This is a genomic window from Paenarthrobacter sp. YJN-D, from assembly GCF_015040335.1.
Classification (GTDB): domain Bacteria; phylum Actinomycetota; class Actinomycetes; order Actinomycetales; family Micrococcaceae; genus Arthrobacter; species Arthrobacter nicotinovorans.
The window spans coordinates 1,770,910-1,883,651 of record NZ_CP053549.1 but is presented as its reverse complement, the minus strand read 5'-3'; the positions used below and the strand labels follow the sequence as shown (position 1 = coordinate 1,883,651).

The window sequence follows — 112,742 nt, the reverse complement described above, 5'->3', positions numbered from 1 at the left end:
CGGCTCCTGGAACGCGTGGGCCTGGCGGACAAGCGCGATGCCTATCCGTTCGAGCTTTCCGGCGGCCAGCAGCAGCGTGTTGGCATCGTCCGGGCCCTCGCCCTCAAGCCGCAGCTCCTGCTGTTCGACGAGCCCACGTCCGCCCTGGACCCGGAGCTTGTGGGTGATGTCCTGGGCGTCATCAAGGAGTTGGCCGAGGAAGGCTGGACCATGGTGATCGTGACGCACGAACTCGCCTTCGCCCAGCATGTTGCCGACGAGGTGATCTTCATGGACGGTGGAGTCGTGGTCGAACGTGGCCCGGCCGCCGAGGTACTGCGGGCGCCACGGCAGGAACGTACCAAGCTCTTCGTGAAGCGGCTTCAACACGACGTTTAGCCTTTTCAAAAATATGGGGGATCAGACTTTGGACGAGACCAACAAGGACTCCGGGCGCAGCAATTCCCGGCGTACAGGCATCATTGTTGTCGTGGTGGTCCTGGCCTTGGCCGCCGGGGGGTTCGGCGCCTGGTTCGCCTTTCTCCGGCCAACCGGAGTGCAGCGCGCGGACGTGGAGCGGCTGGACAAGCAACGGGGCATCGTGGATCGCTCCATGAACCTTTACGACCCCTTGCTTGAGGAGTTCACGGCACGGTACACCAACGTGGTCGCCGAGGAAGAGGGCGATCAGGAAAAAGAGCAGGTGTTCACCCGGGAAAGCGATGTGATCAAACGCGAGTCGGCCGCCAACACCGGCAGGCTCGACGCCATGGCCGCTTCTCCCGTGGCGCAGGAGCCGGAGATTGCCGAGGCGTTCCGGCGGTTCAAGGACCAATACGTAGCGGTGATCGCCTACAACGACCAACGACTTATCAATACGGCCAACATCACCCGTTCTGTGGGTGGACCATGCGCCCCGCTCCACAGGGACCTGAACGTCAGCGGTGGTGACTATGCGCAGGCGTACGTCAAGACGGCCGATTCCTGCCTGCTGGCCTTGGCAGGTGCCAAGGACAAGGCAGATGCGGACACGGTCCAACTCCTGCAGGGGATCGAAGGCATCGTCAAAGGACAACGCGACAAGCAGCAGGAAGTCCTGGACTCGACGGATGACCTCGGACGCCTCGCCAAAAGCACCACCGCGGGAGTGGCCTTGCTCGACATCAATGATGCACTGAACAAGGTCCGCACCACGTATGAGGACGCCGTGAAGGCCAGCTCAACCAAACTCGTCGACGACGCAAATGCCGCCAATGCCGAGCTCGAACGTGTCCTGAAATCCCGGCTGGACCAGTTCAAGGCCTCCGGCCAGGAGGGGAAATAGGCCATGACCTACGAGAACCCCGGGGTCACACCCGAACCCGCCCGCTCACGCCGCCGCCCCGTCATCCTGGTGACCTGCATTGTCCTTGCCGTGCTGGTGATCGCCGTCGGCGCCCTTGTGGCCGTCAACAACGTCGCCGGACAGCAAAAGGCCGAAAGCCTTTCCGCGTTGAAGGGAGACCGCCTCAACGCACTGGGCGACGCCAGGGGCAAGGTCCAGCCGGCAGCCAATGCGTACCTGGCCGCCTACAAGAAGGCCCGGAACGCCCCTGCCTCGCGGGACCAGGCCGTGAGGGACAGCCAAAAGGAAAAGGACGAATTCCAGCAGGCATCGAAGTCCGCCCGCTCTGCCCTGCAGGAGCTGAAGTCAGGGAATGACTCCGTCGACACTCCCGTCGGCGTCGCTGTTCACCAGCTGGTCGAATCCCACGAGGACTACTTTGACTACATGGAAGGCCTGGTGGAGTCCTACCCGCAATTTGAGGGCCTCTTCCGCGATGACGACGCGGCCCGATGCAACGGCCTGTTCGTCGGCTCGAAAGCATCCACCCTCCGGGAACGCCAAACCCTGCTTGCCCAGGCTGCGGAGCCTTGCCGGAAGGCGGCAAGCGATCTGTTGCAGTCAAAGAACAATGCCTACGTGGAGTTCGCCCGGACGTTCGACAACAAGGTGGCTGAGCTGCAGGAACGCGCCGAAGTTACGGCCAAGGGCGAAGAAAACTACGCTGGGTTTGTCCGGCTCAAGGACGACCTCGTCAAAAGGGCGGATGATGCTGAGGCACGCAACGCCCCGGAGGCGGAAGTGCAGAAAATTGCCGATGACGCCAAGGCAGTTAACGCCCAAATACGTACAAACCGCTCCGAGTTCGACTTTGCAGCCAAGCGCTACCTGGCCGGAGTGAAGGAGATGCCCTCCACAGTGGAGAATGTCTTTTCCAAAGAGGTCTCAGCCGACATCAAGCACTTCGACGCGGTGATCCCGGCCAGGGAGCAGATCCTCAAAGACACGATCGACGTCGAGTTGACCACCAAGTAGGCAGTCGTTGAGGGTCCTGCGCTTCTGTGCAGGACCCTCAACCGCTTTTTACCTGGAAAAACGCAGCGTGACCAGCTGGAACGGACGCAGCGCCAGGCTGACAGCGGAGTCGTCCTTCACCGTCACGCCAGGGGCGTCGGTGGCGCGCTCCAGCAAGTCCGTGGCAGTGGCTCGCCTGGCATCGAAGCCAGGCTTAACCAGGGCAACTGACCGCTCCCCCAGTGATTCGTAGAGCCGCACTATGACATCACCCGAACCGTCCTCAGCCAGCTTCACGGCTTCGACCACGATTGCCGGGTTGGATACGAGAACCACTGGGTCCACCGCATGTCCGCCGGTAACGAACCGCGGACGGAGATTGGTGCGGTAGCCCTCCTCCACGGCGTCGGCGATTGCGGCGCCGGGCCTGATGGACAGCTCGAGCGTGTGCTCGCCCCTGTCTGCTTCCGGATCCGGGAAACGGGCCGAACGCAGCAGCGAGGTGCGGACCGTCGTCGTAGTTCCGCCGTCGTCGCGGACCGCCCTGGTGACGTCGTGTCCGTAGCTGGAAGCGTTGCTGATGGCCACGCCGTAGCCGGGTTCGGACACGTGGATCCAACGGTGCGCGCAGATCTCGAACTTCGCCGCTTCCCACGAGGTATTGGTGTGGGTAGGCCGGAAGACATGGCCGAACTGGGTCTCCGAGGCCGATCGGTCCGCCCGGACGTCCAGGGGGAAGGCGATCTTCAGCATCTTCTCCCGTTCCTGCCAGTCCACCGTAGTGGAGATCCCCAGCGACCTGGCGCCGGCGTCGAGCGTCAGGCGTTGGGTGATGGATGAGCTGCCCACCGCGCGCTTAACCACGACGACGGCACCGTTGGGTGTCCGCTCCAGCTCAATTCCTTCTGCCTGGGTCAACGGAGTGACGTTGCGGCGGTAGAACTCCTCGATGTCCCAGGCGTCCCATTCATTGGGGGTGTCCCGGAACAATTCGAGCAGATTGCCGGCCTGCCCCGGAGCGATGGCTTCCCTGCCGCTGGCATGGTCCACCACGGAGGTCAGGAGGCCGTTTGCGTCCACCACAACCCGGATCAGTCCGTTATCCAGTACGAAACCATCGCCGGACTGGTCCACCTCAACCACGGAATCGTCGTGGCTGATCTTCGCGATGCCAAGAGCGGGCACGCCATGACGCTGGTGCGGAGCGGCGTTGAGCAGGAACTCCTCGGTGCCCGGCCCTGCCAACGCCTGGGCCGCGTGGGTGATGATCCGTTCAAGATCGCGGGAAATGGCCTCATAATTCCGCTCGGCATCCTGATGGACCCACGCGATGGAGCTGCCGGGAAGGATGTCATGGAATTGCTGGAGGAGAACCAGCCGCCACAGCCGCTTCAGTTCCTCGCGGGGATACTCGTATTCGTTGCCCAGCCGGACAGCGGCCGTGGTGCACCACAGCTCAGCCTCGCGAAGGAGGTGTTCGCTGCGCCGGTTGCCCTTCTTGGTCTTGGCCTGGCTCGTGTAGGTTCCTCGGTGCATCTCCAGGTACATCTCCCCCACCCAAACGGGAAGGTTGGTGTACTCGGCTTCCGCTTTGGTGAAGAAGTCCTTGGCCGTGCCCATCCGGACCTTCGGTGAGCCTTCCAGGTTCTCCGTGCGGTGTGCCGCAGCCACCATTTCGCGCGTGGGTCCGCCACCGCCGTCGCCGTATCCGAAGGGCACCAGCGACATGGTGCCGCGGCCGTGCTCACGGTAGTTGCGCTCGGCGTGCGCCAGCTCGCGGCCATGAAGCTCGGCGTTGTAGGTGTCCACCGGTGGGAAGTGGGTGAACAAGCGGGTGCCGTCAATGCCTTCCCAGGAGAAGGTGTGATGCGGCATGCGGTTGACCTTGTTCCAGGAAATCTTCTGCGTGAGGAACCACCGGGATCCCGCTTCCTTGACGATCTGCGGAATCGCGCCGGAATAGCCGAAGGAATCGGGGAGCCAGGCTTCCCGGCATTCGATGTCGAACTCCTTGAGGAAGAAGCTCTTGCCTTCCACGAACTGCCGCGCCATGGCCTCGCCGCCGGGCATATTGGTGTCCGATTCCACCCACATGCCACCCACGGGGACGAACTGGCCGGCCTTCACTTTCTCGCGGATGCGCACAAAGAGCTCGGGGAAGTATTCCTTGATCCAGGCCATCTGCTGTGCCGAGGAGCAGGAGAACACAAAGTCCGGATCTTCGTCCATGAGCGCCACCACGTTGGAGAACGTCCTGGCGCACTTGCGGATGGTTTCGCGGACAGGCCACAGCCAGGCTGAGTCGATGTGTGCATGGCCCGTCGCCAGGAGTTCGTGGGCTGAGGCATACGCGGGACGGCCCAGCACCTCCCTGAGGGCCTCACGGCCGGCTGCGGCGGTACCGGCGACGTCGTCCGGGTCCATGATGTCCAGCATGCGTTCAAGGGCGCGCAGGATCTCGTGGCGGCGGGGCAGCTCCATGGGCAGCTCATGCATCAGGCCGGTGAGCGTCCAGATGTCCTGGTTGAGTTCCCAGACGGTCTCGTTGAGCTCGGCGATGGCGATCCTGCCAAGGCGGTACCGTGGCTCGTCGCCGGAAGTGGCCTTGTCCCCGAGCGGAGTGGGGGCAAAGGACCAGCCCTGCGCCACATCCGGGTTGGCCGCCGCTTCCACATAGAAGTCAACGGATTGTCCGCCACCCAGCAGCTTCAGCGGAACGTGGTAATTCCGGGGCGATATCGCTTTGATGATGCTTCCATCGGCACGCCAGGCAGTTCCTTCGCACTGGAAACCCGGGACGTCGCTGTTGAAGCCGAGATCCACGATGATCTCCACAGCGGTCGCATCGGACATGCCCCAGTCCGGCGGAACCTCGCCCTGCAGACGCAACCACTTGGTGCTCCATGCCTTACCCCAGGGCGCCCCGGGCTCCTGCGGTGTGAACAGTTGGCGCATCGCTTCTGCGGCCGGCACCGGTTCTCCGGGTACATCCCAGCTGCTGAGTTCAAGCGGTATCGCCCTGCCGTAAATGGCCGGAAGAATGCGGTCCCGAACAAATCGGTCGAGACGCTGTTCAGTGATCCGGCGGTCGTCGTGCAATTATTTCCCCTTTGGGCGTTGGCTGGGCGGCCAGGCTTGGTGACCCGGCCCCGGCGTGCTTGGCGTGGACGGCATTTATGGTTTTCGCCGCGCTTCCAATCGATGGATAAAATCTACGGCGTTCGCGGACAATAGCCAAGTGATTGGACACTATCCCCAGGCACCCACCAGCTTTAACCTGGCTGCCCGACTATCCGGTCCCGGCCGGCGTACACGTTCAGGCTCGATCCCCGGCTGAAGCCCACCAAGGTGATGCCGGACTCCACGGCAAGTTCAGCAGCGAGGCTGGAGGGCGCGCTGACCGCGGCCAGGACGGGGATCCCGGCCATGGCAGCTTTCTGCACCAGCTCAAAAGATGCCCGCCCGGAAACCTGCAGCACGGTACCGCGCAAGGGCAGCTTGCCGGCGCGCAGTGCCCAGCCCACCACCTTGTCCACCGCATTATGCCGGCCGACATCTTCCCGGAGGCACAGCAGCTCGGTGGTGCCGTCGTCGTGAATCCGGAAGAGTCCGGCAGCGTGGACGCCGCCCGTCTTGTCAAAGACCGCCTGTGCCTCGCGGAGCCGGTCCGGAAGTGCGGCCAGCGCCGCCACGGGGATGGTGACGTCGTCCTCCTTGGGGCTGTGGCGGGAGGACTTGCGGACGGCCTCGATCGAGTCCGTGCCGCAAATGCCGCACGAACTGGACGTGTACACGTTCCTGCCCGTGTCAGGGCGCTCCACGTCAGGACGGAGCTGGGCATCCACGACGTTGAATGTCTGAACCCCGTTCTCGTCCTCCCCTGAACAAAAACGCTCGGAAATCAGCTGCGAAGGCTCCCACACAATGCCCTCCGACACCAGGAAGCCCGCCACCAGGTCAAAGTCGTCCCCCGGGGTCCGCATGGTCACCGAGAAGGACATGTCTCCAAGCCGGATTTCCAGGGGCTCCTCCACCGCCAGGACATCTTCCTTGAAACGGACGGGATGCTCCAAAGCCTGGGGCGAACCGTCCAGGACGAACTTGTGCACCTTGCGGCGTTGCGTCACGCGTCCCACGTCAGGATCCGTTCTCCTCATGGTTTACAAAGCGCACAGTCATGGCCTTGTAACCGGGGGTGTTTGATTCCCGGGCCACCAGCTCACGGTGCACCAGGGCATTGGCTTCCGGGAAGTACGCCGCAGCGCATCCCCTGGCGGTCGGGTAACCGATGAGCCGGAACTTGTCGGCCCGGCGCTCGGTTCCGGCGAAGGTGGAGATGACATCCACCAGATCACGGTCATTGAAACCCAGCTCCGTCAGGTCGTCCGGGTGGACCAGGACCACCCGGCGCCCATCCGAGACGCCACGGTAACGGTCATCCAGGCCATAGAACGTGGTGTTGTACTGGTCGTGGCTGCGCACGGTTTGCAGGATCAGGTGGCCTTCGGGCGCCTCAAGGTACTCCAGCGGCCGCACGGAGAACCGGCCCTTTCCGATATCCGTGGCAAAGGTGCGGGAATCACGGGGCGGGTTCGGCAGTACGAAGCCGTTCTTGGTCCGGACCCTTGCGTTGAAGTCCTCAAATCCAGGTATGACGCGCGAGATGTGGTCCCGGATCACGTCGTAATCCTCGGCCATGGCACGCCAGTCCACGCTGTGGTCGTCACCGAAGGTGGCCTGGGCCATGCGGGCTACGATCACGGGTTCGCTGAGCAGGTGTTCGGAGACCGGTTCCAGCCTGCCTTGTGTCTTATGGATGACGGACATGGAGTCTTCCACCGAAAGGAACTGCTTGCCTTTGGGGTGCTTGTCGTCCGTGTCGGTCCGCCCCAGTGTCGGCAGGATCAGCGACGTCCGGCCATGGACAATGTGGGCGCGGTTGGGTTTGGTGGAGATGTGCACGGTCAGCCCGGCCCTCTTCAGGCCCTCCTCCAACGCCGCCGTGTCCGAGCCGGCGGCGGCAAAGTTCCCGCCCATGGAGACGAACACGTCCACGTCTCCCTTTTCCAGGGCGTGCTGTGTTTCCACGGAGTCGTAGCCGTGGTCCCGGGGCATGTGGAAGCCGAATTCCTGGTCCAGGGCAGCCAGGAAGGATTCCTTGGGTTTCTCCCAGATCCCCATGGTGCGGTCGCCCTGCACGTTGGAGTGGCCACGAACCGGACAAGCACCAGCGCCGCGCTTGCCGAAGTTGCCCTGCAGCAAGAGCAGGTTGATGATCTCGCGCAGCGTGTCCACCGAGTGCGGCTGCTGGGTCAGCCCGAGCGCCCAGCAAATGACCGTGGCCTTGGAAGCTGCCATCATCCCGGCAACCTTGGTGATCTCCGCGCGCGAGAGTCCGGTGGCCCGTTCCGTCTCAGCCCAGTCCAGCACGGAACGCGCTTCCCGGTAGGCGTCAAAGCCTTCGGTCTGGCTCTCGATAAAGGAATGGTCGACGACGGTGCCCGGGTTGTGCTTCTCTTCCTCCAGGAGCAGGTGGCCCAGGGCCTGGAACAGCGCGAGGTCGCCACCGACCTTGATCTGCAGGAACTCATCGGCAATCGTGGTGCCGCCACCGATCACGCCGTTGAGGGACTGGGGGTCCTTGAAATTCAGGAGTCCGGCCTCGGGAAGCGGGTTTACGGCCACCACTTTGCCGCCGTTGTTCTTGCAGTCCCGCAGGGCGGACAGCATCCGCGGATGGTTGGTGCCCGGATTTTGGCCCACTACCAGCACCAGCTCCGAGTGGTGGATGTCCTCCAGCGAAACAGTGCCCTTGCCGATCCCGATGGTGGGGTTCAATGCACTGCCTGAGGACTCATGGCACATGTTGGAGCAGTCCGGCAGGTTGTTGGTGCCCAGGCTTCGTGCGAACAGCTGGTACATGAAGGCGGTCTCGTTGGCTGTCCTGCCGGAGGTGTAGAACACACACTTATCCGGGGTGGTGGCATTGATGTGTTCGCCGATCAAGGCGAAAGCATCGGTCCAGCTGATCGGTGAGTAGTGCGTGTCCCCCGGCCTGATGACGACAGGCTCGGCGATGCGGCCCTGGCTGCCCAGCCAGTACTCGGTTTTGCCTTCCAGTTCGGCAATCGGGTGTTCAGCCCAGAATCCGGCACCGACTGTACGGGTGGTGCTTTCCTCGGCGATGGCTTTGGCGCCATTCTCGCAGAACTCTGCCGGGCTCCGCCTGCCGGTGATCGATTCCGGCCACGCACAGCCGGGGCAATCGAAGCCGTCATGCTGGTTGACCCGCAGCATGGACCGGACAGTCCGGGTTACACCGGCTTGGGCATAACCGCGCTCGAGGGCGACCGTGACGGCCTTGACACCTGCTGCGGCTCGTTTGGGCGGATGGATTTGCAGGTCATCTTCATTGATGTCCTGTTCGGGAGCGTGCCTGTTCATAGGTCCATCATTGCATCTTGCATCCTGCGGTCAGGCGTCCAGTCCGCTCCAATCGACAGGACCCGCGGGAGCCTTGCGCGGAGGCCGGGCCTGCGTCTTCCGCGGTTTGTCCTCCGGCGGCTTCGGCGCGGGCAGCGGCTTCGCCCAGGGCAAAGGGAAAGCAGGGACCAGTTCCCCCAGCTGGACTCCATGGGGAGGCACAATCATGACCCCGTCAGCGCCGGCCAATCCCCGCATCATTCCCGGACCTGTGTGCTGGGCCGGCGACGCCAGGCCATAGACCAGTCTGAAGGGCATCAGACGCGTTCGCCCCGGATCAGCATCGATGGTGGTGCCGCACGGCACTTCTCCCACGTCAGCCGGGCGGGCATGCCCGAGGGCTGCAAGCAACGGCGCCCCGACAGTGAAGAGAGCCATCATCGCGGCCAAGGGGTTGCCCGGCAGCCCCACCACGAACCGTCCATCAGGAAGTTCCGCCAAAACGGCCGGGTGCCCTGGCCGCATCGCGATGCCATCGATCAGCAGGCGGCCGCCGAGTTCGGCCACGGCCCTCCGGAAGTGGTCCGTTCCGGAGCGCCCGGTCCCGCCGGTCGTGATGACGACGTCGGCCGGCGGCTCTGTTTCTGCGTCCGGTCCGCCTGGTTCCGGCTCAGTATCCTGAAGCGCGGCCATCCATTCCTCGTAGCTGTCACCCACCCGGAGTTGTTCGCCGGCGATTCCGCCCAGGAGTTCCACTACTGCACCTAATTGTGGCCCGAAAGTGTCCCTGACCTGACCCGGTTGCGGGATGCCGCGCTCCACCACTTCCGAGCCTGTCAGGAGGAAGCGGACCAAGGGCTTTCCCAGAACATCCAAGTGATCCAGGCCGGCAAGGGCCGCTAGGGCAATGTGCGCGGGGTTCAGGCGTGTTCCGGCCTTGAGAAGGACGTCACCTTCGGCCGCTTCTTCTGCGGCCTTGCGGATGTGCTGGCCGTTGCGGGGCTCCCCCGGCTTGGCGGCGCCGCCAAGCGCGAGAACCGGCAGGCCGTCGTCGTCGGTGGTGATGATACCGCTCTCGCTTCGCAAGACGGCCTTGGCGCCGGGCGGAATGAGTCCGCCGGTGACTATCGGGCTCGCTTGGTGGGGCGCCAGACGCTGACCGGGTTCACTGAGGATCCACGGGCCGCTGCCGTTCACTGCCCACCCATCCATCGCGGAGGAGGCGTAGTGGGGCATGTCCTGGAGAGCCAGGGCATCAGAGGCCAGGGTACGGCCAAGGGCTTTTGCCAGCGAAACCGGCCCCGGGGGTATGGGCGTGGCGACGTCGAACGCGCGCTGCCGGGCCTCCTGCCATGTGTGTGCCGCGTGGTGGCCCTCGCCGGGGGCCTCCGTCATTCGGCGTCAGTCCCGGTCTCCGAGTACTCCTTGGCGATTTTGCGGGCCAGGTCCAGGGCCGTTTTCATGGAGGCGTCATCGCTGGCCTGGCCAATACCACGGGCCATTCCCGCCGCGAAGCCGGCAATGAAGGTGGTGAGCGGCGCGGCCGGGCGAACCACCGAATGCGCGGCCACTCCTGCCACGGCCAGTACCTCGTTGATGTCTATTTCCACGCCCTCAAGCTCAAACGCCTGCAGCAATATGCGGCACCAGTCCTCGAGCGTTTCTTCCTGGCTCTTCACGTCCGCCTCCAACTCGTAGTCAATACCCAGCACCGCGGCGTCCTCCCACGTATCCACGTCGTCTGTGGACCCCGCGGGGACGTCAACGTCCAGCAGGTTCAGCCTAGCAAGCAGCTTGAACACTGAAGAGTTCGTTAACCCGGAACCCCGGACGGCCGAGGCCACCTCCCGGTCCAGAGCGGCCGTGCTGTATATGCCCAACAACGGTTGCTTCCGCCCGTCAGCGGATACCGCCATGACCCCTTCCACCGCGGGGTGCGCAGCGAGCACTTCCAACAGGCGGCCGATCCCCTGCGATGCCTTGGGCATATCGCAGGCCAAAACAAGCGTCCAGGGGGATCTCATCCCGGCCGTATCAAGTGCCGACAACCCTGCGGCGATCGCCGCTGCCGGGCCTGCGAAGGCCGGCTCCTCACGCGCGAGCAGCACGGATCCGGGCAAATGCACTCCGTGCTCGCCGGGACCCACCACTACTGTGGCCGCAGCAGCCCGGGCAGCCTCCAGTGCGCGCGAAAGGAGGGTGCCGCCGTCGTACTTCAAGGTGGGCTTGGGCACGCCACCGAGGCGGGTGGCCCTGCCACCCGCCAAAACAACGGCGTTGAACTCCATCCGCCCAGCGTACCCGGACGGCGGGAGGTCAGCAGAAATCGATCAGGCAGCGGATTCCGGCAGAAGGAACGGGTCCCAGTCCGGCGCAGGTTTCTCGAGTTCTTTGATCTGCCACATGGTCCCCTGGGGCACACCGGGTTTGAAACGGAGTTTCCAGCCCATTTCGGCAAGTGTGTGGTCGCTCTTGGCGTTGTTGCATTTCAAGCACGCCGCAACCAGGTTTTCCCAGGAATCCGCGCCGCCCCTGGACTTGGGGTGTACGTGGTCTATGGTGTGGGCTGTTTTCCCGCAGTAGGCGCACCGGTGACCGTCGCGGCGAAGAACCCCGCGGCGACTCACGGCAGTGATCTTGTTGTACTTGGGGCGGATGTAGCGGTTAAGGAGGATCACGGAGGGGCGTCCGAGAATCTCCTGTGGCCCGACGACAGGCTCGTCGCCTTCGGCCACTACGCTTGCTTTCCCAGTGAGCACAAGGACCAGCGCCCGGCGGAAAGTTATTACCGCCAGCGGTTCATATCCAGCATTCAGAACGAGTGTGCGCATGCACGTACCTCTTCACGGCCGCACCCGTCAGGGGCACGAGGGCCGGCTGCCCTCTGCATGTACGGGCTGTGGATCGACAACACAAGGGTAAGCACTTATATGCCGTATCAACGAATTTATTTGTCGTTTCGCTCACAGTGTCGGCAAAAGTTCACGCGTGATTAAAGCAAAACACCCCGCAGGCATCTGCCTGCGGGGTGTTCCGGGAGCTGATTGTCAGCCGTTGACGCGGATGAAGACCGGGCCGGAGCCGACGTTAACGCTGAACAGTGCCGTGGTGGATCCGTTCCATCCACCGTGGACTGCCATGCCGTTGCCGACGTACACAGCAATGTGTGCCTGTCCGGCCAAACCGCCGTTGGCGTAGTAGGCGAGGTCGCCGGGCTGTGCCTCGGCTGCACTGACAGTGCGGCCAAGCGACAGGTAACCGGCGGGCCAGTCGTGGAAGTGGATACCCACGGCTGCAAGGGAGTTGGTAACCAGCATGGTGCAGTCCTGCGTGACACCGAGCTGGGCGTACGCGGCGGCAGCAATTGCTGCGCCGAGTCCGCTGGACGCAGCCGGAGCAGCGGGTGCAGGGGTGGCAGTGCTGACGGCCACTGAGGCGTTCGTGGCCGGAGCTGCGGTGGCGGTGGACTTGGTCGATGCCTTGGCCTCAACCTTTGCCGGAGCCTCTTCAACCACGGGAGCCGGAGCTTCCACGGTGGTGACCACGGGACGCTCGTAAGAGATGGCAACCGTGGAGTCCGCAGCGATGGTGGCCTGGGCAACAGACTGGACATCGAGGGCGGACGTCGACGTCGATTCGCGGTCGACATTCGTCTCAGCAGCATTGGCAGCGATACCGCTGGTCAGCACCAAGCCTGAAGCTGCGGCGATGACTGCTGCCTGGCGGCCGACGCCACCGGCGTTGACGGTGACGGCCTTTGCGATGACGGCAAGCGAGCTGGTCTTGGGGGCCTCAGCGCGGTGCCGTGCAACTTTGTGTGCACTGGTCATTGTTTTCTCTTTCGTATCCGCAGGCAGTTGGGGTACCTGTGGGTAGTGGGTCAGCTGGCAGGGGTACGTCAGCCGGCCCCGAATCGGGTTGTTTCTAGCGGAGGGTGAAGAACGAAGACGTGCCGGTGGAGGCCACGGAGTGCAGCAGGGTTCCCTGGCCCGGGTTCAAAGCACTGATCATCATGCCGTTGCCGACGTAGATGCCTACGTGCGCACCGCCGTTCTGCATGACCAGGTCACCGGGCTGGGGGGCGCTGGTGGGCTTCATGGCCGTCCAGGCGTTGACGCGGGGGATGCTGATGCCGGCCTGGGCGTAGACCCACTGGGTGAAGCCGGAGCAGTCCCAGCCGCTCGGAGTAGTGCCGCCCCATACGTAAGGCGAGCCGATTCCTGTGTAGGCAATCGCTGCGAGCCCGGATGCTGCCGCGCTGGAGGCGGACTCCTTGGCTTCGGAGGACTGGGCAGTGACTGCAGTGGCTTCATCCGCCGTGCGCTCTGTGACCTGGGCCGCACGCTGGACAACCTTGGGGGCTTCCTTGGTGGCCACGACGGGGCTCTCGAAGGAGACGGTGGCTGTTGGCTCTGCGGTGACCACCGCGGTGGCAGCCAGCTGCTGGGTGCTGGAGACTTCCGAGGTGGAGACGTCGGTGTCAGCGGCGTGAGCCGGCAACCCGACAGTAAGGACGAGGCCTGAGGCTGCTGCCAGCACGGCGGCCTGGCGGCCAACGGTACCGGCGTTCGAGGAAACAGCCTTCGAAAGAGTGTTCAACGGGTTCGAACGAACCGATTCAGCGCGATGGCGCGCAGGGGTAGTGCGTGATGACACGTAGGTAGCCTCTCCCAATGCCTGCGAGGTGAGCTGTCGGATTCGGATGGGAGTCATCCGGCCGCGCTGCTTCACTGGGAAACTTTGCGACTTAACCCCAAGGCCTTCATTCGAAGACCAGAAGTGGTTCCCCCGCCCCTGCCAGACGATTTTGCGAACGGACCTCGAGTGGTGGCAGAGCTAGGCAATCCACTCAAGTGCACCGGCCCCCTAAAAAGCCGATGCGCTCTGAAGGTTATAACAATTGAAAGCGAATGTCACATTCAGGTCACGAGGCCTGTCATCAATGCGAGAGAGCACCATCAACTGGCTTAGAGCCAGCCCATGGGGTCAACGACCTCGCCGTTGACCTGTACTTCGAAGTGGAGGTGGCAGCCGGTGGAGGCGCCTGTGGTGCCGCTCAGGGCTACGGTGTCCCCGCGGTTGACCGTCTGGCCCACCTGGACGTTGAAGGACGACAGGTGGTTGTACGTGGTCTCCAGGCCGTTGCCGTGATCCACAACCACGCGGTTTCCTCCGCCGTACTCGTGCCACCCGGCAAAAGTCACTTTGCCTGCTGCAGCTGCATGCACGGCAGTTCCGCATTGGGCCACGAAGTCCTGGCCGCGGTGGAAGTCGCCGGTGCCGCCCGTGAGGGGGCTGACGCGGTAACCGAAGGGGGAAGCGGTGGTGAGCGTGTCGAGGGGGCTGCCCAGGGTGCCCACGGAAGAAGCACGCTGGATGCTGCCGGCCGACTGGGCGCTGAGCAGTTGCTTCAGCTTTCCGTCAGGGTCCGCAGCGGTGGCTACAGCTGCGCGGCTGAAGTCGATTTTGGCTGATGCTGCCGCGGAAACTTCGGGCTGGCTTCCGACAGTGCCGCCAACGGCCAGGGCAGATTCGGACTGTCCCGATTCCGAGGTGGCCATGACGGGGCTGGTGGCCGGCAGGCCGACAGTCAGGGCAAGTCCGGTGGCGGCAAGCGCAACTCCGGCCTTCTGCCCGACGCCACTTGCTGCGGCGAAGTCGGCAACCTGGCGCAACGGGCTCTTACGGCGGCGCACCTGGCGTTCGGTGTCGCGGGGCCGGATCTCCGTTACGACGCGGGCTGGCCGCAGCTCAGTAGCGGGGCCGGACGCACGGCGGCGGCCCCTGACGTTCTGCGATGTCAAACTCTGTTCCTCTCTGAAAAGCCTGCGAAGTTAGCTGTCGGATTCGGGTCAGAGAGTTCAAAGACCCGGTCCGCACGAAGCGCTCACGGCACACAGGTATCCAAGGAGGGACTTGCATCAATGGGCACTTCTGCTGCGGACTTCACCCCAAGGCTGCTTCTTTAGACAGCCGCTTGTGGTTCCCCCGCCTCTGCCAGTGGTGATGGTTCACCCGATCCGCTGGCAGAGCTCGGCTCCGGATCAGGTAACGCTTTGGTATCAGCGCTAGTAGATAACTATAGGGGATTAAGGCCCTTGGTAATAAATTCGTTATCAACAGAAAGACGCCTGCGGCGGCGGGCCATTATCATCAATTTCGAAAAACCGCAGGTCACACGCGCGCCAAAGCCTCTCAAAGTGAGGTTTGACACTGCCGGGAGGGTTGTCGGACCGGAAGGCTGTCAGTTGAGGGACACGAAGACGTGCGCCGCAACTTCAGGCGGGAGCTCCAAGGCTCCTTCGATGCCGGGCACCCGGACGGAGATGTACTCGCCCACGCGCTCGAGCGAGACCGGCGCCCCGGGCCGGATTCCGCCCTCATCCAACTGGGTGAGCAGTTCCGGCTCCACCTGGATGGGCTCGGCCAGCCGCGTGACAACCACCCGGGAGTCGGAGGCGTAGCCGTCCATGGCCTGCAGGAGGTTCACGTCGATCCGGGGGAACTGTGTTCCGGCCATGCCTCCCAGTGCTTCCAGTCCCGGAATCGGATTTCCGTAAGGTGACTCGGTGGGATGCTCAAGCAGTTCATAGAGCCGGCGCTCCACGCGCTCACTCATCACGTGCTCCCAGCGGCAGGCTTCATCATGCACGTACGCCCAGTCGAGTCCGATGACATCGGCCAGGAGCCGCTCCGCCAGGCGGTGCTTCCGCATGACTTCGGTGGCACGCTTGCGTCCGACTTCGGTCAGCTCCAGGTGGCGGTCGTTGGACACAATCACCAGGCCATCGCGCTCCATCCGCCCGATGGTCTGGGAGACCGTGGGGCCGGAGTGCCGCAGGCGTTCGGCTATGCGGGCCCTGAGAGCCACAATGTTTTCTTCTTCAAGCTCCAAAATGGTCCGAAGATACATCTCAGTGGTATCGATCAGATCCGTCATCCAGCTCAGCTCTCCTCGAACGCAGTTCTTGCGTAATCTCCACCGTACCGCGTCCCATACCGGGGTGGGCGGTGCCACCGCCACCCTTTGAACGCCAACCCCCAGCCTAGCTTATTTGGAATTACTCCGGATAATTCCGGACCCATTGCGGTCGCATCTTGTTCGTCCGCGTTCCACGTGGCGGACTATGACAGGGGCAGGTTCCTGCGCGCGGGCCATGTCAGGCAGAATTGGGGTGTCGAAGGGGCAGCTGACGCCACCTGCCACGACCCATCTTGAGCCGATACCCTTTGGAGCCACACGTGAGCGACAACAGCATCACCATACCCGCCGACCTCCTGCCGAAAGACGGACGCTTCGGCGCTGGACCGTCCAAGGTCCGCCCGGAACAGCTCGAGGCCCTGTCTGCCGCTGCCACCACCATCCTGGGCACCTCCCACCGGCAGGCTCCCGTCAAGAACCTGGTGGGTTCCGTCCGGGAGGGCCTGAGCCAGTTCTTCCGCGCCCCCGACGGCTACGAGGTTGTCCTCGGCGTCGGTGGTTCCACCGCGTTCTGGGACGTCGCCGCGTTCGGCCTGGTGGACAAGAAGGCCCAGCACCTCTCCTTCGGTGAGTTCGGTTCCAAGTTTGCCGCCGCCACCAACAAGGCACCTTTCCTTGATGCGTCCTCCATCATCAAGTCCGAACCCGGCACCCGTCCTGCCGCCCAGGCAGAAGCCGGCGTTGACGTGTACGCGTGGCCGCAGAACGAAACCTCCACCGGCGTCGCGGCTCCCGTAAAGCGGGTCCAGGGAGCCGACGAAGGTTCGCTGGTCCTGGTGGACGCGACCTCCGCCGCCGGCGGCCTGGACGTCGACGTCTCGGAGTCGGACGTCTACTACTTCGCGCCGCAGAAGAACTTCGCCTCCGACGGCGGCCTGTGGCTCGGTCTTTTCTCCCCCGCCGCCTTGGAGCGGGCCGCCCGCATCAAAGCCAGTGGCCGCTGGATCCCTGACTTCCTGGACCTCCAGACAGCCATCGACAACTCCAAGCTGAACCAGACGTACAACACGCCGTCGCTCTCCACCCTGGTAACGCTGGATGCCCAGGTGCAGTGGCTGAACAGCAACGGCGGCCTGGACTTCGCCAGCAAGCGCACGGCAGATTCGGCCAACCGCATCTACTCATGGGCAGAAGCTTCCGAGTACGCGACGCCGTTTGTCGCCAACGCCGAAGACCGTTCCAACGTCATCGCCACGATCGACTTCGACGATTCGATTGACGCCGCCGCCATCGCCAAGGTCCTGCGGGCCAACGGCGTGGTGGACACCGAGCCGTACCGCAAGCTTGGCCGCAACCAGCTGCGCATCGCCACGTTCGTAGCCATTGAACCGGACGACGTCTCGGCCCTGCTCGCCAGCATCGACTACGTGGTGGGCGAACTGAAGAAGTAGCTCCCCCAAAAAAGGATCGAACGGAGCCGCCTGGGTCATGCCCGGGCGGCTCCCCCGTTTAAATCCCCCAGGCGCCTTAGCGGACCGGCCCAGGGCCGCCGTCGCCGTCCTCAGTAACCGGACCGGACAGCAGCGACTCCACCCGGAAATGCCGCAGGCCGCGGGCCCTGCGATCGAAGCGGAGGCGCAGTTGCTTAGCCCTGATGATCCACACCAAACCCACGACGGCGGTGCTGACGCCGGCTACGGCCGCGACGCCGACAGCCCAGCGGGGGCCGCCCACATTGGCCACCCAGCCCACCAGCGGAGCGCCGATGGGTGTCCCGCCCATGAAAATGGCCATATAGAGGGACATCACGCGGCCACGCATGACTGCCTCGGTGGTGGACTGTACGTAACCGTTGGCGCTGGTAATCAGGGTCAAGGCGAACAGGCCACATGGGACCAGGGCGAGCCCGAACATCACGGCGTTGGGAGCCAGGGCTGCGAGGGCACTTGCCACGCCGAAACCACCGGCTGCAGCGAAGATCAGCCTGAGGCGGGGCCGGCCACGGCGCGCGGCCATAAGCGCCCCGGTCACTGAGCCGATGGCCATGACGGAGTTCAGCAGCCCGAATGCGCCTGCATCCATGCCGAACTGCGTACCCACCATGGCTGCGATGAACAGCGGGAAGTTAAGTCCGAAAGTGCCCACGATGAAAATGGCCACCAGGACCACCTGGATATCGGGCCGGCTCAGCACGTAGCGCAGCCCTTCCCGGATTCGTCCCTTCCCGGCGGCGGCACGGGGTTGGGCACGAAGCGACTTCACCGGAATCAGCTTCAATGCCACAAGCATGGCCACGAACGAGACGGTGTTGATAAGGAAAACCCAGCCGGGGCCCACCACCACCGTCAGCACGCCCGAGACCGCGGGTCCGATCATACGTGCCACGTTGAAGGAAGCGCTGTTGAGGGCCACCGCATTGGACAGGTAGTCGTCGGTAACCAGCTCGGAGACGAATGTCTGGCGCACCGGCGCGTCCAGGGCAGTCACGATTCCCAGGAGCAACGCGAAAATGTACACGTGCCACAGCTCAGCCACGCCCAGCAATACCAGGATGCCCAGGCCGGTACTGAGCAAGGCCATGGCTATGAGCGTGATGAACAGCAGCTTGCGCCGGCTGTAGCGGTCAGCCAGCAGTCCCGCCCAGGGCGCAAGGAACAGTTGAGGCCCCAGTTGCAGGGCCAAGGTAATGCCCATCGCCCCGGCGTCATGCGCTGTCAGGTGGTCAAACACCAGCCAGTCCTGGGCTGTGCGCTGCATCCAGGTCCCGATGTTGGATATCAGCGCACCGAAGAACCAGATGCGGTAGTTGAGGATTCCGAGCGACCTAAACGTGGACATCAGTGTCCGCCATCCATTGAGTCACCCAGTGTTTCCGCAATGCTTATTCAGCCCCGGCTTCGTCGCTGTCCACAGCGATGTCTTCGTCCCCGGACTCGTCCGGTTCGTCGTCGTCTTCGGCGGCCGGGCCGGTTGCCTCGTCTTCGGCAGCCTGCACGGACTCTTCGGAAACGTCACTTTCTGTCTCCTCCACCAAGGGCGTCTCGTCCTCGGGCCGGACACGCTTGGCCCAAGGCACCCACTCCGGCGCCAGGATGGAATCCTCGGAAGGCAACAGCCCGAGCTCACTCACAGTGACGATCTTGGAACGCGAGTTGCGGGTCACCACGGCATACCACTGCCAGCCGCCGTATCCGGCAAGCTTGGACTCAAACAGGTGGGTGACCACTCGGTCACCTTCGGATTTGGCGCCAAGGTGCGCGCCCACCTCGCCCGGTTTGGCGATGCCCTCCACAGCCTCACGGGCAGTATCGACGGCGGCTGCAAGGAAGGCGTCCGGCTTGCCAGTGCGCCACACGGGCAAACCGGCACGCGGCTTGGTGGCCGTGGGCTTCCGCGCGGGAGCTTCCCCGTTGCCAGGAGCCTGGGCACCACGAGGACCTGCCCCGGCGTTATCCAGGACATCCTGTGCGGGCGTTGTTTCCTGTGCGGATTCCGAGGTCATGGCCGGTCCTAGGCTTCCAGCTCGTCGGCAACCTTGCGCAGCGCCATGCTGATGGCCTTGGCCTTGTTGCCATCGGGGTACTTGCCGGAGGACAACGAACCGGAGAGGTTGTCCAGGACGGTGACCAGATCCTGCACCATCGGAGCGAGGTCCCTGGCATTCATGCGCTTGGCCTTGGCAATCGACGGAGTCTTCTCCAGGACGCGAAGTCCCAGTGCCTGGGCACCGCGGCGGCCGTCGGCGACGCCGAACTCCACGCGGGTACCGGCCTTGAGCTCCGTTACGCCCGCAGGCAGGGACGTCTTGGGCAGGAAGACTTCCTGGCCGTCTTCAGCTGCGAGGAAGCCGAAGCCCTTTTCCTTGTCATACCACTTGACCTTGCCGGTAGGCACGTAATCAACCTTCTTCGTTCTTGCTGTGGGAGACACGCCGGGCCGTTACCGCATCCGCAGATAGCTGCGGGATCGAGGGTGACAGTCCGGTCCGTGTTGGTCTGTTCCTTCAAGGTTATCCTGCCGGACCCCCTAATCCCGCTTTGTCGGCCATGCACGGGCAAGCTGCGGCTTCATTTCCTGCGGCGCGCGGCCCCGGACTGTCTGCTGCTAGCGTTGAAGGCATGACTTCCCCGGGTTACCGCCGCCCCCTTATGATTGCCGCCGTCGCCATTGCCGCCTTTTCCCTGGCAGCTGTTGCCGTGGTCATAGCAGTGGCATATTACGGTGGCGTGGCGCCCGTTTGGGTTACCTCCACTGCCCTTTATGGTTTGCCTGTGGCCTTCACGCTCGCGATGGTCCTGATGCTGGACGCAGTCCGGCAACGCCGCCGGCAGTAGGGCGGCCGGCCCAGGATCGGGCACGAGTTGCCGCGGGGCGGTAACGTTGGATTGATGTCCCTTATTCGCGCGCTCAGCAAGGAACTGGAAGCGCGCAGCGACAATTCGCTGCGGGCCTTGTTTGCCGCGCGGCCTGATCTCATTTCCCCCATGGCGCCGGACTTTGCGGCATTGGCTGCGAGGGCGAGCGCACGCGTCAGTGTGCAGCGGGCACTTGAACGCCTGAACAAGCCGGAAATGCAGGTCCTGGAAACCCTCCATCTGTGTACCAACACCGATACCGGGCACAGCGTTTCGGCGGCAGGGTTGAAGAAGGTCATCGCCGGTTCCACTCTTTCGGCCTTGGACCCGATCCTCGCAAAGCTGCAGGAGCTGGCCTTGATCCACCGGGCTGATCCGCCCCAGGGCTCACCGCCCACCTCGTCGCGCCAGCGTTTCTACCTTCCGGTGGGCAGCCTCAAGGACGTGATCGGCATCTACCCGGCTGGACTGGGCAGGAGCTACACGGAACTTGTGCGGTTGCAACCCGCTTTCGCCCAGCGGGTGGTCCAGTTGGTCGCCGAGCTGCACCAAAGCGGCCTGGGAATCCATCCGGCCAGCACACCCATGGATGCGGCCCTGGCCCTGCAGCGATGGACGGCCACTCCCGAGAACCTGCGGGCCATCCTTTCGTCAGCGCCCGAACGGACGCTTGGCCTGCTGAACAAGTTCGGCAGCTGGGCCATGGGCGCAGTACCCCAGGCACAGCGGCGGGCTTCCGTCACGCACGAAAGCCACGACGTCGGGCCCATTGACTGGTTGCTGGCGCGCGGCCTGCTGGTTCCCCTGGATGCCGGCCACGTCGAATTGCCCCACAGCGTGGGCCTTGCGCTCCGGGGCGGCGCCATCATTGACGACTTCACTCTTTCCCCGCCGGTTCCGGAGTTGGGGCACACCAGTGCGGCACTGCGGCGCAACGCGGCCATGGGTGCCATCGCGGAAACACTGCGGTTGGCCAACGAGCTGCTGTTCGCTGTCCGGGAGCAGCCCCTCACCACGCTCCGGAGCGGTGGCGTGGGCGTCCGGGAACTGCGTCGCCTTGCCGAGTCGATCCGCCTGGGTGTGCACGAAACGGCGATTCTCCTGGAGCTGTGTGCCTTGTCCGGCCTGCTGCGCCTGGACGTCGACAGTTCAACGTGGATCCAGCCGCCGTCCCTGGAATGGCTCAGTCTGCCCCGGCAGGAACAATGGCTGTGGCTGGTCAATGCCTGGCTTGCCAGCGAGCGCGCCCCTTCGCTGGTGGGGCAGCCGTTGACGGGCCCTTCGTCCTCGACGGCCCATCATGGTGCAGCGGGCACCACCATCAACGCCTTGTCCGCGGAGGCCCAGCGGCCGGATGCCCCGGTGGTCCGGCGTCGTGTCCTTGAAATCCTGAACGAGCTGACCGTCGAGGCAGCCGCGCCCGACGGCAAAGCACCCGTCCTGGACGCCAGGGCCGTACTCCAACGCGCCGAGTGGGCTCAGCCGAGGATGTCCCGCCGTTTCAGCTCCCTGGTCCGCGGCATCCTCGAAGAGGCCGCCCTGCTGGGTTTGATGGGTTCCGGGGCGTTGACGCAACTGGGCTCAGCCATTGCCGATGCCCAGCCGGAGCAGGCCATCACCATCCTTGGCGAGCATCTGCCGGCCGCCGTCAACCACATCCTCCTGCAGGCCGACCTGACGGCCGTCGCCCCGGGCTACCTGGCTCCGGAGCTCAGCGAGACGCTGTTGCTGATGGCCGATGCCGAAGGCCAGGGGCCGGCGTCGATCTACCGTTTCTCTGCCATCACCATCCGCAGGGCCCTCGACGCCGGACAGGACGCGGAGTCGCTGTTGGCTTTCCTTCGCGAGCACTCGGCCACCGAGGTACCCCAGCCATTGGCGTACCTCATCCAGGACACAGCCTCCCGCCACGGCCGCCTCCGGATCGGAACCAGTGCCAGCTTCATCCAAAGCGACGACGAAACCGCCATCTCCGATCTCCTGCAGGAAGCCAGGACCTCCGTGCTGAGCCTGGTACGCATCGCCCCCACCGTGCTCACGTCCTCGGCCAGCCCCCGTGAAACGGCCCGCGTCCTGCGCGAGCTGGGACTTTCGCCGGCCGTGCAGGAGGCCGAACCCGCCGTCGTGCGTTTCAAGCGGACCACCGCGGTGCCGGGCAGCGCGCGGCCTGTCTACACCGCCCCCAGGACCGCACCCCCGGACGACGACGTCGAGGCGCAGCTGACGGTTCTTCGTCAGCACCGCGGCGTCCCGGCCGAGGCGACGGGCGAGGCATCCACGCAGCTGGGCCTGGAGACGCTCCAAACCGCGATCCGGCTCAAACAGGCGGTCACCATGAACGTGGTGGACAGCCTGGGGAATGCCAACACCGAAACCGTTGTTCCTGTATCCGTCTCCGGCGGACGGGTCAGGGTGTTCGATCCTGCCAGGGACACCGAACGGGTGTTGTCCATCCACCGGATCATCGATGTGGAACCCGCCGGAGAAATGCGTTCATGAAAACAGCGCTGCCAGCCAAACGGCGCTTTGACGGTGCCAAGTGAGGATTCAGCTGTGAACGTGAGGATTCAACTGTGAACGACGGTCCGCTGATCGTGCAAAGTGACAAGACCATACTGCTCGAAGTCGACCACGAGCTCGCCACCGAAGCCCGGCACGCCATTGCGGCCTTCGCCGAACTGGAGCGCGCCCCGGAACACATGCACAGCTACCGGCTCACGCCACTGGGCCTGTGGAATGCACGCGCTGCGGGCCTGGACGCCGAGCAGGTACTCGATACCCTGCTGAAGTACTCGCGCTTCCCCGTGCCGCACGCACTACTGATCGACATTGAAGAAACCATGTCCCGCTACGGCCGCCTGCGGTTGGAGAAGGACCCCCAACACGGCCTGGTGATGCGCACCGACGACTATCCGGTACTCGAGGAAGTCATCCGCGCCAAGAAGATCGCACCCCTGCTGGGGCCGCGGATCGACGGTGAAACCGTGGTGGTGCATTCCTCGCAGCGGGGACAGCTGAAACAGTTGCTCCTCAAACTGGGCTGGCCCGCCGAAGACCTCGCTGGATACGTTGACGGGCAGCCACACCTCATCATGCTGGACGAGAGCGGCTGGCAGCTGCGGCCGTACCAGAAGCTGGCCACGGAGAACTTCTGGGCCGGCGGCAGCGGCGTCGTCGTGCTCCCCTGCGGTGCCGGGAAGACACTGGTGGGCGCGGCAGCCATGGCGACGTCCTCCACAACAACCCTGATCCTGGTGACCAACACTGTTTCGGCGCGGCAGTGGAAGGACGAACTCCTCAAGCGGACGTCCCTCACCGAAGACGAAATCGGTGAGTACTCCGGCTCCGTCAAGGAAGTCCGACCCGTCACGATTGCCACCTATCAGGTCCTCACAACCAAGCGCGGGGGCCTGTATCCGCACCTGGAACTCGTGGATGGGCACGACTGGGGACTCATCATCTACGACGAGGTCCACCTGTTGCCTGCCCCGATCTTCCGCATGACGGCGGATCTGCAGGCCCGCCGTCGACTGGGCCTCACCGCCACGCTGGTCCGTGAGGACGGCCGGGAAGGCGAAGTCTTCAGCCTCATTGGTCCCAAGCGGTACGACGCGCCATGGAAGGACATCGAAGCACAGGGTTACATCGCACCTGCGGACTGCGTCGAAGTGCGGGTGGACCTCCCCCGCGACGAACGCGTGGCCTACGCCATGGCCGATGATGCCGACAAGTACCGCCTGTGCGCTACCTCCGAAACCAAAACCAAACTGGTGGAAGACCTGGTGGCCGTCCACAAGGGCGAGCAGTTGCTGGTGATCGGACAGTACATCGACCAGCTGGATGAAATTGCCGAGCGCCTGGACGCGCCCCTGATCAAGGGCGAAACCACTGTCAAGGCCCGCCAGAAACTCTTTGACGCTTTCCGCAAAGGCGAGATCCAAACCCTGGTGGTCTCCAAGGTAGCCAACTTCTCCATTGATCTCCCCGAAGCGTCCGTGGCCATCCAGGTGTCAGGTTCCTTCGGTTCCCGGCAGGAAGAGGCGCAGCGGCTGGGGCGCCTCCTGCGTCCGAAGCAGGACGGCAGGGCTGCCCGGTTCTACTCACTGGTGGCCAGGGATACGCTCGACCAGGACTTTGCCGCCAAACGCCAACGGTTCCTGGCCGAACAGGGCTACGCCTACCGGATCATGGATTCAAAGGACGTCGGCAAGGACGTGGGCCAGGAACAGTAGCGGCCCTTCCGGGAATGTGCCTCAGGACCCTTGCTATTCACCTCCAGCGAATTTACGATTCCTAGTGAAGCTCTCCGCCCTACGTGGTTGCCCCTGGTCCAGGCAATCCGGCGGCCAGCCGTCGGCGGTGGGGGTAGCCCGCAGCCAGGGAGCCGGCGGTTCGAAGGCCTAGAAGAATCCGAAAAGAAGTTTTCCCCAGAGGATTCCCCATGCGTAAAGCCCTCCTGGTCATTTCCGCAATCGTCCTGTTGTCAGCACTCGCGCAGTTGTTTTTCGCAGGATACTTCCACTTCCAGAACACCATTGAAGCCCAGCGCGAAGCTGGTGTCTTCCACGTGATGAACGGCCAGTATGTGCTGCGTTACTCGGCGCTCCTCGCCGCCATTGTGGCCGCCATCGCCCGGATGGGCGCCCGGACAATCTGGCTGGCAGCCGGAATTTTCCTGCTTTCCTGGGTCCAGCTGTTCATTTTCATCATCGGCGGCATGTTGACCGGTTCTTCGGAAGACTTCATCACCCCTGCCGGATCATGGGTTGTCTCCATCCACCCGATCACCGGTGTGCTGATGATCTTCATGTCCTACTGGCTCTTCAACCGCGCACGCGCAGCGGCCCTCAATCCGCAGCCGTTGCCTCCGAAAGCTGCTGCTTCGGATGCTTCTGCCTCCTCCAGCGCAGCCTGAGCAAAGGCAGCTGTGAATACCTCGCAGCTGCTGGCGGTGGATTTGGTGTTGTCCATCCTCGCGGCCGCAGCCTGGACGGCTGCCGTGTGGATGACTGTTGTTTCAAGCACTGACCCCAAGCCGGGGCCGCGCCGCGGGATTGACCTGGCTTTGCTGTTGGTGGGTGTTGCCGTGATCGTGACGGTGTCACGCTATGCCTTGCTTCCGTCTTTGGTGGCCGGCGGTTGGTGGTTTGCCAGCGAACGCATAATCATCAGTCTGCCTCTGACCGCCATCCCCGCGGCTTGGGCCGCGATGGCCGGTGTTCCGTTCTTGCTGAGGAGGCGGAACACCGGCGCCAAACCTGCCAGGGCCCGGTGGTGGTTCGGGCGAAGCCGCCGAGGGGCGGTGATGGCAATGGTGGCGGCGGCCTCGTCCGCTGCCGCCGCACTGGTTCTAGTCCTGGTCCTCGGACCGTTCCCCGCACCGTGGAGCATCGCAGTACTTCTCTTCATGGTGGGCGGAACAATGCTGATCGCCTGGATCACCCTGGGACAGCCGGCCGGCACCGGCGTCGCGCGAACCCATGGCAGACGTTCGACGACGGCGTCGGCCGCCGTGGCCGCCCTTATGCTTTGCACAGTGTTGGGGTCGGGAGTCTTTGCATGGCTCGGGAGCCGCTCCGCCGATGGCGCGGCGATAGCCGCCGCTGTAAGCCATCACCGCGGTAACAGCGCCGCCACGGTCGCGGACCCGACGCCGGTGACCAGCCTTGTGGGTGAGACACCCAAAGATGCGGTGGTCCGGCACTACGAACTGACAGCCCGGGTGGAGCAGCTGACCCTGCCATCCGGACGAACCACGGAAGCCTGGACCTTCGGGAGCGTTCCTGGCCCGATGATAGAAGCCACGCTGGGCGAGGTAGTGGAGGTGGTTCTCAAGAACCGGGATGTCGCCGCCGGTGTGACTGTCCATTGGCACGGCTACGACGTCCCCAATGCCATGGACGGAGTGGCTGGCGCAACACAGGACGCAGTGATGCCTGGCCAGTCCACCACCTACCGCTTCACCGCAGCACAGGCCGGTACATACTGGTATCACACACATCAGGATTCGGCCGAGGGGGTCCGCAAGGGCCTCTACGGCGCATTCGTCGTGCACCATCCCGCGAAGGTCCGTGCTGACACGGATATCGTGGTGGCGGGGCACGACCTCAGCGGTCTGGGGTTGCTGGGCTCCTCAGACCGCAGCAGCGAATACCGGGCCGCCCCGGGGACCAGTGTGCGGGTGCGGCTGGTGAACACCGATTCCTTGCCCCAGCGCTACCTTGTGGAAGGCACGTCCTTCAAGGCCGTGGCCGTGGACGGTACGGACGTCAATGAGCCCGGGGACATCAAGGGAAAGTTGGTGCGGCTGGGAGCGGGCGGCCGGGTGGATGTTGCGTTCAGCATGCCGGACTCCCCCGTCACCCTGCGCTCGGATTCGGCAGCCGACGCCGTGGTGGTCATTGCCCCACCCGGATTCCCCACAACGGCCCAAGGGCGGGCGCCGTCAGGCGTTTTTGCCACCACTCCTGTGCTGGACCTTTTGGATTATGGCAGTCCACTGTCCGCCGGGAATACGCTGGCCGGGACTCCGACAGAGGCGTCCGGTCCACCTGCCTCTGCTGTCACCCGCGAAGAGGTAGTGGTGCTGGACCGGCAATTTCGTTTTGTGGATGGTGTCCCGCGGTATGCCTTCACTGTGAACGGGGCGGCGTACCCGCTGGTGCCGTCCATTGAGGTGGCGGAGGGTGACACCGTGAAAGTGACGGTGGTGAACAGGACCGCCGAACCCCACCCGATGCATCCGCACGGTCATCACGTGCAGGTCCTGAGCAGGAACGGCGTGGCACCCAGCGGCTCACCACTGGTCCTGGACACCGTGGATGTGCTGCCCGGCGAAGTATGGGAAGTACTGCTGCATGCCGACAACCCGGGAATTTGGATGGATCACTGCCACAATCTGGATCATGCTGCCGAGGGCATGATGATGATGCTCAAATACGAAGGCGTGTCATCACCGTTCGTCCACGGCGGCCACGCCGGGAACCGGCCCGAGTAAGGCGTTCAGGCGACCTGCCAGGGGTTCAGGCGACCATCCGGTTTGAGGGCGTGGTATCCACTTGGTCAATGACGGCCCAGGAGTCCGCGTCGCGGAGCTGCGCACTGGCGAAGCGTTCTGCCTCCATGAGGTCCTGGAAGTCTTCACGCCGGACCCGTCCGGCGTCCGTGTCCAGGTAGGTGACATGGAATTCGACCTCACCGGTGAGGTGATGGATGCTGACTGGAGCTGCTGTGTTTGCCATGTTTTAAGTGTGGAACGGGGCACCGACATTTTTGGAAGCATCGGCGGGCGTGTTCGGATTTAGCGTCTTCAGGACTGGCGGAGGTATTGTGCCGACACCCGGCGGACCGTCTCGCTGAGCGTGTCCAGTGCAGAGGACGCCGTGCGCCACCGCTGCCAGTAAAGCGGCACATCGAATGGCTGCTCCGGAGCGAGCTCGATCAGCCGCCCGTCCGCAATGTCGGGACCGCATTGGACTTCCGGGATGAGACCCCAGCCGAGTCCCAGCCGGATCGCATCGCCAAAGTCCTGGGATGCCGGCACATAGTGGCGCGGGCCTTTCCTCTCGGGAACCGGCCGCCCCTCGGCGTTGATCACGGACTGGACGAAGGCCCATTGGTAGGTGTCTTTGCGGTCGAAGTCCACTGTTGGCGCAGCATTGAGTGCTGCGCCGTCGAGGCCCATGGGAAGGCCCGGAAACCAACGTTCCACGAACGTCGGAGCGGCCACGGGGAGGTACCGCATGATGCCGAGGCTTTCGACGCGGCAGCCTTGGACGGGCTCGGGCGTGGCCGTCACAGCAGCCATGACCGTGCCTGACCGGAGCAGCGACGTGGAGTGCTGCTCGTCGTCACGGTGGAGATCGAACGTGACGTTGAGGCTGCCGGGCACTTGGGCAAGCGCCTTCAGGAACCATACCGCCAAAGAATCCGCGTTGACCACGATCGGCAGGGCCAGTTGGGGCTGGCCACCATCCAGACCCAGTTCCTTGCCCGCGTCGGCTTCCAGCTGTCCCACCTGCCGCGCCAGCCGCAGGACGACCTCGCCGGCTTCAGTTGCCAGGGCAGGGTTGCTGCGTTGCAGCAGTACCCGGCCCGTGGATTGTTCCAGTGCTTTCAGCCTTTGGGACACCGCCGACGGCGTGATGTGAAGCATGCGCGCCGCCGCTTCCAACGTGCCCTCGGAGAGGACAGTGGCAAAGGTCAGCAACTGTTCGGATGGAAACTGGCTCATAAGCTCAGCTTACGCAGATTCAGAAACTTTAGCTGGCCTTAGGTTTGGGACCGCCGTAACTTCGGGAGGGTGACTTCCCTTGACTACTTCCATTCCGCAGGCCTCGGCCTGGCCACGGGTCTTGCCCTCATTGTTGCCATCGGCGCCCAGAATGCGTTCGTGCTGCGCCAAGGCATCAGAGGCGAACACCTCGTCCCCATCGTCGCTGTCTGTGCGCTTTCGGATGCCGTCCTGATCGCGGCCGGAGTTTTCGGTACAGGTGCGCTGATAACGGCAGCGCCTGCCGCCGTCGTCGTCCTCCGCTATGTAGGCGCCGCATTTTTGGTGACGTACGGCGTGATGGCGGCCAGGCGCGCCATACGGCCGCAGTCGTTGACGACGGGCGAAAGCACCAGTGGTAACGGTGGTACCGGCCGCAAGGGCGGTGCCCTGGCCGCGGTAGCCACCGTCCTCGCACTGACCTGGCTCAATCCGCACGTCTACCTGGACATCGCCCTCATCGGCTCGCTGGCGAACGCCCAAGGCAGTCCCCTGCAGTGGTGGTTCGGGGCCGGCGCCATGGTGGGCAGTATTCTCTGGTTCTGTTCCCTGGGATTCGGTGCGAGGTTCCTCCGCGGCTTCTTCGCCCGTCCGTTGTCCTGGCGGTTCCTGGACGGCGGGATTGCCGTGACCATGGTGGCGCTGGGAGTCGGGTTGGTCCTGCAGGCATAACCAACCTGACACGCCGTTGGCACTTGGGGGGCTCACATGCAGCATTCAGAGAACTCCCAGTTTCTGGGAGCACTATGGGTGTCATGAAAAAGAACGGTCCTGAAGCCAAGCTCCTTGTGGTTGACGACGAGCCCAACATTCGCGAGCTTCTTTCCACGTCTCTGCGTTTCGCCGGCTTCGAGGTGGTAGCCGCGGCCAACGGTCGCGAAGCCCTCGCCGCCGCCGACCTTCATGCCCCGGATCTGGCGGTCCTGGACGTCATGCTTCCGGACATGGACGGTTTCACCGTCACCCGCCGCCTCCGCGCGGCCGGCAAGCACTTCCCCGTGCTTTTCCTGACCGCGAAGGATGACACCGAAGACAAGGTCACCGGCCTGACGGTAGGCGGCGACGACTACGTCACCAAACCGTTCAGCCTTGACGAGGTTGTGGCCCGGATCCGCGCCGTACTCCGCCGCACGCAGCCGCTGGAGGACGATGACGCCGTCATCCGCGTTGATGATCTTGAACTCGACGACGACGCGCATGAAGTGCGCCGCGGCGGCACCGTGATCGAGCTGTCCCCCACCGAATTCAAGCTGCTCCGCTACCTGATGCTCAACCCCAACCGCGTGTTGTCCAAGGCCCAGATCCTTGACCACGTGTGGGAATACGACTTCAACGGAGATGCCTCGATCGTCGAGTCCTACATTTCCTACCTTCGCCGCAAGGTGGACATCGATCCCGATGCCGCAGCCCTCATCCAGACCAAGCGCGGCGTGGGCTACGTGCTGCGGACGGCAGAGAAGCGCTGACCTTGCTGCAACGCTGGAAGTCGGCTTCCCTGCGGTCGCAGCTGGTAGCCATCATCATGTGCCTGCTCCTGCTTGCCCTCGCGGCGACTGGTGCAGGTACCCTGACGCTCGTCAAGAGCTACCTGCAGGGCCAAGTCGACGACAAGCTCAAGGCCGCCGTCGCCTTGGCCCAGGACCGCCAGTCCTTCGACAGGCTGACCGAGCCTAACAGCGCCGTGCCCGCAGACACCGCGGTTCCCACGGACTATTCCCTGACGCTTTACGTCCCTGACCTCGCCCCGTATCCATTCGGCGGCAGCCAGAGCGATCGTCCGGCGATTTCCAACATCACCCCGCTGGAAGCGAAGCAGCGCGCCAATGCGCCCTTCCAGGTCAAGGGAACCGCCGGAACCAACTGGCGGGTTGTTGCTGTGGGAGTCGTGGCCAACGGGCAGAATGGCGTGGTCATCATTGGGCTGCCGCTGACTCCCGTGGACAAGGTCATGGAGCACGCCGTCCTCGTGGTGGTGGGCGTCGGCCTACTGACGCTGGTCCTTGCGTTCTTCATAGCCACCTGGACAGTTGCACGGTCCTTCCGCCCCCTGGCCAAGGTGGAAAAGACCGCAGCAGCCATTGCCGCAGGCGACCTCTCCCGCCGTGTGGAAGTAGACAATCCGCATACCGAAGTGGGCAGGCTCGGCGGTTCCCTCAACGCCATGCTCGCCCACATCGAAGCCTCGTTCGCAGCACGTGCCGCCTCTGAGGGCCGGATGCGCCGCTTTGCCGCGGACGCGTCCCACGAACTGCGGACTCCCCTGGTGACTATTCGAGGCTTCTCCGAGCTGTACCGGCACGGAGCCCTCTCCACCGAGGAAGACGTGGCCATGGCAATGGGGAGGATCGAAAGCGAAGCCAAGCGGATGGGCTCAATGGTGGAAGACCTGCTGCTTCTGGCGCGCCTGGACGAACAGCGGCCGCTCCAGCTCAAGCCTGTAGACCTGCAGCTCCTTGCCCACGACGCCATGGTGGACACCAAGGCCTCCTCCGGCGACCGGACCATCACCCTCACAGGTCTCGACGGCGATTCCCCCTCTGCGGCGCCGGTCCAGGGGGATGAAGCGAAACTTCGCCAAGTGATTGGGAACCTGGTGGGCAACGCCTTGCGGTACACGCCGGAAGGAAGCCCGATTGAGCTCGCCGTCGGCGTAAGCACCACCCCCGCCGGGAAGATGTCCGTCATTGAGATCCGCGACCATGGGTCCGGCATTCCGGAGTCGGAAACCAACAAGATCTTCGAACGCTTTTACCGGGCAGACACCTCGCGGACCCGGGAAACCGGTGGCAGTGGCCTGGGACTGGCGATTGTGGCGGCGATCGTCGGCTCCCACGGCGGCTCGGTCCAGGTGAAAGAGACCGACGGCGGCGGCGCCACTTTGGTGGTCAGCCTCCCCTTACGTGAAGAACCGGCCGAGGTGCCGTCCGCATAGTGCTTTTGCACATAGCAGTCTTATCCACATAGCGATGAAGGGTCGTTACGGGCTGCAGGCGCAGTCCCTAGGCTGAATGCAGTGGCCACGCTTCCCAAGCAGCCCGCGCATACGGCGGGACATCTCCATCGAAAGGCACCATCCATGACCGTCATCTCCGTTGATACCGAGCTGCTGCAGCTCAAGTCCGCCAACGTCAAAGGAACTGTGGACCGCATCAGTACAGACGTGCACACCATGAGACGCGGCTTGGAAGAACTGCAGGCCAGCTGGAAAGGCTCAGCGGCCAACAACTTCCAGGCCCTCCTGGTGGAATGGTCGCTCACCCAAAGCAAGGTCGAAGCTTCTCTGGATTCCATCACCATGGCATTGGCCTCGGCCGCAACCAGCTACTCAGAGGTGGAACAGGGCAATACCCAACGCTTCGCCTACTAGGATCCCCTCGGACCAAACGTCCCGGTCCAGGACGCTTCGAACTCCTGCGGGGCCGTTGAACTCCTGCAGGGCCGGCTGTCTTCCCCCTGTGCATCCGGCCCTGCAGGTTATACCGGGCTGTCTCAGCTACTGTTTTTCGAGCGTGCCCTGGTGGAACCGCAGCCGCCACTGGCCCCGGTCGAGCGTCCAGACGGAGCTGCGGAGCGCTGAACCGGAATGGCTGAAACTGCGGTAAGTCAGCAGGATGGTGTTTTCGCTGAGCCGGTCCGCGCTCAGGAGTTCCAGTTCCGTTGCCTCTCCCGGGTCTTCTTCCAGGGCCATCATCATGGCATCGCGGGTCCAGTAGCGTCCCGAGCTGCCGATCTCGGCGAAGTCCGGGTGAAGGAGAACTCCGATCCTTCCGATGTCGGCCCTGACGTCCGGCCTGAGCAGTTCGCGTTCCAAGGCAAGGACGGTGTCCTCAGCCGAGAGCTCGGGCGCTGAAGTGTCATCTCCCAGTTCGCTGAACAGGTCGGGCTGGCCGAAAAGGCCCGCCTCGCCAAACAGGGTGGGCTCGAAATGTGGCCGGATGCTCCGGTCAGGACGCGCGGACGCCGGAAGTGCATTCGAGCCGGACACAGAAGCGACCCCGGAGGCCACGGCAACGGGCTCGGGCCGGACCGGTACCTCCGATACCGTCGTCGCTGCCGGAGATCCCTCGCCGGCAGCGGTTGCCTTCTCCTGGGCTCCAGGGAAGCCGGGGCCACTGCGCGGCGCTATGCCCTGCTGATAAGCCGTGGCCACCGCGCGTGCGCGCTCGTCCGCTGCCTCATTGAGGTCATGGCCAGCATGGCCCTTGACCCACTCAAACGTGTACTTGCGTCCCGCGATCGCGTGGTCGATCTCTTTGAGGAGGTCCACATTCAAGACGGGCTTCCCATCGGCCTTCCGCCAACCCTTTCGCTTCCAGCCCGGCATCCACTTGGTTATGCAATTGATGACGTATTGGCTGTCGCAAAGGATCAGCAGTTCTTCGTGAGGTACGTGGGCTGTTGACCGGAAAAGGTCAAGCACAGCCATCAATTCACCCTGGTTGTTGGTGCCGTGCGGCCACCCTCCCGCGCGCCAACAGGAGTCATCAACGTACCAGGCCCAGCCGGCCGGTCCAGGATTACCGAGGGCAGACCCATCGGCGGCAGCAATAATCGTCATGCATTAATCCTGCCAGACCGCACCGACACTTAAACGCGCCCGCGCCCCGGCAGCCAGCAGCAGGCTCCAAAAACCTGGCCGCAGACGCACAACGGCGGCCCCCACCGGAGTGGGGACCGCCGTCGCGTGTTTTCAAGCGTGAGCCTGGCGCTGTATCGCTACAGCTGTGGGGCTTAGAAGCCGCCCATGCCGCCCATGTCGTCGCCGCCGGGAGCCGGAGCGTTCTTCTCGGGCTTGTCTGCAACAACAGCTTCAGTGGTCAGGAAGAGACCAGCGATGGAAGCAGCGTTCTGGAGAGCCGAGCGGGTGACCTTTACGGGGTCGTTGACGCCGGCAGCCAGAAGGTCTTCGTAGACGCCCGTGGCAGCGTTCAGGCCGTGGCCGGAAGGCAGGCCGCGCACCTTGTCCACCACAACGCCCGGCTCCAGGCCGGCGTTGAAAGCGATCTGCTTCAGCGGTGCGTCGATGGCAACCTTGACGATGTTGGCACCCGTTGCCTCGTCACCCTGCAGGGTGAGGTTGGCGAACGCCTTGGCGCCTGCCTGGATGAGGGCAACGCCACCACCGGCAACGATGCCTTCTTCAACAGCAGCCTTCGCGTTGCGGACTGCGTCCTCGATGCGGTGCTTGCGTTCCTTGAGCTCAACTTCGGTGGCGGCACCGGCCTTGATGACTGCAACGCCGCCGGCCAGCTTGGCCAGGCGTTCCTGCAGCTTCTCGCGGTCGTAGTCGGAGTCGGAGTTCTCGATCTCGGCGCGGATCTGGGCCACGCGGCCTGCGATTGCGTCAGCGTCGCCGGCACCTTCAACGATGGTGGTCTCGTCCTTGGTGACAACAACCTTGCGGGCGGTGCCGAGGAGGTCCAGGCCGGCGTTTTCGAGCTTGAGGCCAACTTCTTCGGAGATGACCTGGCCACCGGTGAGGATGGCGATGTCGGCCAGCTGGGCCTTGCGGCGGTCACCGAAGCCCGGAGCCTTGACGGCAACAGACTTGAAGGTGCCACGGATCTTGTTGACGATCAGGGTGGCCAGGGCCTCGCCCTCGATGTCTTCGGCGATGATCAGCAGCGGCTTGTTGGACTGCATGACCTTCTCCAGAACCGTGACGAGTTCCTTCACGTTGGAGATCTTGGAGTTGACGATCAGGATGTACGGGTCTTCGAGGACCGTTTCCTGGCGTTCTGCGTCCGTGACGAAGTAAGCGGAGATGTAGCCCTTGTCGAAGCGCATGCCTTCGGTGAGCTCGAGTTCCAGGCCGAAGGTGTTGGACTCTTCAACCGTGATGACGCCTTCCTTGCCCACCTTGTCCAGGGCTTCGGCGATCAGGCTGCCGATTTCCGGGTCACCGGCGGAGATGGAAGCCGTAGCTGCGATCTCTTCCTTGGTTTCGATTTCCTTGGCGGAGGCCAGCAGTTCGCTGATGACTGCCTCAACAGCCTTCTCGATACCGCGCTTGAGGGACAGCGGGTCGGCGCCTGCGGCAACGTTGCGCAGGCCTTCCTTCACCAGTGCCTGGGCGAGGACGGTTGCAGTGGTGGTACCGTCGCCAGCGACGTCATCCGTCTTCTTGGCAACTTCCTTGACCAGTTCTGCACCGATCTTCTCGTAAGGATCGTCCAGCTCGATCTCCTTGGCGATGGAAACGCCATCGTTGGTGATCGTGGGGGCGCCCCACTTCTTTTCGAGGACGACGTTGCGTCCACGCGGGCCGAGGGTGACCTTGACGGCGTCTGCGAGGATGTTCAGGCCCCGCTCGAGGCCGCGGCGTGCCTCTTCATCAAATGCAATGATCTTGGCCATAACGGCGGTAGTCCTTTCGGGACAGTCGTTAAGAAGGTACCTGTCAGATGGGGTGCCCGCGACGGACGGTCCTTCACGTGCGGCCTCTGTATGCCCCGCGTTCCGAACCTCACCCCACCAAGGTGTTTCTTGATCTCCCAGCGATCCCACCACTGTCCGCCACCGGGGAAACCCGGGCCGGATTTAGCAGTCGAACCGCAGGAGTGCTAAATCAATAATTAGCACTCGACCGGGGAGAGTGCAAGCAGAGCCTCCACTTTTCGCAGTAAAAACACGGGTTTCAGCCGATAGCTGATGGCGATGCGGGACAACCCTGCAAGTCAGGCGACTCGAACACCCTCGGCCTGCGGTCCCTTCTGGCCCTCCCCCAGTTCGAACTCCACCCTCTGGCCCTCCTCCAGGGCACGGAAGCCATCCATCTGGATAGCCGACCAGTGCACGAAGACGTCGTCGCCGGACTCATCCACAGTGATGAATCCGTAGCCCTTTTCGGCGTTGAACCATTTGACGGTTCCCAATGCCATGATGCCCACACTTTCGCAGTAGCCAAGACCGGTTGCCGGGATCTCCGGACCGGAATTAGTCCACTGTAACCACAGTCACTCCGCCGGCGCTGCCCCCAATGGGCGGGGTGCTGGTTTTGTTATTGAGGCTTAACCGAGTTGGCCGTTTTGGGCCGTGGAGCCGCGCCGTTACTGGTAGCCGGGTCCCGCTACGACAACCAGCGGCTGCTGCACATCCGGGGTCTCAATGATCTTCTGGATGCCCAGGAGGGTTCCCAAGGCCTCTGCATTGGCCTTCTGCGCCGGAGCGTTGTAGAAGATCACCGAGGTCTGCTGGGGAATGCCGCCCCAGTTGGCTACCGTGCTGAGCGTCCAGCCACCGCCCTGCACCAGGCCTGCAACCCTGCCCGCCAAGCCGGCAGTACCTGCCCCGTTGTAAACCGCCACCGGAACGCTCTTGTCCACCGGCGCCGATGACGGCGTCGCTGACGGAGTGCTCGACGGCGTCGGCTGGGTGCTCGGTTCGCTGGAAGCGGGCGGGGCGCTGCTCGATTCGGAAGGCGCAGCGGACGGCGAGGTGGACGTTTGCTGGGGCACCGGCGTCGAGACGTTTGACGACGCGCTGGGCGCGACAAGCCCAAGGTTCGGCAGGATGAGGAACGCTACGAGGCCGAGCACCAGAGCCACAGCTCCAACAGTCAGAACCGGCCACAAGGTGGGACGCGCAATGTCCTGGCCGTCGCGATGAACGCCCTGCCGGGAGGTGTTCTGTGGGACCTGGTCGAATTCGTCCCTGGCATATTTGGTCATGGTGAAGCGTTGTCCTTGCTGGTTGCTGCTGACAGATCAGCCTGGCGATTTACGCGTCCGACCCCAAGCGCCGCGCTGTCCGCGCGCGTTGGCGGGACGTACGTAGTCTACGCAATCTCTTGACGAGCATGGGGTCGTGGGCCAGCGCGTCCTCGGTGTCGATCAGTGCATTCAGGATCTGGTAATAGTGGGTGGCAGAGAGGTCGAAGAGCTCCCGGATAGCCTGTTCTTTCGCGCCGGCGTACTTCCACCACTGCCGTTCCAGCGCCAACATCTGCTGATCACGCTCACTCAATGGGGAGTCGCTTCGGGTTCCGGCCGTGAGATCTTCCAAGGCCAACCCGTCGGCCTGCGGCGCCATTGGTTCCGGTGCTGGTTCTGCCACGGCACACTCCTTCGACGCTTGTTGGGGAAAATGTCCTACCCCCATGTTACGGGCGAATAACATCACTGTCATTCGCCCGACCTCCGCCACGCGGGAGACAATGGCCGGGTGACTGGCGAGGATGCTCTCTTTGATCTTGAACCTGCGGGCCCGGAGGACGCGGGCTTGGCTGCGCTGCTTGACCGTCCGATTGAGGAGCTGATGGCTCCCGACTGGGCCGATGCCCTGCGTCCGGTCGAAGGCCAACTGCGCGATGCCCTGTCCTTTGCCGCCCGGCGTGCCAACGACGGCAAACAGATCCTCCCCGCCTCCGGGAACATCCTCCGGGCGTTCCAGCAACCCTTGTCCGACGTCAAAGTCCTCCTCCTGGGCCAGGATCCCTATCCGACACCGGGACACGCCGTGGGACTTTCCTTCTCCGTCTCGCGCGAAACACGGCCCATCCCCCGCAGCCTTGCCAACATTTACCGAGAGCTTCATGACGACCTCGGCCTCCCACCCCGCGTCCATGGCGATCTCAGCGCATGGACGGAGCAAGGCGTCCTCCTCTTGAACCGCGTCCTCACGGTCGAGGCCCGCAATGCCGGCGCCCACCGCGGGAAAGGATGGGAGGCCATCACGACGGCGGCAGTCACCGCCGTCGCACAGCGGACGGACGGTGCGGGACGGCAGAAGCCGCTGGTCGCAATCCTGTGGGGCAAAGACGCCGAAAGTGTCGTGCCGCTGCTGGAGGGGGCGCCGTCGGTGGTCTCCGTCCATCCAAGCCCGCTCTCGGCGTCCCGGGGCTTCTTCGGTTCCAAACCCTTCAGCAGGACCAACGCATTGTTGGTCGAACAAGGCGCGAAACCTGTCGACTGGGAACTCCCGGTCCTGTAGGACGTGAGGGAGCGTCCGGCCCAAGCACGCGGAACGTGAGGGAGCGTTTGTAACCTTCGACTCATACCCGGCCGGGGCCCAGTCGATTAGCTTAGGCTTACCTATATGACTGCTCTCCCCGTCACCTCGTCCGCCACACGCAAAAGCCGTCCGCAGGTCAACCTGACCGTCTTGCGGAACGAGCGCCTTTCACCCCACATGGTGTGGATCGTGGCCGGCGGTCCGGGGTTCAACGACTACGTCAACAACGACTACGTGGACCGCTACGTCAAGATCGTCTTCCCGCAGGACGGCATCGACTACGAGCAGCCCCTGGACTTGTGGGCCATCCGCGAGACGATGCCACGCGAGCAGTGGCCGCATACCCGGACCTACACCATCCGCTGGGTGGACCTGGAGGCACAGGAACTGGCCATCGACTTCGTGGTGCACGGGGATGAAGGCCTTGCAGGTCCTTGGGCGGCCAAGGCCGGGCCCGGGGATTCGCTGATTTTCACTGGTCCGGGCGGCGGCTACAACCCATCCCCCGACGCCGACTGGTACCTGTTTGCCGGAGATGACGCAGCGATCCCTGCGATCGCCGCATGCATTGAGGCCCTGGACGCCGACGCCCGGGGAACCGCATACCTCGAGGTGGACAGCGAAGCCGACATTCTTCCCCTCGCAGCGCCCCAAGGCGTCGAACTGCACTGGCTGCTGCGCAAGGGCACGCCGGCCGGCTCCAGCGCGCTACTTCTGGACGCCCTGCGCAGCACCGAATGGCTGCCGGGACGCGTCGACGTCTTCGCGCACGGCGAGCGGGGGTACATGAAGGGCCTGAGGGAGATCTTCTTCGTCCAGCGCGGCCTGGAGCGTTCGCAGGTTTCGTTGTCCGGGTACTGGGCCCTGGGCCGTGTGGAAGAAGTGTTCCAAGCTGAGAAGAAGCTTCCCGTCGGCCAGATCTAGCCGACTTTTTGTACAGATATTGCCCCTAAAAAGGCCTTTTAGGGGCAACATCTGTACAAAAACTCCAGAGGGGGGAGGCGGCCTAGCGCCGGCGCACCCGGCGGCGTTCGTTGCTGGAAAGACCCTTGGTCAGCGGCCTGGCGAGGTTGTCGCCGAGAACGATTCCTGCGGCTACCCCGAGTACGATCGCGCCTGCATTCAGCATTCCGCCCGCACCCAGCAGGATGTTGCCGCCTTCCACGGTCAAGGCATACATTGACCGGAAAATGGTGAGCCCCGGCAGCAGGATGAGCGCGGCCGGAACAGCCACCACCAGCTGCGGGGCACCCAGCTTCAACGCCACCACACGGGCCAGGAGGCCAATGGCCACGGCCGCAACGGCTGGAGACAAACGGTCCCCCAGGCCGGCCTGGCCGACCCCCCACAAAACGAAGAAACCTACCAACCCGACTGCCGCCGTCGGAATCAACAACCGCATCTGGGTCTGTTCCGTCACGCCGATTGCCACTACGGCGACGGCGATCAGGATGGCCTGGCCCCACAGCGGGTACGCGTCGGGGAACGTCTGGGTGACGTCGAGGACGGCGCTGCCCATGAGTGTCCCGACCACCACGGCCACGCCGATGCCCGCCACGATCGCGCCAAAGGTCAGCAGCGTGGAGAGGAACCGGCCTGCGGCAGTAACCGGAAAGCCGTTGATGGCATCCTGCACCGAGGACACCAGCCGGCCCGTGGGAAGGAGCAGCAGGATTCCACCGGCCACCACAATGGATGGGGCGATCTCCACCCCCGCCCAACGGAGCATCAGGGCAACGAACGTAACCAGGAAGGCGCAGGCCATGGTGTTGAAGAAGTCCGCCGTCCGCCATCTAACAAGCTGGCGGGACAGCAGGCTGATGAGGATGTTGGAACCGAAAGCCACCGCCGAGGCACCAATGCCGCCACCCAACACACCCACAAAGACTGCGGCGAAGATACCGAAGGCGATCGTCACCATCCACCGGGGGAAGGGTTTGGCACTGCGGATGATGCCGTTCAGCCGGCGAACGGCTTCGTCACGGCCAACTCCCCCGGCCACGATGTCGGTGACCAGTTGATGGACCTGAGCCAATCCGGCGTAGTTGTTGGTCCAGGAGCGCACCACCCTCAGCAGGGTGATGGGGGTCTGGTCCTTGGGAGCGTAGTTGATGGCCACCGACTGGTTGGTGATGTCCACTTCCACGTTCTTCAGTCCGAGCGCGGCCGTGACAGCGATCATGCTCGTCTCTACTTCCAACGCACCCGCACCGTAACGGAACATCACTTCGGCCAAATGGAGCGCGAAGTCGATGGTCTTGCGGGCCGAGGCGTCCACGCCAACCACCTGGATGGTGGGATTGGCGTAAGGACTCCCGGCGAGCCGGTCCACGATGTTCATGGGAGCGGTAGGCGGACTATCGCCCTGCACCAGGCGCATCAGCATGCGTTTGGCGTTGACGTTCTGCCGGACCTGCGACGGGCGCAACGGCTGGGTCTTTGGCAACCCGTCGGTCTGGGGCCGGCTGGCGGACCCATCGGGGCGTTCAGTCACGCGGCGATCCTCCCTTGGCTGTTTGATCAGCGGTTACCCCGCAGGTTTCGTACTACCGGCAATTTGCCCAGCGGCAATCGTCCCAGAACTGTCTGGGCGGCCCCTGCGAGCTTCCTGGCCACACGGTACGCCGTGTACTTCAGGGGACTGACCGGAGCAACGAAGTCACCCAGCAGCTGGACTACCTCGCCACCGAATCCCTTCTTGAATTCATAGCCACCGTGCCCGGTTTCGTCCTGGCCCTGGATGCCGAAAGTCCCGTAGAAGTTGTAGCGGGAGTAGCCGTTGTTCAGCGCGTGCAGCATCATGCCCCAGTAAAGGGACGTTGCGCCGTTGAAGTAGATGTAGTCCTGCACGGTGCCGCCGATGACGCACGTGAGTTCGTCACCTGAACACGCAAAGTGAATGGCAGCTACGGTAGCCACGCCCACGGAGTCCGGGAAGCGCTCGATGTCCTTCAGGCTTCGCTCGTAGCTGTCCACGAGATCCTGGACCACTTTGACGCGGTTGGCTTTCTTCTTGCTGCCGGTTTCCTCAACCTCCCGCTTGAGGTCAGCAAGGGTGGCGGATTCAGCTTCCAGGCGCTCGGTAATGGAGGCCCGGTACTCCGGGATGTTGATCTTGGCCATCATGAGCTTGGTGAACTCATCGGAGGTGTTCCTGAGGAGTTGCTCGTAGTACTCGCGTTCGCGGTACGTGAAGCCCTTCTCGTCGCCGGCAGTGCTCAGCGCGCTGTAGAAGTCATCCAGCGTTTCCAGCGTGGCCTGTTCCAGGTACACGCCGTTCTTCTCCGCTTTCCTGATGGCCTTGCGGGTGCGGTAGTTCATACCCATGATGAGCTCTTCGGAATCGGCGATGCCGTCGAGCTGCTTGATGAACATCCAGTTGATGTTGGCGAAGTTCATGTCGAAGCCCTGGTGCTGGAAGCCAAGGCCTTCCAGTTCCTTTAGCAATGGACGGTTGTCCTCGACTTCCGGGTGCTCCGCGCCGTCCGCATCGCGCGCGATGTACCGGAGGTTGGGTGATATCCGCAGCTCTGCGGCCTTCTTCGAGGCCGCGTGCTTCTTCAACTGCCCGACGACGAAGTGAACCACTGCCGGGTCGCTGTAGTCCATCAGTGGTCCCTTGGCGCAGTCGGCTGTCTTGTAGCCAAAACGGTTGGACGTGTACACGAGCTTTCCTGCTGCGATAAGGCTCCCGCCCCGGGTCACGCCGAAGAGCTCGACTTCCTGTCCGCGGGCGCGCTGGAAACGCGTCAGGTCCATGGACTGGATGAAGCTCCCCTGCGGGTGTCCCTTGGCAAACGTCTCGAAATCAGCGTCGCTGAGAATCACGAATTCCATGTCGGTTCCAGCCTCGATCGGAGTCAAAGAAATTACCTCGCCTAAGTTAGATTTGCGCCCGTTGGTGGCCGGGGCGGGCCTTTTCGCTGGCTTGTTGGCTTTTGCTGCCGGTCAGTAGAACTGGCCTCCGGTGCGCATGGTTTCAAGTCGACGGAACACCCGCTCGGCCCCTTTGAGCCACAGCTTGTAACGGACCGGACCCAGCACGAGGTCGTAGCAGCCCACGAAGTCCGTGACCGTCTTGGTGAAGCTTGTCTTGAACGATCCCAGGCCATACAGCGGGTGGGTCTTGTCCTTGATCCGGGCTCCTGGAGGGGTGCCGCAGAAGTCATACTCGACGCAGCCAAGTTCCTGCATGCGCTGAATGGCAGCCCACTGGACCAGGTGGGAGTCGCCATACTGTTTGCGGTTCTGTGTCGACCCGCCATCCTTGTAGGTGGCTTTGGAACCGTAATTGATCACAAACGCGCCTACGCTCGGGGCATCGTCCTCGTACACGAAGAAGAACTGTCCCTGTCCACGACTGCAGAATGCACCCCAGAACGCGGCATAGTACTCATAGCTCCGCAGAGGCATGGCGCCCTTGGCGTTCACGGTGTTCTGCATGAGGGCGTAGAGCTTGCGGTAGCTTTCCTCGCCCGCCTCTTCCTGCCGGACAACGCAGCCCTCGCGCTCTGCACGGCGGACTGCGTTGCGGGCCCGGGAGGAAATGCTCCGAAGCACTTCATTGGCAGGCGCTGAGATGTCCAGCAGCGCGGTGGAGTCGTTGGACTGGATATTCGGGGCCTTGACCAGGCCACTGGCCTTCAGGTGAGCGGCTACCTCAGGCGACTCCACGACGTCGGGCTCTATCTTGATGGTGAAGACGTTCATCTTCTGTTCCCGCGCCAAGGAAGCGACGGCGTCCAGCATGGGCTTGATGTCGTCAACGGACCCGGCGTCCGGACCCTTGATCAGGTACCAGAGCCGTCCCAGGACGGGGAACTTCTTCTCCAGCAGGAGGTTGTAGCTGGCGTAGTCAGCGGTCTCGATGACGAGCCGGCGGACAAGCCACCCATTGCCGTCCTTGACTGCCGCGTAGGCGTCCGACTGCAGCATGTTGCCACCGTTCGGGTTGGCAGTGACGTGCTTGTCCCAATTATCGATTTCCTCGGCAGTGGCAAAGCGGGCGGTAAATTCTCGCAAGGTGGCCGTGTCCAATCTCAGGGTTTTGGTGCAGTGTTCAAAAGCATCGTGCGCATGCGGACATGCAGCCCCAAGTCTATCGGGCCGAGAAAAATCGGGCTGATTTACCAGGATAAATGCATTGTTGGAGCTACTTACAGACGAATCTGCTCCATGCTCTCCAGTTCCATCGCTTTCGGCTGCTTCCCCAGTTCACGCTGGCCACTGCCAAGACGGTCGGCGTTCGCGAGGCGGCTGAGGCTCAGCCCGGTGAGGTCTGCGATCTCCCCGATAGGGACCTGGAAGGTCCGGAAGGGACCCAGGGGCGGAGGTTCGCCTTCCAGAAGCCGTTGATCAATGGCCCTCTTCAGTTCCACCTTCCCGAGCAGTGGTGACTGGTCCAGAACGAACCCGACGGCGGACAGCTTGGCATCGTTGGTCCATGCCGCAATCTTCCAGAACTTTCGAGGGATCCGGACACCACGGTAGGGCTGATCATCCTCAAGCAGGACCGGCCCCGTGAAGACGCTGATCTTGGCGTCATGGGCATCGGCGTGCCCCAGGACATGGTCCTCCAAGCCCACCCAGAGTTCCTTGCCTTGGTTGAAATCGTCCACTTGCGGCGCCGCATTGGTGAATGAGAACGTCTCCTGGTTGGCCTTCTTGGCAGTGGCGGCGTCCCCCCAGACGGGATCCAGCCGGCGCACCAAGTGGCCGCGATCGAAGGCGTTGTTCTTATAGACGTCCGGACCCGCCTGCTGTTCCCGGGGGACCCTGTCATCGAAATGCCAGGTTCCTTCCCGCGCCAACGGGTTCAGTTCTGCACCGCTGATGTTGACTCCCACGATCGCCGCGAGCTTCCGGGCAGCCCGGAAACGCACGGAGAAGTGGGTGTAGTCCAGCAGTATCGTCGTTGCCGACGGACTGGGCAGTTCAAGGCGTGCCCGCAAAAAATCCCTGTCGTATCCCCCGCTCATGGATACAGCATGGCACTACGCACTGACAGTAAAAAGACTCAGCATTCGACGACGTTGACGGCGAGGCCGCCCATCGCGGTTTCCTTGTACTTATCGGACATGTCCTTGCCCGTCTCACGCATCGTCACGATCACCTCGTCCAGGGAAACCCGGTGCGTCCCGTCCCCCCACAACGCCATCTTCGCCGCGTTGATCGCCTTCGCCGCAGCGATCGCGTTCCGCTCAATACACGGAATCTGAACCAACCCCCCGATCGGATCACACGTCAACCCCAGATTATGCTCCATCGCGATCTCCGCAGCGTTCTCCACCTGACCCGGAGAACCACCCATCACCTCAGCCAACCCCGCAGCAGCCATCGACGACGCCGAACCAACCTCACCCTGACACCCCACCTCAGCACCGGAAATCGACGCCTGCTCCTTATACAACACACCCACCGCACCAGCAGCGAGCAGGAACTTCACCACCACATCATCCCTGTCCTGCTGACTGGCCTGATCCATGCCCGGAGCGTAATTCAACGCGTAATACAACACCGCCGGAATAATCCCCGCAGCCCCATTGGTCGGCGCCGTCACCACCCGACCACCAGAAGCGTTCTCCTCATTGACCGCCAAAGCAATCAGGTTCACCCACTCCTGCCAATACTTCGGATCGTTCCGGTCCTTGTCCTCCTTCAACAACCGCTCCAACCAATCAGGAGCACGACGCCGGACCCGCAACCCGCCAGGCAACACACCCTCACGCTTCAAACTGGTTTCAACACAGGCCTCCATCACCGACCAGATATGCAAAAGACCCTCCCGGATCTCCTCCTCAGACCGGGACGCCCGCTCATTGATGAACATGATGTCCGAAATCCCCAACCCCTTGGACGCACACCTGCCCAACAACTCCGCCGCCGTCCTGAACGGCAACGGCAACTCCTTCTTCGACTCCTCCAACTCCTGCCGCGCAGCGTCCTCCTCACCCTCACGGACAATGAACCCACCACCAACCGAAAAGAACGTCGCCTCATGCACAGTGTTCCCCTCAGCATCAGCCACGGCGAACTTCATCCCATTCGTATGCCGCGGCAACACCGTCAACGGATGCAACACCATATCCTCCACCGCATACGGCAACTCCACACCCCCGCCGGATGCCCCCGCAAGGTTCAGCACACCGCTCTCAGCGATCGTCGCGAGCCGCTCCTCCACTTCCTCGGGAAGGATCAATTCAGGGTGGTAGCCCTCCAAGCCCAGCAACGTCGCCGTCATGGTTCCGTGACCACGACCCGTCGCCGCCAACGAACCATACAAATCAACCCGCAACGACGCCACCGAGTCCAGGACACCAGTGTCCTTCAACTCACCAGCGAACACAGCGGCGGCCCGCATCGGCCCCACAGTATGGGAACTCGACGGACCAATGCCCACAGAGAACAGATCGAAAACACCAACAGCCATAGCCGGGATCCCTTTTATACAGCTTGAAACGGTCCGGCAGATGGTCCTGCCGGATGGCCTCCCCCGCTTGTGGCGGAAGACGACCGAAGCACGACGCCGGATGGCCCCCAAAGGCGGCAACCCGGCGTCGCAAATTATTCAGTTACTACAAACGCTACGCCCTGCACGCTCGTTCCGTGCCGGAGCGCGGACCTTAGGAGAGGTCGCCGCCGTTCTTGGAGGCGTATTCCTCTGCCGAGAGCAGCGGGCCGTCGGACTCAGCAGCGACCTTGAAGAGCCAGCCGGCGCCGTAGGGGTCGTTGTTGATCAGGGCCGGGTCCGAAACAACGGCGTCGTTGATTTCCGTGACCTCGCCGGTGACGGGCGAGTACAGGTCGGAGACGGACTTGGTGGATTCAACTTCGCCGCAGGTCGCGCCTGCGGTCACAGTCGAACCGACCTCGGGCAGGTCAACGTACACAATGTCACCCAGTGCGTCGGTGGCAACCTCGGAGATCCCGACGGACACCGAGTTCCCCTCGCCGCGGGAGACCCACTCGTGCTCGTCGGAGTACTGAAGTTCGGGCGCTACTTTGGGCATTCTGTTTCCTTTACGTGGTCGAAATGAAAAACGTGGAGTTTTTGTACAGCTAATGCCTTTATAGCTGGGCTATGGGGTCATTAGCTGTACAAAAACTCGCTACTTTTGGCGCTTGTAGAAAGGCAGTGCGACGACTTCGAACGGCTCGCTCTTGCCACGCAGGTCAATGTCCAGCGCGGTTCCAAGCTCGGTGTGTTCGACGTCGACATATGCCAACGCTACCGGGTACCCGAGGGTCGGACTGGGCTGGCCGGAGGTCACTTCGCCGACTACCGCGCCGTCCTTGAGGACCGGGTAGTGGCCGCGTCCGGCGCGACGCCCCAGGCCCTTGAGGCCCACGAGCTTGCGTCCCGTGGTGGAACCGGCACCGTCGGCCTTCAACGCAGCCAGTGCGTCCTTGCCAACGAAGTCACCTTCCTTGGACAGCGCCACCACGGCTCCGAGCCCTGCAGCGAAGGGGTTGCCTTCACGGGAGAGCTCGTTGCCGTAGAGCGGCATGCCGGCTTCCAGGCGCAGGGAATCGCGGGAGGCAAGGCCGGCCGGAACCAGTTCTCCTTCTTCGGCGACGGCGGCAATTGCCTGCCACAGCGCGGCAGCGGATTCGTTGGGTACGAAGATCTCGAAACCGTCCTCGCCCGTGTAGCCGGTGCGTGCCAGGAGAAGGTCCTGGCCGCTGCCTGCCACCAGGAAGGTCACCTCAACTGCGGCGTAGTACTTGAGCCCGGTGACCAGCGCGTGCTGGTCGGCCGGAACCAGGCGCAGCAGGATGGCTTCGGCGAGCGGACCCTGCACGGCAATCAGGGACGTCTCGGCGGAGGCGTCGTCAACCACGACGTCGAAACCGGCGGCGCGTTCAAGCAAAGCGTCAGCCACAACCTTGGCGTTGCCGGCGTTCGGCACCACCAGGAACTTGTCGGCACCACGGCGATAGGTAATGAGGTCGTCGATGATGCCGCCGTCTTCCTGGCAGATCAGCGAGTACTTGGCCTTGCCGTCCGCCATGGCCGAGATCTTGCCCACCAGGGCGTAGTCCAGGAAGGCTGCGGCTTCGGGGCCGGTGACCCAGACCTCGCCCATGTGGGAGAGGTCGAACAGGCCGGCTGCGTTGCGGACCGCGTGGTGCTCGGCGAGTTCGGACTCGTACTTGAGGGGCATCTGCCAGCCGCCGAAGTCCGTGAAGGAAGCGCCGGCCTTTTTGTGTTGCTCGTACAGAGCGGTGTAGTTCTCAGACATGTCAGGAGTCCTTAGTTTTCGAAGTCCGTGAGGGGCGGGCAGGAGCACACGAGGTTGCGGTCCCCCGCGGCACCGTCAATGCGGCCAACCGGTGGGAAGTACTTGTCCTGCTTGAGGTGGTGGACCGGGAAGGCGGCCTGCTCACGCGGGTAGTCGCGGTCCCAGGCGGAATTTACGACGGCGGCAGCCGTGTGCGGCGCGTTGCGCAGCGGCGACTTTTCAACAGTGAAGTCGCCGGTGGCCACCTGCTCGATTTCGGCACGGATGGTGATCATGGCTTCGATGAAGCGGTCGATCTCTGCCAGGTCCTCGGATTCGGTGGGTTCCACCATCAAGGTACCCGCAACCGGGAAGGCCAGGGTGGGGGCGTGGAAGCCGAAGTCGATGAGGCGCTTGGCCACGTCCTCAGCGGTGACGCCGGTCTTCGCGGTCAGTTCACGCAGGTCCAGGATGCACTCGTGGGCCACGAGTCCGCCTTCACCCGTGTAAAGCACGGGGAAGTGCTCGTTGAGGCGCGATGCGATGTAGTTCGCGGCCAGCAGCGCGGACTTGGTGGCTTCGGTGAGGCCCTGGCCGCCCATGAGCTTCACGTACGCCCAGGAGATCGGGAGGACACCGGCCGAACCGAAGCGGGAGGCCGAAATCGGGACATCGTTGCCTTCGGTCCAGGATGCCGCGTCACCGGGCATGAAAGGTGCGAGGTGTGCCTTGGCAGCAACCGGGCCAACGCCGGGTCCGCCGCCGCCGTGCGGGATGCAGAAGGTCTTGTGCAGGTTCAGGTGCGAGACGTCGCCGCCGAACTTGCCCGGCTGTGCCAATCCCACAAGTGCGTTGAGGTTGGCGCCGTCGATGTACACCTGGCCGCCGGCCTCGTGGATGGCATCGCAGACTTCGCGGACGTCGGCGTCATACACGCCGTGCGTGGACGGGTAGGTGATCATGATGGCCGAAAGGGCGTCGCGGTGGGCTTCGATCTTGGCCTTCAGGTCAACGTGGTCGATGGTGCCATCAGGAGCGGTGGCCACCACCACGACCTTCATGCCGGCCAGCACTGCCGAGGCAGCGTTCGTGCCGTGCGCGGACGCCGGGATGAGGCAGACGTTGCGCTGCTCGTCGCCATTGGACAGGTGGTAGCCGCGGATGGCCAGCAGGCCCGCGAGCTCGCCCTGGGAACCGGCGTTCGGCTGGATGGAGACTTGGTCGTAGCCGGTGATCTCGGTCAGCTGGGCTTCGAGGTCGCTGATGAGTTCACGCCAGCCCTCGGTCTGGGAATCCGGAGCGAACGGGTGGATCGAAGCGAACTCCGGCCACGAAATGGCTTCCATCTCGGCAGTGGCGTTGAGCTTCATGGTGCAGGAACCGAGCGGGATCATGGTGCGGTCCAGCGCGAGGTCGCGGTCAGAGAGCTTGCGGATGTAGCGCAGGAGCTGGGTTTCGGAGCGGTGGGTGTTGAACACCGGGTGCTGCATGAACTCGCTGGTGCGCTCAACGGAAGCCTCCAGCGCAAAGTCCTCGGCGGCATCGGTGACCGAAGCGCCAAAGACATCGAGCAGGCTGCCGACGATGTCGGACGTAGTCGTCTCATCAACGGAGATGCCAACAGTGTCGGCATCGATGCCGCGCAGGTTGATGCCCTTGGCCTCGGCGGCGGCGACGATCTCTGCTGCCTTGCCCGTGACGCGGACGGTGATGGTGTCGAAGAACGAACCGTGGAGGACCTCGACGCCGGCAGCCTTCAGGGACGCTGCGAGCGTGCGGGCGTGGCTGTGGGCGGTCTCGGCGATCGCCTTCAGGCCTTCAGGGCCGTGGTAGACGGCGTACATCGAAGCGACGATGGCCAGCAGCGCCTGCGCGGTGCAGATGTTGGACGTGGCCTTCTCTCGGCGGATGTGCTGCTCGCGGGTCTGCAGGGCCAGACGGTAGGCGGGGACACCGGCGTCGTCCTTGGAGACGCCCACCAGACGGCCCGGCATGGAACGCTCGAGACCCTTCTGGACGGCCATGTAGGCGGCGTGCGGGCCGCCGAAGAAGAGCGGGACACCCAGGCGCTGGGCGGAACCCACGGCGATGTCAGCGCCCTGCTCACCCGGAGGGGTGATGAGCGTCAGGGAAAGGAGGTCGGCGGCAACGGTGACCAGTGCGCCGCGTTCCTTGGCCTCGGCAATGACGGCGGAGTGGTCGAAGACGCGGCCGGAAACACCGGGCTGCTGAAGGACGACGCCGTTGATGGCACCTTCCGGAAGGCCGGCTGAAAGATCGGCAACCTCAACCTCGAAGCCGAGGGCTTCAGCACGGCCCTTGACGATGGCGATGGTCTGCGGGAGGCAGTCTGCGTCGAGCACAGTCTTGCCGTCCTGCACGGCCTTGTTCTTGTTGGCGCGGCGCATCATGAGGACGGCCTCGGCCACGGCGGTTGCTTCGTCAAGCAGCGAGGCGTTGGCGATAGGCAGGCCAACGAGGTCCTGGACCATGGTCTGGAAATTCAGGAGTGCTTCAAGGCGGCCCTGCGAAATTTCAGGCTGGTACGGGGTGTAAGCGGTGTACCAGGCCGGGGACTCAAGGATGTTGCGGCGGATGACCGGCGGCGTGATGGTGTCGTAGTAGCCCTGGCCGATCATCTGGACCGCGGTCTTGTTCTTGGAGGCGAGCTTGCGCAGCTCGGCCAGGACCTCGACTTCGCTCAGCGCGTTCTGCAAGGTGAGGGCGACGTCCTGGCGGATGTCGTTCGGAACGGCAGTGTCGACCAGCGAGTCAACAGAGTCGTAGCCAACGGACTTGAGCATGGTCTCAACGTCGGCCTGGCGGCGGGCGCCGATATGCCGATCGACGAAGGTGGTGGAGGCAGAACTAACCGTCACGAAGGAACTCCAATACTTGGGCGGCGTTTGGGTACGCCACAGCGGCTCGGGTTCCTCCCCGCTCTGTATTGGACCTGAGAGTTTCCGCGTGTTGTCCGCACAACGAATCGCTTGCACCGTCGGTGAGCACAGCATCCCACGTCAATGGCGTGGAGTGCCTGCTGCTTTCCAGAGTTGCCTCGCCGCGGCGGTGCGTGGGCCTGAGAGATTCCTGGGGAGGGTTTGCTCCTACGGCGCCTGCATCACGTGCCTGCAGGACTCTCCCGCCGCAGATCAAAGGCATGTTCAGTTGTCTGTGGGCGCCACGCTGGGCACGCCACAAGGCTTAATTGTCCTACGTGTAAGGCCCTGCGGCAAATGGATGAGCAGTCACTTCCGCAGGCGGTCCAGGACCCCCAGCAGGATTTCGACGTCGGCCTCCCGGCCGGCGTTGCCGGCCCCCTGCCCGCCCTCGAACATCGCGTTGAAATAAAGGCCGTCGCCCATGTAGCTGACGGCCTTGGCGATCTCCGGTCCTACGTCTTCGGCCAGGACATCAAGCCACTGCTGCTGGATTCCTGCGAAGCGCCGCCGCGTTTCCTCATGGGCTACTTCAGCGAGCCTGGTGGCGGCAACGAAGGCCCTGTCCATGGGGGTGTCGGCCCAGAGGGAGGACCGGATGAAGTAGGCGGCGGAACCGTCCGGCGCGGCCTTCATCTGCTCAATGTCTTCCTGCGCCAACTCGTCCAGGCGTTCCAGCAAGGCGCTGATCAGGGCTTCCTTGTTGGGGAAGTGATACAGGAGCCCGCCCTTGGAGACACCGGCCCTCTTGGCGACGGCATCCAGGGTAGCGGCCCGCTCCCCTACCTCGATCAGGAGGGATTCGTAGGCATCCAGGACGGCGTCCCGGGCAACTGGTTTTCGTGGCATGTGTACATCATTCCCTAAAGAATTGCGGGGGTTGAATTTGTAACTATACCGTCTGGACGGTACAGTAAGAGGCATGTTCTCGCCGTCCTCAACCCAAGCACCCCGTTCCGCCGCCCCCTTGACGGGCCCGGCTGCACCGTGGCGCGACTGGACGGCCTTGGCACTGCTGATGTTCCCGGTGCTGCTGGTGGCCGTCGATAACACCGCGCTCACTTTCGCCCTGCCGGAAATCGCCCGCTCCCTGGACGTGGGCGGCATACAGCTCCTGTGGATCGTTGACGCCTACCCGCTGGTGCTCGCTGCGCTCCTGGTCTCCATGGGCAACCTTGGTGACCGGATCGGACGACGCCGGTTGCTTCTGATCGGCAGCACAGGCTTCGCCGCGGTTTCGGCTGCTACGGCATTCGCTCCGTCCGCGGAGTGGCTTATTGCCGGACGCGCTGCACTCGGCGTCTTCGGCGCCATGCTGATGCCATCAACGTTGTCCTTGATCAGGAACATCTTTATCGACCCCAACCGCCGTCGGCTCGCGATCGCTGTATGGGCTGCCGGATTCTCCGGCGGCGCAGCCCTCGGTCCCATCTTCGGCGGCTGGCTGGTGGAGCACTTCTGGTGGGGCGCCGTCTTCCTGGTAGCAGCATTCCTGCTTCTGCCGCTCCTTGCCTTTGGCCGGATACTCATTCCCGAGTCCAAGGACGCCAACCCCGGCCGGGTGGATGTGTCCAGCATTGTCCTGTCCGTGGTCACCATGGCGCCCTTCGTTTACGGCATCAAGGAATTCGCGGTCCACGGCTTCGGTGCGTCAGCTGCTGCTTTCATGGGCTTTGGCCTGGTGATGGGCATTCTGTTCGTCCGCCGCCAGCAAAGGATCGAAAGCCCCATGCTGGATGTTTCCCTGTTCAAGAACAAGGTATTCAGCACGGCCATCGTGGCGAATGTTTTGTCCTTGTTCTCCATGACGGGGTTCATCTACTTCTTTGCCCAGCACCTGCAACTGGTCGAAGGGCAGTCCCCCATGGAAGCCGGCATCGCCATGATCCCGGCCCTCCTGGCCACCGTCATCGCCGGCCTGCTCGTAGTACCGCTGGTCAAGAAAGTACGGCCCGGATTCGTGGTGGCCGGCGGACTGACTCTGAGCGCCATAGGCTACCTGGTGGCCGTCGTGGGTGACCACGGCAGCGGACCGGTGTTCCTCCTGTCAGCCCTGACGGTCCTGGCCGTCGGCGTGGGTGCAGCGGAGACCATCTCCAACGACCTCATCCTGGCGTCCGTGCCGGCAGACAAATCAGGGGCGGCCTCGGCCATCTCCGAGACCGGTTACGAACTCGGTTCCCTCCTGGGAACAGCCGTGCTCGGTTCAATCCTCACCGCGTCCTACCAGCACAACCTCGTCATTCCCGACGGTGTGCCCACAGAGGCGGCGAGGAAGTCCGGGGAGACTCTGGCAGGTGCGGTTGACGCGGCATCCGGGCTCCCCGCCCAGTTGTCGGAGGCACTGACCACCGCCGCGCGGATAGCCTTCGACTCCGGCGTCCACATCACCGCGGCGATTGGGCTGGTACTGATGGCCGGAGCAGCAGTGATGGCCGCCGTCGTACTGCGCAAGGTTCCCAGAGCGCAATAAGGGAAGCTACACCGCTTCCGTGGGTGCCGCCTTCTTGTCGACGCCGGCAGTCAGTTGGTCGATTCGCTCCAGGGCGTCGCTGAGCCGGCCGACCGTTGTCCACAGCCCGGGCTGCTGCTCCCTGACCTCCTCGAGGGAAGTCCCCGCGGAGGTCAGGGAAGCGAGGTCGAAGCTCACGTTGGTCCTCGCCCCCGCTATGGCGGCCCGCAGCGCACCGAAACCCACCACGACGTCGGCGACGAGGGCCGGGTTCCCGTGGGAAGCGAGCCAGCCGAGGTCTTCAATGGCGTCGATTGCCCGTTCACCCAGGACGGCGGAGGCCTTGGCTGCGTCCACGGAGGCTTGGTGGATGGCTTCTTCGCGTTCCGGTCCGGGGTCGAGGCGGAAAGCAGCCCCGAAGGCGTTGGAGGCAGATGCGTCCTCGTCCGCGAGCCGGAGAGCCGCTTCCCTGAGTTCATGGGCCCTGGCATGGATAGCGGAAAGCTCGTCACGCTGCTGCCCCTCGGCTTCCGTGTACCCGGCCACCATTGACGTCAAGGCAGCCGCAATGGATAGCATCACCCCGGTGCCGGCGCCGCCCCCGGGCGAGCCGCTCGACTCTGCCAGGGCTGCGGTCCAGTCCTCAACCGTGGAGTGCTGCGTGGTGGCGGGTTCGGAATTCGTCATGCCATCAAGTGTGCCGTGACAGCCAGGTTCGCACACACAGGGTTCGCACAAAGCGGATGGATACACTGGCCGGACCGAAGGCGTCGAACGAAGGGTAAACCCATGACCATTGACCTCGAAGAGCTTTACAAGGACCTGCACGCCAACCCGGAGCTGTCCTTCCAGGAGACCAGGACCGCCGGGATCGCAGCCGGGCACCTGGAGAATCTTGGCTTCACCGTCCACCGCAACATCGGCAAGACCGGCGTGGTGGGCATCCTTGAGAACGGAGCCGGGCCGGTCGTCATGCTCCGGGCCGACATGGACGCCCTCCCGGTCAAGGAGTCAACGGGACTGGACTACGCAAGTACTGCCATGGGTGTCGACCCTGACGGAAACGATGTTCCGGTCATGCATGCGTGCGGACACGATGTCCATGTCAGCTGTCTCGTGGGAGCAGCAGAAGCGTTGGCCGGACAACGTGACCGGTGGCAAGGCACACTGATCATCGTGTTCCAGCCCGCCGAGGAATGGGGTGGCGGTGCGCAGGCGATGGTTGGCGACGGCCTCTATGACGTCGTGCCGAAGCCCGATGTAGTGCTCGGACAGCATGTGGCCCCCTTCCCCGCCGGATGGTTCGGCGTCCGGGCCGGCGTCACCATGGCCTCCGCAGACTCCCTCAACATCACCTTGCACGGCCGCGGCGGGCACGGATCGCGCCCGGAAACCACCATTGATCCGGTGGTGATGGCCGCCGCTGCCACCATCCGCCTGCAGGGCATCGTGTCGCGTGAACTCGCCGCCAGCGACTCCGCCGTGGTCACCGTAGGACAGATCCACTCCGGCACCAAGAACAACATCATCCCCGAGACGGCAACCCTCGGCCTCAGTGTCCGCACCTTCAGCGATTCCACCAGGGACAAAATCCTCGGTTCGATTGAGCGCATTGTGCAAGGGGAATCAGCGGCATCCGGCGCTCCCAAGGACCCGGAAATCCATTTCGAAGAGCACTTCCCGCTGACAGTTAACGACGAGTCGGCAGCAGGCAGGATTACAGCGGCCTTCAAGGCCAGGTTCGGCGAGGCACAGGTCATTGACCCCGGGCCCGTATCCGGAAGCGAAGACGTAGGAGCCTTGGCTAAGGGCGCCGACGCGCCGTTGGTGTTTTGGTTCCTCGGCGGCGCCGACCCTGCCCTGTTCCGCGAATGGGCGACGACGGGGCGCCTCCCCGAAGATATTCCCTCGAACCACTCGCCCTACTTCGCGCCCCTGATCCAGCCCACGCTGGCCAAGGGAACGGAAGCATTGGTCACAGCCGCTCTGGAGTACCTCGGTTCAACAGGCGGAAACAACTAGCCTGCGCGTGGACGGGCACACGGGAAAGGCGCCGGCAGACCGGCGCCTTTTTCGTGATCTTCTACTCGTTCCAGTCCAGGCGGGGCCTAGACCTTCTCGTGGATGCGGTCAACCTTCGGTTCGTAAACCACAGGTTCCCTGCGACGGCGTGCCAGGAAAGTCCAGAGTGTCCCTTCCGATGCCTGGCGGGTCTCCGCCGGGGCAACCGGTTCCTTCCTGGCCTCTTCAGTTGTGGTCTCGGGCTTGCGCGCGGAGTCCTTCTTCGTGCGCCGCTCGAAGTCGTCATAGTACGCGTAGCACATACAACCTCCCTTAGTGGCGTTCTTTAATAGTCCTCGCACTCCGGCCGCACGTCGACCACTTTTTTGCAGGGGTTCCGTTTCAGCTTGTGGTGGTCACCGGGCGAGGCTGGACAGCCGCGCAACGTCCACCGCCAACCTGGTTTCCTCCGCCACCAAGTGGGCGTTGATGGCGGCCCCGGCCATGACGCCCGAAGCGGCCGACGCCATGACCTGTCCCATGAGGTCCGCGACGTTGCCCGCAGCCCAGACGCCGGGAACCGCGGTGGCCCCGCCCATGGGATTCACTTCCACGTGGTGCCCTACTCCCATGGGGTGTTCCACCACCGGGACGCCAAGCGACTCCAGCACTCCGGACCTTGCCTCCAGCCTGGTTGCGGTCACTACGGCCTCCACCGGGATGACTGTTCCCGAGGCCAGGACGACGCCCCTCAACGCATCATCCTGGATGGCGAGTGACTCCACCTTGCCTTCCACCACGCTGATCGAGCGTGCAGCCAACTGCTCCCACTCTGCGTCCGTCGGCTCCACCATGTCATTAAGGAACAGCGTGATGTTCGGGCTCCACTGCCTGAAGAGCATCGTCTGGTGCAACGCCATGGGAACAGAGCCCAGTATGCCGATCGCTTTGTTCCGGACCTCCCAGCCGTGGCAGTAGGGGCAATGCAGGACATCACGACCCCACCGCTCCCGGATGCCGTCGATGTCGGGCAGAACATCGGTCAGCCCCGTGGTCACAAGGATCCGGCGGGCCTTCACCGTCCGCCCATCGGCCAATTCAACATCAAAGGAGAGCTCCGCGCCTTCCTCGGCCCCCGCCGTCGAGCGCGCTGCGACGGCGACGCCCGCGATGAAGTCCACCCCGTAGCCGCGTGCTTCTTCCCGCCCCATATCCAACAATTCCCTGGGATCAATGCCGTCCCTGGACAGGAAACCATGGACCCCGGCAGCCGGCGCGTTCCGCGGCTCGCCGGCGTCGATCACCAGGACGGACCGGAGGGCCCTGCCAAGCGTCACGGCGGCACTTAACCCAGCTGCGCCACCTCCGATCACCACAACCTGGTACTCGTCCGCGGTTTCCGTCTTCGTATCTCTGCTCACTGTGCCTCCGTCGACTCGTTGCGGCCTACCGCCGCTCCTACCATCCTTGGTCGATGTCGACAGAAGCGGCAAGAAAAATTGCCACTATGGCAAACTGGGGACATGGCAAAGGATTTCAGCGCAATGCTCGACGCCGTCGGCCCGCGCCTGCGCGCGATGCGGACCCAACGGAACCTGACGCTGGCAGAGGCATCGGAAGGCACGGGGATCTCGGTGAGCACACTGTCCCGCCTGGAGTCGGGCCAGCGCAAACCCACCCTGGAACTGTTGCTGCCGATTGCACGGCTTCACCAAGTACCTCTTGAGGAGTTGATCGACGCCCCGGAAACGGGCGACCCCCGCATCCATCTCAAGCCACACGTCCATCATTGGGGCACCGCGCTGCCCCTCACTCGCCGCCCCGGCGGAATCCAGGCCTTCAAGATGGTGCTGAAAGCCGGAACGGGCAAGGAAATTCCAGACCCGCAATCCCACGAAGGCTACGACTGGATGTACATCCTCAATGGGAAACTGCGGCTGGTCCTGGGCGGGAACGACTTCATCCTCAAACCCGGGGAAGTGGCGGAATTCGACACCCGCACCCCGCACTGGTTCGCCAGCGCTACCTCTGAACCGGTGGAACTGCTCACCCTGTTCGGCCAGCAAGGCGAGCGCCTGCACGTCCGGGCACGGCCCAAGCGGCAGGACCAGCAGGCGGAAATCTAGGAAGCCAGGAACTCCCGGGCATTGCGGCGCGACACGGCGGGGTCCGCTCCGGCGTCGGGCTGGTTGATCTCGGACCACACCTCATCGAGCGAAAGTCCAAGAACATCGGCAATGGCCGCCACCGTGGGAAAGGCGGGAGTGGCAACCCTTCCCGACTCGATTTTGCGCAGCGTTTCGGGGGAAACACGGGCGTCGAGGGCGATCTCCAGCATGGAGCGTGCGCCCCGTGCACGGCGGAGCAGGGCACCGAGACGCTGTCCGCGCTCGGCCTCTGCGGGTGTGAGCGGCAACCTGACCATGGCTCCAATTGTAATACCGGGATAATATGGCCGGGATAGTTATTGGCATCAACCCCGGAAAGGTCCCCTATGATCGAGATCCTCAGCACCAGCGAACTGACCCGTGCCCGGGCTGCAGGGACCCTGGTGGCCAACATCCTGCACACGCTCAAGAGCCGGTGCACTGTTGGCACCAACCTCCTGGAGATCGACGCGTGGGCCAAGGCCATGATCCTCGAGGCCGGCGCGGTGTCCTGCTACGTGGACTACGCGCCATCGTTTGGGCGCGGCCCCTTCGGCCACTACATCTGCACAGGCGTCAACGACGCCGTCCTCCATGGACTGCCGCGGGACTACGCACTTGCCGACGGCGACCTGCTGACCCTTGACCTGGCCGTCTCCCTGAAAGGGATCGCAGCAGACTCTGCCATCAGCTTCATCGTCGGCGACGCGAAGCCCGCCGAAAGCGTGGCCATGATCGAAGCAACCGAACGCGCCCTCCGTGCCGGCATAGCAGCGGCGCGGCCCGGCGCGCGGATCGGCGATCTGTCCTACGCCATTGGCTCCGTCCTCGGCGAGGCAGGATATCCCGTTAACACGGAGTTTGGCGGCCACGGAATCGGCTCAACCATGCACCAGGAACCGCATGTGCCCAACATGGGACGCCCTGGCCGCGGCTACAAGCTGCGCCCTGGCTTGCTGCTCGCTTTGGAACCGTGGGTCATGGCGGATACCGCCCAGCTCGTGACCGATCCCGACGGCTGGACCCTCCGCAGCGTCACCGGCTGCCGGACGGCCCACAGCGAGCACACGATCGCCATCACCCCGGACGGAGCCGAGATTCTTACCTTGCCCACCGTGGCCGGCTAGGCCTGCTCCCGGGACGGGACGGGGCGGGACAGGGCGGGAGGGGCGCTCGGCCAGGGCGTCCGCAGGTGTGCTGGGCAGGGGTCCGGGCTGACATAAATGATTGGCATTCGTTTTCCCCTTGCACTCCGGCGTGACTCGCGTCATACTAAATGAACGCTATTCATTTAGTGACTGTCGTCTCATCGGAGTACATGCCACCATGATTGAAATAACCCGCCTCGAAGCCCCGACTTCCCTGGCCCGCACCGAACCCTCCACGCGGACGCCGCTGCGCGTCGGCGTTGTCCAGCACCGCTGGCATGCCGACGAATCCGCCCTCCGCGCAGAACTTACCGAAGGCATCGAGCGCGCCGCCAAGCTGGGAGCCACTGTTGTTTTCCTGCCTGAACTGACGCTCTCCCGCTACCCCGCCGACACCCGGCCGGAGAACAACCCCGCGGCAGGCATCCGCCCATCGGACATCACCGAGGACCTCCTCACCGGCCCCACCTTCACCTTCGCTGCCGAAGCAGCCCGGAAGTTCGGCGTCTCGGTCCACGCATCCTTGTACCAGCGGGCTGAGAACCCGGATGGCACTGACGACGGCCTCGGCCTGAACACCGCGATCCTGGTCTCCCCCGCCGGGGAACTCGTAGCCCGCACCCACAAGCTGCACATCCCCGTCACCGCCGGCTACTACGAGGACAAGTTCTTCCGCAAGGGCCCGGAAGCCGAGGATGCCTACGCAGTGTACGCACCGGCCGAACTCGGCGGTGCACGCCTGGGCATGCCCACCTGCTGGGACGAATGGTTCCCCGAACTCGCCCGGATGTACTCCCTGGGCGGAGCTGAGATCCTGGTCTACCCCACCGCAATCGGCTCCGAACCGGACCACCCAGACTTCGACACGCAGCCGCTCTGGCAGCAGGTCATTGTGGGCAACGGCATCGCCAACGGCCTGTTCATGATCGCGCCGAACCGCTACGGCAACGAAGGCACCCTGAACTTCTACGGCTCCTCCTTTATCTCCGATCCCTACGGCCGCATCCTGGTCCAGGCACCGCGGGACGAATCCGCCGTACTGGTCGCCGACCTCGACCTCGACCAGCGCAAGGACTGGCTCACGCTCTTCCCGTTCCTGGCCACGCGCCGCCCTGAAACCTACGGTCGCCTCACCGCACCGGTGGACCCCAACGCGCCACTGGGAGCAAGCGCTATCGCCACTGCCTACCAGGCGGTCTCCGCGTGAGCGTCTGGCGCATGCCGTCGGAGACGGCCCCGCAGGACCGCGTCTGGATGGCCTTCCCCACCGGCGGTTACACCTTGGGCGACACCGAGGAAGAGGCGCATGCAGCGCGCTCCACCTGGGCCGCCGTCGCGAATGCCGTCCTTGAGTTCGAGCCGGTCACCATGGTGGTAGCGCCCGACGACGTCGAAACAGCCGCCCGCTACCTGGACCCCCGCGTCGAGGTACTCACCGCGGAACTGAACGACGCCTGGATGCGGGACATCGGACCGTCGTTCGTGTTGGATGCGAACAAGCAACTCGGCGCCGTGGACTGGATCTTCAACGGCTGGGGCGCCCAGGACTGGGCGGCGTGGGACAAGGATTCGCAGATCGCTGCCAACATCACCGGCCGTGCCAACGCCACACACCTCCCCTCGGGGATCGTGAACGAAGGCGGCGGCATCCAGGTTGACGGCGAAGGCACCGTCCTTGTCACCGAGACCGTACAGCTTGACGAGGGCCGCAACCCCGGCCTGACCAAGTCCGACATCGAGGAAGAGCTCGCCCGCACCATCGGCGCTACCCACGTGGTGTGGCTGCCGCGCGGCCTCACCCGCGATTCGGAGAAGTTCGGCACGCGCGGCCATGTGGACATCGTGGCCGCCATCCCCTCCCCGGGCACACTCCTTGTCCATTCCCAGCAAAACCCTGAGCACCCCGATCATGCGGTGTCCCGGGAGATCATCGAATTCCTGCGCACCACCCATGACGCAGCCGGACGGGACTGGAACATCATCGAAGTTCCGGCACCCGAAACCCTCACTGACGACGAGGGCTACGTGGACTACAGCTACATCAACCACTTGGTAGTCAACGGTGGGGTCATTGCGTGCAGCTTCAACGACCCCATGGACGAGAAAGCGCTCCGCATCCTCGCCGATGCCTACCCCGGACGCCGCGTTGTCAGTGTTGACGCGCGCGAACTCTTCGCCCGGGGCGGCGGCATCCACTGCATTACGCAGCAACAGCCTTCGGCCATCTAGAAAGGGCCATTCATGAGCCAGACAATCCGCGCCGGTGCTTCCAAAAGCACTGGAGCCGCTGCAGAGTCGCACAACATCAGCGGCAAGGGACTGAAGACGGGGCAGTTGGGGCTCCTCGCCGTCGTCGTTCTTGGCATTTCAACCATCGCCCCGGCGTACACGCTCACCGGTGCGCTCGGTCCAACAGTCAACGAAGTCGGGCTGCAGTTGCCCGTCATCTTCCTGATCGGGTTCATTCCGATGATCCTGGTATCGCTGGCCTACAGGGAGCTCAACGCAGACTCCCCGGACAGCGGCACCACTTTCACCTGGGTCACCAAGGCATTCGGACCCTGGGTGGGTTGGATGGGCGGCTGGGGCCTGCTCGCAGCCAACATCATTGTCCTGTCCAACCTGGCCGGTGTAGCGGTGGACTTCTTCTACCTTTTCCTCGCCCAGGCCACAGGTTCCCCTGAGCTGGCCGACCTCGCCTCGAACAAGCTGCTGAATGTGGCCACCTGTTTTGTCTTCGTGGCACTGGCCGTGTGGATCAGTTACCGCGGCCTGCACACCACCAAGATCGTCCAGTACGGGCTGGTGGGTTTCCAGCTGCTGGTTCTGGGCTTGTTCGTGGCCATGGCCTTCGCCAACTGGTCCACGTCCGAGACCGCCGTTCCCTTCAGCTGGGATTGGTTCGACGTCACGAAAGTCGAGACCTTCGGCCAGATCGCCGCGGGCATTTCGCTGTCCATCTTCGTGTACTGGGGTTGGGACGTCTGCCTCACCGTGAACGAGGAAACCGCCAACGGCAAGAAGACCGCGGGCGCCGCCGGAACCCTCACGGCAGTCATCGTCCTGGGGATCTACCTGCTGGTGACCATCGCCACCATGATGTTCGCCGGCGTCGGCGACACCGGAATCGGGCTGAACAACCCCGAGAACCACGCCAACGTGTTCACGGCACTCGCTTCTCCGGTCATGGGGCCGTTCGCGATCCTCATGTCGTTGGCGGTGCTGTCCAGCTCTGCGGCTTCGTTGCAGTCCACGTTCACTTCGCCGTCACGGAGCCTGCTTGCCATGGCGCACTACGGCGCGCTGCCGGAACGCTTCAGCCACATGAGCAAGAAGTTCTCGACGCCGGGCTTCGCCACCATTGCGGCAGGCGTACTGTCCGCGGGCTTCTACGCCGTGATGCACGTGATCAGCGAGAACGTCCTCAACGACACCATCCTCGCCTTGGGCCTGATGATCTGCTTCTATTACGGACTGACGGCCATTGCCTGTGCTTGGTACTTCCGCAACAGCGTCTTCAGCAGTGCCCGCAACTTCCTCCTGCGCTTGGTGTGCCCGGTACTGGGTGGCGTGGGCCTGTTCGTTGTGTTCCTGCAGACCGCGATGGACAGCTGGGATCCGGAGTTCGGCAGCGGCTCGGAGATCTTCGGAGTGGGGCTCGTGTTCATCCTCGGCATCGGGATCCTGGCCTTGGGTGCCGTCGTCATGCTGATCCAGTCCCGCATGCGGCCAGGGTTCTTCCGTGGCGAGACCATCCGGAAAGACACTCCCGCCCTGGTGGTCCCTGAGTAGCCGGGCGCGCCGACCAGCGAGAACGCCGGAAAGCGGCCAGTTCGCCGGAGCTATCCGGCGAACTGGCCGCTTTCGCGCGTTCTGGCACTGCTTCGGCGATCCCGGTCACCAGTGATGGGCGACATCCACGACAAGCCGCGAGCCGCCGTCGGGTCCGTCCAGGGTGAAGACCCGGAACGGAAGCCTGGCACGGACACCCAAGCCGATGCTGGTAGTTCCTTCGAAACTCCCGGCGTAGACCACCTGACGGAACGTCTGGTAGCCCGATACGTTGGAGAGCTCGGCTTTGGCTGCCGGAACGTAGGTGGGCTGGCTGTACTGGTTGTACGACGGCGCCGTCACCACCACTTGCAGGTCGGCGTCACCGAGCACCGGGATGGGGAAGCCCGTTGCATCCTGGGTGATCACCGGAACGTACTGCACTGAATAACCGGCCACTTTCCCGGTCATGTCGATCACCAGTCGGTCGTAGCAGAGCTGTTGGCCCGTGCGGACATTGGTGACCTGCGCGGCGCTCATATCGGGGTCGGCCTTGGCCAGGGAACCCCAGGTGATGCCGCAATAGGAAGCCGCCGAGGCTGGCCCCGGTGCTGCTAGACCGAGCCCGGCCGCTGCCACAACAGCCGCCAAACCCGCTCCAATTTTCCTCATTTTTTGTGCCCCCTTCAGGCGAAGTTGATACTTCAACTGTAGGAGTGCATCCACGGGTTTTGGCGGGTTGTGGCCGCTTCGGAGCACAACCGTTAAGAGGCCCCCCGTCAGGTTACGGGCGGGTCATCCGAAGCCGCTTCCGGCATCAATTCCGGGCCGTTTCAGTCGGCTTCAACCACGTTTTCGTGACCGAAGATAACGTGATCAGCGCGTTATTCAGCCTTCGCAGTCCTTGCAGAACTTGAGGCCGTTCTTCTCCAAGGCAATCTGCGACCGGTGACGGACCAGGAAACAAGACCCGCACGTGAATTCGTCCGACTGCTCCGGAACCACAACGACGGTCAGTTCCTCGCCCGAAAGATCGGCGCCCGGAAGGTCGATTCCTTCGGCGGTATCGACGTCTTCCACGTCGATGACAGCGGTCTGGGCACCGCCCCCGCGGGACGCCTGGAGAGCCTCAAGTGATTCAGCGGGAGACTCGTCTTCTGTCTTGCGCGGGGCGTCGTAATCAGTAGCCATTGAGGGTTCGCTTTCGTTGCTGCATAGTGCCTATTCCGGCACCTCAGTGAAGCAGTTTAGGGCATACTACCCGGCATCAACGAAAAGTGTGCTCAACGCAACATTGTGCAGCTTATAGCGCGGTTCCTACGTGGCCGTCGGCGGGCGTCCTGCGTGCGATTGGATGGCCTGGGCTCCTGCCACTGTCACCCCGCTCAGGGCTGGAAGCCATGTCCAATCCGAAGCCGATCCGTGCGGTCCTTCAGACTCGGGACCGGCGCAATCCAGGACGTACGCGGCCTCGATCCAGCGGCCCAGGGAATCGCCGAGTCGGGTAGCAAGTGCGGCCATTGAGGTGATCATGGAGCAAAGCTATCCACCCCGCATGTGGGCGCCGTTTCCGGATCGTCACGGGCTTGTTAACTCACGCCGCTCCCGACCCTCCCCGGCCAAACAGCCCTCGCCTGCTAGTCCAGCAGCGCCTGCTCCACGATGTACTCGGCGATCGCCATGGACGAAGTAGCCCCGGGCGACGGCGCGTTCCGCACCAAAACGGTGTCCCGGCGTCGTGCGATGACAAAGTCGTCCACCAGCGATCCGTCGCCGTTCATGGCCTGGGCGCGGACGCCGCGGGTGCCGGGTAGAACAGTGGCGCCCTCCAGGGAAGGAACAAAGCGGACAGCTTCGCGGATGAATTTCTTTCGGCTCACCACGGTCTGGAATTCACGAACAGCCGAGGGCACATTCTGCCGCGCAAAATTCCAAAAGCCCGGGAACAGGGCATAATCCAGGACATCGCGGACCCTGACATCCTTCCAGCCGTAGGATTCCCGGCCAAAGGAAATGAACGCATTCGGTCCGAGCATCATTTCGCCGTCAATGCGTTTGGTCAGATGCACGCCCAGGAAGGGATGCCGGGGGTCCGGGACAGGATAGATAAGGCCCTTCACCTGCTCGCGGGCCGCGCGGTCCAGGAGAAAGTACTGCCCGAAGAACGGCACGATCCTCGGGTTCGCGGCCTCGCCCGCCGCCTTCGCCAAACGGTCCGATTGCAGGCCGGCGCAGGCGACCACCAGGTCAAAGTGTTCACTGTCGTCCTTCGTATGGACAACCGCGCCACTCGCTTGCTGTTCCACCGACGTGACTTCCTGCCCAAGCCGGATGGTCCCTCCCGAGGCCCGAACGTCGTCGGCGAGCGCTTCGGTGATGGCCGAATAGTCGACGATCGCCGTTTCCGGCGAGTGCAAAGCGGAAAGCCCGACGGCGTTCGGCTCCACCTCGCGTATCCGGTCACCGCCCAGCATCCGTGCTCCGGGCACCCCGTTGGCTGTGGCGCGGGCAAAGATGTTGTCCAGGCGTTTTTGCTCTTCCGGCGTCTGGGCAATGACCAGCTTCCCGCATGCTTCGTAGGGAAGGGCCTTCGCGGCGCAGAATTCCTGCAGCAGCTCCACTCCCCTGCGGCACAGCCGTGCCTTCAACCCGCCGGGTTCGTAGTACAGCCCTGCGTGGACCACCCCCGAGTTGTGACCTGTTTGGTGGGCAGCGAGGCGTCCTTCCTTCTCATAAACGGTGACCTGGACGCCGTCGAGCTTGTTGGAAAGTTCCCGCGCAACCGCGACGCCGATGATCCCGCCGCCAACCACGGCGAAGCGCTTGATCGGTTTCATGGCTGGCTCTCCTCGTCATCGGGGTCGGTCCGCGTTAAGGACAGCATTTCACGGAGTGGCCCCGCGGGCACACAGTGCGGGCACGAAAAAGGGGCGGCACACTGGGTACCGCCCCTTTTTGCGTGGTGCGTGGGTTACTACGCGGTCGGCTGGTCGAAACGCTGGCCGGCCGGGTTGGACGGCAGGAGCGAGAGCACGAAAACAACGATCGGCACCACAACGAGCAATGCCAACCAGCCGCTGAGGTTGGCGTCGTGGAGACGGCGAACCAACAGGGCGAGAGACGGAATCAGGACTGCCAAGTAGAAGACGAGGACGAGGATGAGCCCCACTGCAGCACCAGGACCGGGAATTGTTCCGGTGCTTGTAGTGGTTGAGCCTGCTGCGCCGAGAATGCCGGTGAGCAGCTGCAGGACGAAGCCCACGACGCCCAGTACAAGGGCGACCCACCAGTATTCACTGCGGCTGGCACGGCCCGAGAACGCGGCGTACTTCTTGAAGAAACGCTTGACGGCTGCACCGATCGGAGCGCCATAGTAGGGTGCCCACAGCGGCGGCTCGCCGGCTTGCGCTGCGTAGGGCTGGGTCTGTTGCGGTTGTTGCGGGTAGCTCATTGGTATATCCCCCGGGGTTTCGTTGTGATGAATGCGTACTCAGAGACGAGTCGACCCAATCGTAATGCCCCGAACGCTGTTTAGGCAGTTCGATGGACAAAATTAACCGGGATTTAGCCCAGTAACGGAATATGTCGCCCGAAAGCCGCATTCAGCACCCGGAACGTGAGCACGCGTCCGCCCCAAACACCCGGAACGTGAGCAAGCGTCCCACCCAAACACCCGGGACGTGAGGAAGGGTCCCACCCAAACACGCGGGACGTGAGCAAGCGTCCCACCCAAACACCCGGAACGTGAGCAAGCGTCCGCCCCAAGCACCCGGAACGTGAGCAAGCGTCCGCCCCAAGCACGCGGAACGTGAGCAAGCGTCGGGAGGGCTACTGTGCGTAGTGCTTGCGGAGGTCGGTCTTCCTGATCTTCCCGCTGGCCGTGCGCGGCATCTCTTCCACAAACACCACGGACTTGGGGATCTTGTAGCGTGCCAATCGTCCGTCCAGATGCGAGCGCAGCTGCTCTTCGGTCAGGGCAGCACCCTCCCGCAAAGTCACGATCGCCCTCGGGACTTCGCCCCATTTCCCGTCGGCGACGCCGATCACGGCCACGCTTCCCACGGCGGGCAGTTCCGCAATGGCTGCTTCCACCTCGGCCGGGTAGATGTTCTCGCCGCCGGAAATGATCATGTCCTTGAGTCTGTCGGAGACGAATAAGAAGCCTTCCTCGTCCTGGTGTCCCATGTCCCCGGAGCGGAACCAGGAGGAGTCCGCGTAGCTGTCGGCAGTTGCCTCCGGCCGGTTCCAGTATTCCTTGATGACGTTGGGCCCGGAGATCTGGATCTCCCCCACTTCGCCCGCGCCCACGACGCTCCCGAACGGGTCAACGATCCGCACATCCGTGAAGAAGTGCGGCAAACCCGCTGATCCGGCCTTCACCTTGGAAGCGGAAACCGGGAGCATGGTGGCTCCTGGCGCGGTTTCGGTCATGCCGTAGCAGGCGGTGAATCCGATGCCACGTTCCTCATAGGCGTCCAGTACCCGCTGCGGAACGGCGGACCCGCCGCAGGTGAGTTTATCCAGGGAGCTGAGATCCGCCGTCGACCATTCCGGATGGTCGCAGAGCATCTGGAAGGTGGTGGGGACGCCGTTCAGGGTGGTGACCCTGTGCCGGCCCACCAGTTCCAGGACGCGACCGGCGTCGAACTTGGATTCGAGGACCACCGTGGCGCCCTTGAGCAGCATCGGGAGCAGACCCATATCCAGGGATGCGACATGGAAGAGAGGCGAAATCAAGAGCGCTATGTCGTTGCGGCTCAGGTCCATGTCCACCACGGTATTGATGCAGTTCCAGGTGATGTTGCCGTGCGTGAGCAGCGCACCCTTCGGCTTCCCTGTGGTGCCGGAGGTGTAGAGGATCATGGCGGCGTCGTCCAGGGACACCGCAACATCCATCGCTGTACCGTCCGAGGCGCCAATCACCTCCTCATAAGGTTCGACGCCGGTCGGCAGCTTAACCGCGGACCCCTCAGGTCCGCCGTCGGGAGCCACCACAACCCGGTGGGTGACCGCAGTGTCAGCCACGGCGGCCGTCCCAACAGGCTCCAGGGCCGCGGCGTTGATGAGGATCCGGGCTCCCGAGTCCTGCAGCTGGAACTGAAGCTCGGGAGCGGCCAGGCGCGTATTGAGAGGCACGAAGATGGCGCCCACCAACCCGCAGGCAAAGAAGGTTTCCACGAAGGAGGGGTGGTTCTCGCCAAGGTAGGCAACGCGCTCTCCCTTGGCTACTCCCCTGTCCTTGAGGGCATTGGCCAGGTGATCGGCCCGGTTGGCCAGTTCGAGGTAGCTCAGCTTCTGCTCACCGCAAACAAGTGCCGTTGCGCTTCCGGACTTGCTGCGGCGGCGGTGCAGCCAGGATCCAACTCCGTTGTTGTCCATGGTGGTTTCTCCTAACTGACCGTAGAGAGGTCGTTGTTCTTAGACTCCCGCGTCAGCAGGATGAAGACAATCGACACCAAGGACATGATGGACAGGAACACCACGACGGGGACGATGCTCTGGCCTGCGTCCTTGTACAGTCCGGCGACGATTCCAGGGGTGAAGCCCGCACCGATCAGGGTAGCCAGCTGATAGCCGACGGCAGCACCCGTGTAGCGGTTGGTGGTGCCGAACTGTTCCGATACGAACGCTGCAAGGGGTCCGTAGAGGGACGAGTGCAGGACGAGCGCCACCGTGAAGGCCAGGAAAATCAGGGCGATGTTGCCTGAGCTGAGCATCCCGAACATGGGGAACAGGTAAAGGATGAACAGGGCCAAACCGGCGACCATCACGGGACGTCGACCGAAGCGGTCTGACAATCGGCCGCCCAGGAGGACGAACAGGATGGAAATTGCCGAAGCTCCCGCGAAGGCATAAAGCACGCCCTGCTGCGGCGCGCCCTTGGAAACCGCGTAGGTGACGGAGAACGTGGGAAGCACTACCTGAAGGCCGAAGCCAGCAGCACCGGCAAACATGATCATGATGAGTGCTTTGGGGCGCTTCAGGACCTCCAGCAGCGGGATCTTGCGCTTGCTGCCTTGGGCGCTTTCCTTGGCTACGGCCTCGGCGAAGATCGGACTCTCGGAGACCCGGAGCCTGACGAACATGCCCACGATCAGCAGCACGAAGGAGAGCAGGAACGGCACGCGCCAGCCCCATGCCAGGAAGGCGTCCTGCGGCAGTGCGGAGAAAATGCCCATCACAACCGTGCCGAGTACGGCGCCTGTCGGCGCACCGGCGTTCACGAACGATGCCGCGAAACCGCGCCGCTTGGGATCGGAATGTTCCAGCGCCATCAGCGCGGCGCCACCCCATTCACCCCCGACGGCGATGCCCTGGCAGACGCGCAGGAGCACCAGCAGCACGGCACCCCAAGGACCGATCACGCTGGATCCCGGGATCAAGCCGATCAGTGTGGACGCGACGCCCATCATGGCCATGGAAACGATCAACATTCCCTTCCGGCCGATCCTGTCGCCGAAGTGGCCGAAAATGATGCCGCCCAAGGGCCGGGCAACGTAACCGGCGGCGAACGTTGCGTAGGCAGCTACGACGCCCACCCATTCGTCCGTTCCGGCGAAGAACACCTTGGGGAAGGCAACCGCTGCCGCCGTCGCGTACAGCAGGAAGTCGTAGAACTCGATGGTGCTGCCCAGATAGCTGGAAAGGATGACCGTACGCGCTTCTTTACGCTTTGCGGCCGTGCTCGACTGTGCGAGCGCAGTGTGTCCTGACATGGCTGTTCCTTGGAAGACGAGGGAAGTTGCTGGAAAGGGAGTGCTTATTTGTAGAAGCGTGCGAGGAATTCGGCCACGACGGCGGGCCGTTCCTGGCCTTCGATTTCGATGGTGGCGTTGACCTTGATCTGGGCGCCGCCCTTGACCTCGGTAACCTCGGCGATGCTGCCCTGCATACGGACTTTGGAGCCCACCTTCACCGGTGACGTGAAACGGACTTTGTCCAGGCCGTAATTGACCTTGGTGGTCACCCCGTCGACGTCGAAGAGTTCGCCCCAGAACGGGATGATCAGGGACAGGGTGAGGAAGCCGTGCGCGATCGGTGCACCGAAAGGACCGTCCTTGGCGCGTTCGGGATCAACGTGGATCCACTGCTGATCGTCCGTGGCATCGGCGAACAGGTTGATCTGCTGTTGGGTGATCTCCCGGTAGTCGGTGGTGCCCAGGTCCTTGCCGGACATGGTGAGCAGGGTGTCGAAATCGACGACGAGATTGGGCATCGTTGCCTCCTGGTTGTTGTGTTTTTCTGTGCGTTGTTCAGTGGGTGAAAGCACTCTCGCCCGTCAGGGCGCGTCCGACGATCAGTGCATTGATTTCGTGGGTGCCTTCGTACGAATAGACAGCTTCCGCGTCGGCATGGAAACGGGCGACGTCGGCGGCGAGCGTGATGCCGTTGCCGCCCACGACTTCGCGGGCCAGGGCGACGGTTTCGCGCATCATCAGGGACGTCTGCATCTTGGCCAGGGCGGAGTCCTGGTCCCGGTAGATGCCTTTGGCCTGTTGTTCGGTCAGGCGGGTCACCAACGAGAGCGAGGCGGTGGTATTTCCGAGCATTCGCGCCAGCTTTTCCTGCACGAGTTGGAAGGACCCCAAGGAGCGGCCGAACTGCCGGCGGCCCCTGACGTAGGCAAGGGCGGCTTCGAAGGCACCGGCCTGGATACCGGTGGCGATCCACGCGACGTCCGAGCGCATCGCCCGCAGCATCGCGGCCACGTCCTTGAAGGAATTTACGCTGTGCAGCCGCATGGCTTCCGGCACCCGGACGCCCTTCAGGGTGATGTGGGCGTTCTGCATGATCCGCAGGGACGTCTTGCCGTGGATCTTCTCCAAGCCGACCCCGGGAGCGGTCCGGTCCACGAGGAACCCCTTGACCTGTCCGTCGGCCACATCCCGGGCGAACACGCACAGCACATCCGCCGTCGAGGCTCCCCCGATCCAGCGCTTGGCGCCGTCCAGAACCCAGCTGCCGCCGTCGGCGCCTGTTCCTGTGCCACGTTCGAAGCGGGCGGTAGTTGCTAAGCCGCCGGCAATGTCCGAACCGTGTTCCGGTTCGGTCAACGAGAAAACACCTTTGAGGGAGAAGTCCACAACGCCGGGCATCCACTCCTTCTGCTGTTCCTCGGAGGCCCCTACCCGGATTGCCGTCCGGAACAGGCCGGCCTGTGCCGTGTACCAGGTGGCCAGGGACGCATCGGTTCGGGCGAGCTCGAAAATCCGGAAACCGTGGAAGATTCCCCGCGCCGGATGTTCGAACGGCTCCATCAGATCAAGGTCGATCAGCGGCTGCGCCAACTGCTCCGGAAATTCCGCTCGTTCCCAGTACTCGGCCAACAGAGGCTTCGCCTCGGTGTCCAGGAACTCCCTCAGGCGGGCCAGCGCTGTGCGTTCGTCCGTGGTGAGGAGAGCTTCGGCGTCGTACCAGTCAGCATCGCCGTAGAGCCGGGCACCCAGGCGGGCTTCCGTCGTCGTGCTTGTGACCATTTCAGCTACCCAACCCGAGCAGCCGGACGGCGTTGTCCTTGAGGATCTTCGGGCGGACTTCGTCCTTCAAGGGAAGGTCGGCAAATGCGCCCAGCCACTTCTGCGGAGAGATCAGCGGGAAATCCGTCCCGAACAGGACCTTGTCCTGCAACACCGAGTTCGAGGCCTTCACCAGCGATTCCGGGAAGTACTTCGGCGACCACCCGGAGAGGTCGATGAACACGTTGGCTTTGTGTGTGGCGATCGAATTTGCCTCGTCCTGCCACGGCACCGAGGGATGGGCCATGATGATCTGCAGGCCCGGGAAATCGGCCGCCACGGCGTCGAGCAGGAGCGGGTTCGAGTACGCCAGCTTGATGCCGTATCCCCCGGGAAGCCCGGCACCCATGCCGTTCTGGCCGGTGTGGAAGATGCACGGCAGACCCAGTTCCTGCAGTGTTTCCCAGAGCGGGTAGAACTGCTCGTTGGATGGGTCGAAGCCCTGGAGTGAAGGATGGAATTTGAATCCCCGGGCACCGAGCTCAACGGCCTGGTGCTTGGCTCCGGCGATCGCGTCCTCCCCCGTCCGCGGGTCCACGCTGCCGAACGGAATCAGAACATCGTTGTTCCGCCCGGCTCCGGCGATCAGTTCCGGGATGCTGTTGGGTTCGTGCTTTAGTTGCGTCCTGGCGTCGACGGTAAAGACGACGGCGGCCATGTTCAGTTCGCGGTACACCTCGGCGATCCTGTCCAGGGACGGGGTCCTGTCCTCGGCTTTGAAGTACTTGGCCGAGGCTTCCGTCAGGGCATCCGGGAGCGAGCCGTGGCCGCAGCTGTCCACTTCGAGGTGGACGTGCATGTCGATCGCATCAAGGGCTGCGGCGTCGATGCCGAGCTCGTATCGGTCAGCCATGATCAGCGGGCCTGTACCGCTTCGGGCTTGGCTGGCTCGGGCTGGAGTTCCTCGGGAAGGGGCAGGAATTCCTCACCGTAGCTCTGCAACGCATCCGGGCCGAAGAGTGATCCGGCGTTCTCCACCAGTGCTTCGTAGCTCCAGCCGCCGTCGCGGTATTCGGTGGTTGCCGCCGTCGGGTGCGTCCAGACCTGCAGCCGGTCACCGCCGGCACCGATCGCCTGGCCGGTAATGCCGGCCGCCTTATCCGAGGCGAGGAAGGCGATGAGCCCGGCGACGTCGTCGGCAGTTCCGAAACCCAGGTCATGACGGAAGAACGACGGCATGGCCTCGCCACGCTCGTCAGCTTCCACGGCCTTCTGGAAATAAGGGACTGTCTTGGTCATTGCCGTCGCCGCCACCGGAATGACAGAGTTGACGGTCACACCCGCCTTCTTCATCTCCAAAGCCCACGTGCGGACCATGCCCACGATCCCGGCCTTCGCAGCCGCGTAATTGGTCTGCCCGAAGTTGCCACGCTGGCCCGTCGGCGAACCGATAGTGATGATCCGGCCCGCGACGTTGTTTTCCTTGAAGTACGCGAAGGCCTCACGGACGCAGGTGAACGTGCCCTTCAAGTGGACGTTGATGACAAGGTCGAAGTCCTCGTCGGTCATCTTCAACAGGCTCTTATCGCGGAGGATTCCTGCGTTCGTGACCAGGATGTCCAAGCGACCGAAGGTCTCCACGGCACCGGCGACAAGTGCCTTGGCGGCATCCGTGGTGCCCACCGGAACGACGACGGCGGTGGCCCGGCCGCCGTCGGCCTCGATCTGCGCGACTGCTTGCGCTGCGGTCTCAGCGTTCACGTCATTAATGACGACGGCGGCACCCTGGCGGGCGAGCTCCCTCGCGTAAGCGAGACCAAGACCCTGTCCACTCCCGGTAACGATTGCAACCTTGCCGTTCAAGCTCATGGCGTGCTCCTTCGCATGCAGTAACCGGCCGGAGCCGGTGGGGCCGATCCCACTGCGTCGTGAGATCCTTGTCATGATCAATGAGAATACGGATCATTGAGAAAGTCAACGATTGTTTTTCATTACTATTGGAGTTGTCATGGGCCCGCAAAGCACCGAAGTGGAAACCCCGCGCCTGGCCGAGGCCAAAATCGGCAACGATGTGGGCCTGTTGCTGGCCAAGCTGCACGCGACAGGCTCCCTCCTGAACAACAAGGCACTGGCGGATTACGGGCTTCGTGAGCGGTCCTTCTCCGTGCTGACACTTGCCTGCAGCGGCCTGGAACCTACGCAGCGCGAGCTCGCCGATTTCCTCAGCCTGGACCCCAGCCAAGTGGTCAGTCTGGTTGACGACCTTGAACACCGCGGCCTGGTCAAGCGGGCGCAAGGCAAGCAGGACCGGCGGGCCAAGATCATCGTTTCCACCGCGGAGGGCCGCCGGATCCACAACAAGGCCCGGGCTGCGCTTGAGGTGTGCGAGCAAACACAGCTGGCAGCGCTCAGCGAGGACGAGAACACGCAGCTGCGGGCACTGCTGAAAAAGGCGCTGTGGGGCTAGGAGCAATTACGATGTCGGCTTCCTCGGCCGGCCGGACTCCTACGCCATCGATCCAGCCCTTCCGATTGCGCGGGGCACCCACTCCGTGAGAGGACTGCCAGGTGCATTTGCTGACGCCTCCCGAAGTTCTGACGAGCAGCCCCGCAGAGCACGCCAGCGGGAAGTAGCAATTGTTGCCGATGACCTCCGCGCGGTAATGGCGAGGACCGCTGGAAACGGAACCGTGCGTTAAGAAACCACCCACAGGGGTACATCCTCACCATGGGCATCCACATCGGCACATCGGGCTGGAGCTACGATCACTGGGAGAGCGTGCTCTATCCCCCGGGACTGCCCGCCTCCAAGCGGCTGGCCCACTACACTGCGCGGTTCACCACCGTGGAACTCAACGCGAGTTTCTACCGCTGGCCCCGGAACACTACCTTCGCGGGTTGGCGGAACCGCCTGCCGGAAGGCTTCGCGATGTCGGTCAAAGCGCCGCGTGGCCTTACCCATGCCAAGAAGCTCTACAGCCCCGAGGTATGGGTGGAAAGAATCGTGCGCTGCTGGCACGAGCTCGGCGACAAAAGGGCGGTTCTGTTGGCGCAGTTGCCACCTGATTTTGCCCGTGATGATGCCCGGCTCGACTACTTCCTGGCCGCCCTGCCGCACTGGATCCGCGTCGCCGTCGAGTTCCGGCACGACAGCTGCGACCACCCGGACGTGTACGCGCTGCTGGAACGCCACCAGACCGCCTACTGCATCATGAGCGGCGCCAATCTGCCCTGCATCCTCCGGGCCACGGCTCCGTTCGTCTACATCCGCATGCACGGCCCGGACCACCAACACCTCTACGGCGGCTCCTATTCGGACGACGATTTGAGGTGGTGGGCGGACAGGATCCGCGAGTGGAGCGGCGCCGGCAAGGACGTGTACGTCTACTTCAACAACGACGGCGGTGGTAACGCCGTGCGCAACGCTGACACTCTGCGGTGGCTGCTTGGGGTCAACTGACCCGGTGGCGGTCAGGCCAAGCGGGCGCGCACGATCTCGCTGACGGTCTTGCCATCGAAACGTCCTGCGACCTTCGCGGTAACAGGCTTCATGACGGCACCGATGGAACGCATTGAGAGTTCCTGGCCTTCAGCTTTCAAGGCATCAATGGCCTCGTCCACGATGGCCTCAACCTCTTCGCGGGTGAGCGCTTTGGGGAGGTAGGCCTCTATGATCTCCGCCTCGGCAACTTCGGCCGCTGCGCGGTCAGCTTCCCCCGCCTCGGTGTAGATCTTCGCCGTGTCCCGGCGCTTGGCGGCTTCCTTCTGCAGCAGCGAGGTGACCTGGGCGTCGTCGAGCTCCACTGGCGTCTTGCCTGACTTTTCACGGGTGGTGATTTCACCCAGGACATTGCGAACCGTGGTCAGGGCAACTTTGTTGCCGGCCTTCATGTGGTCGACGACGTCTGCCTTCAAGCGTTCTTTGAGTGTCATACTGCTCCTTGTTCGAATTCCTCCTGCTATCTTCCCAGCAGATCCCCACGGGCGCTCATTGCCGGCAAATTGATGCTTGCGATCTTAATAATCAGCATGCTTAGCTAATTTGGAAACCTAGCGCCGAGGAGGACCACTATGCCGCTTTCAGAACGCGAGCGCAGGGTTCTGCAGCAGCTTGAGCGGGAGCTCTTCATCCAGGATCCCCACCTCGCCCGGCAACTGGAATCCGGTGTCCCCGTGCGCGGCCCCATCCACCCGCGCCTCCGTGACGTCATGGCCGCCGCTTTGGGAGTACTGCTGGTCCTGATGGCGATACCTCTGCACGTACCCCTGTTTGGCGTGGCCGGCACACTTCTTGGGGTTCACGCGGTGTTGTCCCACCGCAACTACAAGAAACAGGCCCCCTCAAGATTCCTTTAACGGTGCCGGCACAGGCGGCCCCTGCCCGGGAGGTTCCTTGTCCAAGGGTCCGCTGACCACCACTTGGGCGGGACTGTGCAGGAGATAGCCGTTGAGCCAGGAAAACAGTGCCCGGATCTTTTGCTGGAGCCCTGACAACAGGGCTAAGTGCACCAGCAGCCAGGACAAAAACGCAAAGAGGCCCTGAAGCTGGATGCGCTTGCGACCAAGTTCCGCCACTGCCGCACCGCGTCCCACCATCGCCATGTAGCCCTTGTCGACGTACCGGAAAGGCGTTCGGCTGCCGCCGCCAAGGTCAGCAAGGATGTTCTTGGCCGCCCATTTACCCGCCTGCTGGGCTACCGAGCCCAGCTGCGGCAATTTGGCTCCCGTTGAGTCCGTGATGTTGGCAGCATCCCCAATGACGTAAACGCCATCCACGTCCGGCGCTGTCAGGTCCGGGTGGACATCGACACGTCCACCCCTCCCCTGGGCCAGCCCCGATCCGGCGATAATGCCGCCCGCTTTCAGGCCGCCGGCCCAAACGACGATCTGCCCCGGGACGGAGCTCCCGTCCGCCAAGGTGACACCATCAGGCCGGACCTCAGTGACACCCACACCCATGTGAAGCTGGACACCGACTTTCTGCAGGTGTTCGGTCGCGTACTTTTGGGACTTCTGGGAGAACATGTTCAACACGCTGGGAACCATGTCCACCAGGTGTACCCGGCAGCGGGCAGCCAGCTCGGGCGAGAAGTACTTCCGCACCACGTATTTGACGTTTTCAGCCATCGCTCCGGCTGTCTCTACACCTGTGGGACCGCCGCCGACCACCACCACATCCACGAAGCTGTCGGGATTCCCGTCAGCCTGGTCCAGCAACCGGGTGAGCCCGCCGCCAAGTCTTGTTGCGTCTGTGACGGAGTACAGGGGGAAGGCCAATTCCTCCGCGCCCGGAGTGTTGAAAAAGTTCGGGACGGCCCCCACGGCAAGGACCAGGATGTCCGCCCGCAGGGTCTGCCCGTCGGACGTCGTCACTGTGCGTTGCGATGCGTCCACGGATTCCACTTTGGCAGTGAGGACCTTGACCGTTTTGAGGCGGCGAAACACCGAACGGAGTGGCCGGGCAATGGCCGACACCCCGATTTGGGACGTAGCAAGCTGGTAGAGGAGGGGCTGGAACTGGTGGTAGTTGTTCGAGTCGATGAGCAAGACCTGTACACCCTTGCGGCCGAGTTCCCTGGCTGCTGCAACGCCTGCAAATCCGCCACCGACCACAATGACCTGGTATGTGTCCTTCATGCGAGCAACATACTTCACCGGGGGTCCGGGCAACAGAGGTTCCCGATCCGTCGTCGCGTGTTTATTCTCTGGACCGGTGGGTACGCAGTGGGTAGTGTTCTGCATTCGGCAACGCACGCGGAGGGGTGGCTTTTGTGAACGAGGACGGTCTGACGGACGCCGTGCAGGAGGCCGGTGCCGTGGAATTACTGCTGGTCCGGCATGGTGAGAGCGAAGGGAACCTGGCGGCCACCGAGGCGCGGCTGGCAGGGGCGGAGGTCATTGCGGTCCCGGCCCGGGACCCCGACGTGAACCTCTCGGGCACCGGACAGGACCAAGCCAAAGCGCTTGGGACCGCGCTGGCCCGCATCGCCGAAGACATGAGGCCGGACGCTGTTGTCTCCTCCCCCTACGCCCGTGCCAGGCAGACGGCGGAAATCGCCGTCCAGACTGCCGGATGGCCAGTGAAGGTGCTCACCGACGAACGCCTCCGGGACAGGGAATTGGGCATCCTGGACAGGCTGACAAACCGGGGCGTGGAAAACCGCTACCCGGATGAGGCCGAGCGGCGTCTGTGGCTGGGCAAGCTGTACTACCGTCCGCCCGGCGGTGAGTCCTGGGCCGATGTTGCCCTCCGGCTGCGCTCGGTGCTGGACGAACTCAACACCTTGGGCTCGGGCCAGCGGGTGATGCTGGTCTGCCACGATGCCGTCATCCTTTTGGTCCGCTACGTCCTGGAAGGCATGTCCGAAGAGGAGATCCTGGACCTCGCTGCGACGACGTCGGTGTTGAATGCTTCGATCACGCGCTATGTGCGTCCCACCGGCTCGGGGCCCTGGGAATTGGAGAGCTTCAACGTCGCCGACCACCTCACAGAGCAGGGTGTCACAGTCACCGAACACGCCGGAGATGCCAGTGTCCACCCCCAGTGAACCCACTTTGGTGACTCCGTCCCTTCTGCGGGACTGGCCACTGCCGGCCCCTGGCGAGGACAAGTATTCGCGCGGGGCAGTCCTGGTCATCGGCGGGGCACGCGCGACCCCCGGGGCGGCCATACTCGCCGGGACGGCGGCGCTGCGTGCCGGGGCGGGCAAAATAACCTTGGCCGTGGCCGAATCCGCGGCGGTGCAGGTGGGCGTAACCCTGCCGGAGTGTGGTTCACCCGGTCTTCCCGAAACAGCCGACGGGTCATTGACCGGAGAAGGGCTGGAGCGTATCGGATCCGACCTGGAGCGGGCCGACGTCCTGCTGATTGGGCCGGGGCTGGATGATCTGGATCTGGCCGGGACGATGCTGCGGGCGCTCTTGGAGCGGGAGGAATCCAACGGTCCCGCTGACGCTGCGGGCGGTCCCGCCGTCGTTCTTGACGCCTATGCCCTGGGGGCACTTGGGAAGGTTGAGTCGCTGCTGGGACCATGGCGTGGGCGCCTGATCCTTACCCCCAATCCCACAGAGGCCGGGGTCCTGTTGGGGAAGGATGTCGATGACCTGGAAGCTGCAGTGATGGACATTGCCCAACGGTTCGATGCCGTGGTGAGCTGCCAGGGATTCATCGCCGGCCCGCAGGGGATGTCGGATCAAGGATCCGGACTCTGGAAGATCACCACAGGCTACGGAGGGTTGGGAACCTCGGGCAGCGGGGACGTCCTGGCGGGTGCGATTGCCGGTCTCAGGGCCCGCGGAACCAGCGACGCCCAGGCCGCCTGCTGGGGTACCCATCTGCATGCGGCCGCTGCGGACCGCCTGGCCAGCAAGCTGGGTCCCCTCGGATTCCTGGCCCGGGAGCTCGCCGACGAACTGCCGGCCCTGATGGTGGAACTGAACACCTGAGTCCTCCACTAGGCTGCCAGCATGGGGACAATCGGGGGAAGTAAACGAACACCGCGTGTCATTGCCAGTTTGTTCGGGCTGGCTGCAATAGCTGCATTCGCAGTTGTGGGAGCGTTCCAGATTCTTGTATGGAATCCCCTCGCAGCTGTGCCCGGTGCCAGCCTGGACGAAATTCATGAAGGGCTGGCGCGGGCCAACGAGTCAATCTCAGCGCCCACGGTTGTGACATGGGCCTTTTTGGGAACAGCGCTGGGGGCCGTTGTGGTGCTGCTTTCAGCGGTCGGCTCTCTCGGGCGGCTGAGGACCGTTGTCCTCCTCGACCTCCTGATCCTTGGGCTCGGCGCCCCATCCTATTCGTTGGTGTCTTTCCACGCCGGAATGGCTTTGGCTGATGCGTTCTTCATTTCCGGCGGCGATTACGCCCCGTGGGGCGGAGTGCTGTACACGGTCAGTGCGGCAGCCTTGCTTGCCGTGTTGATCGTGGTGGTCACCAATGGCCGATCCGGCGCGGCTCCCGCCACCGCCTAGGCCGGTTTCAGCAGCTCATGCTCCACGACGGCGGTACGGGACAGGGTCTTGTAACCCTCCTGTTCGAACAGGACAGTAATGACGTCGTCCTCGTGCCGCATCACCAGGCCAGGCCCCCACTCCTTATGGACCACGGTGGACTGCAGGGGGAACTGTTCCTCGCCGCCCGGGGCCGCGGGGTTGCCGGAACCCGGGGCCTCTTGTTGGACCTCAGCGCAGGAATCGCAGTTGCCGCAGGGCTCCGGCAGCTCCTCCCCGAAGTAGCCCAACAGGAACTGGCGGCGGCAGGCATCCGTCTCAGCGTAAGCCCGCATCATGGTCAGCCGGGACTGGTCAACCCTTTGCCGTGACTCGGCCAGATCCACAGCGCGGTTGACCAGCGTAGCCGGTTTTGCCCTGGAAATGAGCCGGGTGCCGCGCTTGCCGGTTTTCACCGCGCCGGCCTCCTCCAACTGGTTGACCAGCCCGGTAACCCGCCGGGCGGGGAATCCCGTCAGTTCCACCAGGGCGCTCTTCGGAGCCGGCCCACCGGCGTTCCTGATCACCTTCAGGATCGTTTTGAGGGCATCAGGGTCCGGCGAATGGGTACCGAAGAACTTGCGCAAGCCCAGGTCCTCGGCCCGGTAATGCAGGATGGCCGCAGCAGCTTTGCCATCACGGCCCGCCCGGCCGATTTCCTGATAGTACGAGTCCAGTGACTCGGGGATGTCCGCGTGCACGACGAACCTGACGTTGGGCTTGTCGATGCCCATGCCAAAAGCAGTTGTAGCGACCACCACATCAAGTTGGTCGTCCAGGAAGCGCTCGTGAATGCTTTCGCGGTCCGCGTCCGTCCTGCCCGCGTGATAGGCCTCAGCACGCAGGCCCCGTTCGGTCAGTTTGGCAGCATACTTTTCGGTGTCTTTTCGCGTAGCCGCGTACAGAAGCCCCATCCCCTTCGACGCGGACAGCTCCACTACCTGTTCCACCACGGCTTTGCGCTTGGCCTTGTCCTCCTGGTGGCGTATGACGTCCAGGCTGATGTTGGGCCTGTCGAACCCCCGGACCAGGACCAAAGGATCGCGCATGCCAAGCCGTTGGACGATTTCATCGCGGACCGGCGGGGATGCTGTTGCCGTCAGCGCTATCACCGGCGGGTTGCCCAACCGTTCGCGGACGTTGCCCAGCTCCAGGTAGTCGGGGCGGAAGTCATGGCCCCACGCGGAGACGCAATGGGCCTCGTCCACCACGAACATGGAGATGTCCAACGTGGCGATCCGGTCCACTGTCTCCTGCCTGGCCAATTGCTCCGGCGCGAGAAAAAGGAAGACAGCCTGGCCGGATTCGGCCGCTTGCCAGGCGGCCTCCACTTCAGAGTCACTGCGGGACGAATTTATGGCGACGGCGGAACCCTCCCCCAGGTCCCCGGCAAGGCCCTCCAGTTGGTCCTCCTGCAGGGCAATGAGGGGAGAAACCACGACGGCGGGGCGCTTGGTTTGTTGGTGAAGGTGAAGTGCCGCTACCTGGTAGGTGGCAGATTTTCCGTATCCGGTCGGCATGACTGCCAAAACATCACGGCCCTCAGCAAGGGCGCTCATGCCGGCGAGTTGGCCATCGCGCAACTCAGGAAGGGAAAAGGAGGACGCCGCAAGGGCAGTCAGGGCAAGGTCAACTGACATGGAAAGATGGCTCCGCTTGGTGGTTCCTGCGGCCACTTGCATCAGCCGAGATGACCAGCCTAGCGCGAGGCACGGCTCTGCGCCGTTTACGAAGTTTGGCTTGTGGATAAGCGCCTTGGGTTGCTGCGGTTTTCTTGAGGGTTTCCTGAGGAAGTGTTGTGGGTTTGCAGGATTGGTTCTTGATCCAGGCCCGGCAAAGTATTTCTTGTCAGCCACACAGGCTGAAGAAACGGCCGGCCGGTCTCACGGTGGCCACACGAAAGGACTCTGATCCCCATGGCCATCAGCCTCAAGACCACCTCCGGCAAAATCCTCGCCTCCGTCGCACTGGTCGGCACCGCAGCCGCCGTCGCCGGCATGGGAACCTACGGCGCGTTCACCTCCTCAACCTCCGCCTCCCAAGCCGTCACCGCAGGCACCGTCACCATCGCCCTGGGTGCCCCCGGACCAGCCAACACCCTCAACGTCCCCATCGCCGGCCTGCTGCCCGGCGACAAAGTCGAAAAACTCGTCACCCTGGCCAACACCGGCAACTCCGACCTGAACAACGTCACCCTCACCACCTCCGCCGGCGCCACCGCCTCCCTCCTCACCACCGACACCACCAACGGCCTGCAACTGACCATCGAAAACTGCTCCACCCCCTGGACCGGCACCGCCGCCCCCTACACCTGCGCCGGCACCAAAACCACCGTCCTGGCCAACGGCCCCGTCATCGCAGCGAACAAAACCCTGAACAACCTCACCTCCCTGACCTCGGCCAAGACCGACAACCTCAAAGTCACCACCGCGTTCCCCACCACCGCGGACAACACCTTCCAAGGCGCCACCTCCACCATCGCCTTCGCCTTCACCGGCACCCAACGCACCGAAACCACCAAATAGACCACCCCAAACCCCGGGAACCGGCCCGTCTTGCCCTTCAGGCCGGTTCCCGGCCATTACTGTGCCGGTCAAATCCAGGCTTTCCCTGAGTCTTGAGTAGACCTTGAGGGTCCGAAGGATCCTTTCCTGAGGATCCCTTGGGAGAGTTGGATCAAGGCCAATCCACACCATCAGAAACGGAAGTGACGACGAGCATGCGGATCAAGTTCATCCTCTGGCGCGGACCGGCCATCTTCCTGGCCGTCCTGCTGATGCTGATGGGCTTTTCGTTGTCTCCGGCCCATGCACAGTTCCACGACACCGAAAGCGCCGGCATGGCCGTGGCGGCAGCGCGGATCCCGGCACCGGCGGCCAATACCGTCTCCGTAACCAAGAGCTGTGATTCCTTCTTGTGGTTCGGCCAGGCCAAGATCAGTGTAGGAAGCTACACCGCCGTAACCTATGCGAACTACTACGAGCTCAAAGTCATCGATCCCGACGGCGTCGTCCAGTTCACTGGAGATCTGAGCAAGTCGTCCGGCCGTTCCTACAGTTCGGGAATCCAGAGCGTGGGAAACCTCAGCGGAACGTGGACTTACCAGATCCGCGGTTATTACAAGGTGCCCAACTCCACCAACAGCTGGGCAGGCCAGCCGCTGACCGGCACGCTGAACTGCCCCTGAGCCGCGGAATCCGCGACGCCACGAAGAGCTTCTAGATGGGGTTGCCGAACTCACGGATGGTTATCCCCGTGAAGTTGGCAGGGCCACCATCGGCATAGAGGGAAATCCCGGTGTCCCCGTCCGCGAAGTGAACTTGCTGCGAAACAACGGTGTGTCCGGAATTCACAAAGACCTCCACGCTTTGTTTATCGACAAAGATGCGCAGGTGGACGGAGCGGGCGTTGGCATCGATGGGTGCGGCAGCACGGGTGTACGGTGCCAGCGAATAGCCGGCCAGCTCGGAGGGACTCCTGTCCACGTACAACTCATCGCCGTACTTTCCGATGTTCGTGTGCCGCGTTCCATCGGCCGAACGGCCCACTGACACCCCGACGTTGGCTGCTGCGTCCCAGGAGATACTGAGCTCCAGTTCATAGGCACGGCCGGTCCATGGCAGGACGGCGCTGCCATTGACGACGCGGTCCGGGAGGGCGGTGGTGGCGCTGACGTAGCCCTGCAAGGCAGCGACCGGGGAACTCAGCAGGCTGTACCAGCCTCCTGCCTGCCCTTCCAGCCTCAGCTCCCGGACAATCGAGTTTTGCCCGTTGTACCCATCGGATGCGTCGGTGGGGACGTCCCGGGCGGCGTATTTCCAGTTGTTCATCCACGCAACGGCAAGACGCTTGGTCTCCGGCGCATCCACGGCCGGCCAAGTCACCCCGGCGTACCAATCCCAGCCCCAATCCAACCACTGCGGCGTCAAGTCATCGGCAATGAAGGCCGAGCCGTTCCAGCTGCCGGTCCAGTACGCATAGGTCATGGGCAAGCCCACGCTGTAGGCATCCATGCTCGCGGCGAAGATCCAATGCCGGGTGCCATCGCCTGCGGTCATTTCAAACAGGTCCGGGCACTCGATCCCGCCGAGTGCGTGGTTGGGGTAGTCGAAGTTGGAGGTCCATTGCCAATCGCGCAGGTTCGCGGAGGTGTAGAAGGCCGCATAGCGGGCCCGGCCGATGACGCACACCCATTCGCTGCGTGCCGCGTCCCAATGGATCTTGGGATCGCGGAACCACTCAGCGTTGTCGATCTCGGCAGGTGTGGTGGCAGCCCGGCCGTCAGTGTTCACGATCACCGGATCCGGCAGGGCCGTGAAGTTGTAGCCGCCGTCGGTGGACCAGTACAGGTACTGCTCCTGGTACTTGCGGATTCCGTCGGTCGGCTTGGTAGCCAGCACGACGACGGCTCCCGCGCCAAAGCCTGCGGTGTTGGCCGTGTCCACCACTCCCGACCCGGACCAGACGGGGAAGTTCGGTTGGAGCGGTAGGACTACGCCGTGGTGGCTGAAGGACACCGCGTCAGTTGTGGTGGCGTGATCCCAACCGCCCTGGCCGTTGTTGATGCTGGAGTGCAGGTAGTACAGCTGGTAGCCGCCGTTGGTGTACACCGGCCTCTGCGGATCACACAACCATCCGGACGGCGGTGTCATGTGATAGACCGCCCGCTGCGAGGCAGCAGCCTGGGCGGAGCCGGACACGGCACCACTCATCAGCAGGGCCAAAGCGCCGGCTCCGGTGCCTTGGAGAAGGGTTCGTCGTGGAAATTGGGGCGTCATGAAGCGGTTTCCTCTCAAACATTCTTTGGTTGAGAACGCGGTGGGTGTGCGGATACGGCTGCGCATCCGGGCACGCCAAAGTGCGCCATCAAAGGAACTGGATTACTTCGTCCGGTGGGCGTGACCAAAGGTGTCTGCTCGGCGTCGAGGGACACAGGTGTGCCTCCGGTAGCAAGGACGTTAGTGGCTGGGGGTTTCGGTGGTCAAGCGTTTTAGCGAAGAATATTTTTGAGCAAATTAACTTTGCTAAAACGCTTGATCAATGTGTGTGACCTGCGCTACCTTCAGTGTGATCAAACGCTTTAGCAGAATGGACATCAGCGCAGATGAAACGCTCAGTCTTCTTCCAACCCGCCGACGGCTGGGTCGGCGACCTCATCCCTTTCGAGAAAGACGGGGAGTTTTGGCTCTACTACCTCCATGAAGTCCGGTCACAGCCCAAACCGGGCACTTCATGGAACCTCATCACCACCAAGGACCTCACCCAGTTCGAGGACCACGGCGTTGCCCTCCCGCACGGAACCGAAGCGGAACTGGACTTCAACGCCTACACGGGCAGCGTCGTCGTCGATGACGCCGGAGTCCACCACCTGTTCTACACCGGCCAGAACCCCCGCAACCTGGGCACCGACGGCGCACCGCTCCAACTGGTCATGCACGCCACCAGTACCGACGGCATGCAGAGCTGGACCAAGCACCCGGAGCTCACCTTCGGAGCTCCCGACGGGTACGAATCCGGGGACTGGCGGGATCCCTTCGTTTTCCGGGATGAAGCCAAAGGCCAGTGGCGGATGCTGCTCGCGGCTCGGCATTCAGAAGGACCCGAGCGGCGTCGCGGTGTCATCGCCCAGTGCGTATCCACGGACCTGATGACCTGGGAGCACACCGAGCCTTTCTGGGATCCCCGCCGCTACATCACTCACGAATGCCCGGACGTTTTCCAGTGGGGCGACTGGTGGTACATGGTCTACTCAGAATTCTCGGAATCGTTCACCACGCGGTACCGGATGGCCAAGAGCCCTGACGGCCCATGGACCGTACCGAACCTGGACAGCATCGATGGCCGGGCCTTCTATGCGTCCAAAACAGCCGAACGCGACGGACGCCGCTTCTTCTTCGGATGGATCGCCAGCAAGGAAGGCAACAAGGACCACGGCCCTTGGGAATGGGCCGGCACCATGTCCGTCCTGGAGGCCCGACAGAATCCGGATGGCACCCTCGGGTTCTCCTTCGCGGATGAACTGGTGGAGAGCTTTTGGGAAGACGTGCACGTATCGCTTGCGGACGAGCTGCCGGCAGCTTTGGACGTGCCGGACAGCTACGCAGCCCTGGTCTCCCGGGAGGAGCTCCCCTCGCAGTTCTACGCCAAAGCCGTGCTGGACATAGGGCCCGACACCACCGAATGCGGCCTGCTCCTGCGGGCAAGCCACGACGGCGACCAGTCCTATATCCTGCGCCTGGAACCCAAGCGCGGCCGCCTGGTCTTTGACCGATGGCCCCGCGCCATCACCGGCGACGCCCAGTGGCACGTTTCCGGGGACGTCCCCTTCGATATCGAACTGGAACGCCCCTGCGACCTCACCCCGGGCGAGCACAGCCTTGAGGTGATTGTCGACGGCGACACTTGCGTCGCCGTCGTCGACCGCCAAGTTGCGCTCAGCGCCCGGATCTACGACCTGACGGCGGGACGGATCGGCGTTTTCGCCGGTGAAGGTTCCGTCAGCGTCACCGAACTCGAAATCCGTCAACGCACCGAAAACTAATACCCCCAACCCCAACCTCTGTTCCAATCAAGGGAGATTGCCGCAATGAAAAAACTACTCCGCGTTGCCGCCGTCGCAGCCGCAGCCGCACTGGCATTGACAGCCTGCGGCGGCGGAGGAAGCACCGCCGACCCTGCCAATGTCAGCCCCACCGGCGAGATCAAACCCCGCGAAATCTCGTGGCTGCTCTCCAGGCCCGCCGACGGCGCAGTCATCAACATCATGAAGAAGCTCGCCGATGACTACGCCAAGGACCACCCCGGCTTCGCGCTGAACCTCATCACCACACCGGACCGGCCGTCCTACATCCAGAAGCTCGAGACCCTGGCTGCAGCGAACAAGCTTCCTGAACTTTTCGACACCGACGCCACCCCGTTCGCCCAGCAACTGGCGAAGCAAGGCAAGATGGTGGACGCTGACAAGCTGTTGAAATCCTTGAACCTCTACGACGACTACCGTCCGGGCGCCTTGGACTACCAGCGTTTCGACGACGGTTCGCTCTACATGATTCCGTTCCAATTCGAGCTGGAATTCATGTGGTACAACAAAGCCCTCCTGGAGAAGGCCGGCGTTTCCATCCCCAAGTCCCTCGATGACATCCCGGCCATGTGCACGGCTTTGAGGAAGGCCGGGATCACCCCGATCGCCATTGACGGGCAGGACCAGTGGCCGCTGGAACGCTACGTTGCCTACCAGCCCTTCCGCGAAGCCGGTCCTGACTTCGTGCAGAAACTGAAGAAGGGCGAGTCCTCATTCTCCGACGCCCCGGGCCAGAAGACAGTCAAGTGGATGGCTGATCTCGGCAAGGCCAATTGCTTCCAGGACGGGTTCTCTTCGCAGGGATACTCGGACGCGCAGAACCAGTTCACGTCCGGCCAGGCGGCCATGTACAACATCGGAACGTGGGAGCTGCCTAGCCTTGCCACGGACAAGCTCAACCCGGCAGTCCGGGACAACATAGATTTCTTCACCCTTCCCACCACTGAGGGGTCCGTGACCGCGCCCAACGAGTTCGTCTCACCGTCCGGCATCGGCATGGCCGTGAACTCGAAGACCTACGATCCGTTGGTCAGCGACTTCCTGAAGTTCGCCCTGGAGAAGTACCCGTCCGAGTACGCGGCCACCGGCGCACTGTCCCCCACCACCAATGTTCAGACGGCAATCCCGGCCAACGCCACCCCGCTCTACAAGAAAGCGCTGGAGACGGCCAACGATCTTGGTGACAAGCAGGCCATGCCGTGGGATACGCAGTTGGACCCGACCACCAACGGCAGGCTCCAGCAAGAGCTGGTCCTGCTGGTCCAAGGCAACATCACTCCCGAACAGTTCACCAGCACGATGAACGACGCCATCAAGCAGAACGCGCCCAAGTTCTTCAAGTAAACGTAGCAGCGGGGGGTCGCAAGGCCCCCCGCCCGAAAGGCCCCGCCATGCTTCCCAACCGGTCAAGGACGTCCGTCCTGGTCTTCCTGCTCCCTCCACTGCTGCTGTACTGCGCAGCCGTGCTGTTCCCCATCCTGCAATCCCTGTTTCTCAGCTTCTTTTCCTGGAACGGCATCAGCGACATGGAGTTCGTCGGGCTCCAGAACTACGTCCGCATGCTCACCGCCGATGATGTTTTCTGGCGCTCCTTCTTCAACGCGCTCCTCTACCTGGCCATCTGCCTGGTCCTGCAACTTGGCGGCGCCCTGGTTGTCGCCAGCCTGTTGACCTCGCTGCGCCGGGGTCGGGAGCTCATCAAGACCCTGTACCTGCTGCCCGCGGTCATCTCCACTGTGGCGATCGCCTTCCTGTTCGTGCGCATCTACTCCATCGATCCCGTCGGCCTGCTCAACCAGCTCCTGCACTGGGTGGGACTCGGTTCCTTTGAACGCGCCTGGCTCTCCGATGTGAATACCGTGCTTGCCGCAGTTTCCGCCCCGGAGGGATGGCGATTCACCGGGCTCTACATGCTCATCATCTACGCCGCACTGATCGCCGTTCCCAAGGAACTTGAAGAAGCCGCCGTCCTGGATGGCGCCTCCAAATGGACGCTCTTCACCAAGATCCGCTTTCCGTACATCCGCCCTGTCTGGATCACTACCACCATCATGGCCACCACCTACGGCCTGCGCGGCTTCGACATCCCCTATCTCATGACCAACGGCGGCCCCGGACAATCCTCCGAGCTGCTCACCACCTACATGTACAAGACAGCGTTCACCAGTACGGACTTTGGTTACGCAAGCACCATCTCCGTCTTCATCGTGATCGAGTGCCTCGTCGCCGTCGGCCTCATTCTTTTCATGCTCAAGCGGAAGGCAGACTCATGATCGCCCAGACAGCCCCGGCCACCAAGTCACCGGCAGCTCCGCCGTCCGCGCCGGCACCCAAACGGCGTCGCCGCAAGCCAAGCCTGTACCGGACGCTTTCGCGGGTCCTGATCATGCTGATCGTGATCGTCCAGGTGTATCCGTTGGCCTGGCTGTTCCTGACAAGCCTCCGCACGGAACAGGACTTCGCCACCGGAGACCCGTTCGCCCTGCCAAGCGCACTGACCTGGGACAACTACGCCCGGGCTTTTGAGACGGGTGACCTCGGCCGGAACATCCTCAACAGTTTCATAGTGACCATGGGCGCCAACCTTCTCATCGTCCTGTTCGGCATGATGGCCGCGTACGCCATCCAGGTCCTTGGCTTCCGTTTGAGCCGGTTCGTGCGGGGATTGTTCCTGGTGGGCATCATCGTTCCCGTCCAGATCGCCCTGGTCCCCCTGTTCATCGACTACTCCACCGTGAATCTGCTGGACACCTACCAGTCGATGATCATTCCCCTGGCCGGCTTTGCGCTGCCCATGTCCATCTACCTGTTCTCGTCCTTCTTTGAGTACATTCCCAGGGAAACCTATGAAGCAGCTTCCCTGGACGGTGCCGGGCCGTACCGGATCTTCGGCCTGATTACCCTGCCGTTGTCGCTGAACACAGTGGTGACCGTGGTCCTGGTCAACAGCATCTTCATTTGGAACGACTTCATTTTCGCCAACACCTTTGTCCTCTCCGAGGATCTCAAGACCATTCCCCTCGGTCTGCAGAACTACATCGGCGCCATGGGCAAGGTGGACTGGACAGCAACGTTTGCTGCTGTCTGCGTGACCATCACACCGCTGCTGCTGGTCTTCCTGGTGTTGAACAAGGCCATGATCCAGGGCCTTGAGAGCGGGGCGAGCAAGGGATGACCACCACAGCGGATGGATATACTCCTGATGGAGGACAGATGATTTCGCAGGAGAAAAATTCAGGCAGCGCGGCCGATGTTCCAATCACCAGCGACCGCGCCCATCCGGTAACCCTCCGCGAAGTTGCTGAAGCAGCCGGTGTTTCAACGGCAACTGTCTCCTTGGTCATCAACAAGAAGAAGAACGCCCGCATCGCTGACGACACACGGCAGCGCGTCCAGGAGGCCATCCAGCTCCTGGGCTACCGGCCCAATGCGATGGCCAAGAACCTTGTCAGCGGAACTTCCAAGTTCATCGGACTCGTAGCGGACGGCGTGGCAACCACCCCGTTCGCGGGGCAGATCATCCACGGCGCGCAGGACGAAGCCTGGAAGCACGGTTACGCCCTGCTGATCGCCAACACCGAAGGAAACGTGGACCTGGAAAAGGACGCGATCGCCATGATGCTGGAGTACAAGGTCCGCGGCATCCTGTACTCAACCTGGTTCCACCGGGCCACGGAAGTTCCGGAAACCCTTCGTGAGTCCGACTTCGTGCTGGTCAACTGTTTTTCGCCGGATTCGCCGGCATCCCGCGCCGTAGTGCCCGATGAAGCCCAGGGCGGGAAATCGGCCACGGAAATCCTGCTGCGCGGGGGGCATCGTCGTATCGCCTTCATCAACACCACCACTCCCGCTCCGGCCAAGGACGGCCGGCTCGAGGGCTACCGGGAGGCGTTGGAAGCGGAGGGAATTGCCTTCGATCCGGAACTGGTGATGGAGGCGTACCCGGACCAGGAAGGTGGCTACGGCGCGACGGAGGAGCTGCTCAAGCTCAACGTTTCCGCCGTCTACTGCTACAACGACCGCATGGCCATGGGCCTCTACGATGGCCTGCGGGAACACGGGCTCGCCATTCCTGAGGACATGGCCGTTGTGGGCTTCGATAACCAAGAGGTCATTGCCGCGCACCTCCGCCCGCCGTTGTCCACCGTTTCCCTGCCGCACTACGAACTCGGGGCGGCCGGCGTCCGCATGTTGCTCGGCCTGGATCAGGCCGCTGGCGACGGCCCCGTGAAAATCGCGTGCCCCGCCGTTGAACGGGCTTCCGTGGCGGTGCACACAGCAGCTTGATACGGGAGGTGGTTCCCCGGTTTGGCAGGGACGCCTTCACGTGTCTAGGCTGGAAATCATAAGCTTACTTAGCTTTCGTGTTCCACGCCTAAGAAACCGGAGGACCACCATGACTGACCAGTACACCTTCCGCAACCCGGTCACCGCCTACGAGCAGATCTCCCCGCCAAAGCAGCACCAGCCCGAGCCCGGCCTCGACGCCGAACTCACGCCCAAGGCGGATCTCGGCGAGGAAAGCTACCGCGGCACCGGACGGCTTAAGGGGCGCAAGGCGATCATCACCGGCGCCGACTCAGGGATCGGCGCAGCCACCGCCATCGCCTTCGCACGTGAGGGGGCCGACGTCGTACTGTCCTACTTGCCCGAAGAAGAAGAGGACGCCGCGCGGATTGCGGCACTTATCGAGGCAGCAGGCCGTAAGGCCGTGAAAGTCCCCGGCGACCTCAAGGACCCGGCGACCTGCCAGGAACTGGTGGGCACCGCCGTCGCGGTTTTGGGCGGCGTGGACATCCTGGTCAACAACGCCGGAAAGCAGGTTGCCCAGGAAAACCTGGCCGACATCACGGACGAGCAATTCGACCACACACAGAAAACCAATGTGTATGCAATGTTCTGGCTGACAAAAGCGGCGCTCCCGCACCTGCCGGCGGGCTCGACGATCATCAACACCACGTCCATCCAGGCATACAACCCGTCGCCCACCCTGGTGGACTACGCCACGACCAAGGCGAGCATCAACAACTTCACCAAGGGACTCGCGCAACAGCTCGCACCGAAGGGCATCCGCGTCAACGCTGTTGCACCCGGACCCATCTGGACTCCCCTGCAGGTCAGCAGCGGTCAACCCAAGGAAGAGCTCCCCGAGTTCGGCCAGTCCACTCCCCTGGGCCGCGCCGGGCAGCCGGCCGAACTGGCTCCGGCTTATGTCTTCCTGGCGTCGGCGGAATCCAGCTACGTAGTGGGCGAGACCCTCAACGTCAACGGGGGCAGCCCCACGCCATAGGCGCCACTTGGCACCATCACGACGGCGACGCCTCCACACGCTGGGGCGTCGCCGTCGTCGTCCCAGCCGCGCAGCCCTCGCGTCAGGGCCGGACAGCACTTCTGGGAGATGCGTCCGGCCCTGCGCCGCGGATCCGATTGGCAGCACCGGCCGACGAGGGGGGTCATGGGCCGTTGCTTGGATCCGCTGGATTCAGTCAAGTCGCTCCCACCCGCGGGGACACGAGTAATGTGTACTCGTTTTTTGCTCCCGTTGGAGCCTCCCGCTACTTGGACTCTCTTCGGGACTATTGGGAGAGCAGCCGTTCTCGAACAGCTTCACGGTTTACCTTGAGCTCCTGGAACAGGGCGGACACGGGGTCATGCTCCTCCCGATCCAACAGGGAGAGTAAAAGGCTCGATGCGGTGATCTTCCGGGATTTTTGATCCACAGCAGATTTCACCATGCTCGCCATGACCTCCTTGGCTCCGGAGCTGAAAGGCGGCTTCCTTCCGCGGGTTGGCATGGGTGCCCGTACAAGTCCCTTGCTTTTGAAGCCGATGGCGTCCAGCGCAGCGGCGTCAAGCCTGGCCGCCGCCTTCCGCGCATCGTCCAGGGAGACGCCCAGGACATCAGCGGGGCCGCGTTCGTGGAGTGCCCCCAGGAGCAGGTGCTCAGTTCCCATTCGCTTGTCGCCCAGACTGCGTGCTTCTTCCATGGCAAACCCCACGATCCGGCGGGTGTCATGGGTAAATTGCTCAAACATTGCTCAACTCATTCCCTGTACTTGGTCATTCTCCGTAACTGGTCATTCCCTGTATTTGGCATGCACCGATTGCCGGGAAACACCCAAAGCGTCACCTATCTGCTCCCACGTCCAGCCTTGCTCGCGTGCCGCCCGGACATGGACGGCTTCCACTTGCTCGGCCAGGCGGTGAAGGGCACCCACGGCCCGCAATCCGACGGCGGGGTTGGTGGAGTGGATCTGCTCGGAGAGTTCATCAGCTTCCATGCTGTCAGGCTAGACTGACACGAGTCATTGTGTCAATGCAGACTGACAAGGAGCTTCTTGCCGGCATCCGGACCTACACGGCTAGACTCGTCGTGAAGGACGGATTGGGGGATCCACAACGACGCGCGCAATCGGTCGTTCCGCTGGTCGGTCGAAACCAGCGAGCAAAGGACCCCATGGCCTTCTTCCAGGATTTCCCCATTCCAACCCAGCCCAAACGTGGGCGCCAAGGCCGCTTCGTTCCCCCGCCATGGTCCGGAACACCCCGCTACGAGCTCCCCGCGCTGGTCCACATCGGTCAGTTCCTGTACTTCAGCCCCACCAGGGTGATCGCCGTCAAGGGCGTTGAAGTGTTCTCCACCGGATGCAATTTCGATCTGACCTGGATCATCCGCCGGGCCGACGAGACAGACGAGGAATGGGAAGCCCTCAATGGCGTGTTCTTCCAGCACGGGTTCCGGCCGAAGCCCGAACAAAATCTGCTGGATGTGCTCCTGCTGTTCGGCGTAGAACTCCCTGACGGTTCCCGCGCTTTCACCGGAGCCCACGGAGGTGGCCGGTACATGGACCCGTCACAGCAGCCCACAGCTCCCGTCCTCTCCTTCAACGGCGGTGGAGGCAGTGGCGGTGACGACGAACTTGCCGGCTCGGGATCACTCTGGCTGTGGCCCCTTCCCGAGGAAGGCGACCTTCGGCTGGTCACGCAATGGCCCGCCCTCGGCATCGAGGAAAGCTCTCTAATTCTCGACGGCGGACAGCTGCGGGCCGCTGCCACAGGGGCCAAGGAGTTCTGGCCGGGCGAGTACACGCCATAAAAACGCTCGAAGGCTACGCAGGCAAGGAACTGCAGTGAGTAGCTGCCACTACCGTGTGCCTCCGGAGAATCCAGTTGACCAATATAGCGGCCACGATTGTGATCGCCGCCAGAGACCGCGGACGTTCGAGCCGGAACAGGGCAGCGATTCCGATCATTGCGCCCATGTTGCCGCAGTCCGTCACTGCCCGTCCGACTCGCTAGGCTGGCCGTATGCCTTCGCCGTGGACTTTCCTGATCGCCCTGCACGCCATCGCTGCGGGCTACGCCCTGATCTTCGGCGCCGTAAACCTGCTCAAGCGCAACAAAGGCACCGCAGCACACAAGATCCTGGGCCGCATCTGGGCGGCGACCATGTACGTCGTTGTCCTCACCTCATTCGGGATCCGGACCATCGACGGCGGGTTCAACTGGCTTCACGCACTTTCTGTGCTGACTTTCTGCACCTTGACCCTGGGCTTGTGGTCCGTCCGTAAGGGCAACATCCGCGCTCACCAACGATTTATGACCGGCAGTTACTTCGGACTCATTGGCGCGTTCATTGGCGTCGTTGCTGTACCGGACCGACGTCTCCCCCAAATGGCCGTTCACGACCTCGTCGGCTTGACCCTCTGGGTAGCAGCGTTGGCTCTCACCGCCGGGCTGGCTGTCGCCGGCCTGACGCAGCTTAGTCAGAAGACCACGCCAGCGGCCAGCGTCCGGCATTAGTGCCGAACAGCGTCCCGAGACTTTCAATAATATGAAGGTGCGCCCGCTGAAAGACCTGTAACACCGCCGCCCAGCCACGGCCACACCGCACAACAGCCGATCCACCAGACCAACCAACGAGAAACGAATATGGACCTTCTTGACGCCCCCACAGTAGTGATCCCTGCCGTCCTCCTAGTGCACATCACCGGCGTGATGATCGTAGTGGCATCGGCTGCCGGCCTGGCGATTTCCCTGTTCACCGTAGTGATGGCCGTGCACTTCACCCGAACAACATGGGGACTGACGCAAAACCTGCGAGACCGGGAGCCGTTCCGCAGCAGCTGGAGTAAGGTTCTTGGCACTTTGAAGGCAGGGGTTGTCGCGGCACGCCCTCTGATCGTGGCGACACGGCAGAAGATCAGCCAGTTGAAATCGTACAAACCCCAGTAGCCCGGCTGACGTCCATGCAGCGCTTCTTCTTCTCGTCGGGCCCGCTCCATCGTGTGCGTTGCGTAGGCTGGGGCGAATAGGCGACGTGACTCGGCTTAGGGAGACGACCCCTCACCAGTCCCACAAGATCTGCATGATCGATCGGTCGGAGCAGATTGAATCCCTCGCCCTACGAGACGGCGTGTCCCTTATCGTGTCATGCCTGGAGTGGGCCTGCTGCAGTCCTTGAATAAGGCATCGTGGCGGGCAGCGACGTGCCAGCACACTCCTACATGTTGAACATCAGACGCCATTTGACCGGCACACCGTTGACGGTGCTGATGACGGTGCAGTACTGAACGATAGTGCCGCGCTGGGCGTAGTATTCAGCGGCCTGGTTGCACGTTGAAAGTGACTCATAGGTGTACACCCTCAACGTGGCCGCCTGGGCAGGAATCGCACCGCCGACGAGTGTGGAACCTGCGATGCCCAATCCGAGCAATGCTGCGGCAATTCTGCGTTTCATGGTTACTCCCCCAAATAGTCCTGTATGGATAGAGCGAAACTATCAGCGGGGGTTTCTGGCGTATATGGGCAGGGGTGCCCATGTCCGCCAGATGTAGGCGCCATGCCCTCTCCGCAAGAGTTTCCCAGGGAGCCGAAGTGGCGGCTGAGCTCAAGTAGCTCCGCCACCACACGCTTAGCCCAGCCTGGCCGCCCAATACTGGCGCTGCTGCGAAGTTGCGGAGAGAACCCGCGGCGCTAACACCGCCTCAGGCCAGATCTGCACCAGATAGTCTTCAACAGCTGTCGAAGAGACCAAGTCGGGAGCCGCATCGCGGCCCACAGCGGACACTCGGATTCTGTAGTCTCCGGATTCGTCCTCCCCCATTTCTCCCAAGGCCGTCAGTTCCTCCATGGGTCCGCCGGCGGCCACCCGCCCTGCAGGAAGATTGGCTGAGACTTCATGAACGTCCTCCCACCCTTCCAGAACAGACTCGGGACGGGCACCTAGGACGTCTACAGTCATGGTGACCGGCCCCAAATTGATGCCGGTGTGGAACAGTGTGGTCCGGAAAGGCTGCTGGGCTCCACCTGCCCGGCTGGCTTGCAACGCCGCCACGGGGTCAGCAGGCGGGACCGGCTCCACTACCTGCTCGGCGGCTCGTAGCCCGTAAACACCTGAGATAATCATCGCTGCCTTATGAGACGTGTGCTTCCCTCCAGACGCTGGGAAGCGGCTCCGCGAGGCTCGTGGTGCCAAGCCACAACCCCACCCTCTATGACCCGGCACAGCGGACCTTTCACTGCAGTGGGGGACTTGACTTGCAATCCTCAGATCCTCTCTTAACACTGGACTGATCGGCAGCGGACCGAAAAATAGTCAAGATTACTGGGGGATACCTTGAAAAAATCCGCGTTCGGAACCGCAATTCTTCTTGCTGCTGGTTTGACCATGGCATCTGTTCCGGCAGCAACAGCTGCTCAGTCGCCGGCACCCAAAGTGGCCGTTTCAGACGTGAACCAGTCCCTGGAACAGGCTCGTGAGTTCCTTACCCTTTACAAGGTAACGGCGGAAACTCAGGAGAGACTGGTCGCCAAATACCAGCGTGGTGAGACCTGGGACTCATTGAATGGGGCCACGCCGGTGGATACCCAAACCGTCGAGAAGACGGGCAAGACAGAAACTGTTTCCCGGTTCGCTGACGGCTCCGTTAACGTCACGTCAATTCAAAAGCCAGCGGCCGCGCCTCAAGAGGGCGAAATAACAACCCGTGGTATCAGCGAGTGCGGGTACTACCGTGTCGGAGCGACCGAGAACTACGACAATTGCTTGGTCGACTTCTGGGCGGGCCTGGTCTACATGGGCTTCCGCGCCGACTACTCCGCTGTCGATAACAATGTCGACTACATTCGAAGCATCTACTCCCCCGATTACATCATCGGCGGAGCATCGAGCGCAGAACAGACGGAGTTCGCGGTAACTCGAGAGTATGAAACACCCGGGGCCCCCGCGACGGCTCGCTTGACCGTCCTCGCCTATCCTGCCGGTACGCCCTTCGCGTTCAACTTCTGGGTTCAGCTGAATGTTGGCTTCGGCGGAGCCTACATGACCTACTCGTCCTAATTATCCAAGGAGGATCACCATGGGTGGAATCGCCGCCTGGCACCTCATCATTGCCGCAGTAGTCATACTCGTTCTCATCGTCGTGGGAGTGCTGATCTACATAGCCAAACGCGGCATCCCGAAGGGCATCGCACGCCGTGCTGCCCGCGGTAACGCAAAACGAACCCACTGACGGTCCCTATACGCAGGAGTCAAAGGCGACGGAGAGATCCTCCGTCGCCTTTGACTCCGCAGACCGGCCGTCTGCTTCAGCTCGAATGACAGCTACGTATTCAAGCGAAATGCTGTTAGCGAATCCAATTGGTGGTGGAACCAGACGGGCATAGTTTTGAATTGGAAGCCCCGCCGGTCCCCCATCGGCGGGGCTTTCCTGCGTTGTGGCTAGAATCAAACACACAAGAGCCTGAGGGGGCAGCGCCATTAAGAAGCCAAAGTTCGCATTCCTAGTCACGACGCTCGCAGTTAGTTCGTTTCTCGCGGGTTGTTCCGGCGAGGCACCCGGTTTCAAGGCGCTCGAGCGTCAATCCACAGCGAGCGACAGCCTTCCCGACGGTGTGAATTTCGGGCCCGACACAAACCTGAGCAAAGTACTTTTGGTCGCCGAGGCCAACGGTAAGAAATTCTTCCTCGGACAGGATGAGGAAGGGCTTACCTCATGCCTCGCTGTCTATCCCGTTGAAAACCCCGCCGGCTGGCACGCCAGTTGCGCAGGAAAGGGTTCAGGACGTGGAGAGATCCTGAAGGCGTCAGGGCCTGACCAGAAAACATCCATTCTCGTCCTAGACGGCTACGACACCAAAGACCTGGAAGCTTCCGGCTTCACCAAGGTACACGCCAACATTCTGGTCTCGAATAGTTAAGGCACGTCGGCTCGGCGCGAGTTGTTTAGAAAGCTTGGCCCGCCATGCACCTGGTTCAGCACATAGACGACGCGGTCGACCGCTACTGGACCGTGGACGTGAAGATCATCGGCATCTGGGAGGACGGACCGGCCGCCTGCGTAGTGCACCGCCGCTCCATGGACCCAACCACGATCCTGGGCCACCGGTTCGAGTTCACGCCCACCTCAGCGGACGGCACCATCGAAGGCTACGCGCGGGACATAGCGATCAATCTTGCCGAACCCCTAGGCACACTTGCGGCCACCACCCGACAGGACGAGCACGGCATCGTCTGGGTCGTCATCCCCGCGGACCGGCCAACACCGGAGCCGCCTGCCGAGGTCTTGGAGAAGCTCGGCGATCGGTAGGACGTTAGTTCACTTCACCACAGCAGTTTGAGGCTGACGACATCAACTGTCGGCCTTGAACGCTGCCAAGGAAGCAGGGGTCATCTTCGGCCCGCTCATGGCCCTGATCTTCATCCCGTTCTACGCAATCAGCCTCATCCTGTCCGACCCAACAGCGCCCATCGTGCAGGTGTTCACGTATTTCCCGCTCTCGGCCCCGGTCACGGCCAAGCTCCGCAACGGCTTCGGAGCCCTCGGCACCGGCGAAGCGATCTTCATCATCGCCATGCTCTTCATCCTGGGCGTCCTGATCCTGCGCCTGGCAGTCCACCTGTTCCGTTACGGCTCCATCCAGTACTCCAGCAAGCTCAACATCGCCAAGACCCTCCGCCGCCGGCCAACCGAACTCGCCGACAAGTAGAGAGGGGACGTATCCGATGACAGCCGGACGCTGGCTTTACGTCGCCATAGCCTCAACGATCCTCGTCGTCTCCGTAGTCATGGCCCTACAAGGCTCCAGCGGGCTCTGGTTCACGGCGCTGGCAGTGATTTCAGTCTTGTGGCGATCCCGCAAAGGCTCAGCGAAGACTCCGACGAGTCCGCAGCGACACTGACGACACACGTGGGCCACGGAGCCGTTTGGTTTGCATAGCATTGAGGCTCAAAGACTATTGGGGGGTAGCAATGGATTTAAGTCCGACTTTCGGAATCATCGGGATCCTATACGCGGTCTTCGTCATCGCCGTGGCCGTCCTAGCCGTGTGCGCCTTGATCCTTTCCATCATCTTCCTCCGGCTGAGGATCGCCGAATTAAAGAGGGCCGCCCAGGCCGGAGACAGCTGACTGCTCGAAGCACCCGACGACTCGGGCTTCACGGTTTTTCACTGGGTGGGCTAAGAGTGCCTGCCACGCAACGACTCAATGGGGGAAGAAGACTGTGGAGAAGATTTTCATGGGAGTCATGGGAAGCATTGGTTTGATCGTCGGTATCTTGATGATCGTAAAACGCACGTCCCTGACCAGGTTCATGTCCGATGCTCAACGAGCAACCTTCGGCAAAGCCGGAGACAAAGTCGCGGCCCGGGCCAACCCCGGGATGACGGCGGCAGTAGGCGCCGGATTCGTCCTGATGGGTGGAGCGATCATTGTCCTGCTCCTGACCGGCGCTAACACTTAGAGCCGGCTGCCGTGGATAACTTCTGGCCGGCAGTGCTTTTGGGGGCTCCTCTCGTCCTCGCAGGATCCCTCATTCTCATCTTCAGACGGCAGGCTCAACGAGCGGTGCACGCCCGCTACCTCAAAGCTCAGGAACGACGCCCGAACATCCGGTTCCCCGGAAAATCTCTCGTAGTGCTTCTGGGAGCAAGCATCCTGCTGTTCGGCATTGTTGCCATTGCGCTCGGACTGGTCATCCCCATCCGGACCGGGTAGGGGACAAGATGATTGGATGAGGAGCATGGACATTATTGGGGACGGGACCGCCGAACATTTTAAGGACCTGGTAGCGGTCGACCAGATCGCGCAGCAGGATGCAAACGTCGAGAAGAGCTCCGGAAATGGCTCGAGTCCGGGTCGGTCAGAGTCGCCACAAGTGGCGGCTCCCCCGCCGGTTACACAGTCGTTGAGCCTTCCTTCTTCGGCAATGACTTCCTGGTGCTCATCGTGGTCGGAGAGCAGCATCGAAATGCGGGCATTGGTCAGTTGCTGATGGGCGACGTAGAGGCCAGGGAGCGGGATACGAAGCTTTTCACGTCGACCAATCTGTCGAACCGGACCATGCAGCGCCTTCTCGCACGCCGCGGCTGGGTCTCCTCGGGCATGGTCTTCGGATTAGATGAAGGCGACCCCGAGCTCTTCTACCAATTCCCGCAGACGCTTCACTTGGCTTCAGAGCGTGACGACGCTGCTGCGATGCCACATTCCGAATCCTGACCTTTGGCGAGCATCACCCGTTTCTTTGCCTAGACTGTCGGAAGCTGCGCCACAGAGCGCACAAAACTATCAGGCGTACCAGCAGAAACGGAACTGATCAATGTCACTATTCCGCCGCAAATCCTCCTCCGCTAAGGACGGGACGTACACCTTCCTCACCCAATCGCAGGGCGAAGAGATGCGACGGCTTTGTTCGGAGGTTTTTGCCCAGTCCGGCCGCCAAGCCACTGTCGCTGACGATCACATTTCCGGCGGGGACGGATACCAGTACGGCCTGGAAACGGTCGCCCGCATCCTCAAGGAGGTGCCCGAAGGCGAATGGAAGAGCGTCCTGAACCAGTACTTTGACACGCGCTTCCGGGGACACGATCTGCCCAGCCTGAGGGACTTGAGCGTTGAGGAGCTCGCCTCGAGGACCAGGGCGAAAATTATCGACCCCGCGACCGTCACCCCAGAGCAGGCTGAAGAATCCTTCAACTATGTTCGGTGGATTGCACGGCTGCCACTTCTGATGGCCTACGACGGGCCCGAGACCATCTCCTACCTCACCGATTCGGACTTCGAACGGATCGGGAACCTCGCATGGGATGTGGCACGGCAGAACCTGCTGTTGGAAGGCACCGGACAGCCGCAGCACATCACCTCTGATGACGGCGGTTCCATGTACGGCATCATGTCGGAATCGAACTTCCAGTCGACGTGGGCTGTCTATCCGGCAGACCTAGTTGAAGCCCTGAACCTGGACGTCGGAGAGCACGGCATGTTGATCTCCGCTCCGGCCGCCACCGCCTTGAACTTCCACATCCTCGGTGAAAGCAGCACCAGCGAGGACCTGCAGTTCATGGCCCGGATGGCCGCGACCCAGTATGACCGACTAACCCATCCCCTCAGCCAGCACGTCTACTGGTGGCATGGCACTGACATGGAACCGTTGACTGTCATCGAGGACAACACCATGGCGTTCAGCATCCCGGAATCGCTGGCATGGGTCCTCAAATAGTCCTGCGTCCGCGTCGGAGCCGGGTCACCGGCGGAGGATGGCTGGGAATCGCCTTCGGATTGCTGATCCTCACGGCCTTCACGACATCCTGTGCTTGGTGGGCCGGGTTCGATCTTTGGCCCGACCAGCACTCCGCCGCCTACTACAGGGACCGGATCCCTTACCGCCGAACAGTCATGGCAATGTCCGTCGCAGTGGCGGCAGTGGCTGCCTTAGTGGCCGGTTACTCGGTGTTCGCCCGGCCCCGTAACGTCCTCCGGGGCATCACCGGGTCTGTTGTCGTCCTGATCTGCCTGGCCGCCGCCGTTCTATGCTGGATCCTCGGGACCGAGGCCGTCCGCAGAGCCATCTACTGGGCCGAGCACGCCACCGGTCAGTGGTAGTCAGGCGCAGACCTCACACGCAGCGGTCGTCGAGTTCGGCGTTCCAGATGGCGTCCTCGTTCTCCTGGATGTGCAGCCGGATGTCCCACGCCTTCGAGTGGCTTCTCCGGTCCGGCGCAGCCGCCTCATTGGGGCCTGCCTGAGCGATGGTGTTCTCCCAGTCCACGAGCTCCGATGTCAGTTTCAGGTCTGTCGTCATGCGGACCATCTTGTCCAGCGTCAGTGTGTAGTAGACGCCATCGGATGGCTGGTCGAACGGGTACAGGCCCTGGTCCTTGTAGAGCTTCCGGATGACGGCCATCTGCTTCTTGTTCGGATAGAACGCCTTGTAGACGGACATACCGTTGAACTTCTCGTACTGGACGCTGATGAACGCCGCCGTGTACTCACGCACCGCTGCCGGCGCTTCCAGCAGTGTCGGGGCGACCAGGACACTGAGTCGCGGGTTGGTGATCTCAAACGTCGGGTAGGCCAATGTCCCATGCTCATCGAGGCCTACGCTCAGGGATGCCTCCGCCGGATGAGAGCTGTACCGCTGCAGGCTTTGCTCAAATTCGGTCCGGGCGTCATCCCAAGGGGTGGGCTTGGCAAAGCGCTTGTACCCGGTCATCGGGAACGTCGCATCATAGGGCGGGTATTCGACGCCGGACGGGTGGAGCTGCTTCCATTCAACCGGCTCCTGGCAGACCCGTTGGGTCAGATCCTCGTAGCCTGCTCTGGCTTCTGCCAAGGTGTATCCGAGCCGTTCCCGGGAATCCCCAAGCAATTCGATCATCACTGCGCGGCCGGTCGGGACGTAGAAGTCATCCTCGAACGGTTCCAGTCCAAGCTGACGGCAGTACTCGACGAGCATCTCGTGGGTGAACCGGTCCGTCGTTTTCGGTTCCTCGTACTTGGACGTTTCCTCGAAATCGTAGGGCTCGCCATTCTGGTTGAATTTCCACGGCTCAAAGTTGCTGAGGCTCAGGAACCGCTTCAGCCCTTCCTTGTCGTGGACTGTGAAGGTCCGTGAACCCCAACGGCCTCGGCCTGGTTCATCGTCGAACCGTTTGATGTTCCGGGGTTCGTCCTCGACCTCGACAGTAGTGATTCCGCAGGCGTCCGGGAAATGCATGTGAAGGGCGGCATGAAGGTTGGACCCTCCGCGGGAGTTGTCCACGATGGCAGTCCATTCCGGGTTGCTCGTCTCCAGAAGAAGCCACCGATAGCTCCAGTCGAGGGGTAGGAGTTTCTCGAAAAGTTCGGGAAGCGTGCCGTTCAGTTCAGTGACACCAACCCCTGTCCCGCCTTCCGTCGGACGGCCTTGAGCCCACACCCGCCACTCGTGAGCGCTGTCGTCCAAGGGCAGGTTGATGAAACCCATCCGGGTGGTGATCGGCGCCCATTCATTGCCCAGCAATAGCTTCGCTGACAACTTTTGGGCAGGTGTTTGACGCGGTGGCACTATGAGTTCCCTTCCTGAACGGGCGATTGATCGCCCCGACAGCATGCATGCTGCCACATCAAGCCCTTCAACTTTGACCGTGCGTAGTTTCAGGCTGCGCTTTGCTCTTACGTCAAATAACAATGGCCGGGACTTTATGACCATTGTTTTTAGACAGCCGCTCCTCGACGTTGTCAGCCGGATTTGAGGCGGTTGGCTGGCGGCAGGCTGTGATTGGCGGCAAGTATGCGCAGCGCGTCCATCGCCGGTGTCCGGTCGACCGGGTCCAGCAGCTGCCACGATCGGTGCCCCGGATCGGCCAGCTCTTTGTGCAGGGAAAGAACCCTTGACCTATCGCTGCCCTTCATCTGGGCCGCCGTGGCCAGCGGTGTTCTGATGGTCGCGCAGAGGACGACGGCATCATCGAGGTGCCGATCCCTGTCGCGGGAGTCCTCGCGGTAGGCCGCGCCTTTCAAGACCAACGCCCCGAGGGCATTCGGGATGCTGATGAGTACCGGTTCGTCGTCGTCGACGCTCATCCGGCAGTTCACCGTCCGCTGCAGCGCCTGCGTGCCGCCGGATACCTGGAATGGTTTGCGGCCACCCAGGGTCGGTATCTTCGCCGGGGGCAGGTGGTCCGCCACCATCACGTCGATCTGCTGCTTGCCACGGAGGAAACGGTGGGCTGGTGCGTCATGAGAGATGGACTTCTCCAGGGTGTACCCGAGCCCTTTCAGGACAGCGCTGACTACAGCCGTCGTCGCCGCACCGGTCTCGATGTGCAGCACAATGTCGACATCCGCCGTTGGCCTGGAGACGGCAAGACCGGCGGCCGCAGCGTGCAGTTGCACCATGAGCCCACCGACCAACGTCCATTGGGTGGACGGCAGGGCACGGGCCAGTTCCACGCACTGTGGCCATGGTGTTCCCCAGCCTCCAGGAGGCACAGGCACGTCCCAGGTCTCGCGGTCATCTTCCGCTTCGGCGACTGCGTCCAGTTCAGGTTCAGACATGGAGCAGTTCGTTGATGACGCGTTGTCCGGCGCTGCGTTCGCGGGTTGCCAGTGAGTCCATGAGGTCCACGGCGATCGCTGCCACCGGCGCCCGGCCGTCGGCAAAGGGTTCATCCAAATCGACTTCATGAATGATGGCGTTGCCGTCTGGATCTTCAACCAGGCCGAACGCGTCCGCGAGGGCGGATACGTCGCCGATCATGACATAGCCCTCTGCAGTCCCGCTCCCGCCGGCCATCCCGAAGGTCCCTGCAATGGACTCCTCGCGCATGGCCGAGGCGCCACTTGGGATCAGGTGGTCGCTAAGTGCGGCCAGCCCGTCCGAAGTCGCCCTATAGCGATGGGTTATGTCCTTGTTCCGGGCAAGAACACGAACGGCGTCGGCGTCCAGCTCACGCAGTCGCCTCTTCAACCGGGACTTCTCCGAAGCACTGATCCAGGTGGGGTTCTGGCCAGAGAGCAGCGCCAATGCAGCCCAAGCAATCCTGGCCGTCCAGGCGCGGCCGCGACGGGTACCGGCCAGGGCCAGGCGCTCCACCGACTGACGATCGATGAGCAGCATACGGCCAGCCCTGCCACTGGCCGTCAACTGGCCAGAGCCGAGCAGGCCATGAACGGACGCGCGGGTGATACCGAGCCTCTCCCCCACCTCCGCGACGGTCATCCCGTTCATGTTCTGCATACACTAAACCATACCTAGGTAAGGATATGTGTCAATACTAGGAGCCACTGCAGTGTGCGTCCTGCCAATCCTGCGGGCCCGATACTGAGTGCGAAGATTGAGGCCAGATGAAAGGGCTGTGATGGGGAAGAGCAGGCCAAAGGCATGGGGCATTGTTGTGCGCCTCGATACGGGCGAGACGCTCTATTACTAGCTGCACCCCAGCCGGCCAGGAGACCGCTGACAGCTTCAAGTCTGGTCTCTCGCGTCTGTCGTCGCACGTTCAAAGTGGGGTTGGCTGCGCGGTTGTGGCTTTGCCCTTGGTCGAACCGAACTTGCTGTACGTCCGAGTGGCCCCGTCCCAGCCGCGGAACCTGCAACTGGCCCGCCACTTCCCTGTCGTCTCGTCCTTCGCGGCGCTGATCGTTCCCCAAGTGCCAATCGGCAGGCTGGACCTTCCCATCAGGCGGTCCCGTTCAAAGGCTCAGAATCAGTCCGGTTCTTGGCCGTCCTTCGCACACTGCCTCTGCAACTCTGATGCTTCGACGCGTCGGAAGTACAGCCGGCACCGGTGTTGTTCCTGGTGTCCACCGGAATGGGTTGACACCTGCCGACGGTCTTATTTGTAATCCCTGAGCGTCCCTACGTTGTCTCGGTCCGTCGTCGCCCTCAGGGCCTTCTTCTCTGGCTCCATGGCTCCCTCTATGCAGCTGGGGAGCCCGCTGGTGTCGTCTGCCTTCTTGAAAGCGTGTAGTAAACGTGTAGTGCCCTGCATTTCAGACACGAAAAACCCCTCCGTTCCGGGCAAACTCGCCGGAATGGAGGGGTTCGTGGAGCCCCCTGTCGGATTCGAACCGACGACCCCCGCTTTACAAGAGCGGTGCTCTGGCCAACTGAGCTAAGGAGGCACGCTCCGGCTACCCGGAACCATGCGCGAAAGAGCGCTAGATAAGGTTAGCCCAGACCATCCCCGTCAACGAAATTTGCCTGAGCAACAACGGCCGGCCACCTCAACGAGAAGGTGACCGGCCGCCGTCGTGATGTCAGATAAAGGCTTAGCCCTTTGCCGTGATGGCGGTCTGGATCTCGGCGTTCAGGTCAGTGGAACCGTCCCACTGCTTGCCGTCGACGAAGATGGTCGGCGTGCCGGTGATGCCGATTGCGGCTGCTTCCTGCGTGGCAACCTTCACCCAAGGACGGAACTGCTTGCTGTCCACGCACGAGTCGATATTGGCGGCGCCAACCTCAGTGGCCATGGCCTTCAGGTCCTTGTCGGAGATGCCTGCGCTGCCTTCGGCCGGCTGGCGTTCGAAGAGCAGGTTGAAGAAGTCCGCGTACTTCTCCGGGGAGGTGTTCGCTACGCATGCTGCGGCGTTGGCTGCGCGGGATGAGTAGTTGGTGGTGGACTGCAGGTCCAGGAACCCGAGGGGACGGTATTCGAGGGAGATCTTGCCTTCGTTGCGGAGGTTGGTCAGGGACTCTCCGTAGGTGGTCTCGAACCGCTTGCAGACGGGGCAGATGAAGTCGATGTAGGCGATCACCTTGACGGGCTTGCCGGCCTCAGCTTCGCCGCCGGGCACGGTCACCGTGGCAGGCTTGGTGGCGGGAGCGGAGGGAACATCGGCGACGTTGACGCTGCCGGGCTCCGACTTCACCACTTCGCTGCCAGCCAGCAGCGTGACGCCGCCGTGGACGTTGCCGTTGGCCGGCGTCGGGCCTTGGTCTGCAACCGGCGCGTTGTTCTGGATGTTGCCGATGACCACTGCGGCGATTATGGCAATGATGACGACGATGGCAACCACGATGCCCCAGCCGACCAGAAGCTTGTTGCGCTTCTCCTTCTTCAACTGTTCTTCGCGGATTGCTCGCGCTTTTTCCCGTGCCTGGGCGGTGCGTTCAGCCTTTGACAGGCGGGATTCGTTTGCGGGGCTCATCAGTTCCTCGGGTTACTCGACGTCGTAGTGAATAGCTAGGGCAACGGGGACAGTTTACGGGAGCCAACTTGGAGCTCTACCGCGCACCCGTCCGCCCGGTAGTTGAACGATCAACCGCCGGGGAAGATTCCGCTAGTAGGCTGGGAGTTGAGTCACAGCAACCCCAGGGAGCATTGATGCAGGATTTGGCAAGCGAGAAACTCACAACCGAAGAAGGCGTTCGGGCTTCCCCCGTCAAGAAGCCCACGGCAACCAAGTTCGATTTTATGGTGGTCTCCAACAGGTTGCCCGTCGATCGGATCAGCGACGACGGCGATGAGAAGGACGGCTGGCGCCGCTCGCCAGGCGGCCTGGTGACGGCGCTCGCGCCGATGATGACCAAGTCCGACGGCGCGTGGGTAGGTTGGCATGGCGCTCCGGATGAGACCGTGCGCCCGTTCAGCCATGAAGGCATGGACCTGATCCCCGTACAGTTGAGCAGCGATGACGTTGAACTCTTCTACGAGGGCTTCTCCAACGCGACCATCTGGCCGCTCTATCACGACGTCATCGCACCGCCGGAGTTCCACAGGACCTGGTGGGATTCGTACCGCAAGGTCAACAGGAAGTTCGCCGACGCCGTAGCCCGGCACGCAGCACAGGACGCCACTGTGTGGGTGCAGGACTACCAACTCCAACTGGTTCCGCGCCTGTTGCGGGAATCCCGGCCGGACCTCAAGATCGGCTTCTTCAACCACATTCCCTTCCCGCCGCCGGAGATCTTTGCCCAGCTGCCGTGGCGCCGCGAAATCATCGACGGCCTCCTTGGCGCTGACCTGCTGGGCTTCCAACGCCCCAGCGACGCCGGCAACTTCATGCGCTCCGCCCGCCGCTTCCTGGGCGCCAGCGTGAAGCAGCAGCAGGTTCATGTGAAGGGCCCGGACGGGGAAGTGACCCACATCGCCAGGGCGCAGGCGTTCCCCATCTCCATTGATGTGGACCAGATCCGCGAGCTCGCCGCCAGGCCGGACATCATTGAGCGGGCCCGGCAGATCCGCACGGACCTGGGCAACCCCAAGACCATCCTCTTGGGCGTGGACCGGCTCGACTACACCAAGGGCATCCGGCACAGGCTCAAGGCTTTTGAGGAACTCCTGGCGGACGGGCATATCAAGGTAGAGGACGCTACCCTTATCCAGGTGGCCAGCCCCAGCAGGGAGCGCGTGGAGCAGTACAGGCTTCTGCGCGAGGAAATCGAGGGCACCGTAGGCCACATCAACGGCACGTACGACACCATCCAGAACACGGCCGTGCGCTACCTGCACCACAGTTACCCGGTGGAAGAGATGGTGGCTCTGTATCTGGCTGCGGACGTCATGTTGGTGACGGCCTTGCGCGACGGCATGAACCTGGTGGCTAAGGAATACGTCACGGCCCGTTCCGAGGACGACGGCGCGCTGGTCCTCAGTGAGTTCGCCGGCGCAGCCGATCAGCTCAAGCAGGCCCTGCTGATCAACCCGCACGACATCGACGGCCTCAAGTCCACCATCCTGCGCGCCATCAATCTCTCCCCGAAGGAAGCACGCCGCCGCATGAAACTGATGCGCAAGCAGATCCTGGACCACGATGTCGATCATTGGTCGGCCGAGTTCCTGGCCGCATTGGAGGAGAAGGTGGTTCGTGATGACAGCTGAGAACCTGTCGCTGTCACCGGAACTTTTGGACGCCGTCCGTCGTATTTCCGGCACGGAGCACCTGCTGGTGGCGCTGGACTTCGACGGAACCCTCTCGCCGATCGTCGACCGGGCCGAGGACGCGCGTCCCCTTCCGCGTTCGGCTGCAGCGCTTGCGAGCCTCGCCGAACTGCCACGCACGACGACGGCACTCATCTCCGGCAGGGCCCTGGACAGTCTGCGGCGGGTCGCCTCTCCCCCGGCCAACACGCTGCTGATCGGCAGCCACGGCGCCGAGGTGTGGCTAGGCGAAGGATCCCTGGGCCTGGAACTGGATGAGGACCAGCGGAAGAAACTGGCTGCCGTCCGTGAGGTGCTTGCCGAAATCGTGAACATCGCCCCCGGGACCGTCCTCGAAGACAAGCCTGCCGGGGTGGTCCTCCATACCCGGATGGCCGACGACGACGTGGCGGAGGACGCCGTCGAGGCCGCCACGCGGGTCCTGGGCGACTATCCGGGGGTGTACCTGAAGACGGGGAAGCGGGTGTTGGAAACCTCCGTGGTCCACGCTTCCAAGGGCGAAGCCGTGGAGTTCCTCCGCCAGGCGACAGGTGCCACGGCCATCCTGTTTGCCGGGGACGACGTCACGGATGAGGACGCCCTGGGCAGGCTCATGGGTGATGACGTCGGCATCAAGGTTGGCTTGGATTACACCCAGGCACAGTACCGGGTGGAGGCTCCCGTCCACGTGGCGGAGTTGCTGGAAGCGCTTTTGCGGGAGCGCCGACGGGTCACCGCAGAGGCCTGATATGTGAGCAGTTGCATATGTGATGTTCGTAACATTTAGGTAGTTAGTCAAAAAGTCTGACATACTCTTGGTTGTGATGTGACGCACAGTACCGTGCGGCGTTACACGATCCTCCCCGGCCTCAGGCCGGGGAGTTCAACTGAAGAAAATGAACCATTCACAACGGATCGTCCGGCACGTACCTGCCGGTGAAGGGATTGATAACTGTGGCTACAGTTACTTTTGATAACGCTACGCGTCTGTACCCGGGCACAGATAAGCCCGCCGTCGATAAGCTCAACATCGACATCGCCGATGGCGAATTCCTGGTCCTCGTTGGACCCTCCGGTTGCGGTAAGTCCACCTCCCTGCGCATGCTCGCAGGTCTTGAGGATGTGAACGCCGGCCGCATTCTGATCGGTGACCGCGACGTCACGGATGTTCCCCCGAAGGACCGGGACATCGCAATGGTCTTCCAGAACTACGCCCTGTACCCGCACATGACCGTTGCGGACAACATGGGCTTCGCACTGAAGATCGCCGGCGTTTCCAAGGAAGAGCGCGCAGAGCGTGTTCGCGAAGCCGCCAAGCTTCTTGACCTTGAGCAGTACCTGGACCGCAAGCCGAAGGCTCTCTCCGGTGGTCAGCGTCAGCGTGTTGCCATGGGACGCGCAATCGTCCGTAACCCGCAGGTCTTCCTCATGGATGAGCCGCTTTCCAACCTTGACGCCAAGCTCCGCGTCCAGACCCGTACGCAGATCGCATCCCTGACCCGCCGCCTCGGCGTCACCACGGTTTACGTGACGCACGACCAGGTCGAGGCCATGACCATGGGTGACCGCGTTGCAGTCCTGAAGGACGGCCTGCTCCAGCAGGTTGACACCCCGCGCAACCTGTACGACCGCCCGAAGAACGTCTTCGTTGCAGGCTTCATCGGCTCCCCGGCCATGAACCTGCTGGAACTGCCGGTCGTCGACGGCGGCGTCCAGTTCGGCGGAACCGTTTACCCCGTGCCGCGTGACGTTCTCCAGGAAGCCCACGGCCAGACCGTGACCGTTGGTTCCCGTCCGGAAGACCTCGAGACCGTCGGCAACGGCGAAGGCCTCCAGGTTGAGGTTGACGTGGTTGAAGAACTCGGTGCCGACGCTTACGTCTACGGCCACACCATCCTTGATGGCAAGAGCCACGACATCGTCGCACGCGTCGACGGCCGCCGCCCCCCGATGAAGGGCGAGTCCATCTTCGTTCGTCCGCAGTCCGGCCACGTGCACCTGTTCGACACCAAGACGGGCCTGCGCCTGGGCGACTAATCGCGTCTGTACGTTCCGCATTGTGATGGCGGCCCGACCCTTCCGGTCGGGCCGTTATCACGTTAACCTTCTTCCCGGAAAGAACGGCATGAACACCACAGATCACCTGATTCCCCGGCCCTCCCACGTCGCACCCCAGGACGGCCCGGCTTTCACCCTCTCCCCCGGCGCCAGGATCGCGGCCGGCCATGCCGCCGCGCAGCCCGCTGAACAGTTAGCCGCGCTGCTCCGCACCGCCACCGGCTTTGCACTGCCGCTGGTTGAAGAACACCGCCCAGGAGATATCGCCCTGGAGTTGGTGGATTCGTTCGACGGCGGCCGAGAGGCTTACACACTGACCGTCGCCGAGGATGGCGTCCGGCTTACCGCCTCCACCCCTGCCGGCCTGTTCAACGGACTGCAAACGCTCAGGCAGCTCTTCCCCGCAGCGATCGAAGAAACCGACGCCGCCCAAAACCGCGACGCCGGCACCTGGGTGGTTCCCGCCGTCGAGATCCTGGACGCTCCGCGCTTTGCCTACCGCGGCCTCATGCTCGATGTTGCCCGCAACTTCCTCACGGTGGAGGAGGTCAAGGAGCAGATCGACGTCATGACGCAGTTCAAGTTCAATGCCCTTCACCTGCATCTGACCGACGACCAAGGCTGGCGGATCGAAATCCGCCAACCGGAAGAGAACCCGTCGGGCTTGGACTACAGCAAGCTGACCGACGTGGGCGGCCAGGGAGCGGTGGAAGTCGCCACGGCAGTTCCGCCCCGCGGCAAGTCCGGTTTCTACACCCAGCAGGATTACAAGGAACTCCAGGCGTACGCCGCTGTCAGGAACGTCGTCGTCATTCCGGAGATCGACCTTCCCGGACACGTCAACGCCGCCCTCGCGGCCATTCCGCAGCTCAACCCGGACGGCGTCGCCAAGGACATGAGCACCACTGCCGACGTCGGCTGGTCAACGCTGGACGCCTCACTCCCGGCCACCTATGAGTTCGTAGCCGAGGTCCTGGGCCAGCTTGCCGCGATAACCGTTGGCCCCTACCTGCATATCGGTGGCGACGAAGCATTGGTAACGGGGCACCGGAACTACCTCGACATGATGCAGGAATTTGCCCGCTTGGCTTCACTCACCGGAAAGACCGTGGTGGGCTGGAACGAGTTCGCCGAGGCAGAGCTTCCGAACGGGGCCGTGATCCAGTACTGGTTCGGAGATCTGGAAGCGATTGTCCAGCAGGCTGATGCCAGCACACCCACACTGATCATGTCGCCGGCAGCCAACACCTATCTGGACCAGAAGTACTCCCCGGAGAGTCCTGTGGGCCTTGAATGGGTCAAGGGCGGCCCCTTCACCTGGGCCGAGTACTACAACTGGGACCCGGCCCAAGGCGGCCTGACGGACCAGCAGATCCTGGGTGTCGAAGGCCCCCTCTGGACCGAGACCGTCCGCAACAATCAACAAGCACAGTGGTTGCTCTACCCCCGGGCCATCTCGCTGGCGGAAGTCGCCTGGACCGGCCAGGAGTTGCGCAACGCCGGTGACTTCCGACGTCGGCTGGGCGCCTTTGGTGAGCGCCTCGCCAAGCAGGGCGTCGTCTTCCAGGAGGCCCCCGACGTCGAATGGTCAGCCCCGCCGCTGAACCCCTTCACGGACGCGGGTGCGTCCGCTTCCCCTGAGTACGGAACAATTGAGGCATGAGCGAGCAAAACGAAGCCCAGTGGCACGACGAACCCACCGACTACGGGCAGATCGGCAAGCTCCCGCGGACCGAGGCTGCCAGCGCGCAGGATGCCGCCCCTCCGGCCAGCGTCATCGGTTCGCTGAACATCACGGCGGCAACGGCAGATCCGGAGTTGCTGGATCTGCCCTGGCACATTGCGTTGGAGGATTGGCCGGCTGAGAACCTTGCCGCCCTTCCCCGCGGTATTTCCCGGCACATTGTCCGGTTCGCCCACTTGGGCGGTTCGGTGATCGCCATCAAGGAAACGTCGGAGCACGTTGCACGGCACGAGTACCATATGCTGCGCAAACTGGCGCGGCTGGATGTCCCCTGTGTGGAGCCCGTAGCCGTCATTACCGGCCGCACCACGGCAGATGGCCGGCCGCTCAATCCGGTGCTGGTGACCCGGCACTTGAAGTTCTCCATGCCTTACCGCGCCCTGTTTTCGCAGATGCTCCGCAAGGACACCCTGACCCGCCTTATTGATGCGCAGGCCCTCCTGCTGGTCCGCCTGCACCTGATCGGCTTCTACTGGGGCGACGTCTCGCTGTCCAACACGCTGTTCCGCCGTGACGCAGGTGCCTTTGCCGCCTATTTGGTGGACGCCGAAACGGGCGAGCTCTACCCGGACCTTTCCATGGGCCAGCGCGAATACGACCTTGAGATCGCCAGGGTGAACATCGCCGGTGAGCTCATGGACCTGCTGGACGGCGGCCTCATTGAGGAGAAGGTGGATCCTGTAGCCACCAGTGAGCTGATCATGGGCAGCTACCGCCGGTTGTGGACTGAACTGACCGAGAAGGAATCCTTCGAACTGGGCGAGCGCTGGCGCGTGGGTGCACGCATCCGGCGCCTCAACGAGCTCGGCTTCGACGTTGAAGAATACGCCATCAAGACGACGGCGGACGGCTCCACCATCCAGCTCCAGCCCAAGGTGGTGGACGCCGGGCACCACCAGCGGCGGCTGCTACGCCTGACCGGTTTGGACGCCCAGGAGAACCAGGCCCGCAGGCTCCTGAACGACATGGACCAGTTCCGGGCCGACAACAACCCGGACCTGGACGAGGAAATCAGCGCGCACATCTGGGTCAGCCAGATCTTCGAGCCCATTGTCCGCTCCATCCCACGCCATCTGGCGGGAAAGCTGGAGCCGGCTGAGGTTGTTCACGAGGTCCTGGAACACCGCTGGTACATGAGCCAGAAACAGGACAGGTACGTGCCGTTGGCTGAAACCGTGCAGTCCTACCTGGACACTGTGCTGCAGCACCGCCGTGACGAGGCCGCCATCATGTTGAACCCGGACACGGAACTGCTCAAGATCCTTGAGGTCGAAGTGGAGGAGTCAGGCCGGTACGACGACGAGGACGAGTACCCGGACGCCGACGACTAATGGAGTTTTTGTACAGCTAACGCCCCTAAGACGGCTCCTAAAGGGCGTTATCTGGACAAAAACTCAGGGTTCCAGGGTTTCCGCGAGCCCGTTCAGCACGGGCTCGCGGCCCAGCTCGATGTGCGAGTACGCCAGTGAATACGCCAGGTCCGGCTTGCCCTTGAGGATCGCGTTGCAGAGTTCCGTATGCTCGTCGCGTTGGAGTTCGTTGCTGCGGTTGTGCGTGAGCCCGAAAATCCAGCGCATACGCCCAAACAGCGGCTTCACGGATTCGATGAGGAGCCTGTTCCCTGACAGGCGCACGATCTCGGCGTGAAGCTCTGCGCTGATCACGGCGACATCCTCGGTCCGGTCCTCGTCGATGGCGGCGTTGGAGGCCTCCATGAGTTCCTCCAACCGGCCGCCGTCGCTGCCCTCGGCCACCCGGGTGGCGGCCATCCTCGCGGCGAAGGTTTCCAAGCACAGGCGGATATCAAAGAGCTCATTGACGTCCGTGAGAGTCAGCTGGCGGACCACCGCCCCGCGGCGCGGGAAGGTCTCCACGAAACCGTCCTGCTCCAGGCGCTGGATGGCCTCACGGACCGGGATGCGGGAGACGCTGTAAATCTCCGAGAGTTCGCGTTCGCGCAGCCGCACGCCTTGGGCGTACTTGCCCGTGACAATGCCCTCCAGTACCAATTGGTAGACGTTCTCCGCGCGGGCCTCGTCATCGCGGCCATTCCCGGTTTCCGGCGTCGCCTCAGCCACTGTGGAACTTCCCTTCATCACTGCGTACGCTGCCGCCGCCGGGCGGCGCCGGTCAGCGTTCCAACCGAGCATACACGGGCGGAAACAGCTCATCGGCCGGGCGGTTCCCAAAGTCACGGCTGCTGTAGGCTCCACGCATCCTGTCGAATAATTCCTGCCCCTTGGACCGCCAAAAGGCCAGGTCAACGCCTTCGATCGTCCCGTCAACCATGATGGTCCGGCCTGCCACGACGGACAGCACGGCCTGGCGGGCTGTGCCGTTGAGAAGGAGGGTCCGCAGCGGGTCGTCGTGGACGCCGTCGCGGAAGTCTTCCAAGGAGAACGCCACCAGGTCAGCCTGGGCGCCGGGCTCAAGCCGGCCCAGGTCCGGGCGCCTCAAGGCGTGGGCACCGCCCAGCGTGGCGGCGTCGAAGTATCCGGCGACGTCTCCGGCGTCGTTGCTTCCGGCGAGGATCTTGGCGAGCTGCACGCCGGCATCGATGCCCCGGATGAGATCGGGCGGGAATGAGTCCGTGCCCAGGGAAATGTTGATGCCCGCGCTCTTGTAGGCGTTGAAGGAGTCCAGTGTGCTGCCGTAACGCATGGAGGTGAGGGGGCAGTGGATGATGCTGGCGCCGCTGTCCGCCAACTGCGCGAGGTCGCCGCGATCCTCGCCATGGACCGCAGGGTTCCTGTCCGTGTAGGTGGCGTGCGGGATCAGGAGCCGCTCGTTGAGGAGGCCTACCTGGTCGAGGAGTTCCAGTGGCGTTACGCCGTGCCAGTCCTGGATGAGTTGTCGCTCCACGAGCCCTTGCAGGGAGTGCAGGCGCACCAGCACGTCCCGCTCGCTGGAAGCTGCGGCAGTGGCTTTGAGCAATTCGATGTCCAGCGTCTCAATGCGGCACGGGAGCAGGACTCCGTTGACCAAGGGATCGTTGAGCTCGTTCGCGTGGTCAATGAAGCGCAAGGCGTCGGCAAGACCCTCACGGCCGCGGTCGTCGTCGAACATGACTGAACGGCTGCCATCGTCCAACACGACGTTCACGCCCGAGCGGTAGGCCGGGCCGAGGTAGCCGCGCAGGCCCAGCCGCCGGCTTGTCTCTGCCATGCCCGCCAGCTCCTCGAACGATTCCGCCCATTCGGAGTGCACTTCGGAGGCGATGGGCATGTAGGTGGTGATGCCGTGCAGGACGAGTTGGATCAGGGCGTACTGACGGATCTGCTGGCGTTCCCCGGCCGTGAAGACATCGGTGCGGCGGTTACGGAAATAGTCCTCGGACCACTGGTGGCCTTTGGCCTGCTCAGCG

112 protein-coding genes, 1 tRNA gene, 1 pseudogene and 3 riboswitches (2 of these 117 only partly in view) are annotated in these 112,742 nt (G+C 63.1%); of the genes and pseudogenes, 55 read left to right on the top strand and 59 right to left on the bottom strand.

Features of this window, described 5'->3' with window-relative positions; all coding sequences use genetic code 11:
* The 3 genes in view from HMI60_RS08910 to HMI60_RS08900 are tightly spaced (at most 13 nt apart) and all read left to right on the top strand, a layout consistent with a single transcriptional unit that may run on beyond the window.
* Positions 1 to 378, top strand: the final stretch of a protein-coding gene (locus HMI60_RS08910; RefSeq protein ID WP_193590987.1) for an amino acid ABC transporter ATP-binding protein. It extends 411 nt beyond the left edge of the window; only the last 378 of its 789 coding nucleotides appear in the window; its start codon lies beyond the left edge, outside the window; its stop codon occupies positions 376 to 378.
* A 13-nt stretch (positions 379 to 391) separates the two neighbouring features.
* Positions 392 to 1,303 (top strand): hypothetical protein, encoded by a 912-nt coding sequence (locus tag HMI60_RS08905; RefSeq protein ID WP_193590986.1) that lies wholly within the window; start codon positions 392 to 394, stop codon positions 1,301 to 1,303.
* A gap of 3 nt (positions 1,304 to 1,306) precedes the next feature.
* Positions 1,307 to 2,338, top strand: coding sequence for a hypothetical protein (locus HMI60_RS08900; protein ID WP_193590985.1), 1,032 nt, complete (start codon positions 1,307 to 1,309; stop codon positions 2,336 to 2,338).
* Between the two features lie 48 nt (positions 2,339 to 2,386).
* Here HMI60_RS08900 and HMI60_RS08895 read toward each other — a convergent pair whose 3' ends face one another.
* The 10 genes from HMI60_RS08895 to HMI60_RS08850 all read right to left on the bottom strand — a co-directional run bounded on the left by HMI60_RS08895 (position 2,387) and on the right by HMI60_RS08850 (position 15,680).
* Positions 2,387 to 5,416 (bottom strand): glycoside hydrolase family 38 C-terminal domain-containing protein, encoded by a 3,030-nt coding sequence (locus HMI60_RS08895; RefSeq protein WP_018779581.1) that lies wholly within the window; start codon positions 5,414 to 5,416, stop codon positions 2,387 to 2,389.
* 173 nt (positions 5,417 to 5,589) lie between these two features.
* Positions 5,590 to 6,453 carry a formate dehydrogenase accessory sulfurtransferase FdhD gene (gene fdhD, locus HMI60_RS08890; protein ID WP_018779580.1) on the bottom strand — a complete coding sequence of 288 codons (864 nt, stop codon included), beginning with the start codon at positions 6,451 to 6,453 and terminating at the stop codon, positions 5,590 to 5,592.
* A 1-nt stretch (position 6,454) separates the two neighbouring features.
* On the bottom strand, positions 6,455 to 8,761 hold the full coding sequence (locus HMI60_RS08885) for an FdhF/YdeP family oxidoreductase (protein WP_193590984.1): 2,307 nt from the start codon (positions 8,759 to 8,761) through the stop codon (positions 6,455 to 6,457).
* A 30-nt stretch (positions 8,762 to 8,791) separates the two neighbouring features.
* Entirely contained in the window at positions 8,792 to 10,135 is a 1,344-nt protein-coding gene (locus tag HMI60_RS08880; protein ID WP_193590983.1) for a molybdopterin molybdotransferase MoeA, read from the bottom strand.
* The gene (locus HMI60_RS08875) at positions 10,132 to 11,028 is read right to left on the bottom strand and encodes an NTP transferase domain-containing protein (RefSeq protein WP_193590982.1); all 897 of its coding nucleotides are present in this window, start codon (positions 11,026 to 11,028) and stop codon (positions 10,132 to 10,134) included. The genes HMI60_RS08880 and HMI60_RS08875 overlap by 4 nt, the downstream gene beginning before the upstream one ends.
* A 42-nt stretch (positions 11,029 to 11,070) precedes the next feature.
* Complete coding sequence (locus HMI60_RS08870; RefSeq protein WP_039240018.1) at positions 11,071 to 11,571, bottom strand: HNH endonuclease; 501 nt, start codon at positions 11,569 to 11,571, stop codon at positions 11,071 to 11,073.
* 216 nt (positions 11,572 to 11,787) lie between these two features.
* Positions 11,788 to 12,570 carry an NlpC/P60 family protein gene (locus tag HMI60_RS08865; RefSeq protein ID WP_039240017.1) on the bottom strand — a complete coding sequence of 261 codons (783 nt, stop codon included), beginning with the start codon at positions 12,568 to 12,570 and terminating at the stop codon, positions 11,788 to 11,790.
* Positions 12,571 to 12,664: 94 nt separating this feature from the next.
* Positions 12,665 to 13,396 (bottom strand): C40 family peptidase, encoded by a 732-nt coding sequence (locus HMI60_RS08860; RefSeq protein WP_255520250.1) that lies wholly within the window; start codon positions 13,394 to 13,396, stop codon positions 12,665 to 12,667.
* A gap of 4 nt (positions 13,397 to 13,400) precedes the next feature.
* Positions 13,401 to 13,583: riboswitch (cyclic di-AMP (ydaO/yuaA leader) on the bottom strand.
* A gap of 124 nt (positions 13,584 to 13,707) precedes the next feature.
* A complete protein-coding gene (locus tag HMI60_RS08855) occupies positions 13,708 to 14,544 on the bottom strand; it encodes a M23 family metallopeptidase (protein WP_018779573.1) in 837 nt (278 codons plus the stop codon).
* Positions 14,545 to 14,548: 4 nt separating this feature from the next.
* Positions 14,549 to 14,789, bottom strand: a riboswitch (cyclic di-AMP (ydaO/yuaA leader).
* 195 nt (positions 14,790 to 14,984) lie between these two features.
* Positions 14,985 to 15,680, bottom strand: a complete 696-nt coding sequence (locus tag HMI60_RS08850) for a metal-dependent transcriptional regulator (protein ID WP_018779572.1) — start codon at positions 15,678 to 15,680, stop codon at positions 14,985 to 14,987.
* A gap of 302 nt (positions 15,681 to 15,982) precedes the next feature.
* Between HMI60_RS08850 and serC the strand changes: the two genes are divergently transcribed.
* The gene (gene serC, locus HMI60_RS08845) at positions 15,983 to 17,113 is read left to right on the top strand and encodes a phosphoserine transaminase (RefSeq protein ID WP_189076048.1); all 1,131 of its coding nucleotides are present in this window, start codon (positions 15,983 to 15,985) and stop codon (positions 17,111 to 17,113) included.
* Positions 17,114 to 17,189: 76 nt separating this feature from the next.
* Here the strand turns inward: serC and HMI60_RS08840 are convergent, their stop codons facing one another.
* The 3 genes from HMI60_RS08840 to HMI60_RS08830 are packed head-to-tail and all read right to left on the bottom strand — an operon-like array spanning position 17,190 to position 19,556.
* The gene (locus HMI60_RS08840; RefSeq protein WP_193590980.1) at positions 17,190 to 18,500 is read right to left on the bottom strand and encodes an MFS transporter; all 1,311 of its coding nucleotides are present in this window, start codon (positions 18,498 to 18,500) and stop codon (positions 17,190 to 17,192) included.
* A 43-nt stretch (positions 18,501 to 18,543) separates the two neighbouring features.
* A complete protein-coding gene (locus HMI60_RS08835) occupies positions 18,544 to 19,164 on the bottom strand; it encodes a DUF3027 domain-containing protein (RefSeq protein WP_039240013.1) in 621 nt (206 codons plus the stop codon).
* Positions 19,165 to 19,172: 8 nt separating this feature from the next.
* On the bottom strand, positions 19,173 to 19,556 hold the full coding sequence (locus HMI60_RS08830) for a cold-shock protein (protein ID WP_011773749.1): 384 nt from the start codon (positions 19,554 to 19,556) through the stop codon (positions 19,173 to 19,175).
* Positions 19,557 to 19,780: 224 nt separating this feature from the next.
* On the opposite strand from HMI60_RS08830, the gene HMI60_RS08825 reads away from it, so the two are divergent.
* The 5 genes from HMI60_RS08825 (at position 19,781) to HMI60_RS08805 (ending at position 27,014) form a co-directional block, all read left to right on the top strand.
* Positions 19,781 to 19,996, top strand: a complete 216-nt coding sequence (locus HMI60_RS08825) for a hypothetical protein (RefSeq protein ID WP_055973402.1) — start codon at positions 19,781 to 19,783, stop codon at positions 19,994 to 19,996.
* A 54-nt stretch (positions 19,997 to 20,050) separates the two neighbouring features.
* On the top strand, positions 20,051 to 22,516 hold the full coding sequence (locus HMI60_RS08820; RefSeq protein WP_193590979.1) for a helicase-associated domain-containing protein: 2,466 nt from the start codon (positions 20,051 to 20,053) through the stop codon (positions 22,514 to 22,516).
* A 74-nt stretch (positions 22,517 to 22,590) separates the two neighbouring features.
* Positions 22,591 to 24,249, top strand: coding sequence for a DNA repair helicase XPB (locus HMI60_RS08815; RefSeq protein WP_018779566.1), 1,659 nt, complete (start codon positions 22,591 to 22,593; stop codon positions 24,247 to 24,249).
* Between the two features lie 209 nt (positions 24,250 to 24,458).
* The gene (locus tag HMI60_RS08810; RefSeq protein ID WP_018779565.1) at positions 24,459 to 24,932 is read left to right on the top strand and encodes a hypothetical protein; all 474 of its coding nucleotides are present in this window, start codon (positions 24,459 to 24,461) and stop codon (positions 24,930 to 24,932) included.
* A gap of 12 nt (positions 24,933 to 24,944) precedes the next feature.
* A complete protein-coding gene (locus tag HMI60_RS08805) occupies positions 24,945 to 27,014 on the top strand; it encodes a multicopper oxidase family protein (protein WP_193590978.1) in 2,070 nt (689 codons plus the stop codon).
* Between the two features lie 25 nt (positions 27,015 to 27,039).
* Here HMI60_RS08805 and HMI60_RS08800 read toward each other — a convergent pair whose 3' ends face one another.
* Positions 27,040 to 27,258 (bottom strand): hypothetical protein, encoded by a 219-nt coding sequence (locus tag HMI60_RS08800; RefSeq protein ID WP_193590977.1) that lies wholly within the window; start codon positions 27,256 to 27,258, stop codon positions 27,040 to 27,042.
* Positions 27,259 to 27,326: 68 nt separating this feature from the next.
* Complete coding sequence (locus HMI60_RS08795) at positions 27,327 to 28,250, bottom strand: LysR family transcriptional regulator ArgP (protein ID WP_039240008.1); 924 nt, start codon at positions 28,248 to 28,250, stop codon at positions 27,327 to 27,329.
* Between the two features lie 69 nt (positions 28,251 to 28,319).
* On the opposite strand from HMI60_RS08795, the gene HMI60_RS08790 reads away from it, so the two are divergent.
* From HMI60_RS08790 to HMI60_RS08775, 4 genes are all read left to right on the top strand, one after another.
* On the top strand, positions 28,320 to 28,961 hold the full coding sequence (locus tag HMI60_RS08790; protein ID WP_193590976.1) for a LysE/ArgO family amino acid transporter: 642 nt from the start codon (positions 28,320 to 28,322) through the stop codon (positions 28,959 to 28,961).
* A gap of 83 nt (positions 28,962 to 29,044) precedes the next feature.
* Positions 29,045 to 29,755: a response regulator transcription factor gene (locus tag HMI60_RS08785; RefSeq protein WP_026267426.1), complete on the top strand. Its 711-nt coding sequence runs from the start codon at positions 29,045 to 29,047 to the stop codon at positions 29,753 to 29,755.
* A 2-nt stretch (positions 29,756 to 29,757) separates the two neighbouring features.
* Complete coding sequence (locus tag HMI60_RS08780) at positions 29,758 to 31,221, top strand: cell wall metabolism sensor histidine kinase WalK (RefSeq protein ID WP_193590975.1); 1,464 nt, start codon at positions 29,758 to 29,760, stop codon at positions 31,219 to 31,221.
* Between the two features lie 144 nt (positions 31,222 to 31,365).
* Positions 31,366 to 31,656 carry a WXG100 family type VII secretion target gene (locus tag HMI60_RS08775; protein WP_018779558.1) on the top strand — a complete coding sequence of 97 codons (291 nt, stop codon included), beginning with the start codon at positions 31,366 to 31,368 and terminating at the stop codon, positions 31,654 to 31,656.
* A 126-nt stretch (positions 31,657 to 31,782) separates the two neighbouring features.
* Here HMI60_RS08775 and HMI60_RS08770 read toward each other — a convergent pair whose 3' ends face one another.
* The 5 genes from HMI60_RS08770 to HMI60_RS08750 all read right to left on the bottom strand — a co-directional run bounded on the left by HMI60_RS08770 (position 31,783) and on the right by HMI60_RS08750 (position 36,344).
* Positions 31,783 to 32,847 (bottom strand): ribonuclease HI family protein, encoded by a 1,065-nt coding sequence (locus tag HMI60_RS08770; RefSeq protein ID WP_189076055.1) that lies wholly within the window; start codon positions 32,845 to 32,847, stop codon positions 31,783 to 31,785.
* A 173-nt stretch (positions 32,848 to 33,020) separates the two neighbouring features.
* On the bottom strand, positions 33,021 to 34,646 hold the full coding sequence (gene groL, locus HMI60_RS08765; RefSeq protein ID WP_018779556.1) for a chaperonin GroEL: 1,626 nt from the start codon (positions 34,644 to 34,646) through the stop codon (positions 33,021 to 33,023).
* Between the two features lie 320 nt (positions 34,647 to 34,966).
* Positions 34,967 to 35,170, bottom strand: coding sequence for a cold-shock protein (locus tag HMI60_RS08760; protein ID WP_011773737.1), 204 nt, complete (start codon positions 35,168 to 35,170; stop codon positions 34,967 to 34,969).
* 168 nt (positions 35,171 to 35,338) lie between these two features.
* On the bottom strand, positions 35,339 to 35,959 hold the full coding sequence (locus HMI60_RS08755) for a LytR C-terminal domain-containing protein (RefSeq protein WP_018779555.1): 621 nt from the start codon (positions 35,957 to 35,959) through the stop codon (positions 35,339 to 35,341).
* Positions 35,960 to 36,008: 49 nt separating this feature from the next.
* Positions 36,009 to 36,344, bottom strand: a complete 336-nt coding sequence (locus HMI60_RS08750) for a DUF3263 domain-containing protein (protein WP_039240001.1) — start codon at positions 36,342 to 36,344, stop codon at positions 36,009 to 36,011.
* 108 nt (positions 36,345 to 36,452) lie between these two features.
* Between HMI60_RS08750 and HMI60_RS08745 the strand changes: the two genes are divergently transcribed.
* Together HMI60_RS08745 and HMI60_RS08740 are read left to right on the top strand one after the other, a co-directional pair.
* Positions 36,453 to 37,220, top strand: a complete 768-nt coding sequence (locus tag HMI60_RS08745) for a uracil-DNA glycosylase (RefSeq protein WP_110505706.1) — start codon at positions 36,453 to 36,455, stop codon at positions 37,218 to 37,220.
* Between the two features lie 105 nt (positions 37,221 to 37,325).
* On the top strand, positions 37,326 to 38,165 hold the full coding sequence (locus HMI60_RS08740) for a siderophore-interacting protein (RefSeq protein WP_193590974.1): 840 nt from the start codon (positions 37,326 to 37,328) through the stop codon (positions 38,163 to 38,165).
* Between the two features lie 82 nt (positions 38,166 to 38,247).
* Here HMI60_RS08740 and HMI60_RS08735 read toward each other — a convergent pair whose 3' ends face one another.
* The 9 genes from HMI60_RS08735 to HMI60_RS08695 form a co-directional block, all read right to left on the bottom strand.
* On the bottom strand, positions 38,248 to 39,735 hold the full coding sequence (locus HMI60_RS08735) for a threonine/serine exporter ThrE family protein (RefSeq protein ID WP_018779551.1): 1,488 nt from the start codon (positions 39,733 to 39,735) through the stop codon (positions 38,248 to 38,250).
* Positions 39,736 to 39,761: 26 nt separating this feature from the next.
* Entirely contained in the window at positions 39,762 to 41,078 is a 1,317-nt protein-coding gene (locus HMI60_RS08730; protein WP_193590973.1) for a peptidoglycan bridge formation glycyltransferase FemA/FemB family protein, read from the bottom strand.
* Positions 41,079 to 41,189: 111 nt separating this feature from the next.
* Positions 41,190 to 42,278, bottom strand: coding sequence for a peptidoglycan bridge formation glycyltransferase FemA/FemB family protein (locus HMI60_RS08725; RefSeq protein WP_193590972.1), 1,089 nt, complete (start codon positions 42,276 to 42,278; stop codon positions 41,190 to 41,192).
* Between the two features lie 119 nt (positions 42,279 to 42,397).
* Positions 42,398 to 43,219, bottom strand: coding sequence for a DNA/RNA non-specific endonuclease (locus HMI60_RS08720; RefSeq protein WP_193590971.1), 822 nt, complete (start codon positions 43,217 to 43,219; stop codon positions 42,398 to 42,400).
* A gap of 38 nt (positions 43,220 to 43,257) precedes the next feature.
* Positions 43,258 to 44,670, bottom strand: a complete 1,413-nt coding sequence (locus HMI60_RS08715; protein ID WP_193590970.1) for an L-serine ammonia-lyase — start codon at positions 44,668 to 44,670, stop codon at positions 43,258 to 43,260.
* Between the two features lie 193 nt (positions 44,671 to 44,863).
* Entirely contained in the window at positions 44,864 to 45,250 is a 387-nt protein-coding gene (gene gcvH, locus HMI60_RS08710) for a glycine cleavage system protein GcvH (protein WP_018780132.1), read from the bottom strand.
* 99 nt (positions 45,251 to 45,349) lie between these two features.
* Positions 45,350 to 46,483 carry a glycine cleavage system aminomethyltransferase GcvT gene (gene gcvT / locus HMI60_RS08705; protein ID WP_193590969.1) on the bottom strand — a complete coding sequence of 378 codons (1,134 nt, stop codon included), beginning with the start codon at positions 46,481 to 46,483 and terminating at the stop codon, positions 45,350 to 45,352.
* Between the two features lie 11 nt (positions 46,484 to 46,494).
* Positions 46,495 to 49,341, bottom strand: coding sequence for an aminomethyl-transferring glycine dehydrogenase (gene gcvP, locus HMI60_RS08700; RefSeq protein WP_193590968.1), 2,847 nt, complete (start codon positions 49,339 to 49,341; stop codon positions 46,495 to 46,497).
* Between the two features lie 178 nt (positions 49,342 to 49,519).
* Positions 49,520 to 49,617, bottom strand: a riboswitch (glycine riboswitch).
* A gap of 93 nt (positions 49,618 to 49,710) precedes the next feature.
* On the bottom strand, positions 49,711 to 50,250 hold the full coding sequence (locus tag HMI60_RS08695) for a TetR/AcrR family transcriptional regulator (RefSeq protein ID WP_039239936.1): 540 nt from the start codon (positions 50,248 to 50,250) through the stop codon (positions 49,711 to 49,713).
* Positions 50,251 to 50,323: 73 nt separating this feature from the next.
* On the opposite strand from HMI60_RS08695, the gene HMI60_RS08690 reads away from it, so the two are divergent.
* Positions 50,324 to 51,874 (top strand): MFS transporter, encoded by a 1,551-nt coding sequence (locus HMI60_RS08690; RefSeq protein WP_193590967.1) that lies wholly within the window; start codon positions 50,324 to 50,326, stop codon positions 51,872 to 51,874.
* A gap of 6 nt (positions 51,875 to 51,880) precedes the next feature.
* Here the strand turns inward: HMI60_RS08690 and HMI60_RS08685 are convergent, their stop codons facing one another.
* On the bottom strand, positions 51,881 to 52,540 hold the full coding sequence (locus HMI60_RS08685) for a cyclodeaminase/cyclohydrolase family protein (RefSeq protein ID WP_193590966.1): 660 nt from the start codon (positions 52,538 to 52,540) through the stop codon (positions 51,881 to 51,883).
* Between the two features lie 102 nt (positions 52,541 to 52,642).
* On the opposite strand from HMI60_RS08685, the gene HMI60_RS08680 reads away from it, so the two are divergent.
* Positions 52,643 to 53,875, top strand: a complete 1,233-nt coding sequence (locus HMI60_RS08680) for an amidohydrolase (RefSeq protein WP_193590965.1) — start codon at positions 52,643 to 52,645, stop codon at positions 53,873 to 53,875.
* 86 nt (positions 53,876 to 53,961) lie between these two features.
* On the opposite strand, the gene HMI60_RS08675 is transcribed toward HMI60_RS08680, so the two are convergent.
* Both HMI60_RS08675 and HMI60_RS08670 read right to left on the bottom strand, forming a co-directional pair.
* The gene (locus HMI60_RS08675) at positions 53,962 to 54,177 is read right to left on the bottom strand and encodes a hypothetical protein (RefSeq protein ID WP_018780139.1); all 216 of its coding nucleotides are present in this window, start codon (positions 54,175 to 54,177) and stop codon (positions 53,962 to 53,964) included.
* A 93-nt stretch (positions 54,178 to 54,270) separates the two neighbouring features.
* Positions 54,271 to 55,275, bottom strand: coding sequence for an NAD(P)/FAD-dependent oxidoreductase (locus tag HMI60_RS08670; RefSeq protein ID WP_193590964.1), 1,005 nt, complete (start codon positions 55,273 to 55,275; stop codon positions 54,271 to 54,273).
* Between the two features lie 102 nt (positions 55,276 to 55,377).
* Here HMI60_RS08670 and HMI60_RS08665 point away from each other — a divergent pair, with 102 nt between their 5' ends.
* Positions 55,378 to 55,980, top strand: a complete 603-nt coding sequence (locus tag HMI60_RS08665; protein WP_018780141.1) for a helix-turn-helix domain-containing protein — start codon at positions 55,378 to 55,380, stop codon at positions 55,978 to 55,980.
* Here HMI60_RS08665 and HMI60_RS08660 read toward each other — a convergent pair.
* Positions 55,977 to 56,279: a helix-turn-helix domain-containing protein gene (locus HMI60_RS08660; protein ID WP_018780142.1), complete on the bottom strand. Its 303-nt coding sequence runs from the start codon at positions 56,277 to 56,279 to the stop codon at positions 55,977 to 55,979. The genes HMI60_RS08665 and HMI60_RS08660 overlap by 4 nt on opposite strands.
* 69 nt (positions 56,280 to 56,348) lie before the next feature.
* Here HMI60_RS08660 and map point away from each other — a divergent pair, with 69 nt between their 5' ends.
* The 4 genes from map to HMI60_RS08640 all read left to right on the top strand — a co-directional run bounded on the left by map (position 56,349) and on the right by HMI60_RS08640 (position 60,941).
* On the top strand, positions 56,349 to 57,128 hold the full coding sequence (gene map / locus HMI60_RS08655) for a type I methionyl aminopeptidase (RefSeq protein ID WP_039239930.1): 780 nt from the start codon (positions 56,349 to 56,351) through the stop codon (positions 57,126 to 57,128).
* A 199-nt stretch (positions 57,129 to 57,327) separates the two neighbouring features.
* Positions 57,328 to 58,356: a nitrilase-related carbon-nitrogen hydrolase gene (locus HMI60_RS08650; protein WP_018780144.1), complete on the top strand. Its 1,029-nt coding sequence runs from the start codon at positions 57,328 to 57,330 to the stop codon at positions 58,354 to 58,356.
* Entirely contained in the window at positions 58,353 to 59,378 is a 1,026-nt protein-coding gene (locus HMI60_RS08645) for an agmatine/peptidylarginine deiminase (protein ID WP_039239926.1), read from the top strand. The genes HMI60_RS08650 and HMI60_RS08645 overlap by 4 nt, the downstream gene beginning before the upstream one ends.
* Positions 59,379 to 59,390: 12 nt before the next feature.
* On the top strand, positions 59,391 to 60,941 hold the full coding sequence (locus HMI60_RS08640) for an APC family permease (protein ID WP_079582818.1): 1,551 nt from the start codon (positions 59,391 to 59,393) through the stop codon (positions 60,939 to 60,941).
* Positions 60,942 to 61,046: 105 nt separating this feature from the next.
* Here the strand turns inward: HMI60_RS08640 and HMI60_RS08635 are convergent, their stop codons facing one another.
* From HMI60_RS08635 to HMI60_RS08585, 11 genes are all read right to left on the bottom strand, one after another.
* The gene (locus HMI60_RS08635) at positions 61,047 to 61,592 is read right to left on the bottom strand and encodes a hypothetical protein (protein ID WP_055975249.1); all 546 of its coding nucleotides are present in this window, start codon (positions 61,590 to 61,592) and stop codon (positions 61,047 to 61,049) included.
* A 216-nt stretch (positions 61,593 to 61,808) separates the two neighbouring features.
* The gene (locus tag HMI60_RS08630) at positions 61,809 to 62,111 is read right to left on the bottom strand and encodes a DUF4193 domain-containing protein (RefSeq protein WP_193590963.1); all 303 of its coding nucleotides are present in this window, start codon (positions 62,109 to 62,111) and stop codon (positions 61,809 to 61,811) included.
* 126 nt (positions 62,112 to 62,237) lie between these two features.
* Positions 62,238 to 62,453, bottom strand: coding sequence for a hypothetical protein (locus tag HMI60_RS08625; protein ID WP_193590962.1), 216 nt, complete (start codon positions 62,451 to 62,453; stop codon positions 62,238 to 62,240).
* A 104-nt stretch (positions 62,454 to 62,557) separates the two neighbouring features.
* Entirely contained in the window at positions 62,558 to 63,757 is a 1,200-nt protein-coding gene (gene lhgO, locus HMI60_RS08620; protein WP_193590961.1) for an L-2-hydroxyglutarate oxidase, read from the bottom strand.
* A 137-nt stretch (positions 63,758 to 63,894) separates the two neighbouring features.
* On the bottom strand, positions 63,895 to 64,371 hold the full coding sequence (locus HMI60_RS08615) for a DUF805 domain-containing protein (RefSeq protein ID WP_193590960.1): 477 nt from the start codon (positions 64,369 to 64,371) through the stop codon (positions 63,895 to 63,897).
* Between the two features lie 377 nt (positions 64,372 to 64,748).
* A complete protein-coding gene (gene menE, locus HMI60_RS08610; protein ID WP_193590959.1) occupies positions 64,749 to 66,299 on the bottom strand; it encodes an o-succinylbenzoate--CoA ligase in 1,551 nt (516 codons plus the stop codon).
* Between the two features lie 11 nt (positions 66,300 to 66,310).
* Positions 66,311 to 67,636, bottom strand: a complete 1,326-nt coding sequence (locus HMI60_RS08605; protein WP_079582809.1) for an MFS transporter — start codon at positions 67,634 to 67,636, stop codon at positions 66,311 to 66,313.
* Positions 67,637 to 67,680: 44 nt separating this feature from the next.
* Positions 67,681 to 68,136, bottom strand: coding sequence for a MaoC family dehydratase (locus HMI60_RS08600; RefSeq protein WP_039239911.1), 456 nt, complete (start codon positions 68,134 to 68,136; stop codon positions 67,681 to 67,683).
* A 37-nt stretch (positions 68,137 to 68,173) separates the two neighbouring features.
* A complete protein-coding gene (locus HMI60_RS08595) occupies positions 68,174 to 69,397 on the bottom strand; it encodes an acyl-CoA dehydrogenase family protein (RefSeq protein WP_193590958.1) in 1,224 nt (407 codons plus the stop codon).
* A gap of 1 nt (position 69,398) precedes the next feature.
* Positions 69,399 to 70,289, bottom strand: coding sequence for an amidohydrolase family protein (locus tag HMI60_RS08590; RefSeq protein WP_193590957.1), 891 nt, complete (start codon positions 70,287 to 70,289; stop codon positions 69,399 to 69,401).
* A gap of 2 nt (positions 70,290 to 70,291) precedes the next feature.
* A complete protein-coding gene (locus HMI60_RS08585) occupies positions 70,292 to 71,245 on the bottom strand; it encodes an SDR family NAD(P)-dependent oxidoreductase (protein ID WP_193590956.1) in 954 nt (317 codons plus the stop codon).
* A gap of 139 nt (positions 71,246 to 71,384) precedes the next feature.
* On the opposite strand from HMI60_RS08585, the gene HMI60_RS08580 reads away from it, so the two are divergent.
* Positions 71,385 to 71,843 carry a MarR family winged helix-turn-helix transcriptional regulator gene (locus HMI60_RS08580; protein ID WP_018780159.1) on the top strand — a complete coding sequence of 153 codons (459 nt, stop codon included), beginning with the start codon at positions 71,385 to 71,387 and terminating at the stop codon, positions 71,841 to 71,843.
* Between the two features lie 261 nt (positions 71,844 to 72,104).
* Positions 72,105 to 72,836 (top strand): DUF72 domain-containing protein, encoded by a 732-nt coding sequence (locus HMI60_RS08575; protein ID WP_193590955.1) that lies wholly within the window; start codon positions 72,105 to 72,107, stop codon positions 72,834 to 72,836.
* 11 nt (positions 72,837 to 72,847) lie between these two features.
* Here HMI60_RS08575 and HMI60_RS08570 read toward each other — a convergent pair whose 3' ends face one another.
* On the bottom strand, positions 72,848 to 73,309 hold the full coding sequence (locus HMI60_RS08570; protein WP_018780161.1) for a GatB/YqeY domain-containing protein: 462 nt from the start codon (positions 73,307 to 73,309) through the stop codon (positions 72,848 to 72,850).
* A 138-nt stretch (positions 73,310 to 73,447) separates the two neighbouring features.
* On the opposite strand from HMI60_RS08570, the gene HMI60_RS08565 reads away from it, so the two are divergent.
* The gene (locus tag HMI60_RS08565) at positions 73,448 to 73,732 is read left to right on the top strand and encodes a DUF3040 domain-containing protein (RefSeq protein ID WP_079582795.1); all 285 of its coding nucleotides are present in this window, start codon (positions 73,448 to 73,450) and stop codon (positions 73,730 to 73,732) included.
* Here the strand turns inward: HMI60_RS08565 and HMI60_RS08560 are convergent.
* Entirely contained in the window at positions 73,718 to 75,013 is a 1,296-nt protein-coding gene (locus HMI60_RS08560; protein ID WP_026267500.1) for an NAD(P)/FAD-dependent oxidoreductase, read from the bottom strand. The genes HMI60_RS08565 and HMI60_RS08560 overlap by 15 nt on opposite strands.
* Positions 75,014 to 75,138: 125 nt before the next feature.
* Here HMI60_RS08560 and HMI60_RS08555 point away from each other — a divergent pair, with 125 nt between their 5' ends.
* From HMI60_RS08555 to HMI60_RS08545, 3 genes are read left to right on the top strand one after another with little or no spacing between them, the layout of a single operon-like run.
* Complete coding sequence (locus HMI60_RS08555; RefSeq protein ID WP_193590954.1) at positions 75,139 to 75,924, top strand: histidine phosphatase family protein; 786 nt, start codon at positions 75,139 to 75,141, stop codon at positions 75,922 to 75,924.
* A complete protein-coding gene (locus tag HMI60_RS08550) occupies positions 75,902 to 76,822 on the top strand; it encodes an NAD(P)H-hydrate dehydratase (protein WP_179128477.1) in 921 nt (306 codons plus the stop codon). Before HMI60_RS08555 ends, HMI60_RS08550 begins: the two co-directional genes overlap by 23 nt.
* A 21-nt stretch (positions 76,823 to 76,843) precedes the next feature.
* On the top strand, positions 76,844 to 77,350 hold the full coding sequence (locus HMI60_RS08545) for a hypothetical protein (RefSeq protein ID WP_227453689.1): 507 nt from the start codon (positions 76,844 to 76,846) through the stop codon (positions 77,348 to 77,350).
* Here the strand turns inward: HMI60_RS08545 and HMI60_RS08540 are convergent.
* Positions 77,347 to 79,008, bottom strand: coding sequence for a RecQ family ATP-dependent DNA helicase (locus tag HMI60_RS08540; protein WP_193590953.1), 1,662 nt, complete (start codon positions 79,006 to 79,008; stop codon positions 77,347 to 77,349). The genes HMI60_RS08545 and HMI60_RS08540 overlap by 4 nt on opposite strands.
* A gap of 276 nt (positions 79,009 to 79,284) precedes the next feature.
* Here HMI60_RS08540 and HMI60_RS21205 point away from each other — a divergent pair, with 276 nt between their 5' ends.
* Both HMI60_RS21205 and HMI60_RS08530 read left to right on the top strand, forming a co-directional pair.
* Complete coding sequence (locus HMI60_RS21205; RefSeq protein WP_193590801.1) at positions 79,285 to 79,893, top strand: TasA family protein; 609 nt, start codon at positions 79,285 to 79,287, stop codon at positions 79,891 to 79,893.
* 182 nt (positions 79,894 to 80,075) lie between these two features.
* The gene (locus HMI60_RS08530; RefSeq protein ID WP_144027695.1) at positions 80,076 to 80,555 is read left to right on the top strand and encodes a hypothetical protein; all 480 of its coding nucleotides are present in this window, start codon (positions 80,076 to 80,078) and stop codon (positions 80,553 to 80,555) included.
* Between the two features lie 31 nt (positions 80,556 to 80,586).
* Here HMI60_RS08530 and HMI60_RS08525 read toward each other — a convergent pair whose 3' ends face one another.
* Positions 80,587 to 82,146, bottom strand: coding sequence for a glycoside hydrolase family 32 protein (locus tag HMI60_RS08525; RefSeq protein WP_193590952.1), 1,560 nt, complete (start codon positions 82,144 to 82,146; stop codon positions 80,587 to 80,589).
* Positions 82,147 to 82,472: 326 nt separating this feature from the next.
* Between HMI60_RS08525 and HMI60_RS08520 the strand changes: the two genes are divergently transcribed.
* From HMI60_RS08520 to HMI60_RS08495, 6 genes are all read left to right on the top strand, one after another.
* Positions 82,473 to 83,909, top strand: a complete 1,437-nt coding sequence (locus tag HMI60_RS08520) for a GH32 C-terminal domain-containing protein (RefSeq protein WP_193590951.1) — start codon at positions 82,473 to 82,475, stop codon at positions 83,907 to 83,909.
* Between the two features lie 45 nt (positions 83,910 to 83,954).
* Positions 83,955 to 85,292, top strand: coding sequence for an ABC transporter substrate-binding protein (locus HMI60_RS08515; protein WP_193590950.1), 1,338 nt, complete (start codon positions 83,955 to 83,957; stop codon positions 85,290 to 85,292).
* A 47-nt stretch (positions 85,293 to 85,339) separates the two neighbouring features.
* On the top strand, positions 85,340 to 86,221 hold the full coding sequence (locus tag HMI60_RS08510) for a carbohydrate ABC transporter permease (RefSeq protein WP_018779914.1): 882 nt from the start codon (positions 85,340 to 85,342) through the stop codon (positions 86,219 to 86,221).
* Positions 86,218 to 87,123: a carbohydrate ABC transporter permease gene (locus HMI60_RS08505; protein ID WP_039239893.1), complete on the top strand. Its 906-nt coding sequence runs from the start codon at positions 86,218 to 86,220 to the stop codon at positions 87,121 to 87,123. Before HMI60_RS08510 ends, HMI60_RS08505 begins: the two co-directional genes overlap by 4 nt.
* A gap of 38 nt (positions 87,124 to 87,161) precedes the next feature.
* Positions 87,162 to 88,235, top strand: a complete 1,074-nt coding sequence (locus HMI60_RS08500; protein WP_193590949.1) for a LacI family DNA-binding transcriptional regulator — start codon at positions 87,162 to 87,164, stop codon at positions 88,233 to 88,235.
* A gap of 109 nt (positions 88,236 to 88,344) precedes the next feature.
* Positions 88,345 to 89,238, top strand: coding sequence for a glucose 1-dehydrogenase (locus HMI60_RS08495; protein ID WP_193590948.1), 894 nt, complete (start codon positions 88,345 to 88,347; stop codon positions 89,236 to 89,238).
* A gap of 286 nt (positions 89,239 to 89,524) precedes the next feature.
* On the opposite strand, the gene HMI60_RS08490 is transcribed toward HMI60_RS08495, so the two are convergent.
* Positions 89,525 to 89,983 carry a Clp protease N-terminal domain-containing protein gene (locus HMI60_RS08490; protein ID WP_079582578.1) on the bottom strand — a complete coding sequence of 153 codons (459 nt, stop codon included), beginning with the start codon at positions 89,981 to 89,983 and terminating at the stop codon, positions 89,525 to 89,527.
* A gap of 42 nt (positions 89,984 to 90,025) precedes the next feature.
* Entirely contained in the window at positions 90,026 to 90,229 is a 204-nt protein-coding gene (locus HMI60_RS08485) for a helix-turn-helix domain-containing protein (protein WP_039239890.1), read from the bottom strand.
* A 35-nt stretch (positions 90,230 to 90,264) separates the two neighbouring features.
* Here HMI60_RS08485 and HMI60_RS08480 point away from each other — a divergent pair, with 35 nt between their 5' ends.
* The 3 genes from HMI60_RS08480 to HMI60_RS08470 all read left to right on the top strand — a co-directional run bounded on the left by HMI60_RS08480 (position 90,265) and on the right by HMI60_RS08470 (position 92,183).
* Entirely contained in the window at positions 90,265 to 91,044 is a 780-nt protein-coding gene (locus HMI60_RS08480; protein WP_227453688.1) for a hypothetical protein, read from the top strand.
* Positions 91,045 to 91,256: 212 nt separating this feature from the next.
* Entirely contained in the window at positions 91,257 to 91,751 is a 495-nt protein-coding gene (locus HMI60_RS08475) for a DUF2306 domain-containing protein (protein WP_193590947.1), read from the top strand.
* Between the two features lie 129 nt (positions 91,752 to 91,880).
* The gene (locus tag HMI60_RS08470; RefSeq protein ID WP_193590946.1) at positions 91,881 to 92,183 is read left to right on the top strand and encodes a hypothetical protein; all 303 of its coding nucleotides are present in this window, start codon (positions 91,881 to 91,883) and stop codon (positions 92,181 to 92,183) included.
* Positions 92,184 to 92,451: 268 nt separating this feature from the next.
* Here the strand turns inward: HMI60_RS08470 and HMI60_RS08465 are convergent, their stop codons facing one another.
* Positions 92,452 to 92,688 carry a hypothetical protein gene (locus HMI60_RS08465; RefSeq protein WP_018779905.1) on the bottom strand — a complete coding sequence of 79 codons (237 nt, stop codon included), beginning with the start codon at positions 92,686 to 92,688 and terminating at the stop codon, positions 92,452 to 92,454.
* A gap of 174 nt (positions 92,689 to 92,862) precedes the next feature.
* The gene (locus HMI60_RS08460) at positions 92,863 to 93,357 is read right to left on the bottom strand and encodes a hypothetical protein (protein WP_079582575.1); all 495 of its coding nucleotides are present in this window, start codon (positions 93,355 to 93,357) and stop codon (positions 92,863 to 92,865) included.
* Between the two features lie 210 nt (positions 93,358 to 93,567).
* Between HMI60_RS08460 and HMI60_RS08455 the strand changes: the two genes are divergently transcribed.
* From HMI60_RS08455 to HMI60_RS21020, 11 genes and pseudogenes are all read left to right on the top strand, one after another.
* Entirely contained in the window at positions 93,568 to 94,290 is a 723-nt protein-coding gene (locus HMI60_RS08455; protein WP_144027694.1) for a hypothetical protein, read from the top strand.
* Between the two features lie 19 nt (positions 94,291 to 94,309).
* The gene (locus tag HMI60_RS08450) at positions 94,310 to 94,462 is read left to right on the top strand and encodes a hypothetical protein (protein ID WP_018779902.1); all 153 of its coding nucleotides are present in this window, start codon (positions 94,310 to 94,312) and stop codon (positions 94,460 to 94,462) included.
* A 382-nt stretch (positions 94,463 to 94,844) separates the two neighbouring features.
* Positions 94,845 to 95,150 carry a hypothetical protein gene (locus tag HMI60_RS08445; protein ID WP_227453687.1) on the top strand — a complete coding sequence of 102 codons (306 nt, stop codon included), beginning with the start codon at positions 94,845 to 94,847 and terminating at the stop codon, positions 95,148 to 95,150.
* 44 nt (positions 95,151 to 95,194) lie between these two features.
* Positions 95,195 to 95,539, top strand: a complete 345-nt coding sequence (locus HMI60_RS08440) for a hypothetical protein (RefSeq protein ID WP_079582573.1) — start codon at positions 95,195 to 95,197, stop codon at positions 95,537 to 95,539.
* 55 nt (positions 95,540 to 95,594) lie between these two features.
* Positions 95,595 to 95,939, top strand: coding sequence for a hypothetical protein (locus HMI60_RS08435; protein WP_227453686.1), 345 nt, complete (start codon positions 95,595 to 95,597; stop codon positions 95,937 to 95,939).
* A gap of 263 nt (positions 95,940 to 96,202) precedes the next feature.
* Positions 96,203 to 96,361 carry a hypothetical protein gene (locus tag HMI60_RS08430; protein ID WP_193590945.1) on the top strand — a complete coding sequence of 53 codons (159 nt, stop codon included), beginning with the start codon at positions 96,203 to 96,205 and terminating at the stop codon, positions 96,359 to 96,361.
* Positions 96,362 to 96,455: 94 nt separating this feature from the next.
* Entirely contained in the window at positions 96,456 to 96,695 is a 240-nt protein-coding gene (locus HMI60_RS08425) for a hypothetical protein (protein WP_039239864.1), read from the top strand.
* An 11-nt stretch (positions 96,696 to 96,706) separates the two neighbouring features.
* Positions 96,707 to 96,949, top strand: a complete 243-nt coding sequence (locus tag HMI60_RS08420) for a hypothetical protein (protein ID WP_146230331.1) — start codon at positions 96,707 to 96,709, stop codon at positions 96,947 to 96,949.
* 132 nt (positions 96,950 to 97,081) lie between these two features.
* A pseudogene (locus HMI60_RS08415) lies at positions 97,082 to 97,450 on the top strand (N-acetyltransferase family protein); the annotation flags it as partial.
* Positions 97,451 to 97,550: 100 nt separating this feature from the next.
* The gene (locus HMI60_RS08410) at positions 97,551 to 98,450 is read left to right on the top strand and encodes a hypothetical protein (RefSeq protein ID WP_193590944.1); all 900 of its coding nucleotides are present in this window, start codon (positions 97,551 to 97,553) and stop codon (positions 98,448 to 98,450) included.
* The gene (locus HMI60_RS21020; RefSeq protein WP_227453685.1) at positions 98,435 to 98,833 is read left to right on the top strand and encodes a hypothetical protein; all 399 of its coding nucleotides are present in this window, start codon (positions 98,435 to 98,437) and stop codon (positions 98,831 to 98,833) included. Before HMI60_RS08410 ends, HMI60_RS21020 begins: the two co-directional genes overlap by 16 nt.
* A gap of 13 nt (positions 98,834 to 98,846) precedes the next feature.
* Here the strand turns inward: HMI60_RS21020 and HMI60_RS08400 are convergent, their stop codons facing one another.
* The 5 genes from HMI60_RS08400 to HMI60_RS08380 form a co-directional block, all read right to left on the bottom strand.
* Positions 98,847 to 100,277, bottom strand: a complete 1,431-nt coding sequence (locus HMI60_RS08400; protein WP_193590943.1) for a hypothetical protein — start codon at positions 100,275 to 100,277, stop codon at positions 98,847 to 98,849.
* A gap of 173 nt (positions 100,278 to 100,450) precedes the next feature.
* Entirely contained in the window at positions 100,451 to 101,269 is an 819-nt protein-coding gene (locus HMI60_RS08395) for a hypothetical protein (RefSeq protein WP_110506117.1), read from the bottom strand.
* A complete protein-coding gene (locus HMI60_RS08390) occupies positions 101,262 to 101,951 on the bottom strand; it encodes a helix-turn-helix domain-containing protein (RefSeq protein WP_079582571.1) in 690 nt (229 codons plus the stop codon). Before HMI60_RS08390 ends, HMI60_RS08395 begins: the two co-directional genes overlap by 8 nt.
* An 810-nt stretch (positions 101,952 to 102,761) precedes the next feature.
* Positions 102,762 to 102,838, bottom strand: a tRNA-Thr gene (locus HMI60_RS08385).
* Between the two features lie 147 nt (positions 102,839 to 102,985).
* Positions 102,986 to 103,864, bottom strand: a complete 879-nt coding sequence (locus HMI60_RS08380; protein ID WP_018779880.1) for a thioredoxin domain-containing protein — start codon at positions 103,862 to 103,864, stop codon at positions 102,986 to 102,988.
* A gap of 176 nt (positions 103,865 to 104,040) precedes the next feature.
* Here HMI60_RS08380 and HMI60_RS08375 point away from each other — a divergent pair, with 176 nt between their 5' ends.
* The 5 genes from HMI60_RS08375 to HMI60_RS08355 all read left to right on the top strand — a co-directional run bounded on the left by HMI60_RS08375 (position 104,041) and on the right by HMI60_RS08355 (position 110,709).
* Positions 104,041 to 105,537 carry a trehalose-6-phosphate synthase gene (locus HMI60_RS08375; protein WP_064723542.1) on the top strand — a complete coding sequence of 499 codons (1,497 nt, stop codon included), beginning with the start codon at positions 104,041 to 104,043 and terminating at the stop codon, positions 105,535 to 105,537.
* Complete coding sequence (gene otsB, locus HMI60_RS08370; protein ID WP_193590942.1) at positions 105,527 to 106,324, top strand: trehalose-phosphatase; 798 nt, start codon at positions 105,527 to 105,529, stop codon at positions 106,322 to 106,324. Before HMI60_RS08375 ends, otsB begins: the two co-directional genes overlap by 11 nt.
* Before the next feature lie 206 nt (positions 106,325 to 106,530).
* On the top strand, positions 106,531 to 107,613 hold the full coding sequence (locus tag HMI60_RS08365) for an ABC transporter ATP-binding protein (RefSeq protein WP_018779877.1): 1,083 nt from the start codon (positions 106,531 to 106,533) through the stop codon (positions 107,611 to 107,613).
* 88 nt (positions 107,614 to 107,701) lie between these two features.
* Positions 107,702 to 109,297 (top strand): beta-N-acetylhexosaminidase, encoded by a 1,596-nt coding sequence (locus HMI60_RS08360; RefSeq protein ID WP_193590941.1) that lies wholly within the window; start codon positions 107,702 to 107,704, stop codon positions 109,295 to 109,297.
* A complete protein-coding gene (locus tag HMI60_RS08355; protein ID WP_018779875.1) occupies positions 109,294 to 110,709 on the top strand; it encodes a DUF4032 domain-containing protein in 1,416 nt (471 codons plus the stop codon). Before HMI60_RS08360 ends, HMI60_RS08355 begins: the two co-directional genes overlap by 4 nt.
* Positions 110,710 to 110,772: 63 nt before the next feature.
* On the opposite strand, the gene HMI60_RS08350 is transcribed toward HMI60_RS08355, so the two are convergent.
* On the bottom strand, positions 110,773 to 111,474 hold the full coding sequence (locus tag HMI60_RS08350; RefSeq protein ID WP_227453684.1) for a GntR family transcriptional regulator: 702 nt from the start codon (positions 111,472 to 111,474) through the stop codon (positions 110,773 to 110,775).
* 34 nt (positions 111,475 to 111,508) lie between these two features.
* A protein-coding gene (locus HMI60_RS08345; protein WP_193590940.1) for a chlorohydrolase family protein crosses the window boundary here: on the bottom strand, positions 111,509 to 112,742 show its 3' portion. 233 nt of this gene lie beyond the right edge of the window; only the last 1,234 of its 1,467 coding nucleotides appear in the window; its start codon lies off the right edge, out of view — the gene reads right to left on this strand; it ends in the stop codon at positions 111,509 to 111,511.

Bases quoted from the DNA above. Each gene is read 5' to 3' on its own strand.
- HMI60_RS08870 (WP_039240018.1), bottom strand. From the start codon at position 11,571: ATGCGCACACTCGTTCTGAATGCTGGATATGAACCGCTGGCGGTAATA.
- HMI60_RS08510 (WP_018779914.1), top strand. From the start codon at position 85,340: ATGCTTCCCAACCGGTCAAGGACGTCCGTCCTGGTCTTCCTGCTCCCT.
- HMI60_RS08680 (WP_193590965.1), top strand. From the start codon at position 52,643: ATGACCATTGACCTCGAAGAGCTTTACAAGGACCTGCACGCCAACCCG.
- HMI60_RS08505 (WP_039239893.1), top strand. From the start codon at position 86,218: ATGATCGCCCAGACAGCCCCGGCCACCAAGTCACCGGCAGCTCCGCCG.
- HMI60_RS08580 (WP_018780159.1), top strand. From the start codon at position 71,385: ATGGGCCCGCAAAGCACCGAAGTGGAAACCCCGCGCCTGGCCGAGGCC.
- HMI60_RS08905 (WP_193590986.1), top strand. From the start codon at position 392: ATGGGGGATCAGACTTTGGACGAGACCAACAAGGACTCCGGGCGCAGC.
- map (WP_039239930.1), top strand. From the start codon at position 56,349: ATGATCGAGATCCTCAGCACCAGCGAACTGACCCGTGCCCGGGCTGCA.
- gcvT (WP_193590969.1), bottom strand. From the start codon at position 46,483: ATGTCTGAGAACTACACCGCTCTGTACGAGCAACACAAAAAGGCCGGC.
- HMI60_RS08495 (WP_193590948.1), top strand. From the start codon at position 88,345: ATGACTGACCAGTACACCTTCCGCAACCCGGTCACCGCCTACGAGCAG.
- HMI60_RS08640 (WP_079582818.1), top strand. From the start codon at position 59,391: ATGAGCCAGACAATCCGCGCCGGTGCTTCCAAAAGCACTGGAGCCGCT.
- HMI60_RS08575 (WP_193590955.1), top strand. From the start codon at position 72,105: ATGGGCATCCACATCGGCACATCGGGCTGGAGCTACGATCACTGGGAG.
- HMI60_RS08755 (WP_018779555.1), bottom strand. From the start codon at position 35,959: ATGACCAAATATGCCAGGGACGAATTCGACCAGGTCCCACAGAACACC.
- HMI60_RS08635 (WP_055975249.1), bottom strand. From the start codon at position 61,592: ATGAGGAAAATTGGAGCGGGTTTGGCGGCTGTTGTGGCAGCGGCCGGG.
- HMI60_RS08810 (WP_018779565.1), top strand. From the start codon at position 24,459: ATGCGTAAAGCCCTCCTGGTCATTTCCGCAATCGTCCTGTTGTCAGCA.
- HMI60_RS08720 (WP_193590971.1), bottom strand. From the start codon at position 43,219: ATGAGCGGGGGATACGACAGGGATTTTTTGCGGGCACGCCTTGAACTG.
- HMI60_RS08380 (WP_018779880.1), bottom strand. From the start codon at position 103,864: ATGAGCCCCGCAAACGAATCCCGCCTGTCAAAGGCTGAACGCACCGCC.
- HMI60_RS08475 (WP_193590947.1), top strand. From the start codon at position 91,257: ATGCCTTCGCCGTGGACTTTCCTGATCGCCCTGCACGCCATCGCTGCG.
- lhgO (WP_193590961.1), bottom strand. From the start codon at position 63,757: ATGAAACCGATCAAGCGCTTCGCCGTGGTTGGCGGCGGGATCATCGGC.
- HMI60_RS08450 (WP_018779902.1), top strand. From the start codon at position 94,310: ATGGGTGGAATCGCCGCCTGGCACCTCATCATTGCCGCAGTAGTCATA.
- HMI60_RS08540 (WP_193590953.1), bottom strand. From the start codon at position 79,008: ATGTCAGTTGACCTTGCCCTGACTGCCCTTGCGGCGTCCTCCTTTTCC.
- HMI60_RS08430 (WP_193590945.1), top strand. From the start codon at position 96,203: ATGGATTTAAGTCCGACTTTCGGAATCATCGGGATCCTATACGCGGTC.
- HMI60_RS08590 (WP_193590957.1), bottom strand. From the start codon at position 70,289: ATGGCTGACCGATACGAGCTCGGCATCGACGCCGCAGCCCTTGATGCG.
- HMI60_RS08360 (WP_193590941.1), top strand. From the start codon at position 107,702: ATGAACACCACAGATCACCTGATTCCCCGGCCCTCCCACGTCGCACCC.
- HMI60_RS08825 (WP_055973402.1), top strand. From the start codon at position 19,781: ATGACTTCCCCGGGTTACCGCCGCCCCCTTATGATTGCCGCCGTCGCC.
- HMI60_RS08800 (WP_193590977.1), bottom strand. From the start codon at position 27,258: ATGGCAAACACAGCAGCTCCAGTCAGCATCCATCACCTCACCGGTGAG.
- otsB (WP_193590942.1), top strand. From the start codon at position 105,527: ATGACAGCTGAGAACCTGTCGCTGTCACCGGAACTTTTGGACGCCGTC.
- HMI60_RS08630 (WP_193590963.1), bottom strand. From the start codon at position 62,111: ATGGCTACTGATTACGACGCCCCGCGCAAGACAGAAGACGAGTCTCCC.
- HMI60_RS08875 (WP_193590982.1), bottom strand. From the start codon at position 11,028: ATGGAGTTCAACGCCGTTGTTTTGGCGGGTGGCAGGGCCACCCGCCTC.
- HMI60_RS08740 (WP_193590974.1), top strand. From the start codon at position 37,326: ATGACTGCTCTCCCCGTCACCTCGTCCGCCACACGCAAAAGCCGTCCG.
- HMI60_RS08480 (WP_227453688.1), top strand. From the start codon at position 90,265: ATGCAGACTGACAAGGAGCTTCTTGCCGGCATCCGGACCTACACGGCT.
- HMI60_RS08485 (WP_039239890.1), bottom strand. From the start codon at position 90,229: ATGGAAGCTGATGAACTCTCCGAGCAGATCCACTCCACCAACCCCGCC.
- HMI60_RS08615 (WP_193590960.1), bottom strand. From the start codon at position 64,371: ATGAGCTACCCGCAACAACCGCAACAGACCCAGCCCTACGCAGCGCAA.
- gcvH (WP_018780132.1), bottom strand. From the start codon at position 45,250: ATGCCCAAAGTAGCGCCCGAACTTCAGTACTCCGACGAGCACGAGTGG.
- HMI60_RS08885 (WP_193590984.1), bottom strand. From the start codon at position 8,761: ATGAACAGGCACGCTCCCGAACAGGACATCAATGAAGATGACCTGCAA.
- HMI60_RS21205 (WP_193590801.1), top strand. From the start codon at position 79,285: ATGGCCATCAGCCTCAAGACCACCTCCGGCAAAATCCTCGCCTCCGTC.
- HMI60_RS08515 (WP_193590950.1), top strand. From the start codon at position 83,955: ATGAAAAAACTACTCCGCGTTGCCGCCGTCGCAGCCGCAGCCGCACTG.
- HMI60_RS08675 (WP_018780139.1), bottom strand. From the start codon at position 54,177: ATGTGCTACGCGTACTATGACGACTTCGAGCGGCGCACGAAGAAGGAC.
- HMI60_RS08605 (WP_079582809.1), bottom strand. From the start codon at position 67,636: ATGTCAGGACACACTGCGCTCGCACAGTCGAGCACGGCCGCAAAGCGT.
- menE (WP_193590959.1), bottom strand. From the start codon at position 66,299: ATGGACAACAACGGAGTTGGATCCTGGCTGCACCGCCGCCGCAGCAAG.
- HMI60_RS08500 (WP_193590949.1), top strand. From the start codon at position 87,162: ATGATTTCGCAGGAGAAAAATTCAGGCAGCGCGGCCGATGTTCCAATC.
- HMI60_RS08730 (WP_193590973.1), bottom strand. From the start codon at position 41,078: ATGGAATTCGTGATTCTCAGCGACGCTGATTTCGAGACGTTTGCCAAG.
- HMI60_RS08490 (WP_079582578.1), bottom strand. From the start codon at position 89,983: ATGTTTGAGCAATTTACCCATGACACCCGCCGGATCGTGGGGTTTGCC.
- HMI60_RS08465 (WP_018779905.1), bottom strand. From the start codon at position 92,688: ATGAAACGCAGAATTGCCGCAGCATTGCTCGGATTGGGCATCGCAGGT.
- HMI60_RS08520 (WP_193590951.1), top strand. From the start codon at position 82,473: ATGAAACGCTCAGTCTTCTTCCAACCCGCCGACGGCTGGGTCGGCGAC.
- HMI60_RS08665 (WP_018780141.1), top strand. From the start codon at position 55,378: ATGGCAAAGGATTTCAGCGCAATGCTCGACGCCGTCGGCCCGCGCCTG.
- HMI60_RS08840 (WP_193590980.1), bottom strand. From the start codon at position 18,500: ATGTCCACGTTTAGGTCGCTCGGAATCCTCAACTACCGCATCTGGTTC.
- HMI60_RS08595 (WP_193590958.1), bottom strand. From the start codon at position 69,397: ATGGTCACAAGCACGACGACGGAAGCCCGCCTGGGTGCCCGGCTCTAC.
- HMI60_RS08600 (WP_039239911.1), bottom strand. From the start codon at position 68,136: ATGCCCAATCTCGTCGTCGATTTCGACACCCTGCTCACCATGTCCGGC.
- HMI60_RS08470 (WP_193590946.1), top strand. From the start codon at position 91,881: ATGGACCTTCTTGACGCCCCCACAGTAGTGATCCCTGCCGTCCTCCTA.
- HMI60_RS08650 (WP_018780144.1), top strand. From the start codon at position 57,328: ATGATTGAAATAACCCGCCTCGAAGCCCCGACTTCCCTGGCCCGCACC.
- HMI60_RS08850 (WP_018779572.1), bottom strand. From the start codon at position 15,680: ATGACGGATCTGATCGATACCACTGAGATGTATCTTCGGACCATTTTG.
- HMI60_RS08390 (WP_079582571.1), bottom strand. From the start codon at position 101,951: ATGCAGAACATGAACGGGATGACCGTCGCGGAGGTGGGGGAGAGGCTC.
- HMI60_RS08795 (WP_039240008.1), bottom strand. From the start codon at position 28,250: ATGAGCCAGTTTCCATCCGAACAGTTGCTGACCTTTGCCACTGTCCTC.
- HMI60_RS08820 (WP_193590979.1), top strand. From the start codon at position 20,051: ATGTCCCTTATTCGCGCGCTCAGCAAGGAACTGGAAGCGCGCAGCGAC.
- HMI60_RS08785 (WP_026267426.1), top strand. From the start codon at position 29,045: ATGAAAAAGAACGGTCCTGAAGCCAAGCTCCTTGTGGTTGACGACGAG.
- HMI60_RS08690 (WP_193590967.1), top strand. From the start codon at position 50,324: ATGTTCTCGCCGTCCTCAACCCAAGCACCCCGTTCCGCCGCCCCCTTG.
- HMI60_RS08350 (WP_227453684.1), bottom strand. From the start codon at position 111,474: ATGAAGGGAAGTTCCACAGTGGCTGAGGCGACGCCGGAAACCGGGAAT.
- HMI60_RS08355 (WP_018779875.1), top strand. From the start codon at position 109,294: ATGAGCGAGCAAAACGAAGCCCAGTGGCACGACGAACCCACCGACTAC.
- HMI60_RS08410 (WP_193590944.1), top strand. From the start codon at position 97,551: ATGTCACTATTCCGCCGCAAATCCTCCTCCGCTAAGGACGGGACGTAC.
- HMI60_RS08570 (WP_018780161.1), bottom strand. From the start codon at position 73,309: ATGACACTCAAAGAACGCTTGAAGGCAGACGTCGTCGACCACATGAAG.
- HMI60_RS21020 (WP_227453685.1), top strand. From the start codon at position 98,435: ATGGGTCCTCAAATAGTCCTGCGTCCGCGTCGGAGCCGGGTCACCGGC.
- HMI60_RS08835 (WP_039240013.1), bottom strand. From the start codon at position 19,164: ATGACCTCGGAATCCGCACAGGAAACAACGCCCGCACAGGATGTCCTG.
- HMI60_RS08695 (WP_039239936.1), bottom strand. From the start codon at position 50,250: ATGCCACGAAAACCAGTTGCCCGGGACGCCGTCCTGGATGCCTACGAA.
- HMI60_RS08775 (WP_018779558.1), top strand. From the start codon at position 31,366: ATGACCGTCATCTCCGTTGATACCGAGCTGCTGCAGCTCAAGTCCGCC.
- HMI60_RS08770 (WP_189076055.1), bottom strand. From the start codon at position 32,847: ATGACGATTATTGCTGCCGCCGATGGGTCTGCCCTCGGTAATCCTGGA.
- HMI60_RS08900 (WP_193590985.1), top strand. From the start codon at position 1,307: ATGACCTACGAGAACCCCGGGGTCACACCCGAACCCGCCCGCTCACGC.
- HMI60_RS08545 (WP_227453689.1), top strand. From the start codon at position 76,844: ATGGGGACAATCGGGGGAAGTAAACGAACACCGCGTGTCATTGCCAGT.
- HMI60_RS08880 (WP_193590983.1), bottom strand. From the start codon at position 10,135: ATGACGGAGGCCCCCGGCGAGGGCCACCACGCGGCACACACATGGCAG.
- groL (WP_018779556.1), bottom strand. From the start codon at position 34,646: ATGGCCAAGATCATTGCATTTGATGAAGAGGCACGCCGCGGCCTCGAG.
- HMI60_RS08715 (WP_193590970.1), bottom strand. From the start codon at position 44,670: ATGGCTGTTGGTGTTTTCGATCTGTTCTCTGTGGGCATTGGTCCGTCG.
- HMI60_RS08585 (WP_193590956.1), bottom strand. From the start codon at position 71,245: ATGAGCTTGAACGGCAAGGTTGCAATCGTTACCGGGAGTGGACAGGGT.
- HMI60_RS08625 (WP_193590962.1), bottom strand. From the start codon at position 62,453: ATGATCACCTCAATGGCCGCACTTGCTACCCGACTCGGCGATTCCCTG.
- HMI60_RS08375 (WP_064723542.1), top strand. From the start codon at position 104,041: ATGCAGGATTTGGCAAGCGAGAAACTCACAACCGAAGAAGGCGTTCGG.
- HMI60_RS08460 (WP_079582575.1), bottom strand. From the start codon at position 93,357: ATGATTATCTCAGGTGTTTACGGGCTACGAGCCGCCGAGCAGGTAGTG.
- HMI60_RS08565 (WP_079582795.1), top strand. From the start codon at position 73,448: ATGCCGCTTTCAGAACGCGAGCGCAGGGTTCTGCAGCAGCTTGAGCGG.
- HMI60_RS08865 (WP_039240017.1), bottom strand. From the start codon at position 12,570: ATGACCAGTGCACACAAAGTTGCACGGCACCGCGCTGAGGCCCCCAAG.
- HMI60_RS08560 (WP_026267500.1), bottom strand. From the start codon at position 75,013: ATGAAGGACACATACCAGGTCATTGTGGTCGGTGGCGGATTTGCAGGC.
- HMI60_RS08550 (WP_179128477.1), top strand. From the start codon at position 75,902: ATGCCAGTGTCCACCCCCAGTGAACCCACTTTGGTGACTCCGTCCCTT.
- HMI60_RS08395 (WP_110506117.1), bottom strand. From the start codon at position 101,269: ATGTCTGAACCTGAACTGGACGCAGTCGCCGAAGCGGAAGATGACCGC.
- HMI60_RS08760 (WP_011773737.1), bottom strand. From the start codon at position 35,170: ATGGCATTGGGAACCGTCAAATGGTTCAACGCCGAAAAGGGCTACGGA.
- HMI60_RS08440 (WP_079582573.1), top strand. From the start codon at position 95,195: ATGCACCTGGTTCAGCACATAGACGACGCGGTCGACCGCTACTGGACC.
- HMI60_RS08660 (WP_018780142.1), bottom strand. From the start codon at position 56,279: ATGGTCAGGTTGCCGCTCACACCCGCAGAGGCCGAGCGCGGACAGCGT.
- HMI60_RS08525 (WP_193590952.1), bottom strand. From the start codon at position 82,146: ATGACGCCCCAATTTCCACGACGAACCCTTCTCCAAGGCACCGGAGCC.
- HMI60_RS08685 (WP_193590966.1), bottom strand. From the start codon at position 52,540: ATGACGAATTCCGAACCCGCCACCACGCAGCACTCCACGGTTGAGGAC.